This window comes from Quadrisphaera sp. DSM 44207, assembly GCF_900101335.1.
GTDB lineage: Bacteria > Actinomycetota > Actinomycetes > Actinomycetales > Quadrisphaeraceae > DSM-44207.
This window is the reverse complement of sequence record NZ_FNKA01000003.1, coordinates 625913-738602: the sequence shown is the minus strand read 5'-3', so window position 1 is coordinate 738602 and position 112690 is coordinate 625913. Positions and strand designations below refer to the sequence as shown.

Below are 112690 nucleotides of genomic sequence, written 5' to 3'. Positions count from 1 at the left end.
CGCCGAGCACGACGACGTCCGCGGAGGCGACACCGGCCATGGACGCTCCCTTCGCCGGCATGACCCGGATCAGGTTCGACGGTCGGCGAGTGCGCTCGCCCTCTCAGCCCGCGCCCGGGCTCCCGTGGACCTCAACCGTAGCCCTGCTGGCACACTGGCGCGCGTGCCGGGTCCCGACCGCCGCACCGCCCTCGCCGACGCGCGCCTGTACCTGTGCACGGACTCCCGCCGCCGCCAGGGCGACCTCGAACCGTTCCTGGACGCCGTGCTGGGCGCGGGCGTGGACGTCGTCCAGCTGCGGGAGAAGGGCCTGGAGGCCGCCGAGGAGCTGGAGCTGCTGCAGGTGGTGGCCGCGGCCGCTCGCCACCACGGCCGGCTCGTGGCCGTCAACGACCGCGCCGACGTCGCCGCCGTCGCCCGCCCGGACGTGCTCCACCTGGGCCAGCAGGACCTGCCGCCCGCCGCCGCGCGCCGCATCCTCGGCCCCGACGTCCTCCTCGGGCGCTCGACGCACTCGGCGCGGCAGTTCGACACGGCCCTCGCCGATCCGGACGTGGACTACGCGTGCGTGGGTCCGACCTGGGTGACGCCGACCAAGCCCGGTCGGCCCGCCGCGGGCCTGGACCTGGTGCGCCACGCCGCCGCCGTCGCCGGCGGGAGCGCGTGGTTCGCCATCGGGGGCGTCGAGGGCTCGACGCTGGACGCCGTCCTGGACGCCGGCGCGCGCCGCGTGGTCGTCGTCCGGGCGATCACCGAGGCGGACGACCCGGCGGCGGCAGCCGCCGAGCTGGCGCGGCGGCTGCGGGAGCACGGGTCCTAGCGGACTGTTGAGCCCCGTGGCGTAGAGTCGCCGCCGCAGTGCGGGAGCTCGGACGAACCGGGCTGAGAGGGTGGCTGGACGTGCCGCCGACCGCTGGAACCTGACCGGGTAATGCCGGCGTAGGGAGCGCGTGTGAACACGTCTGTCACCAGCCGTCCGTCCTCAGCACCTGACGCCCCGATCACCCTCGCCGAACCGGCGGCCAGGACGCTGGGGCTGCGGGACTGCCTGGGCCTGTGGGGCAACCTCGGCACCAGCCTGCTGCTGCCCGTGGCCGCGACCTACGTGGTGCTGGCCGGCCGGCCGCTGGGCGCGACGCTGCTGGCCATCGTCGTCGGCGCCGTCATCGGCGGCCTGCTGCTCGGCCTCGGCGCCGCCGCGGGCGCCCGCGAGGGCGTGCCGACCATGGTGCTGATGCGGGGCCTGTTCGGACGGCGCGCCTCGGTGGCGCCGACGGTGCTCAACCTCGTGCAGTGCGTCGGCTGGGCGACGTTCGAGATCGTCATCATCGCCGAGGCCGCCTCGCGGGCCCTGGACGCCCCCCGCTGGCCGTTCGTGCTCGGCGCCGGGGCGCTCGCCACCGCCATGGCGCTGCGGCCCCTGGGCGCGGCGCGCGTCCTCGCCCGCTACGCGGTCTGGGCGGCGCTGGCCGCGGTGCTCCACCTCTTCGCCCAGGTGCTCGCCGAGCCGCTGGTCCCCGTGAGCGATGGCGGGGCGGCGTCCTTCTGGACGGCGGCCGACGTCGTGATCGCCCTGCCGGTGTCCTGGTTCCCCCTGGTCGCCGACTACACCCGCCACGCGCGCTCGCCGAGGGCTGCGCTCACCGGGGCGGCGCTCGGATACGGCGGGGCGACCGTCGCGCTGTTCACCCTCGGTGCCCTGGCCCTGGCCGCCTACGGCGCGGCGGGCCTGGACATGATCGACGCCCTGCTCGCCGTCCCCCTGGGGCTCCTGGCGGTGCTCGTGCTCCTCGTCGTCGAGGTCGACGAGGCCTTCGCCAACGTCTACTCCACCGCGGTCTCGGCGCAGAACCTCGCCGGCCGGCTGGACCGCCGGGTGCTCGCGGTGGTCACCGGCGCGGTGGCGACGCTGCTCGCCCTCGCGTTCGACATCGCCGCGTACGAGCCGTTCCTCTTCCTCATCGGCGCGGTCTTCGTGCCCCTGGTGGGGGTCTTCGTGGTGGCCTACCACCTGCTCCCCCGCGGCGCCTGGGACGTCTCGGAGACCGCGCCGTCCCGTCCCCTGCTCCTGCTGCCGTGGGTGGCGGGGTTCGTGGCCTACCAGCTGACGCTGCCCACCTCCCTCGCCGGGCCCGGAGCGGGCTGGACGGCGTGGTGGCGCTCCGCCCAGACGGCCCTGGGCATCGACCCGGCCAACGGCTGGTCGGCCTCGCTGGTCAGCCTCGCGGTCTCCGCCGCGCTCACGGCGCTCGTCGGCCTGCCGGGCGCGCTCTCGCGGAGCCGGCGCACCTGAGGCTCACCCGAGGGCGAGGGCGTTCCAGAACGCGGCGCGCACGCCGCTCGCTCCCCACGCGTTGGGCTCGATGACGCCGCAGTACCACAGCTCGCGGTCAGCAGGGCGGGCCTCGCGCTGCGCGGCGTCCCCGCGCGCGAGCCCGTGGCCGAGGAAGCGACCGTGCACGTCCGCCACCCGCGCGCCGTGCTCGGCCGCCACGGCGCCCAGGGCGGCGTTGAGCTCGCCGAGGACGCCGACGACACCGGGCCACGGGGGCAGCCCCAGGCGCGTCGCGTCGCCGGTGCCGTCGCTGGGGTCGTAAACCGTGCCGACGACCACGCGCGCGTCCGGGGCGGTCAGGGCGCCCAGGCGCTCCAGCGCCCGGTGCAGGTGCTCGCGCACGGCCCGCACGGCGTCCAGCGCCGCCGGGGTGTTCCCGAAGCGGGAGAGCACGTCGTTGCCCCCAGCCGTCACCGTCACCACGGACGGGCGCAGCCCGGAGCGCTGCAGGGCGGGCAGCTGGTCCTCGACGACGCCGCGGGAGGTGGCGCCGTCGCTGGCCAGCACCCGCCACGCCAGGCCGGGCAGGCGCGTGGCGAGGTCCGCGCCGCGCCAGTGCGGGAAGTCCTCGTCGCGGTTGCGCGCCAGCAGGCTCGCGCCGCCGCGCCCCGGCCCTCCGGCGTAGTCGTCGATCGAGATCGAGTCGCCCAGCCCGACGTAGACGGGTGCGTCCGGCTGCGTCCTGTCCGCCATGCGCCGTCCGTGCCCGCTGAGGCGCCTCCCACGCACCGTGCCGCACCGTGCCGCGACGGCCCGCGGGCGCAGTAGGTTGCGCGCGTCCGCCGCCCACAGGGAGCCCCGTGCCGTTCCTCCTCCTCCGGCTGTCGCGGTACCTGCGGCACCTGACCGGCTGGCGCCTGCCGCTGGTCATCATCGGGGTGGTCTTCGCCACGAGCTGGCTGGCGATGTGGCTGGTCGAGCCCGGGGAGATCACCGAGCCGGGGAACTACTGGTGGTACTTCGTCGTCACGGCGGCCACGGTCGGGTACGGCGACTTCTTCCCGCAGACCGCGGCGGGCCACGTCGTCGGGGCGTACGTCATCGTCGGCGGCATCGTCACGCTGACGCTGCTCTTCACGCGCCTGGCGGACCGGGTCCAGTCGATCAGGGGGACGCGCATGAGGGGCCTGGCGCCGCTGGACCTGCAGGGCCACGTCGTCGTGCTGGGGTACGCGCCCGGCCACACCGAGCGCATCGTCGCGGAGCTGACCGCCGAGGACGGCCTGCGGGTGGCGCTGTGCGCCTGGGACGACGTCGTCGAGCACCCGCTGCCGGAGCGGCCGGCGGTCTCGTTCGTGCGAGGCGACCTCGGCAGCGCCGACGTGATGCGCCGCGCGGGCGTCGCCCGGGCCCGCACCGTCGTCGTCGACGGCCGCGACGACGACGAGAGCCTGACGATCACGGTGGCCGTGCACCACGCCGCCCCGGACGTGCACACCGTCGTCGCCCTGCGCGACCTCGACCGGCGCGAGCACATCGGCTACGTCGACCCGCGGATCCAGTGCGTGCAGTGGCACATGCCGTTCCTGATCACCGAGGAGGCCCTCGACCCCGGCATCACGCAGGTCTACCACGACCTGATGCGCAGCGGCGGGCACGGCAACACGTACTCCCTGCCGCTGCCGGCGCGCTGCGCCGGGTCGTCCTTCGGCGAGGTGCAGACCCGGTTCGGGCGCTCCTTCGGCGCCACGGTGCTGGCCGTGCGCACCGGGGACGGCCTGGTGGTCAGCCCGCCGTGGGACCGCGCGCTCGCCCGCGGCGACGTCCTCTACTACGTCGCGGCGCAGCGGCTGGACGCCGACACCGTCCTCCACGCGCTGCGCTGAGCCCCCGGCGGGTGCTCAGTCGCGCTCGATCACGGCGAGGAAGGACGGCGGCACGGCGGCCACGAGCCAGACGCCGTTGGCCGAGCGGCTGAAGGGCGCGCCGGCGGCGGCCAGCCCCGCGGCGTCCACGCGCAGCACCGCCGCGGGCCCGCGCCGGCGTCCCACCGCGCGGGCGGTGGCGGCGTCCTCGCTGAGGTGGACGGCGTGGCGCCGGCCCGGGCGCAGCCCCTCGGCGAGGACGGCGGGCAGGGCGCGCAGCGGCGTGCCGTGGAAGAGCACCCGCGGCGGGGGCTGCGGCGCGTGGCCGAGGTCGACCGGCACGCTGTGCCCCTGGCTGGCGCGGATGCGCGCGCCGGTGGCGTCGAGGGCGTACCGCTGCTTGGCGTCGGCGGCGACCAGGCGCTCGAGGCGCTCGCGGCTGACCGGGGCGCCGTGCGCGGCGAGCGCGGCCAGCAGGTCCGCCACGCCGACCCACCCGGCGTCGTCGAGCTGCAGGCCGACGCTGCCCGGGGCGTGGCGCAGCACGTACGAAAGCCGCTTGCTCAGCCGGACGTCGTCCACGGCCGCCCAGTCTCGCCGCACGCGCGGCGACCCCGGGCGAGTGTCAGGCCGGGTCGGACGACGCGAGCGCGCCGCGCCAGGAGCCCTTGCCGCGGGTGCGCAGCAGCGAGCGCTCGTACAGGCGCGCGCTGACGACCACCAGCGCGGTCGCCGTCAGCAGGAGGATCCCGAGGGAGAGGAGCGCCTGCCAGACCTGCGCGTCCCCGAGGGCGAGCAGGCGGGGCATCACCAGCGGCGACGTGAGCGGCAGGTAGGACAGGGCCGTCAGCAGCGGCCCCTCCTCGGTGACGAAGACCGCCACGAAGAACGGCAGGGTGATCGCGAGGTTGAGCGGGAACGTCGTCGACTGCAGGTCCTCGGTGCGCGGCGCCATGGCGCCGGCCGCCGCGAACAGGCACGCGAGCATCGTGAACCCGGCGACGAAGAAGACCACGAACCACCCGCTGGAGCGGGCGATCAGCTGCAGCAGCGCCCCCTGGCCCGACAGGGCCGCGCCGACCGCGGCGATCCCGACGATGAGGACGACCTGCCCGAGGGCGAGGACGCCGGTGGCGAGCACCTTGCCGACCAGCAGGGAGCGCACGGGGACGGCGGCCACGAGCAGCTCGACGACGCGGCTCTGCTTCTCCTCCGTCACCCGCTGGGCGATGAGCATGCCGTAGCCGAAGGTGGACGAGAGGAACAGCAGGGCGAAGGCCAGGCCGACGAGGTACGTCAGGCCCTCGTCGGCGTCGGCCTCCAGCGTGCGTTCCGGCAGGGGGCTCGGCTGCAGGGCGGCGGCCTGGTCGTCCGTGGCGCCGAGGTCCGCCGCCACCGTGGCCGCCCGCTGCGCGCTCACGACCTCGGAGAGCAGGACGGCGGCGTCGGCGGGCACGCCGTCGCTCCCGACCAGCTCGAACCCGTCCCCGGCCGGCACGAGCGCGACGTCGGCCTCCTCGGCGCGCACGGCCGCCTCGGCCGCCGCGGCGTCGGCCACGGGCAGCGCCTCCAGCGCCAGCTCGGGCTCCTCACCGGCCGGGGCCTGCTCCCGCGCGCGCTCGTCGGCGGCGTCCACGACGTCCTGCCCGGCGGCGCCGACGACGGCGACGCGGACGTCGTCCGTGCCGCCCCCGAGGACCGCGGGCAGGGTGACCGCCAGCGCGACGACGAGCAGGGTGAAGGCGGTGGAGAGCAGGAACGCGCGGTCCCGCAGGGTCACGGCGATCTCGCGGGCGGCGACGACCCGCACGGCCGAGCGGGTGTCCAGGGCCCGGCGCCGGGGCGGTGCGCCCGCCGCGGGCGGCGCCGTGCGGGGTCCCTGGGCGGGTGCTGCGGTGCTCATCGGACGACCTCCCGGAACAGCTCGGACAGGGTGGGCACGACGGGGCGGAACTCGCGGACGGCGCCCGCGGCGCTCGCGCGGGCCAGCAGGCGCTGCTCGGCGGCGGCGGGGTCCTCCACCCGGCCGGCCGCCGAAGCACCGTCTGGGCCGCCCGCCGCGCCGCCCGCCGCGCCGTCCAGCTGCACGAGCGCGGCGGCGCCGGAGACGTCGAGCACGTGCAGTCCCGGCTCCTCGCGCAGGAACCCGGCGTCGGGCTCGACGACGATCCGGTAGCGCAGCGGGGAGCGGGAGCGGCGCAGCTCCTCCGCCTCCCCCGAGGCCACGACCCGGCCGTGGTCGAGCACCACGACGTCGTCGCACAGCCGCTCGACGAGGTCGAGCTGGTGGCTGGAGAAGAGCACCGGCACCCCGGCCGAGGCCCGCGCGCGCAGCAGACCGGCCATGGCGTCGACGGCGATCGGGTCCAGGCCGCTGAACGGCTCGTCGAGCACGAGCAGCTCGGGGTCGTGCACGAGGGCGGCGGCCACCTGCACCCGCTGCTGGTTGCCCAGGGACAGTCCGTCGAGGACGTCCCCGGCCCGCTGGGCGATGCCGAGCTCCGCCAGCAGGGCCACGGCCCGCTCGCGCCCCTCGGCGGCGTCCAGCCCGTGCAGGCGCGCGAAGAAGACCAGCTGGTCCAGCACCCGCATCTTCGGGTACAGCCCGCGCTCCTCGGGCATGTACCCGAAGCCCGCACGCGCGTCGGCGTCGACGGGCCGCCCCCGCCAGCGCACCTCCCCCGCGTCCGGCGGCGTCACGCCGAGGACGACGCGCATCGCCGTCGTCTTCCCGGCGCCGTTGGCGCCCACGAACCCCGTCATGCGCCCCGGCCGGACGGCGAAGGAGACGTCGTCCAGCGCGGGAGCGGCGCCGAACCGCTTGGTCAGTCCGATGATCTCCAGCACGCGACCGACGCTAGGGGCGCGGGCGGGGCCGGCGCGTCCACCGCGCGGCGGGACCCGCGGGTCATCCTCCCGGCGGAGGCCCGCCCTCCCCGGGCGCGACGAGGCCCGTCTCGTAGGCGTGGACGACGGCCTGCACGCGGTCGCGCAGGCCCAGCTTGGCCAGCAGGTGCGAGACGTGGGTCTTCACGGTCGCCTCGCTCAGCACCAGGCACTGGGCGATCTCCGCGTTGGACCACCCCCGCGCCAGCAGGACCAGCACCTCCCGCTCGCGCTCGGTGAGGGCGGTGAGCAGGTCCGGGCGCGCGGCGCGGCCGGGGCGGGCCGCGAACCGCTCGATCACCCGGCGGGTGACGGCCGGGTCGAGCAGCGCCTCCCCCGCCGCGACGAGCCGCACCGCGGCGACGAGCTCCTCCGGGCCGGCGTTCTTCAGCAGGAACCCGCTCGCCCCCGCCTCCAGCGCCGCGAAGAGGTAGTCGTCGCGGTCGAAGGTGGTCAGGACGACGACGGCGGAGCACGTCGTGGCCACGACCTCGCGCGTCGCGGTCAGCCCGTCCACCCCCGGCATCTGCACGTCCATGAGGACGACGTCCGGGGCCGTGGCGCGCACGAGGGCGACCGCGGCGGCCCCGTCCGCGGCCTCGCCGACCACCTGCAGGTCCGGCTCGACCCCGAGGATCATCCGGAACCCGGTGCGCACGAGGTCCTGGTCGTCGACGAGGACGACGCGCACGACGCGGTCCCCGGCGGCGGGGGCGCCGCTCACGCGTCCTCCGGGAGGGGGAAGCGGGCGCGCACGCGCCACCCGCCGTCCGGGCGCGGGCCGACGTCCAGCAGGCCCCCGTGCAGGGCGAGGCGCTCGCGCATGCCGACCAGGCCCAGCCCGCCGCCCCCGCTCGGGGCGGCGCGGCCGTCGTCGACGACCTCGACCTCGACGGCGCCGGACAGCCAGCGCAGGCGCACCGAGGCCCGCCGGGCCCCGGCGTGGCGCACGACGTTGGTCAGCGCCTCCTGCACCACCCGGTAGGCGCTCACCGACGTCGACGGCGGCACCGGGCGGGGGGTGCCGACCTCGGCGTGGTCCACCTGCAGGCCGCCGCGGGGCTCGGCGACGAGCTGCGGCAGGCACCGCAGGTCCGGCGCCGGCCCGGGCCCGCCGTCGAGGGCGTCGGGGCCGTGCGGGGCGTCGCCGGCGCGCAGGACGCCGAGCAGGCGCCGCATCTCCTCCACGGCCGCGCGGCTGCTGGCCTCCACGGCCGCCATCGCCGCGCGCGCGTCGTCCGGGCTGGTGTCCAGCACGCGGCGGGCGGCCCCGGCCTGCACGCCCATGGTGCTCACGTGGTGGGCGACGACGTCGTGCAGCTCGCGGGCGATGCGCACGCGCTCGTCGAGGACGGCGCGGCGGGCGTTCTCCTCGCGCGAGCGCCGCAGCTGCTCGTTGCTCGCCGCCAGCGCCGCGCGGCTGCGGGCGTCGCGCCAGGCGGCGTCGCCGAACATCCACGCCCCGGCGAAGTAGACGACGTTCAGCGCCGTCGCGTAGACCACGGTGGCCGCCCGCGGCGGCAAGAACCCGGTCTGGTCGCTGTCGGTCCCCGGCAGCATGGCGCTCAGGGGCGTGGCGGAGAAGCCGATCACCAGCCACGCGAACATCGCCACCACGACCACGAGGCGGGCGGCGGTGGCGACGCGGCGGTCCCGGGCCCACGCCCCCGCGGTGTACAGGGCGACGAAGAGGCAGATCGACGTCATGGTGCCCTCGAGCACCAGGCGGGCCTGCAGCGCGATGAAGGTCGCGGAGACCACGAGCAGCACCGCCACGGGGTAGCGGCGCCGCACGCACAGGGGCAGGGAGATCGCGAGCGCCCACGCCAGCTGCTCCAGCGCCGGCGGCGACTGCGGCAGGGAGTACCCGAAGCTGCGCGCCAGCTCGGTGCTCGCCGCGGTCGCCGCCGCCAGCACCAGCCCGAGCCGGACGTCGGCGCGCCGCTGCGCGGTGGTGGGGCCGGGACGCACCCACTCGTCGTCCTGCGGCGGCTCGGGCGCGGGGGCCTGCCCGGCGGCTGGGGCGGCTCCTCGTGGCGTCTGCCCGTCGGGCACCGCGGCGCTGCGGTGAGATGTGCTCGCTGCTGTCGCGCTCACGCGGCCACCCTAGGCGCGGTGCTCGTGATGCTGACCCGTGCGCCGGGCCCGGTGTCCGTCCTCCGGGGACGCCCAGCCGTGCGCTGCGGCCGCCGTCGCGTGGCTGCGCGTCCCCGGTCGACCCGGCGGCGCGAGCAGCCGGCTCAGGTCCGGGACGGGTCTCCCGCGCCCGTGCCGCCGCGCAGGGCTGCCGCCACCTCGGCAGCGCTGCCGCGGTAGCTCATGAACGTGTAGTCCAGCGACGCCAGCGATCGCTCGGCGGCCTGCGGGCTGACAACCCCGCAGGCGTCGTCGACCACCACGGGCAGGAAGCCGAGGTCCGCGGCGTGGCGGGCGGTGGGCTCGATGCCGATCTCCAGCACCGCGCCCACGAGCACGAGCGTCGTGACGCCGCGGTCGCGCAGCACGGCCTCGACCGGCGTCCCCACCAGCGCGGACATGCCGAGCTTGTCGGAGACCGGCTCCCCCGGCGCGAGGATGATCTCGCTGAGAGATCCCAAGCCTCTCATCAGAAACCCGCCGCATCTCATCATCCCCCTGTAGAACATCCGCGCCGGGCCCTGAAGGCGATGTTCGGCACGATCGCCTCAGTTCGAACTGCGCCCCGGCGCCGTGACCACCTGACCGCCGCCGACGAGCTGGTGCTGCTGGCTATCACCCGTACTGCCCGCAGCCACCCCGACCAGTCCCGGCGCTGGCCGACAAGGGTCACATCTGCGCTGGTGTAGGCATCCTCCTCTTCATCCGCCGACCAGTCAGCCGACACGCGAGTCCGAGGCACCGGCTATCGCTTGCGTGCCAGCCTGATCAGCCCGGCCGCGCAGACCAACGCCTTCCTGCGACGCTAGTGCGCCTTCGTGCACATGCCCTTGACACCCGGTACGTCGAGACCCTCGCCACTGCGGTACTCGTGCTGAGGTCACTCGAAGCCGCACGAGCGCAAGGAACCTCACTGTCCGTGAGTAGATGCTTTTGCGTGTCACCTCGGGTCTACCGCAAGCGGCGCTCCGCACTCGGCGCGGCCACAGCCTTGACATCGGCACGACGCCTGGCCAGGCTGAGGCAACTCCACCAAGGAGGCACGCGACCCTACAGGCAAGGGGTCCTGGGCTCAGAGTCGAGCATCAGCGTTCAACCGATCGTGCCGTCATCTTCCTGCTGCGTGGGAGGTCCTACGTCGATTCAGCCTCGCCAGTTCAGCTCATTCCCGCTCGCGTCGACGAGCACGAGTCCGGGCCCGAGATCACGCGGTGGTGCGCGAGGCGCTCATTTTTGGGGGCCGATCACTGCGGCGAAGGATCAGCGCCGCCATCATCGCTGTGGGACTGCTGGGAGGCACGAGCGCTTGCGCGGCTCAAGTCGCATCGGCGGCATGCGAAGGAAGAGCCAACAACGTGCACCACTCAGCAGGTGCCCCAAGTGACATGACCGCGAAATCCACTGGCAAGTGCACCGGCCCGGTTACAGTCTCAAATTACGTAGAGATTCAACGGCTGAGCAGTGGACAGTGGGTCAATCACAAGCGTACTTTCATCAGCGCCTTCGTGGCTGTACCAGGCAAGCAGTACACGCGCCAAGCAGCCACCCAGTGTTCGCGGGGAACTTTCAAGAACAAGACATATGTTGTTGCTACGTACGAGGGACAGACAAGATCCACGACGGTCTACTCGGGCCAGACAACGAATCCGTGTGGGTAAGACATGCGCACCCTGGTCCTTCGCGCAAGACCAGCCTGACGCACTTGGAACTCGTCCTCCTGCACCTCGGAAGTTCGCCGCACCTGGACTAGTCGCAGCGGCAGGTCTGTCTCTAGCAACTTCAAGTCTTGGTCTCGTCGGCGCCTGCATTCTCGTGTCAGCCGTCAGTGGCTGGGCAGCTCTCAGTCGTTCCAGCGAAGATGACCTCGCTCCTGCGGTCTGGGTGTTGGCGTCGGTACCCCTGGGTGCGCTGTTGTTCCACACCACCTCCGCGCCGTGGCACGTGATTCCGTTGACGGCCGGGCTCGTCCAGGTGGGCTGGCGAAGAGGCTTCAGTGCCTTCAGGCCACGTACCCGCCTACAGAAACTCCAAGTGGGGCAGTGCTTGCCGAGGCCTGTCCGCAGCACTGCGGCAGATGTCTTTCTTGCCGCAGCGGTATCGATGCTCTCCATCGCTGTCGTCACGGCCTACTTGAAGCACGAGAATGTTGTATCTCTTGGGCCACCACAGCTTTATCTCCCGTACGTCATCGTGGGCTCAGCGCTGGTCAACTCCGTGACTGAAGAGATGGTGTGGAGGTCAGCTGCACTGACCATCTTGACTCGTGCCACCCCTCGGTGGGCAGCGGTCAGCGTCTCCGCCTCGTCCTTCGGCATTGCTCACTACGCGCTGGGCCTCCCGAGTGGTGGGGTCGGAGTCGCGTTGGCGAGCGCCTTCGGCGCTCCGCAAGGATTCCTGTTCCTCAGGACCGGCTCAGTAGTCCTTCCCGTCCTGGTCCATTTCGTCGTGGACGTAGCCATACTTCTCAGCATCGGATCGTGAAGAAGATCGTCGGGGGCTTCAGGTGAAGGATCGCGGTAGCCGCCAGATGCGGCCGCGTGATGTTCAACTACGTCTGCAGCAGGCGCCCAACGGCACGTGGGCATCCCTGGTAGGAGTCGAGTGGCCCTTCTACGGCCGAATACTTCATCCCGCTTACAGGCTCGTGGGGGGGACTCAGGTCCCTGTGCCGTGGAGAACAGTGGCGAAGGATCGTGGTGTCACGCTCGCCAAGAGCTCTTGGTATGACGTCTCAGGGGCACGTCTCCATCACGACACCTCCGGAGCAGGCTGGGATCTGGAGCCGTCGGTCGGCGCTTCGGATGCAGAGCTGCTGACGAGGGTCCTCGCCGCCCTCGTGCAGACGGCGAGTGAAAGCATGTGGCTCGGTCACTGGACCGGTCAGTATCACGACTTTCCGGCGAGGGAAGGAGAGCAGGTCCTTCTAGGGGCCTTCAAGCGTGAGTACCGCGTCTTCCCAGTCACCCGAAGCGGAGTACTGGAGCACGTCCGAGGTCGTGAGTCGTCATATGCGCAAGTCATGGGATCGACGCTCAGCGTGGCTTGGGACGAACTGGGCTCGTGGTTCATCAACTTTGACATCGACTTGCCCAGCACCGTGGTGGGATGCACGGAGGAGGCGGCGATGCTGCTGAAAGCCGATGCCCAGCTCGAGGTGGTCGAAGTTGATCCTCTCGACCATGTGATCGCTTAGCGCGTGTCTGTCACGGCAAATCGCTCGTAGCAGGCCAACGTTGTCATCGATGTGATGGCGGTTGCACCTGAAGAACTGCCCTCGGCTCAGCTGATCCACGATCCGGGAGGTCTGCGGTCCGTAGATTCCCTGCCATGCCCGAGCATGGCTGCTCCGCCGCAGCTGCGATCACTAGGTCACTTCCGCGACGTCTTCTGAGGTGCCTCCGGAAACCACGGCGTTCAGGCCCGCCGCCACCGCGGCGTCCAGGAAGGCCGCGCACGCGCCCGTCAGGGTGCCCAGGGCGACCAGGTCCTCCAGGCGGGTGGCGCGCACGACGAACTTGCGCACGTTCACCGCCCAGTGCCGGCGGGTGATGTCCGGGATCACCACGTGCAGGCGCGAGCCGTCCGGCAGCGTGGCGTCCACGAACGGGCTGGACAGGTCCACCCGGCGCCCGGAGGCCTTCAGCATCCGCTCGACCAGGTCCCGGACCTCTGCCTCTCAGGGCTGACCGGTCGCGCGCGGTGGTCGGGGTCCAGCAGCAGCTGGCTCCAGGACGCGCCCCGTCCACCGCTCGACCTCGGCACGGCTGCGCAGCCGCACGATGACCAGGTCGGGCCGCTGGCGGAGCAGGGCCTCGATGCGTGGCCCGATGAGGCCGTGCGTGCGCCACGCCCACCGGACGATGTGGTCGCGGTCGGTGACGAAGTGGTGCAGCGGTGGCTCGAGGTTGCCGTTCCACAGCACCTGCCGGCGCAGCCGCCGCACCAGAGTGCGCCGCACCACCTGGCGCAGCACCGTGGCGCGCGGCAGGTCGAGCCACACGAGCAGGTCCGCCCGTTCGGCCAGCAGCGGGCGCGCCGCGGAGTACTGCCACTCGGTGGTCCACGCGGGGCCGGCGGCGAAGGCCGCCACGTCGGCGGCGAAGGTCTCTCGCGGCGTCCAGCCCGGCCCGTGGAAGAGGGCGTCGATCTCCACGTGCGGCACGCCCAGCACAGGCGCGGCGCAGGCGGCCAGCGTCGTCTTGCCCGACCCCGACGTCCCGGCGACGAGCACGCGCCGCGGCCGGTGCGGCAGCGGCGCGTCGGCGTCCAGCAGCGGCACGTGGTCGCTCCTCACAGCCGGGCCACGTCCGGGCGCGGCGCCCGTGACCCGGCGGCCAGCACGAGCATGCCTCCCACGGTCAGCAGCAGCCCCACGACGACGACCGGGACGCACCCGGGGCGGATCCGGTCGCCGAGCAGCGCCAGGCCGACCAGGCCGGGCACGAGCACGGTGGTCACGGACAGCACCGCGCTCACCGCGCCGACCGCGCCTTCGCGCAGCGCCGCCGTGAGCAGCACCGTGCCGGCGACGCCGAAGACCAGCACGGCGTAGGCGACGGCTCCGGTCGCGAGTTCGAGCAGCGAGGCCTACAGGGTGGAGGCGATGTGCACGGCCCCGCAGCGATAGGGACACCCCGCCGTAGGCGAGGCCTGCGAGCATGGCCGTCGCCAGGGGGTGCACCCCGCGTCGCGCGACCGGCACCAGGGCGAGGACCACAGCGGCGGCGGTGACCAGCGCCGGGGTCGCCGCCGAGGGCAGGCCCTTGGCGCGTCCGGCGGGCGCGCTGGCGGCCACGAGCACCAGGCCGAGCACCACGGCCAGCACGCCGGCGAGGTCGCGCGGCGGCAGCCGGCGCGGCTCACCGCCGCCGCGGCTGGCGATGGTGGTGACGGCAACCGACCCGGCGAGCACCGACTGCACGGCGAAGACCGGCGGCACCCACAGCGCGACGACCGACAGCAGCCACCCGAGGCCGTCCAGCGCCAGAGCGGCGAGGTACCGGGGCTCGCGCCTCACCGGGCGCCCGTGCCGAGCCCGGCGGCTGCCCGAGGCCTCCAGCAGCGAGGCCGCGCTGTTGACCAGCATCGCGGCGACCGCGCAGAGGAGTGCCCGCGCCGTCATGCCGCTCCCCTCACCGCCGGACGATCGCGTGCCAGACAGTGCCAGAGCGGGTCACCGCCGTCACGGGCGGCGGTCACCGAGAGCGAGCACCCCCGGACGGATCCCCACCTGCGTCGACGAGGAGCCGTGAGCCCAGCGCGCGCGTGACCACCGCTCCGACCGATGACCCCGGTACGGCGCAGCAGTCGTTCCTGGTAGCGCTGCCGACGACGGCGCGCCCGATGCGCTGAGCAGGAGGTCACCCGTGCACACGATCACCGCGGTGGAGAACGTCTCGTTGGACGAGGTGATGCAGTCGCCCGGCCGGCCGGACGAGGACACCCGCGACGGCTTCGACCTCGGCGGCTGGGCCTCCGCGCGGCTCACCGCCGACCCGCAGGCCGCTCAGGCCTCGATGCGGGGGCAGGGCAGCACGGCGGCCCTGCTCCTCGGCCGGCGCCCTACTCCGACCTGCTCGGCCACTGGCTGTCCACGCCCGAGCCGAACCCCTTCGCCGACGTCCTGACGCGGACTCCGAAGTACGTGGTCTCCCGGACACCGGACCCGGAGCTGCCGCACCCGAACTCCACGTTGCTGGCCGGTGAGGCCGCCGACACCGTCCGGGCGCTGAAGGAGCGCGGCGACGGCAACCTCGTCGTCCTCGGCAGCGGCGCCCTCGTGCGAGCGCCGGCCGCTGCGGGCCTGGTGAACCGCTACGTCTTCACCACGATCCCGGTGGTCCTCGACCGCCGCGTCCGGCTGTTCGAGGCACGCACGCCGAGCTCGAGGTGGAGTGGAGCACGACGTCCCCGACCGGGATCGTCGTCGCCAGCCACCGCGTGCTGCGCTGAGCGCCGCCCCGCCGAGGACTCCTCCTGCGGAGCACACACCCCCACACGTGCGCGCAGGGGGGCACGAGAAGCGCACGTACCGCCACAAGTGCGGCATGGGGGCCGGGCGGGCGCGCGAACGGCGGTACGAACGCGCTGGTCCTAGGGTTCCGGGCAGACCGGCACGCTGACGCGACTCGGAGAGGGCCCATGACTGGAGCGGGACCCGGCGTCCTGACGGTGGCCAACCAGAAGGGCGGCGTCGGCAAGACCACGACGACCGTGAACCTGGCCGCCGCCCTGACCCACATGGAGAACCGGGTCCTCGTGGTGGACCTCGACTCCTCCTCGACGGCGACCGCGGTGCTCCTGGGGGTGGACGCCGACGTCAAGCACACGGTCGACGACGTCCTGGCCCCCAACGGGTCGCTGCGCCCGGAGGACGCGCGGGCGGCCGTCGTCCCCAGCCGGTGGCCCGGCGTGGACGTGCTGCCCAGCGACTTCTCCCTCGCCGAGCGCGACCAGGACGGCGACGTCCTGCAGGAGCGGCTGGGCACCGCGCTCGGCCACCTCGAAGAGTACGACTGGGCCCTCATCGACGCTCCGCCGCACCTGGGGCGCCTGCTGGGCAGCGCCGTGCTGGCCTCGGACTCGGTGCTGCTGGTCACCGAGCCGGCGGCGGTGTCGTTCTACGGCCTGGCGCACCTGCGCCGCACCATGCACGCCATCGGCGAGGGCTACGGGCACCGGGTGGACATCGCGGGCATCGCGGTCAACAAGGTGCAGACCGGTACCGTCGCGCACCGCGCGGCCCTGCGGCGGCTGTGGGAGGAGCACGGGGACCACATTCTGGGGCTGATCCCCCAGCGCGTGCCGATCGCCGAGGCCCTGAACTCCGGGGTGAGCCTGTACGCGCTGGCGAGCACCTCCCGCGGCCGGTCCGCGGCGATGCTGGCTCAGGAGTACGAGCACCTGGCCGCGCGCCTGATCGGCCTGCCGGCCCCACCGGTGGCCCTGCCGTTCGACACCTCCGAGGCAGCCCGAGCGGCCGAGAGCGACGCTTCCTGACGCAGCAGCCGTCTGCACAGCGGGCGGCTCAGCGCGCCTCGTGGCGCAGCAGCGCCGCCTTGACGTCCACGCCGTACAGGTAGCCGCCCAGGGAGCCGTCGCTGCGCAGCACCCGGTGGCACGGCACGAACGGTGCGACGAGGTTGCGGGCGCACGCCGAGCCGGCCGCACGCACGGCGGCCGGGCGCCCCGCCGCCGCGGCCAGGCCGGTGTAGCTGGTGGTCGTGCCCGCGCGCACCCCGCGCAGCGCCCGCCACGCCTCCTGCAGGAACGGCGCTCCCGGCTGCTCGACCGGCACGGCGTCCAGCGCGTCGACGTCCCCGTCCGCGTAGGCGGCGAGCGCGTCGGCGACCGGGCCGCGGGCCGGCGCCGGGCGAAGGCCCCGCACCGACAGCGCGGGCGCGAGCCGCGCGGCGAGCACGTCGGGGCCGCAGAAGCCCGCCGCCCGGACCACGCCGTCCTCGGGCGTGAGGATCACGGCCACCTCGCCGGCGGGGGTGGGCAGCCGCAGCACCTGGAGCGCAGCAGCCGCGGGCGCGTCGGACGGCGCGGCGGACGTCGGAACGGTGGTGATGGTGGTCGTGGTCATGCGAAGACCTCCTCGGTCCACAGGTGGAGCAGGGCGTAGCCGCGCCAGGGCCGCCAGGCGCGGGCGCGCTCGTCGGCCAGGCGCGCGGAGCGCACCCCGAGGACCCGCTGGAGCACGAGGTCCCCGGAGGGGAAGGCGTCGGGGTCGCCGAGGGCGCGCAGGGCGACGTACTCGGCCGTCCACGGGCCGATGCCGGGCAGGGCCAGCAGCGCCGCGCGGGTGGCGTCGCGGTCGGCGTCCGGACCGAGCGCGAGCCCGTCGGCGGCGGCGCCGGCGAGCGCGTGCAGGGTGCGCGCGCGGGCGCCGGTCACGCCGGTGGCGGCGCGCAGGGCGTCGGGGCCGGCCGCGGCGAGGGCCTCGGCGGTCGGGAAGGACGTCAGGCCCTGCGCGGCCGGGACGCCGAACGCGGCGACGAGGCGGCCGGCGAAGGTGCGCGCGGCGCCGAGGGAGACCTGCTGGCCGAGGACGGCGAGCAGCGCCGTCTCGACGCCGTCGACCGCGCCCGGCACGCGCAGGCCGGGGCGGGCGGCCACGAGGGGGCGCAGCAGCGGGTCGTCCGACAGCGCGTCGTCGACGAGCAGGGGGTCGGCGTCGAGGTCGAGCCACCGGCGCACCCGGGCGACCACCGGCGCGACGTCCGCGACGTCGGCCAGGTGCAGCCGCGCGCTGACGGAGTCGGCCGCCGCTCCCAGGGCGACGGTCACGACCGCCGGGCCGTGGGGGGCGGGCACGGTGCGCGTGTGCTCGCGGGCCTCGGCGTCGTGCCGCTCCAGGCCCGCGACGACGTGGCCGCCGAGGAAGCGGGCCAGCGGCGCCGCCGCCAGCGGGGCGCGGTGCTGCAGCCGCAGCACCAGGCGCACGCCGTCCACCGGCTCGCGCCCGCCCTCGGCCGCGTCCGGCCCCGAGCCCGGGACGCCGGGGCCCCCGCGGCGCCGGCAGCGCAGCTGCGAGGGGGTGGCCGCGAACTCCTGGCGGACGACGTCGTTGAACTGCCGCACGCTGGCGAACCCGGCGGCGAAGGCGACCTGCGCCAGGGGCAGGTCGGTCTGCTCGACGAGCATCCGCGCGGTCTGCGCCCGCCGGGTGCGGCCGAGCTGCTGCGGGGAGGCGCCGACCTCCTCCACGAGCACGCGCAGCAGGTGGCGCTCGGAGACGGCCAGGCGCGCGGCCAGGCCCGCGACGCCGACCTCGTCGAGGACGCCGTCGCGGATCATCCGCACGGCGCGCCCGGCCAGATCTCCGCGCGCGTCCCAGGAGCGCGAGCCCGGCTGCGCGTCGGGGCGGCAGCGCCGGCACGCGCGGAAGCCCGCGGCCACGGCGGCCGCCGCGGTGAGGAAGAAGCGGCAGTTGTGCCGGTGCGGGGTGCGGGCCGGGCATGAGGGGCGGCAGTACACCCCGGTGGTGGTCACCCCCAGGTAGAAGCGCCCGTCCCAGCGCGCGTCGCGGCCGGCCGAGGCCCGGTAGCACGCGTCCGCGTCCAGGCCCGCGCCCGTCGTCGCGGTCGTCGCGGTCGTCGCGGTCGTCGCGGTCGTCACGCCCGCCAGTCTGGCGCGCGGCGCCGACACCGTCTGGCGGGCATCGGACGCGGCAGCGCACGCCGGACCTCGGCGAGGAGTCAGCCGCTGCCCGCGTAGCCGTAGCGGATGAAGGGGTTGAGGATCTGCCGGCCCCACAGCTGCCGGCGCTCCAGCGCGGTCAGGCCCGCGGCGTCCGCAGCCTCGGTCCACTGCTCGTTGATCACCGCGAGCTGGTGCTCGATGACCTCGACCGCTTCCTGCCTCTCGAGGTGGTACTCACCGGCGGCGTCGAGGCAGGTCCTGAGCTGGCTGGCGCGCTGGCCCTCGCGGTCGATCGCCATCGCCTGCGCCGCCTCCTCACCGGAGCGCAGCTGCGGACACAGGTCGTAGGCGGGTGTGAGGCTCAGCTGCTCGCCGTCGTAGAAGGCAGCGTGGTTGCGGGCGTGGTCGTCGGTGTTGCCGATGCAGACGTTGAAGACGATGCGGCTGAACAGCTCCCGCAGCGTCGCTGCGGGAGCGACGAAGGACCCGCGGACGGCATCGGCCAGGTCCGGGTACGTCGCGTACCTCGCGGTCATCTCGTCCAGGCCGAGGATGGTCAGAGCGGACACCATGAGCCGGCGCTGCGCGGTCCCGGGTGTCCGGTCGAACCGCTCGACCAGCAGGACGTCCCGGCCGAGCGACGTGACGACGCGCGTGTCCGGCACCGCCAGGCCTACCCGCCGGGCCAGTTCCACGCCGACCGCCTCGGCCTTGACCACCAGGTACGGATCAGTGGTCGAGGACAGCTTGGCGATCCAGTGCCTGCCACCCTCGTGCACGAGCACCTTCGGTCGGGCGCCGCCCACCGACGTCCCGTGCAGCAGGGCGGTCCTGACCGGTTCCGGGAGCGGACGCCCCTCCTCCAGGGCCGTGGCGGCCTGCTGCAGGTCAGCCAGAGGCGCAGTCTCCACCCGGGGCACGTACTCGGTCGGGCTGGCCTGGAAGTCCAGGGCACCGATCCGGTCCGATCCGGACTCGAGGAGGTACGTGAGCGGGTCCAGCTCCGCGGTGTCCCTGCCAGCGGTCGTGCCTCCGACGTGGCGGGCCAGGACCACCCGCTGGCCCCAGGCGTCGGGACCGGCGTCGCGGATGCAGGAGGCGATGTGGAGGCCGGGCCCGGGCTCGATGCGCCCGGGACGCAGCGGCAGCTCCGGCTCGTAGAGGGGGATCGCCTCGTCCCGGGCGAGGTAGCTGCGGCCGTAGGTGAACGTCACGACGCCGCCGACGGGTTCGAGGACCCCTGCGACGACCGGTGTGCTCGCGCCCGGCAGCCACACCCAGACGTACGCCCGGCGGGGCCGGGCACGCCGCTGGTCAGAAGTCGTCATGGGCCGGTTCCCGGCTGCGGTGGACGCGGCGGGGCAGGAGCGCCAGCACCTGGCGCTCGCGGTGAGCCAGTGCCGCCAGCTCGGGCCCCTCGGCGCCGAACAGCGGGATCCTGAGCAGGGTGGCCGCCTCGAAGGCCGTTCCGAGCGCCACGGTGGGAGCACCGCGCTCGAGGCTGGTGATCGTGCGCGGTGACACGCCGACGCGCTCGGCCAGTTCCGCGGCTGTCCAGCCGCGTGCCCTGCGGGCCTGGGCGACCTGGGCCCCCAGCACGTGGACGGCGTCGAGCGTCGGCCGGGAAAACGTGTGCCGCTTCTTGGCCATGCCACCTCCTGCACGCAGTCGAACGGCACTAAGTCAGCGTTACTGTAGTTTTATTGCTTAAACGGTCAAACCCGTGCGCCCCGATCGGTGGACGCAGGTGGCGCCGGTTCGTCCGCATGTCGAAGCCGTCGACGGGTACGACGCCGTGGTCTTCGACACCCGTGCTCAGGAGGAACGACGTGAGCGACCCCAACGGCCCCGAGCAGACGAGCCCCGACGCCGACGAGCAGCAGGGCGGGCTGCCGAAGCCCGTGCTGACCACCGACGAGGAGGCGCAGCGGGACGACCTGCCGGTGCGGCCCGAGAACTCCTGACCGCGCGCCCCCTCCTGTCCCTCACACCTCCTGACCGACCGCGCCGTCGTGCCCGGAGGCTTCTTCGGCGGCTTCACCGAGTCGGTGGTGGACGTCGCGCCGAACGTGCGGCTGCGGGTGCGCCACGGCGGCGAGGGACTGCCGGTGGTGCTGCTGCACGGGCACCCGCGCACCCACACCACGTGGTACCGCGTCGCGCCGCTGCTGGCCGCCGCCGGGCGCACCGTGATCTGCCCGGACCTGCGCGGCTACGGCCGCTCCAGCGCGCCCGACCCGCTGCCCGACCACGCCCAGGCGTCCAAGCGGGCGATGGCCGGCGACGTCCTCGCGCTCCTGCGCGCCCTCGGGCACGAGCGCGCCGCCGTCGTCGGCCACGACCGCGGCAGCTACGCCGCGCTGCGGCTCGCGCTCGACGCGCCCGAGGCGGTCACCGCGCTCGCCGTGCTCGACAGCGTGCCGATCGGCGAGGCCCTCGCCCGCGCCGACGCGCGGTTCGCCGCCGCGTGGTGGCACTGGTTCTTCTTCGCCCAGCCCGACAGGCCCGAGCGCGCGATCCTCGCCGACCCCGACGCCTGGTACGGCGGGAACCCCGCGCGCATGGGCGAGGAGAACCACGCCGACCACCGCCGCGCCGTCCACGACCCGGCGGTGGTGCGGGCGATGCTCGAGGACTACCGGGCGGGCCTGGGCGTCGACCGCGCCGCGGACGACGCCGACCGCGCCGCCGGACGCCGCGTGACCTGCCCGACGCTCGTGCTGTGGTCCAGCCGCGACGACCTGGAGGACCTCTACGGCGACGTCCTGGGCGTGTGGCGGCCGTGGGCCACCGACCTGCGGGGAGGCCGCATCGACAGCGGCCACCACATGGCCGAGGAGGCGCCCGAGCAGCTGGCCGCCGCGCTGAGCGCCTTCCTCGGGGCCCTGGGGCGCTGACGCGCGGGAACCGGTGCGCCACCCGGAGCCGCCCGGGCGCGGGGCTCTGACGGATCTCGGGCGCGGTGGGGACGCCGGGCGCCGGGGCTGTGAGCATGGACCCATGGCTTCTCCCGACGCCCCCGGCACCGCACCCGTTGCCGCTCCCGCCACCGCACCCGCCACCGCACCCGCTGGCGCATCCCGGTCCGCGACGCCCGATCCGGGCCCCGTCGCCCGCGCCGTCGACCTCGTCAAGGTGCACGGGCGGGGGGAGGCGGAGGTGCGGGCCCTGGACGGCGTCAGCGTCGACTTCGAGCGGGGCCGCCTGACCGCGATCATGGGGCCGTCGGGGTCGGGCAAGTCCACGCTCATGCACTGCATGGCGGCCCTGGACACCCCGACGTCCGGCTCGGTGGTGGTCGACGGCGTCGAGCTCTCGCGCCTGGGCGACGGGAAGCTGACCAAGCTGCGGCGCGAGCGCATCGGCTTCGTCTTCCAGGCCTACAACCTCGTGCCGACCCTGACGGCGCGCGAGAACATCACGCTGCCCCTCGACATCGCCCGCCGCAAGGTCGACCAGGCCTGGTTCGAGCACGTGGTGGACGTCGTGGGCCTCGGCGACCGCCTCAGCCACCGGCCCAACCAGCTCTCCGGGGGCCAGCAGCAGCGGGTGGCGTGCGCGAGGGCCCTGGTCAGCCGGCCGGCGATCGTCTTCGCCGACGAGCCGACCGGCAACCTCGACTCCGTCGCCAGCGCCGAGGTGCTCGGCTTCCTGCGCCGCAGCGTCGACGACTTCGAGCAGACCGTCGTCATGGTCACCCACGAGCCGAGCGCCGCGGCCTACGCCGACCGCGTGCTGTTCCTCGCCGACGGGCGCCTGGTCGACGAGCTGTCCTCCCCCACCGCCGAGGCCGTCCTGGAGCGGATGGGCCGCGTCAGCGCGCCGGCCGCTGCCCGCGCCCGCGGGGAGCGGCCGTGATGCGGGTGGCGCTGGCGGGCGTCCGCCGGCACCTGGTGCGCTTCCTGCTGACCGCGACGTCCGTGCTGCTGGGCGTCTCCTTCGTCGCCGGCACGTTCGTGCTCACCGACACCCTCGACCGCTCCTTCACCGACCTCTTCGCCTCCTCCGCCGAGGGCACGGACGTCGTCGTGCGCGGCCTCGCCGGCGCCGAGGGCCCGCAGGGCGACGCCCTGCGCAGCCAGCTGCCGCTGGACCTCGCCGAGCGCCTGCGCGCGGTGGACGGCGTGGCGGTCGCCGAGCCCGCGCTGAGCGGCTCCGCGGTGCTCGTGGGCGCCGACGGCACCGCGGTGCGCCAGGGCGGGGCCCCCGCCCTCGGCACCGGGTACGTCGAGGACGACCCGGTGCTGGAGCTGGTGGACGGCCGCTCCCCGACGGCACCGGGCGAGATCGCCGTCGAGGAGGCCACGCTCGCCCGCTCGGGCCTGGACGTCGGGGACCGCACCCGGGTGCTCGCCGGCGCCGACGTCCGCGACGCGCAGGTGGTCGGCGTCGTGCGGGGCGCGGCGCTGGCCGGGAGCACGCTGGTGGTCTTCGACCCCGCCTCCGCGCGCGAGTACTACGCCCCCGAGGGCACCGTGGCGAGCTTCGCCGTGCGCGCCGAGGACGGCGTCGGCCAGGTCGAGCTGCGCGACCGGGTCGCGCAGGTGCTGCCCGCGGGCGCGGAGGCGATCACGGGCGAGGAGCAGGTGAGGGAGGACACCGAGAACATCCGCGAGGCCCTGGGCTTCATCTCCACGTTCCTGCTCGTCTTCGCCGGCATCAGCCTCGTCGTCGGCTGCTTCATCATCGTCAACACGTTCTCGATGCTCGTGGCGCAGCGCACCCGCGAGCTGGCGCTGCTGCGCGCCATCGGCGCCAGCGGCCGGCAGGTGGTCGGCTCGGTGCTCGCCGAGGCGCTGGCGGTGGGAGCGGTCGGCGGCGTCCTCGGCGTGGGCGCCGGCATCGGCCTCGCGGCGGTGCTGGCGGCGGTGCTCGGCGCCGTCGGCCTGGAGCTCACCGGCGGTCTCGTCGTCGCCCCGCGCACCCTGCTCGTCGGGGTGCTCACCGGCGTCGTCGTCACGGTGCTGGCGGCCGTGGCGCCGGCGCTGCGGGCCGCGCGCATCGCCCCGGTGGCGGCCATGCGCGACGACGTCGCGCTGCCGGAGCGGTCCCTGCGCACGCGCGCCCTGCTGGGCGCGCTGCTCGTGGTGGCCGCCGGGGTCGGCCTGTGGCTCTCCCTGGGCGCCCTCGGCACGACCAGCGGCGTCGGCGTCGCCCTCAGCGCCCTCGCCCTCTTCCTCGGCGTCGCGGTGGCCGCGCCGCTGCTGGCGCGCCCGGTGCTGCGCGTGCTGGCCGCGCCGTTCACCGCGCTGCGCCCGGTGGGACGCCTGGCCCGCGAGAACGCGCTGCGCAACCCGCGCCGGACGGCCACCACCGCCGGGGCCCTCATGGTCGGCCTCGCCCTCGTCACCGGCGTGACGGTGCTGACGGCCTCGACCCGCTCCTCCACCGCGGCGATCGTGGAGGAGTCCGTGCGCGCCGACCTCGTCCTGAACGCGGGCTTCACCGGCTTCCCGCCGGCCGCCAGCGACGCGGTGCGGGGAGTCGACGGGGTCGCCTCGGTCGCCGAGCTGGCGTTCGTGCCCTCGGACCTCGGCAGCGGATTCACCGTGGCGGCCGATGCCTCGGACCTGGCGCAGAACGTCGTCGTCGACGTGGAGGAGGGGAGCCTGGACGCCCTGGACGACGGGGACGTGCTCGTCTCCTCCTCCTACGCCGAGGAGGAGGGCCTGGCCGTCGGGGACGAGCTGACCGCGACCGTCGGCACGCTGACCGGCCAGCAGCTGCGCGTCGGCGGGGTCTTCGCCGACAACCAGGCGGTGGGCTCGTCGGTGGTGCTGCCGGCGTCGCTGGTGGAGCAGGCCGTTCCCGAGCCGCAGCGCCTGGACCTGTTCGGCTACGTGACGCTGGAGGACGGCGCGGACGCCGCCGCGGTGCGGGAGGCGGTCACGGACGCCGTCGCGCCCTACGTGGTGCTCTCGGTGCAGGACCGCGAGGAGTACGTCTCGGCGCAGGCGGACCAGACCCAGCAGCTGCTCATCACCATCTACGTGCTGCTGGCCCTGTCGGTGGTGATCGCCGTGCTGGGGATCATCAACACCCTCGCGCTGTCGGTGGTCGAGCGCACCCGCGAGATCGGCCTGCTGCGGGCGGTGGGCATGCGCCGCCGGCAGCTGGCGGCGACCATCACCGTCGAGTCCGTGCTCACCGCCCTGTTCGGCGCCGTGCTGGGCACGGTGCTCGGCCTCGTGCTCGGCGTCGCGCTGCAGCGGGCGCTGGTGGAGCAGGGCCTGACGGAGCTGTCGGTGCCGGGAGCCTCCCTGGCCGGCGTCTTCGTCGTCGCGGCCGTCATCGGCGTGGTGGCCGCGGTGCTGCCCGCGGTGCGCGCCGTGCGCCTCGACGTCCTGCGGGCGATCGCCACCGAGTAGCGCCGACCGCCCGCGCGGACGCCGTCCGGTCGCCAGGCGGGGCGTCAGGTCGTCAGGGCGTCAGGTCGCCGGGACGCCGTCCGCGGCGCGGCGCAGGGCGGCGAGGTCGAGCTTGCGCATCTGCAGCATCGCCTGCACCGCGCGCTGCGCGCGGGCGGGGTCGGGGTCCTCGAACAGCTCCTCCATCCCCTCCGGCACGACCTGCCAGGACAGCCCGTAGCGGTCCTTCAGCCAGCCGCACCGGCTCTCCTCGCCTCCGCCCGCCAGCAGCGCGGACCAGAACCGGTCGACCTCCTCCTGGTCGCGGCAGGTGACCTGGAAGGAGACCGCCTCGGTGAAGGGGAAGTGCGGGCCGCCGTTGATGCCGACGAACCGCTGCCCCTCCAGCTCGAACTCCACCGTCATGACGGAGCCGGCGGGCCCGGGCGCGCCCTCGGGGTAGCGCGCCACGCGGACGATGCGCGAGCCGTCGAAGACGGAGGTGTAGAACTGCGCGGCCTCCTCGGCCCGGGTGTCGAACCAGAGGTTGGGGACGATCCTCTGCAGCGCCACGGCGCGCTCCTCTCCTGCGGTGCTCCGGCGGTCCTCCGGCGGTCCTCCGGCGCCCGGCGCGGGTGCCGCACGAGGAGACCGCCGTCCGGCCTCGAACTCATCGCCCGTGCTGGGCCCTCGACGGGTCTTCCCTGACAGCGACGATGCAGTTACTTTCTGTGTCCTCATCCGGTCGTACGGGAGGACCCTCCGATGACGCTGCGCTCCCTGGCCACGCTCGGGTCGGCGACCCTCCTCGCCTCCGCGCTCGTCGTCGCCCCCGCCTCGGCGCAGACGAACGACCGCGACTGCTCCGACTTCGCCTCGACGGAGGAGGCCACGGCGGCGCTGGTCCCCGGGGACCCGGAGCGGCTCGACGAGGACGGCGACGGCATCGCCTGCGAGTCGCTGCCCTCCAGCGGGACGGCTGCCGGCAGCGGCGGGTCCGCCTCGCAGGAGCCGACGCAGCAGCAGCCGACCCAGCCGCCGACGCAGCAGCCGTCGACCCAGCAGCCGTCGACCCAGCAGCAGCCGTCGACGCAGCAGCCGTCGACCCAGCAGGTCGCGGTGACGCCGTCCGGCGGCGCGGACGCCGGGGGCGGCGGCGCTGCCGGCGTGGAGCACTCGGGCCTGCTCGCCCTCGGCGCGGCGAGCCTGGTCGGCGCCGGCCTGCTGGCGCGCCGCCGCGGCTCCCGCAGGACGGGATGAGCGGGCGGCACGTCGCTCGGGGCGGCCGCTCCGGCGGGCGGCACGTCCGCCGCAGGCCCGCCGCCGGTCGCGAGCGCGCCGCCCGCACCGCGAGCAGAGCGCTCGCCGTGCTCGGAGGATCGCTGGTGGTCGCGGCGCTCGCGGGGCAGACCCCGGCGCCGCCCGCGCCCCCGGCACCGGGTGCCGCGCCGGTCGCGGCACCCGTCGTCGCGCCGGCCGTCGCGCAGCACCAGGTCGCGGTGTCGTCGGCGGCAGCGGGCGCGACCGTCCTGGCGAGGGCGGCACCGGTGTCGGTGTCCGTGCCCTCGGTCGGCGTGCGCTCCCCGCGGCTGGAGACCCTGGGCCTGCAGGACGACGGCTCCCTGCAGGTGCCCGTCGACGACGCCCTGGCGGGCTGGTACGAGCACGCCCCGACGCCGGGGGAGCTGGGGCCGGCGGTCATCGCCGGTCACGTCGACTCGAGGGAGGGCCCGGCGGTCTTCTACCGCCTGGCCGAGGTGCGACCCGGCGCCGAGGTCGTGGTCGCGCGCGAGGACGGGTCGCGGGCCGTGTTCGTCGTCGAGCGGGTGGAGCAGCACCCCAAGGACGACTTCCCCACGGCGGAGGTCTACGGGACCACGGACCACCCGGCCCTGCGGCTGATCACGTGCGGCGGGGACTTCGACGCGTCCAGCGGCCACTACGAGAGCAACGTCGTGGTCTTCGCCCGGCTGGTCGCCGTGCGGTGACGCACCGAGCGCAGGAGGTTCCCGTGCCAGACCCCGACCCCTCGAGCCCGAGCACGTCGAGCGCCACCGCGACGGCCACCCGCCGCCGGTGCCCGGGGTCGTGAGCCGACCCGGCGGGCCCCACGGCGCGCCCTTGCGCCGGGGAGCGGCGGCACCTAGCGTCCGCCGGGCCGCCGACCGCGCGCAGGAGGCCCCGTGACCGTCGAGTTCTGGCTCACCACGCTGGTCGTGGTCGCCACCCCGGGCACCGGCGTGCTCTACACGGTGGCCGCCGGCCTCTCGCGCGGCGCGCGGGCCAGCGCCGTCGCGGCGGCGGGGTGCACCCTCGGGATCGTCCCGCACGTCCTGGCCGCCGTCACGGGCCTGGCCGCGCTGATGCACACCAGCGCGCTGGCGTTCCAGGTGCTCGAGCGCGCCGGCGTCGCCCACCTGCTGTGGATGGCGTGGACCGGGTGAGCGGGGTGCCCGGGCGCGGGCCCGTGCCGGCGAGCGACCTGCGGGCGGACTGCTCGCGCTGCGCCGCGCTGTGCTGCGTCGCGCTGCCGCTGACCGCGTCGGCGGACTTCGCGATCACCAAGGACGCCGGGACGCCGTGCCCGCACCTGCAGCGGGACGACCGCTGCGGGATCCACGCGCGCCTGCGCGGCAGCGGCTTCCCCGGCTGCGACGCCTTCGACTGCTTCGGAGCGGGCCAGAAGACCACCCAGGTCGTCTTCGGCGGCGTGCACTGGCGCGAGGACCCGCGCGCGGCGCCGCAGGTGTTCGCCGTCTTCGGCCTCGTGCGCCAGCTGCACGAGCTGATGCGCTCCCTGGACGAGGCGCTGGCGCTGGCGGCGGCGCGCCCGGTGCACGAGGAGCTGCGCGCGGCGCTGGAGGAGGTCGACGCGCTCACCCGCTCCGGCCCGGACGCGCTGCTCGCGGTGGACGTACCGGCCCGCCGGGCGCAGGTCGGCGCGCTGCTGCGCCGCGCCAGCGAGCTCGTGCGCGCCGAGGTCGCGCCCGCGGGCCGGCGTCGCCCGCGCGGCGACCTCGTCGGGGCGCGGCTGCGCGCGGCGGACCTGCGGGGCGCGGACCTGCGCGGGGCGCTGCTGGTGGGCGCGGACCTGCGCGGGGCGGACCTGCGCCGCGCCGACCTGCTCGGCGCCGACCTGCGGGGCGCGGACCTGCGCGCCGCCGACCTGACCGGCGCCCTCTTCCTCACCGCGCCGCAGGTGCGCTCCGCGCGCGGGGACGGCGCCACGCGCCTGCCCGCCTCGCTGGAGCACCCGGCGCACTGGACGGCGCCGCCGCCGCGCGAGGCTCCTGCGCGCCAGGCTCCCCCGCGCGAGGCTCCCCCGCGCGAGGCTCCTGCGCGCCAGGCCCTCCCGGCCGCCCGCGCTCCCCGACGTCCCCGGCGTCCCGGCAGGAAGGCCCCCCGCCCGTGACCGACCCCTTCGACCTGCAGCGCTTCGTCGACGCGCAGGAGCTCGACGGCACCTACGAGCGGGCGCTGCGCGAGCTGCGGGCCGGCCGCAAGGAGAGCCACTGGATGTGGTTCGTCCTCCCCCAGGTCGCCGGCCTGGGCCGCAGCCCCACGGCTCAGCGGTACGCGATCTCCGGCCTGGAGGAGGCCCGCGCCTACGCCGCGCACCCGGTGCTGGGCCCGCGCCTGGTCCGGGCCGCCCGCGCCCTGGCCGACCTGCCCGGCGCCGACGCCGCCGCGGTGCTCGGCCCGGTCGACGCGTCGAAGCTGCGCTCGTCCACGACCCTGTTCGCCCGCGCCGTCCCGCACGAGCCGGTCTTCGCCGAGGTGCTGGTCAAGTACTTCGCCGGCCAGGAGGACGAGGCCACGACGAGCCGGCTGTGAGCGCGCCCCGCCCGCCGGTGTCAGCACCACGGCGACCCCGGACGCGGCGTCGTCCTGACACACCGGCCACCCACCACTCGCCCGCGCGCCGCGGGGAGGGGCGACAATGGCGGCACCACCGACGTCGGTGACCCCGACCGTCGCGCCAGCCCACGACCGGGGAGCACGCCCTGACCAGTTCCCGCGCCACGTCCCCCGACGTCGTCCTCGTCGGCGGCGGCATCATGAGCGCGACCCTCGGGGCGCTGCTCGGCCTGCTCGAGCCGGACTGGACCGTGGAGGTCTTCGAGGCCGCGCCCGCCGTGGGCGAGGAGAGCTCGAACGCCTGGAACAACGCCGGCACCGGGCACGCGGCCCTGTGCGAGCTGAACTACACGCCGGCGCGGCCCGACGGCACGGTCGACCCCGCGCGCGCGGTCGGCATCAACGAGCAGTTCCAGGTCTCGCGCCAGTTCTGGTCCTCCCTCGTGCGCGCGGGCCTGACGCCCTCCCCGCGCGACTTCATCACCTCGGTGCCGCACATCAGCTTCGTCACCGGCACCGACGGGCAGCGCTACATGCGCGCCCGCTACCAGGCGCTGGCGCCGCAGCCGCTGTTCGCCGGCCTGCAGCACACCGAGGACCCGGACGTCCTCGCGCAGTGGCTGCCGCTGATGATGGACGGGCGCGACCGCGGGCAGCCGGTGGCCGCCACCCGCTCGGACGCCGGCACGGACGTCAACTTCGGCGCCCTGACCCGCCTGCTGCTCGACACCGCCCAGCGGCGCGGGGTGCAGCTCGGCCTGGGCACGAAGGTGCGCCGGCTGCGGCGCCAGCCCGACGGGCGCTGGCGCGTCGACGTCCAGGACGTCACCACCGGCGAGCGCCGCAGCGCCACGGCGAGGTTCGTCTTCGTCGGCGCCGGCGGCGGGGCCCTGGCCCTGCTGCAGGCCGCGGGCATCCCCGAGATCCGCGGGTACGGCGGCTTCCCGGTCAGCGGGCAGTTCCTGCGCACCCGCGACCCGGAGCTGGTCGCGCGCCACCAGGCGAAGGCCTACGGCCAGGCGAAGGTCGGCGCGCCGCCGATGTCGGTGCCCCACCTGGACCTGCGCCTCATCGACGGCGAGCAGTCGCTGATGTTCGGCCCGTACGCCGGGTTCAGCCCCAAGTTCCTCAAGAACGGCTCGGTCCTGGACCTGGCGCGCTCGGTGAAGGCGCACAACCTCTCCTCCCTGCTGGGCGTCGGGCGCAGCGAGCTGGTCCTGACGCGCTACCTGATCGGGCAGGTGCTGCAGTCCCGCAGCGCCCGCCTGCGCGCCCTGGAGGAGTTCGTCCCGACCGTGGACGGCGGCGACTGGGAGCTGATCACCGCCGGGCAGCGGGTGCAGGTGATCAAGCGGGACGCCCGGGGGCGCGGCAAGCTGGAGTTCGGCACCGAGCTCGTCGTCGGCGCCGAGGGCACCATCGGCGGCCTGCTCGGCGCCTCCCCCGGCGCCTCGACTGCCGTCTCGGCGATGCTCACGCTGCTCGAGCGGTGCTTCCCCGCCGACGTCGACCGCTGGCGCCCGCGGGTGCAGGAGTTCGTGCCCTCCTACGGGCGCAGGCTGTCCGACGACCCGGCGCTGGCCGAGGAGGTCCGCTCGGAGACGGCGAGGACGCTGGGCCTGACCGCCTGAGCCGGCGGCTCGCGACCGCGCCGGCGGTGCTCACGGTTGTGCCGGCGGCGGGCCCAGCTGCCGGTGCACCGCGCGCAGCAGCTGCGCCAGCCCGGCCAGGGCCAGCACCGCCGCGGCCACCGCCCCTCCCGTCGCCCACGGCGCCGCCACGGGCGGGTGCAGTCCGCACCCGAGGGGGAACAGGGCCGCCACGGCCACGCGCGTGGGGCGCTCGGAGACGGTGATCGCCCCCGCCCCGGCCATGCCCTCGGCCTGCGCGCGGGCGCGGGCGTACTCGTGCAGCGCGCCCGCGCCCGCCGCGACCAGCACCGGGGTCGCCGGGGCCCCCAGCAGCCACAGCACGGCCAGGCCCGCCGCGTCGGCGACCCGGTCGGCGACGGCGTCGAGGACGGCGCCGCGCCGGCTGGCCCGCCCGGACAGGACGGCGACGGCGCCGTCGAGCCCGTCCGCGAGCGCGGAGGCCGCGAGGAGCACCGGCACGAGCAGCGCCGCGCGCCCGCCCTGCGCCGCCGGCCACAGCGCCGCCAGGGCCAGGACCAGGCCTGCCGCCGTCAGGGCGTCGGGGCTGGTGCGCGCGCGCACCAGGGGCTCGGCGACCCGGCGCACCCCCTCCAGCCACCAGCGCACGGGCCCCGGGGACGGCTCCAGCCCGCCGTGCGCCTGCGACCAGCGGCGCAGGTGCTCCTCGCGCCGCGCCGCGTCCCGACGACCGCCTCCTCCCCGTGCTCCCACCCGCGCGAGCGTAGGTGGGCCGCCCGGGGCGCGGGTGCTTAGGCTTCCCCCGTGATCGCCGCGACGGCCACGGACGCCGACGAGCTGCGGGCCCGGGTGCAGGGCGTCCTCGAGGACGTCCTGGCCCACCAGGCCGACGTCCTGGCGGAGGTCTCCCCGGACTGCGCGGCGCTGGTGGACGCGGTCGCGCGCCTGGTCGCCGGCGGCAAGCGGCTGCGCCCGGCGTTCTGCTACTGGGGCTGGCGCGGCGCCCGCGGCCCCGGCGGCGCCGACGGCGATCGGGACGGCGACGGGGGCGCAGCCGAGGAGGCGGTGGTGCGGGCCGCCGCCGCGCTGGAGCTCTTCCAGGCCGCCGCCCTCATCCACGACGACGTCATGGACGCCTCGGACACCCGCCGCGGCATGCCGGCCGTGCACCGGCAGTTCGCCGCCCTGCACCGCGGCAGCGCCTGGAGCGGGAACGCGGAGAGCTTCGGTTCCGCGGGCGCGATCCTCGCGGGCGACCTGTGCCTGAGCTGGAGCGACGAGGTGCTCGACGGCGCGGGCCTGCCCGCCGGGGCGCTGGCGCGGGCCCGGCCGGTCTTCGACCGGATGCGCACGCAGCTGATGGGCGGGCAGTACCTCGACATGCTCGCGCAGGTGCTGCCCTCCTCCACCGGCTCGGGCGCCGCCGCCGAGGACGCCGCGGCGCAGGAGGCCGTGGACCGCGCGCGCCGGGTGATCCGCTTCAAGAGCGCCAAGTACACCGTCGAGCACCCCCTGCTGCTCGGAGCCGCGCTCGCCGGCGCCGAGCCGGAGCTCGTGGCCGCGTACTCCGCGTACGGGCTGGCGCTGGGCGAGGCGTTCCAGCTGCGCGACGACGTCCTCGGCGTCTTCGGCGACCCGGAGCAGACGGGCAAGCCGGCCGGGGACGACCTGCGCGAGGGCAAGCGCACGGTGCTCATCGCCCTCGCCCTGCAGCGGGCCACGCCCTCCCAGGCCGCCGCGGTGCGCCGCCTGCTCGGCGACCCCGCCCTGGACGACGGGGGCGTGGCGCGGCTGCGGGAGGTCGTCGTCGACACCGGCGCCCTCCTGCGCGTGGAGGCGATGATCGTCGACGGGGTCGAGCGCAGCCGGGAGGCCCTGTCGCGGGCTCCGGTGGACGAGGCGGCGCGCGCGGTCCTCGACGGCCTGGTCGACGCCGCCACGACGAGGGCCGCGTGAGCGCGCGCACGGCCGCCCCCGCGGCCCCCTCGGCGCTGGCGCTGCGGCGCGCCGTGGACGCCGTCCTGCCCGGGCGCTCGCGGGCGGTCACCGGGCCCACCGACCACGTCGTCGTCGTCGGCGCCGGCCTGGCGGGCCTGTCGGCGGCGATGCGCCTGGCCGGCGCCGGCCGCCGCGTGACGGTGCTCGAGCGCGAGGAGCTCCCGGGCGGGCGCGCCGGGCGGATCACCACCCCCGTGGACGGCGGCGCGTACCGGTTCGACACCGGGCCGACCGTGCTGACGATGCCGGACCTCGTGGCCGACTGCTTCGACGCGCTCGGCGAGGACATGACCGACTGGCTGGAGCTGGAGCCGGTCTCGCCGCTGTACCGCGCGCGCTACGCCGACGGCTCCCACCTGGACGTCCACGCCGACCCGGAGGCGATGGCCGCGGAGATCTCCGCCGTGTGCGGGCCCGCCGAGGCCGACGGCTACCGCCGCTTCGTCGAGTACGTCTCGCGCCTGTACCGCTACGAGATGCGGCACTTCATCGACCGCAACATCGACACCCCGGCGGACCTGCTGAGCCCGGACCTCGCCCGCCTGGTCGCCGCCGGCGGCTTCCGGCGCCTGGCGCCGGTCGTGCAGCAGTTCCTCAAGGACGAGCGCACCCAGCGGGTGTTCTCCTTCCAGTCCCTGTACGCCGGGCTCTCCCCCTACGACGCCCTGGCGATCTACGCGGTGATCGCCTACATGGACTCCGTGGCGGGGGTGTTCTTCCCGCGCGGCGGCATCCACGCGCTGCCCTCGGCGATGGCGGCGGCGGCCGCCGCGCACGGGGTGGAGTTCCGCTACGGCGCCGAGGTGGTGCGCGTGGAGCACTCCGGCGGCCGCGCGAGCGCCGTCGTCACCGCGGACGGCGAGCGCGTGGCGTGCGACGCCGTCGTGCTCAACCCCGACCTGCCGGTCGCCTACACCGAGCTGCTGGGGGTGCAGCCGCGCCGCCTGCGCCGCCTGACGTACTCGCCGTCGTGCTACCTGATGCTCGCGGGCTCGCGGGCGAGCTGGCCGGACAACGCCCACCACACGATCCTGTTCGGGCGGGCCTGGCGGGAGGTCTTCGAGGAGCTGACCGGGGGCCGGCTGATGAGCGACCCCAGCGTGCTCGTCTCCACCCCCACCCTCTCCGACCCGGAGCTCGCGCCGCCCGGCCGGCACGTGTACTACGTCCTCTTCCCCACCCCGAGCCTGTCCGCCGGGGCCCGCTCCGGCGTCGACTGGGAGCGCATCGCCGGCGGGTACCGCGAGCACGTGGTCACCACGCTCGAGCGGCGCGGGTACCCCGGCTTCGGGGACGGGATCGAGGTCGAGCACGTGACGACGCCGCTGGACTGGCGGGCGCGGGGCATGGCGGACGGCGCGCCGTTCGCCTCCTCGCACACCTTCGGCCAGACCGGCCCCTTCCGCCCGGGCAACCTGTGGGGGGAGAACGTCGTCTTCACCGGCTCCGGCACGCAGCCGGGCGTGGGGGTGCCGATGGTGCTGGTCTCCGGGCGCCTGGCGGCCGAGCGCATCACGGGCCGCGACCGCGCCTACCGCTCGCGCGCGTGGCGGTGACGCGCCCGTGGCGGTGACGTGGCGGTGACGTGGCGGTGACGGCGGCGCCCGGGCTGCGGCGGCGGCGCCCGGCCGGCGCGGGCAGCCTGGACGCCGCGGGGATCACCGACGCCCGGCTGCGCGAGGACCTGCTGGTCTGCCGGGCCCTGCACGCCGAGCACGGGCGCACGTACTTCCTCGCCACGGCGCTGCTGCCCCCGGCCAAGCGGCCGTGGGTGTGGGCGCTGTACGGCTTCGCCCGCTACGCCGACGAGTTCGTCGACTCCCTCACCTCCCCCGACCCCCGGGCGCTGGTGGACTGGGGCGCGGGCTTCCTCGCGGCGCTGCGCTCCGGGGAGCCGGCCGACCCGGTCGGGCGGGCGATGCTCGCCACCGTGCGGCGGTGGGAGATCCCGCCCGGGCACGTCGAGGCGTTCCTGGCCTCGATGCGCATGGACATCACGCGGACCGGCTACGCCACCTACGCCGACCTCGAGGGGTACATGTACGGGTCGGCGTCGGTGATCGGGCTGCAGATGCTGCCCGTGCTCGAGCCGCTGCCCGGCCTGGAGGCGGAGGCCGCGGTGCGCGCGCAGCGCCTGGGCGAGGCGTTCCAGATGTCGAACTTCATCCGCGACGTCGGGGAGGACCTCGAGCGCGGGCGCGTGTACCTGCCGGCCGAGGACCTCGCCGCCGCGGGCGTCACGCGCGAGGACCTGCTCGCCGCCCGCCGCAGCGGGCACGCACCGCCCGCGGTGGTCGAGCTGCTGCGCGCCGAGGTCGCGCGCACCCGGGAGCTGTACCGACAGGCCGAGCCCGGCATCGCGATGCTGCACCCGACCAGCCGCGACGCCATCCGGTGCGCCTACGAGCTGTACGGCGGGATCCTGGGCGCGGTGGAGCGGGCCGAGCACCAGGTGCTGCACCGGCGGGTCGCGGTCTCCCTGCCGCGCCGCCTCGCCGTGGCCGGCCCGGCGCTGGTGCGCGCCCGCGCGGCCCGCCGTCAGCGGCACCGGTAGCACGCGACCGACTCCGGCGCGTGGAGCCGGCGCGCCCGGGTAGTGCGGGCCGACCCCGGGCGGCGGTTCCCGGGGCGCCGACGCGGTAGGAGCCCAGGTGCAGGTCGTCCCGATCGAGGAGCACGCGCTGCTCGTCTTCTTCGTGCAGTTCGTGGTCCTCCTCGCCCTCGCCCGGGCCCTGGGCGCGCTGATGGTGCGCGTCGGCCAGCCCAGCGTCGTGGGGGAGATCGCGGCGGGCGTCCTGCTCGGGCCGACCCTGCTGGGCAGCGTGTGGCCCGAGGGCGCGCAGTGGCTCTTCCCCGCGGACCCGGCGCAGTCGGCGATGCTCCAGGTGGTCGGCTGGGTCGGCGTCCTGCTCCTGCTGCTGCTGACCGGGTTCGAGACCGACCTCGGCCTGGTCCGCCAGCTCGGGCGGGCGGCCGCGGCGGTCACCGCGGGCAGCATCCTCGTGCCCTTCGCGTTCGGCCTCGGCACCGGCTACCTGGTGCCGGACGGCTTCGTCGGCGAGGACGCGCAGCGCACCGTCTTCGCGCTGTTCCTCGCGACCGCGCTGAGCATCTCCTCGCTGCCGGTCATCGCCCGGATCCTCTCCGAGCTGGGCCTGACCCGGCGCAACTTCGGCCAGCTGACCATCGCCGCGGGCATGGCCAACGACCTCATCGGCTGGCTGCTGCTGGGCGCCATCGCCAGCCTGGCGCGCACCGGGTCGGTGGAGGTCGACCGCCTCCTGCTCACCGTCGGGGGCATGGCGGCCTTCATCGGCATCGCCTTCACCCTCGGGCAGCGCGCGGTGGACGCGGCGCTGCGCGCGGTGCGCCGGCGCGAGGGCGGGGTCTCCGCGGCCGTGACCGTCGTCGTGGTGGCCACCCTGACCGCCGGCGCGGTCACGCAGGCCCTCGGCGTGGAGGCCGTGCTGGGCGCGTTCGTCGCGGGCGTCGTCATCAGCCGCTCCCGCTACCAGGACACCCGGGTGGCCGGCGTCCTGGAGCACGTGACGGGCGCGGTGTTCGCCCCGCTGTTCTTCGCCGTCGCCGGCCTGCGGGTCGACCTCGGCCTGCTGACCGACCCCGTGGTCGTGCTGTGGGCGCTCGTCGTCGTCCTCGTGGCCAGCGCCGGCAAGTTCCTCGGCGCGTACGCGGGCGGGCGGATCGCCGGCCTCGGCCGCGCGGAGTGCTTCGCCCTGGGCGCGGGCCTGAACGCGCGCGGGGCCCTGGAGATCGTCATCGCCACCGTCGGGCTCTCTCTGGGCATCCTCACCGCCAGCAGCTACACCGCGGTGGTGATCATGGCCATCGCGACGTCGATGGCGGCGCCGCCGCTGCTGCGGGCGGTCGCCCGCCGCTGGCAGGGCACCGAGGAGGAGCAGCGCCGCCTCGAGGAGGAGGAGACCCTGCGCGGCAACCTCCTCGTGCGCCCCGAGCCGGTGCTCGTGCCCGTCGAGCGGCCCGCCGAGTCGCTGCTGGCCGCGAAGGTCCTCGACCTGGCGTGGCCGGCCGGCACCCCCGCCACGGTGCTGGGCGTGGGCACCGCCGGCGAGCCGGCCACCCGCCCGATCGCGGAGGTCTTCACCCGGCGCCGCGTGGAGGTCGTGAGCGCGGTCGGCGGGCTGACCCCCGCGGACGCCGTCCACCGCCAGGTGCGCCTGGGCTACGGCGCCGTCGGCATCGGCGCTCACGAGGGCGTCGACGAGGGCGCCTTCATGTCGGCCCTGACCGACGAGCTCCTCGACCGCAGCGACCTGCCCGTCCTGGTCGTGCGCAGCGGGCAGTTCGCCCGCCTCGGCGCGATGACGGGCTTCTCGCGAGTCCTCGTGCCCGTGGTCGGCACCGTGCCGAACCGGCTCGCCCAGGAGGTCGGGTTCAGCGCGGCCGCGCACGGCGGTGCTGAGCTGGTCATCGCGCACGTGGCCCCGCCCGCCGCGGACGGTGCCCCCCTCGGCTCCGCCGCGCCGGTCGGCGCCGCTGCCGCCGGGAGCGGCGGCGGCGCCGACCGGAGCGGGGCGGAGGGCCCCGCCCGGCTGGCCCGCTCCTACGACGGCCTCGGGCACCAGGTGCTCGCCCGCGCCCGCGACCTCGCCGTCCGGCTCGGCGCCGACCCCCAGGTGGTCCTGCTGCACGGGTCGAACCCCGCCGCCGAGATCATCCGGCTGGTCGAGGAGGAGCAGCCGGACCTCGTCGTGCTCGGCACGGACCTGCGCGCCGGCGGGTCGGGGGAGCCGTTCCTGGGCTACGCCGTCGAGCAGGTCCTGCAGGCCGTCGACGTCAACGTCGCCGTCGTCGCCGCTCCCCACGCGTGGCTGTCCCGGCACGGGGCCGCCTGACCCGCTCAGCCCGTACCGTCCCGGCCGAGCCAGGCCACCGCCTCCTGCGCGACCTCCGGCGGCACCACGTGGCCGCCGTCGAACTCGCGGTGGGTGACGTCGTAGCCGTCCTCGCGCAGGTCGGGGACGATGCGCCGGCTGGTCGAGCCGATCGGCAGCACCTCGTCGTGCACGCCGTGCGCGACGAAGACCCGCGGCCGCCCTCCCGCTGCGGCGCGCGGCACGAACCCCGGCGAGAGCGCGACGACCGAGGAGAACAGGTCGCTGTTGGCCAGGCCCAGGCCCAGCGCGTACGAGGCGCCGTCGGAGAAGCCGGCGACGCCGACGCGCTGGGCGTCGACGGGGACCGCGGCGAACACCTCCGACAGGGCCCGCTCGACGACCTCGACGTCCGGCCCGTAGGCGCCGAGGACGGCGTCCCACGTCGAGCCGCGGGAGGCGGGGGCGAGGAGGACAAGGCCGTGCTCGTCCGCGGGGGCGCGCAGCACGGCCAGGCCCGCCTCGGCGTCGCCGCCGGCGCCGTGCAGCACCACCACCAGGGGCACCGGCGCGCCGGCCGGCAGGCCCTCCGGCACGTGCAGGAGGGCGTCGCGGTCGGCGGCGACCCCGAGGGGGCGCGTGCCGGGCTCCGGCAGCGGCGCCGCCGAGCCCGTCTTCGAGCCCGCCTGCGGTCGCGCGCTCAGCGCCGCCGGCCCCGCGCCGCCGCCCGCGGCGCCCGACCCCGAGCCGCCGGCGCGCGTGCAGCCGCCCAGCGCCCCCGCCACGGCGCAGGCACCCAGCGCGAGGAACCGCCGACGCAGCACCGGCTCAGAAGCCGAGGACCTGCGCGCGGCGGCGCACCGGCGCGATGCGGCCGGCGCGCAGCGCGCCCACCGGGGTGTCACCCAGCGCGTCGTCCGGGGTGAACAGCCAGCGCAGCGCCTCCTCGTCGGAGTAGCGGGCGTCCGCCAGCACGGTCAGCGTGCCGGGCAGGCTGACCAGCGGCTCGGGCTCGACGAGCACGCGCGGCACCCGCAGCACCCGCGGCCGGCCGGTCCGGACGCCGAGCAGCTGGCGCTCGTCGAGCATGCGCCGCACGCGGCTGACGTCGGTGCCCAGGGCCGCCGCGACGTCCGGGACGGTCAGCCACGCGTCGTCCGGCCCGACCAGGGCCTCGAGCTGGTCCAGGTCCTCGCTCACCCGCAAGAGCCTGCCACTGCCGGCACCCGATCGGCTCAAGGGGCCGGCCCGTGCGGCCGAAGGAGGGGATGAACCGGACGTCCCGGCGTCCGCACCACCGATCACGCACGACAGCCGACCCGCACGACAGCCGCCCCGCACGACAGCCGACCCGCAGGAGAGCTCCCCGATGCCCGCTCAGGTCCCTCCTCCCCCGACCGCGCGGCGCGCCCGCGCCCGGCACGTGCGGCGGCCCGCGGTCTCCCTCGGCGTGGCCGCCACCCTCGGCGCCGTGCTGCCCGCCGTCGGCGCCGCTCCCGCCGCCGCGCACACCGACCACACCGTGCGCTCCGGCGACACCCTCGGCCACATCGCGGAGCGCACCGGCACCACCACCGCCGCCCTCGCCCGCGCGAACGGCCTCGTCGACCCCGGGCGCATCCGCGCCGGGCAGCGCCTGACCGTGCCCTCCGCCGCGGCCCGGCCCGCGAGCGCGCCGGCCGCGCCCGCTGCCGCCGCGTACACCGTGCAGCCGGGCGACACCCTCAGCCACATCGCCGCGCGCACCGGCACCACCACCGCCGCCCTCGCCCGCGCCAACGGCCTCGCCGACCCCGGGCGCATCCGCGCCGGGCAGCGCCTGGCCGTCCCGGCGGGCTCCCCCGCGCCGCGGCCCGGCGCCGCCGGCGCACCGGTGACGAGCGCTCCCGTCGCCCCCGGCGACACCGTCAGCTCCATCGCCGCCCGCGCCGGGGTGCCGGTCGCCGCGGTGCTCGCCGCCAACGGGCTGACCGCGTCCTCGGTCATCCGCCCGGGCCAGGTGCTCACCGTCCCGGCCCGCGGCACGGCCACCGCGGCGCCGTCCGCGCCGTCCGCGCCGTCCGCGCCCTCGACCCCCATGCCGACCTCCTTCGCCGGGCGCAGCTACGCCCCCGGGGTCACGACCGCGGCGGCGATCAACCGCGACGCCCTGGCGGCGCGGGCGGTGCCCGGCCGCGCGGAGATGCAGCGCATCGTCGCGCGCACCGCCCGCACCATGGGCGTGGACCCCGCGCTCGCGCTCGCCGTCGCGCATCAGGAGTCCGGGTTCGACATGCGGGCGGTCTCCCCGGCCAACGCCGTCGGCGTCATGCAGGTCATCCCCTCCTCCGGGGCGTGGGCGTCGTCCCTGGTCGGGCGGGACCTGGACCTGCTGGACCCGGAGGACAACGCCACGGCCGGCGTCGCCATCCTGCGCTCGCTGCAGCGCAGCGCCTCCGACCGGGCGACCGCCATCGCCGGCTACTACCAGGGCCTCGCGGGGGTGCGCCGCAACGGGATGTACCCCGACACGCGCCGCTACGTCGCCAACGTCCAGACCCTCATGGCCCGCTTCGGCTGAGGCCCGCGGCCGGGCGCCGGCTCCGGGAGCGCGGTCGTCAGGGTCCTGGTGGCGCGCTCCCGGGCCGGAGCGCAGGAGTCTGCCGGGTGCGCAGGTCGACCTTGCCGGGTCCGTCGTCCTGCACCACGGTGAGTCACGGCTCCCGCCGGAACGGGCGGTGCGACGCACCGGTCGCCCGACGTCCGCCGCCCGCGGGCGCGAGAGCACCGGACCGCACACCGCCGACCCGCAGGAGCGCCCGCCATGCCGTTCCCGGACCGTCCTCGCCCGCACCCCCGCCCCCGCATTCGCCTCCGGCGCGACCGCGGCCTGGCCGCCGCGGCCGCCGCGGTGGGCGCCTGCGCGCTGCTGACCGCGACCGTGACGGCGTCCGCCTCCGCCGCGGAGGGAGCGCCCGCCACGCACACCGTGCGCCCCGGCGACACCCTCTACGACATCGCCGCCCGCACCGGGACCTCGGTGGCCGACATCGCCGCCGCCAACGCCCTGCCCGACCCCCGCCGCATCCGACCCGGGCAGGTGCTCGTGCTGCCGGCGCCCCCGGCCGAGGCGGCCGAGGACGCCGCGGAGCCGGCCCCCGTCCCGACGGAGGCCGTCCACGTGGTGCGACCCGGCGACACCCTCTACGACATCGCGGCGCGCACCGGGACCTCGGTCGCCGACATCGCCGCCGCCAACGCCCTGCCCGACCCCCGCCGCATCCGACCCGGGCAGGAGCTGGTCCTGCCCGCAGCGGCCGCCGAGCAGCCGGCCGAGCAGCCGAGCGAACAGCCCGCCGAGCAGACGGCCGAGCACCCGACCGAGCAGCCCGCCGCGCCGAGCGAGCCGGTGGCGAGCAGCTTCGCGGGGCGCACCTACCCGCCCGAGGTCACCGCGGCCGCCACCGCCAGCCGCGACGCGCTCCGAGCGCGGGAGGTGCCCAGCCGCGACGCGATGCGCCAGGTCGTCGCGGACGCCGCGACCGCGGTGGGCGTCGACCCCTCCCTGGCGCTGGCGATCGCCCACCAGGAGTCCGGCTTCGACATGCGGGCGGTCTCCCCCGCCGGCGCGGTCGGCGCCATGCAGGTCATCCCCTCGGCCGGGGACTGGGCGTCGTCCCTGGTCGGGCGCGAGCTGGACCTGCTGGACCCGGAGGACAACGCCACGGCCGGAGCGGCGATCCTGCGCCAGCTGCTGCGCGAGGCGCCGGACGAGACGACGGCCGTCGCGGCGTACTACCAGGGGCTCGCCGGGGTCCGGGCGAACGGGATCTATCCGGACACGCTGCGCTACGTGGCGAACATCCAGGCCCTGCGGGACCGCTTCCGCTGAGTCCGCGAACGCCCCCGGCGGGCGGGACCGCGACCCTATGCTCGGCCCGTGGTCACCGCCGTGCAGGACCCCCTCGTCGGCCGCCTGGTCGACGGGCGGTACCAGGTCTCCTCCCGCATCGCCCGCGGCGGCATGGCGACCGTCTACCTCGCCACGGACCTGCGGCTGGACCGGCCCGTCGCCCTGAAGGTCATGCACCCGCACCTGGCCGAGGACCAGGCCTTCGTCGACCGCTTCGGCCGCGAGGCCCGCTCCGCGGCGCGGCTCTCGCACCCGGGCGTCGTGGCCGTGTACGACCAGGGCGTCGGCGACGGCGCCGTCTACCTGGCGATGGAGCTCGTGCCCGGTCGCACGCTGCGCGAGGTCCTCACCGAGAAGGGCCGTCTCAGCGTGCGCGAGGCGCTGGAGGCCACCGAGGCCGTCCTCGACGGCCTCGCCGCGGCGCACGCGGCCGGCATCGTGCACCGCGACGTGAAGCCGGAGAACGTCCTCATCGGCGACGACGGGCGCGTGCGCGTGGCGGACTTCGGCCTGGCCCGCGCCGCCAGCAGCACGGGCGGGACGGCGGCCAGCACCCTGATCGGCACGGTGGGCTACCTCGCGCCGGAGCTCGTGCTGCACGGCACCGCCGACGCCCGCGCCGACGTCTACGCCGCCGGCATCGTGCTCTTCGAGCTGCTCACCGGCCGCGCGCCCTTCGCCGGCGGGCTGCCGGCCCAGGTCGCCTTCCGGCACGTGCAGGAGGACGTCCCGCCGCCGTCCGCGGCGGGCGCGGCGGTGCCGGGGGACGTCGACGACCTGGTGCTGTGGTCCACCGCCCGCGACCCCTCCCGCCGGCCCGCCGACGCCGGGCAGCTGCTGGCCGAGGTGCGCGAGGTGCGCGCCGGCCTGGACGGCGCCGCGCTGGACGCGCGCGCCGCGGTCGCCGCGCCCGTCCCGGTCGCCGCGACCCCGCTGCGCGCCACCACCCCCCTGACCACCCCGTTGACCGGCACCCCGGCGGCGACCGCCACCACCCCGCTGCGCGAGGCGCCTGCCGCCTCGCAGGCCCTGACCCGCACCGCTCCCCTGCCGGTCGTGGCGAGCGACGGCACGACCCGCCGCGTGCGGCGCGAGCACGTGCGCGCCCTGCCCGTCGGGGAGGCCGTCGGGGAGGCCGTCGGGGAGGCCGTCGGGGAGGCCGTCGGGGAGGCCTTGGAGCGGGAGGCCGCGGGGCGGGCCCCCGGTGACGTCGCCGGGCAGGCCCTGGGACGGGTGCCCCGCCCCGCCGAGCCGCGGCACGAGCGCGTGCCCGCCGCCGCTGCGGCTCCGCGCGAGGCCCGGGCCGGCGCGGGCCCGCTCGGGCGCCGTCGCGCGCGGCGGGGCCCCCTGCTCGCCGTGCTCGCGGCGCTGGCCGCGGCCGCGGTGCTGAGCGGCGCCTGGGCGCTGCTCGCCGGCCCGCTCGCGCGCGTCGACGTCCCGGACGTCGTCGGGGCGAGCGAGGCCGAGGCCCGCGCGGCGCTGGCGAGCGGGGCGCTGAGCGCGGACGTCACCCAGACCTACAGCGACCGGGTGGAGGCCGGCCGGGTCGTCTCGACGCGCCCGGGTGCCGGGGCCTCGGTGCCGCAGGACAGCGCCGTGGTGGTGGCCGTCTCCCTCGGGCCGCAGACGTCCGCCGTCCCCGACGTCGGCGCGATGACGCGCGCCGAGGCCGAGACGGCGATCACGGGCGCCGGCCTGGTGCTCGGGACGGTCACCGAGGAGTTCTCCGAGACCGTCGAGGCCGGCCGCGTGATCGCGCAGCGCACGCCCCCGGGCGAGCAGGCGCGCGCCGGCTCCCCCGTGGACCTGACCGTCTCCCGCGGCCGCCAGCCGCTCGGCGTCCCGCAGGTGACCGGGCAGCCGCGGGCGGAGGCGCAGGAGGCCGTCGAGGCGGCCGGGCTGCGCGTCGGGCAGGTCGCCCAGGAGCCCTCCGAGACCGTGCCGGCCGGCTCGGTCGTGCGGCAGTCCCCCGACGGCGGCACGCTCTTCCGCGGCGACCCGGTGGCCCTCGTGGTCTCCTCCGGGCCGCCGCTGGTGGGGGTGCCCGGCGTCGTCGGGCAGCAGCTCGAGCCCGCGCAGGCGGCGCTCGAGGCCGCGGGCCTGCGCGTGGAGGTCGAGCGCGTGCTCGGCGGGTTCTTCGGCACGGTGCGCTCCCAGGAGCCCTCGGGCGGCCAGGTCCCGCGCGGCTCCGCGGTGAAGCTCACGGTCGTCTGACGCCGCTCCCCCGGCGCGCCACCCTCCCAGCGCGCCCTTGCCCATCCTCGTCGTGATCTTGCAGCTCCGGTCCGCAACCGCACCGGAACTGCAAGATCACGCGTGAGGGAGGGTGCCGCAGGGGCGTGCGGGGGCGTCAGGACGCCGGGTGGGCCTGCTCGCGCAGCAGCGGCGCCAGGACGTCGACCGCGGAGGCGACCGCGTCGTCGTCGACGTCGAGGTGGGTCACCAGGCGCGCGGTGCGCGGCCCGAGCACGGAGACGGCCACCCCGCCGTCCTGCGCCCGCGCGGCCAGCGCCGGCGCGTCGGGCACGGCCAGGACGACGATGTTCGTCTCCACCAGCGCCGGGTCCACGCAGCCGGGCAGGGCCTCGGCGCACGCGAGGGCCAGGCGACGGGCGCGGGCGTGGTCGTCGGCGAGGCGCTCGAGGTGGTGCTCGAGCGCGTGCAGGCCGGCCGCGGCGAGGATCCCGACCTGGCGCATGCCGCCGCCGAGCCGCTTGCGCTCCACGCGCGCTCGCGCCACGCGCTCGGCGCCGGCGACCAGCAGCGAGCCGACCGGAGCGCCCAGGCCCTTCGACAGCGAGACCGACACCGTGTCGGCGCACCGGCCGAGGTCGGCGAGGTCCGCGCCGGTGGCCGCGGCGGCGTTCCACAGGCGGGCGCCGTCCAGGTGCACCGCGACGCCGGCGGCCGCCGTCACCGCGCGCAGCCGCCGCAGCGACTCCAGCGGCTGCACCGTGCCGCCGCCGAAGTTGTGGGTGTCCTCGACGGCGACCGCGGCGGTGGAGACCTGGTACGGGCCGGCGTCCGGCGCGAGCAGGGCGCCGACCCGCTCCAGCGCAGCGGCGTCGAGCAGGCCGCGCGGGCTGGACCACGTGCGGGTGGTCACCCCGGACAGCGCGGCGTGGGCGCCCAGCTCGGCGCGCACGACGTGGGCGAGGGCGTCGCACAGCAGCTCCGCGCCGGGCGGCACGAGCAGGCGGACGCCGAGGACGTTGGCCATCGACCCCGTGGGGGTGAACAGCGCGGCCTCGTGCCCGAGCAGCGCGGCGACCCGCTCCTCCAGGGCGCGCACCGTCGGGTCCTCCCCGTAGACGTCGTCGCCGACCTCGGCGCCCGCCATGGCGCGGCGCATGGCCTCGGTGGGCCGGGTGAGGGTGTCCGAGCGCAGGTCGGCGCGCACGCGCGCCGCAGCGGGAGCAGCGGGCACGGGCGGGCTCAGCCGCGCAGCATCTCGGCGACGAGGAACGCCAGCTCCAGGGACTGCTGGTGGTTCAGCCGCGGGTCGCACAGGGACTCGTAGCGGGTGGCGAGGTCGACGTCCTCGATCCGGCCGGCGCCGCCGAGGATCTCGGTGACGTCGCCGCCGGTCAGCTCCACGTGCAGGCCGCCGGGCACGGTGCCCAGGGCGCGGTGGACCTCGAAGAACCCGCGCACCTCGTCGATGACGTCGTCGAAGCGGCGCGTCTTGTACCCGCTCGGGGAGGTGATGGTGTTGCCGTGCATCGGGTCGCACGTCCACACCACCTGCGCGCCGGAGGCGGTGACCTTCTCCACCAGCGCGGGCAGCGCGTCGCGGATCCTGCCCGCGCCCATGCGCGTGATGAACGTCAGCCGGCCGGGGGTGCGGGCGGGGTCGAGCCTGTCGATGAGGGCGAGGGCGTCGTCCGGGGTCGTGGTGGGCCCGAGCTTGACGCCGATGGGGTTCTGCACGCGCGAGAGCAGGTCGACGTGGGCGCCGTCGAGCTGGCGGGTGCGCTCCCCGATCCACACGAAGTGCGCCGAGACGTCGTAGGGCAGCCCGGTGCGCGAGTCGATGCGGGTCAGCGCCCGCTCGTAGGGCAGCAGCAGCGCCTCGTGGCTGGAGAAGAACTCCACCGAGCGCAGCGCGTCGAAGTCGGCGCCGCACGCGGCCATAAACGAGATCGCGCGGTCGATCTCCAGCGCCAGCGCCTCGTAGCGGGCGTTGGCGGGGTTGGCGGCGAAGCCGCGGTTCCAGGTGTGCACCTGGCGCAGGTCGGCCTCGCCGCCGGTGGTGAAGGCGCGGATGAGGTTCAGGGTCGCCGCGGAGGTGTGGTACGCCTTCAGCAGCCGGCGCGGGTCGTGCGCGCGGGCCTCGGGCGTGAACGCGAAGTCGTTGACGGCGTCCCCGCGGTAGGCCGGCAGGGTCACGCCGTCCCGGGTCTCGGAGTCGCTGCTGCGGGGCTTGGCGAACTGCCCCGCCATCCGGCCCATCTTCACGACCGGGGTGCTGGCCGCGTAGGTCAGGACGACGGCCATCTGCAGGATCGTGCGCACGCGGGCCCGGATGCCGTCGGCTGTCGCGCCGCCGAAGGTCTCGGCGCAGTCACCGCCCTGCAGCACGAACGCGCGGCCGGCGGCGGCCTCGGCCATGCGGGTGCGCAGGATGTCGCACTCGCCGGCGAAGACCAGCGGGGGCAGGGTGCGCAGCTCCGCGTCGACCTCGGCCAGCGCGGCCTCGTCGTAGGCGGGCTGCTGCACGGCGGGCAGGGAGCGGTAGGCGTCCAGCTGCGGCAGTGCGGGGACGCCGGGGGCCTGGGTGCTGGTCGCGCTCACGACCGCCAAGGGTACGGGGTGCGGCCGCGCGCCCCGCACGGTCGCCGTCGCTGCGTCCCGCCGGTGCACGGCACCCCTCGCAGGCCCGGCGGCGGGCTGGTGCGGCGTCCGCCCGGTCCCGTGGGGCGACACGGGATCGGCGTCCGGCGTCCGCCCACCGCACGCAGCCCCCGTGGGCGGCGCCACACCCATCGGGAACGGGCACGGGGTGGCCCTGTGCTCGTCTGATGAGCACAGGGCCACCCCGTGCCCGACAGCAGCGCGCCCGGCCCGACGGCAGCACGCCCGGCCCGACGGCAGCACGCCCGGCTGACCGGACGGCGCCGCGCGACGAGCTCGGCCCCGTCAGCCGGAGACGAAGGCGATCTCCGCCAGGCGGTGCGGCTGCACCGTCTTCAGCTCGCCGGTGGCCTCCGCGAGCGGCACCTGGACGACCTCGGTGCCGCGCAGGGCCGCCATCGTCCCGAAGTCCCCCTCGGCGATCGCCGTGACCGCCGACAGCCCCGAGCGGGTGCCGAGGATGCGGTCGTACGCGGTGGGGGTGCCGCCGCGCAGCAGGTGGCCGAGCACGGTGACCCGCGTCGGCAGGTCGGGCAGGCGCTCGAGCAGCGCGCGCTCCAGCTGCTCCCCCGCGCCCTTCAGCTGCACGTGGCCGAAGGCGTCGAGCTCGGCACCGGTGTGCGTGACGCCGCCGCCGGCCGGGATGGCGCCCTCGGAGACCACGAGCAGCGGCGCCTCGCCGCGCTCGAGCACCTCGGCCACGGTGGCGGCCACGGCGTCGGCGTCGTACTCCTGCTCGGGCACGAGCGTGACGTGGGCGGAGGCGGCCATGCCGGTGTGCAGCGCGATCCAGCCCGCGTGCCGGCCCATCACCTCCACGATCATCGCGCGGTGGTGCGAGGCGCCCGTGGTCGCCAGGCGGTCGCACGCGTCGACGGCGATCTGCACCGCGGTGTCGAAGCCGAAGGTGTAGTCGGTGGCGGACAGGTCGTTGTCGATGGTCTTCGGCGCCCCGACGACCTTGATGCCCTCCTGGTGCAGGCGCGTGGCCACGCCGAGGGTGTCCTCGCCGCCGATCGCCAGCAGGGCGTCCACGCCGAGGTCCGCCATGGTCGAGCGGATCCGCTCCACGCCCCCGTCGACCTTGACCGGGTTGGTGCGCGAGGAGCCGAGGATCGTGCCGCCCAGCGGCAGGATGTGCCGCACGACGTCGGCGTCCAGCGGCGTCGTCAGGCCCTCGAGCGGGCCCTTCCAGCCGTCGCGGAAGCCGACGAACTCGAAGCCGTGCTCGCTGGTGCCCTTGAGCACCGCGGCTCGGATGACCGCGTTGAGGCCGGGGCAGTCCCCGCCTCCGGTGAGCACGCCGATCCGCATCGCAGGAGCCTCCTGTGTGGTCACGGCCGGGGCGGCCGGGAGTGCCGTGTCGTGGGTCGCGGCGACCCTATTGCCTCCGGCCCGGCACGCGCCGGGGGGCCGGACGCGCGCGCGTGCGGCCCCCCGGCGGCGGCCTCACCGCCGCTGTCCGGGCGCCCGCCTCAGACGGGTGGGTCGGCGAGCTCGATCAGCTCCCGGGCCTGCTCGGGGAACCACTGACCGGCGGCGGGGTCCACCGCGCCGCGCGCGGGGTCCTGCGGGCCGGAGGTGCCCCGGTAGCACTGGCCGTCGGACTCACCGGGGACCTTGACCCACAGGTGGGCGTCGAGGAGGGGGTGGCCGGTGTCCGTCGTGGGACGCAGGCCCAGGCCGCGGTCCGGCGGGTTGCACCACACCTGCGGGTCCGGGTACGTCTGCGTCGGCGTCCACGGGCCTCGGCCGTTGCGGCTGGTGTCGATCACGAAGTGCGCGGCGTCGTCCGGGTCGAAGCCCAGGCCCGCCTCGGCGAAGGCCCGCTCGTACCAGGCGTCGGCCTCCGCGGCGGTCGAGGGCGGGTCCTGGCTGGCGCAGGTGGTGGGGTCGAACCCCTCCACCCGGGTGCCCAGGGAGGTGCAGCGGGAGATCCACTCCCCGTGGTCGACCAGGTCCTCGGTCTCCTGGTAGTTGGAGACGCTGAGGAAGAAGCCGTCGGTGCGCTCCACGCCGGCCTGCAGCAGCCGGTCGCTGACCTCGCCGACGCTCAGCCAGTCGCTGTGGGTGCCGTCGAGGTAGACCGCCGTGCTGCTCAGGCGGGTGAGGGCGTCGACGGCGTGGTCCAGCTGCTCGAAGCGCTCGGCGGCGGCCGTGGCGGGGTCGGCCTCGGCCGGCTGGCACCACTCCAGCTCGCCGGCGGCGTTCGTGTACCAGGGGATGATGCCGAGGCCGTCGGGCTCGAGGATCACCACGGCCTCGCGGGAGCCGATGCCGCGGGCCACGGCGTCGACCCACGCCTCGTACTCGGCGGTGCTCCTCGCCCCGCCGGCGGAGTACTGGGCGCAGTCGCGGAAGGGCAGGTTGTAGGCGACCAGGACCGGCACCTGGTCGGCCTGGTCAGCGGCCAGGACGACGTCCCGGGCCTCCTGGCGCACCTCCTGGGCGTGCCGCCGGTCAGCCAGTGCGCCGTGGGGAAGCTGCCGAGGAGCAGGGCGTCCTCGCGCGCTCGGCCCTGCAGGGTCTGGGCGGCCGCCAGGGTGGTGCTGCCGGGGTCGACGTACACCTCCACCCCCTCGTCCAGCACCCGGTCGGACGAGCCGGACGAGGCAGCGGCGGTGGCGACGGCAGTGGCGGGGGCGGCGGCGGCCAGGGCCAGGCCGGCGCCGGAGACGGCGGCGGCGACCAGCCGCCCGGAACGCGGAACGCGCGACGACAGCGACGACAGGTACGACAGGTACGACAGGGGCACCAGGAGCTCCAGCAGGTCGGTCGGACCGCACCCTCGCGGCCCGAGCAGCTGACAACCGTCACCCGGCGTGACGGCAGTCGTCAACCCCGGGCGTAGCTCAGGTCGCGGTAGCGCAGGCCCGTGCGGGAGGTGCGCCAGCCGTCGACCGGGTCGCGCCGCGCCAGGCGCCACCCGGCCCCGAGCGCCGGCGCGCGCACGTCCCCGGCGAAGGCGTCCTCCAGCTCGGTGACCTCCAGCCGGTCCGCGTGCGCCATCGCGGCCTCGTACGCGCGGGCACCGCCGATGACCCACGCGTCGCCGCCGGCGAGCGCCAGGGCCTCCTCCACCGAGCCCGCCGCGAGCGCGCCCTCGGCCGCCCACCCGGCACGGCGGGTGAGGACGACGTTGCGCCGCCCCGGCAGCGGGCGGTTGCGCTCGGGCAGGGACTCCCAGGTCGCCCGCCCCATCACGACCGTGCTGCCGGTGGTCAGCGCCTTGAACCGGGCGAGGTCCTCGGGCAGGTGCCACGGCAGGCGCCCGCGGTCGCCGATCACGCCGTTGGCGGCCTGGGCCCAGATCAGCCCGACCGTGCTCACACCGCGACCGGGGCCTTGATCGCCGGGTGGTGCCGGTAGCCGACGACCTCGAAGTCCTCGTAGGCGTACTCGAACAGCGACGGCGCCCGGCGCAGCCGCAGCTGGGGGAAGTCGTGCGCGTCGCGCCCCAGCTGCTCGCGCACCTGCTCGACGTGGTTGTCGTAGACGTGGCAGTCCCCGCCCGTCCACACGAGCTCGCCGACGCCGAGGTCGACCTGCTGGGCGACCATGTGCGTGAGCAGGGCGTAGCTGGCGATGTTGAACGGGACGCCGAGGAAGAGGTCGGCGCTGCGCTGGTACAGGTGGCACGACAGGCGCCCGTCGGCGACGTAGAACTGCATCAGCGCGTGGCAGGGCGGGAGGGCCATCTGCGGGATCTCCCCGACGTTCCAGGCGGAGACGACCATGCGCCGCGAGTCCGGGTCGGTGCGCAGCGTCTGCAGCAGCTGGGCGATCTGATCCACGTGCCCGCCGTCCGGGGTGGGCCACGCCCGCCACTGGACGCCGTAGACGGGGCCGAGGTCGCCGTCGGGGGCGGCCCACTCGTCCCAGATCGTCACCCCGCGCTCCTGCAGCCACGCCACGTTGCGCTCGCCGCGCAGGAACCACAGCAGCTCGTGGGCGAGGGAGCGGAAGTGCACCCGCTTCGTCGTCACCAGCGGGAACCCGGCCTCGAGGGGGTAGCGCAGCTGCTGCGCGAAGAGGCTGCGGGTGCCGGTGCCCGTGCGGTCGGACTTGCGCGTGCCCGTGGCCATCACGCGCGCCAGCAGGTCCTCGTACTGGGTGTCCGCCACGCCCGGGATCGTAGGCGCTCAGCGGGGCGGGGCGTCGCGCCCGCCCCGCCGCGCCGGCGGGGAGGTCGCCTCCACGGCGGTGAAGGCCTCGAGGATCTCGTAGGTGTGCTCGCTCCCGCTCGGCACCACCCAGGAGTCGCCGGGCCCGAGCTCCAGCGCCTGGTCCCCGGCGCGCAGCCGGGCCCGCCCGGAGATCACGTACCCGACCGTCTCGTAGTCCCGCGCCACCTGCGGCTCGCCTCCGCTGGCCGGCTGCTCGTCCCACAGGCGCATCGCGACCTGCGAGCCCGCGGCCAGGTAGCGCTGGCCCATGCCCCCGGTGCCCGCAGCGGCCGCCTCGACCCTGGTGACCCCGCCGTTCGTCGTCTCGCTCACGGCGGCGGACTACCCGGGCGGCCGCGGCCCATGCGCGCACCGGCACCCTCTCCGGCCCTGCGCCGCGGTCGGGCGGGTCGGGCAGGATCAGGAACGGGTGCAGCCGGCGAGGAGGGCGCGTGCGAGCGGTGCGGTTCGAGGCCTTCGGAGGGCCGCTGGCGGTGCAGGACGTGCCGCCGCCCGTGGCGGGGGCGCGGGGCGCCGTCCTCGCGGTGGAGGCGAGCGGCCTGTGCCGCAGCGACGTGCACGCCTGGGCGGGCCACGACGCGAGCGTCCGCCTCCCCCACGTCCCCGGCCACGAGCTCGTCGGGCGCGTCGTGTCGGTCGGCTCGCAGGTGGCGGCCTTCGGCGTCGGGCAGCGGGTGACCGCGCCGTTCGTGTGCGCCTGCGGGCGGTGCCCGGAGTGCGCGAGCGGGAACGGGCAGGTGTGCCGGAACCAGACCCAGCCCGGCTTCACCCACGACGGGTCCTTCGCGGAGCTGGTGCGCGTGGAGGAGGCGGACGAGAACCTGGTCGCCGTTCCCGAGGACGTGGACGCCGGGGCCGCGGCGCTGCTCGGGTGCCGCTTCGCCACCGCCTACCGCGGCCTGGTGCTGCTGGCGCGCGTGCGCGCGGGCGAGGCCGTGCTCGTCGTCGGCTGCGGCGGGGTGGGTCTGAGCGCGGTGATGGTCGCCGTGGCCCTCGGCGCACGGGTCGTCGCGGTGGACGTCGACGCGGCCGCGCTGCAGCGGGCGGCGTCCCTGGGCGCTGCGGCGACGATCGACTCCTCGTCGACGGCGCCGGAGGAGCTCGACGCCGCACTGCGCCAGGTGCACCCGGACGGTGTCCAGGTCAGCGTCGAGGCGCTCGGGCGCGCCGAGACGATCGACCTCGCGCTGCGCTCCCTCGCCGCCCGGGGGCGGCACGTGCAGATCGGCCTGGTGCCGGCCGAGCCGGTGGTGCGCGTCTCGCGGGTGGTCAGCCACGAGCTGGTGCTCCTGGGCGTCCACGGGATGTCCGCGCGCGACTACCCGGGCCTGGTGGCGCTGGTCGCCTCCGGCCGGCTGCGCCCGCAGGACCTCGTCGGCACCTGGATCGGCCTGGACGACGTGCCCGCCGCGATGGCGGCGACGGCGCAGGGCCGCTCTCCGGCCGGGGTGACGATGATCAGGCCCTGACGGCCGAGGACGCCGCCGCGGGACGCACCCGCACCCCCTCGTCCCCGACGTCCAGGACGACGCCGGAGAGGTCGCGCACGACGGCGTCCGCTCCTGCGGCGAGCAGCTCGGGGACCACGTGGCTGGTGGCCACGGCCAGCGTCGCGCACGCGGCGGCGCGCGCGGACGTCAGCCCGCTGGGCGCGTCCTCGACGACCAGGCACGCCGCCGGGTCGACCCCGAGCCGGGAGGCGGCCAGCAGGTAGGGCTGCGGGTCGGGCTTGCCGCGCTCGACGTCGTCGGCCGTGACGACCACGGCGGGAGCGGCCAGGCCGGTGGCCGCCATCCGGAGGCGGGCCAGGGACCGGCCGCACGACGTCGCGATCGCGGCCCGCCCGGGCGGCAGCGCCGCCAGCGCCTGCGCCGCGCCGGGCAGGATCACGACGCCGTCGACGTCCTGCAGCTCGATGGCGTCGATGCGGGCGACGGCGGCCGCGCGCCGCGGCGCCGGCAGCAGGCGCTCGACGATGCCCGCCGCGGGGACCCCGTGCATGCCGGTCAGCCGCGCCGGGTCCACGCCCTCCTCCGCCGCCCAGCGCAGCCAGGAGCGGACGACGACCGGCGTGGAGTCGACGAGCGTGCCGTCCATGTCGAACAGCACGGCGGCGAAGGCGCGGCCGGTCAGGGCGTCGAGGCCGAGGGGCAGGCCCGTCGGCGGCGGCAGAGGGCGCAGGTCCACGGGCGGAAGCCTACGAACCGGGGCGCGGGGTCTTCTCACCGTGAGGGCGCGACCGGACGACCGCGCCGCCCGGGGACCTCGCTGGACGCCCGACGGTCAGAGGACGTGGTGCTCACGGGCCCGGACGTCGCCCTCACGGTGGGCAGCGCCCTGGCCCTGACCCAGCGCCGACGCAGGCCGCTGCTCGCCCTCGCCGGGACGGGCGCCGCGACCGGGGTGGCGATCGCGGGCGGCTGGCAGGTGAACCTGGCTCAGCTCGCCGTCGCGGTGGCGGTCTTCGACTACGGGCTGCGCCGGCCCCGGGCGCAGACGATCGCGGCCGCCGCGATCGTGTCGGTCTCGCTCGGCGTGCTGTCGGTCCTGGTGGTGCTGCTCGGCGAGGCCGCGTGGGGGCGCCAGGACGTGGTGCTGTGGCTGTGCACCGCAGCAGCCGTCGCTGTCGCGGTGCAGAGCCGCCGCGCCACGATGGCGGCCCTGGAGGACCGGGCCCGTCGCGCGGAGGAGTCCCGTGCACCCCGTCCACGGGGTCACCGATCACGGCGACGGACTCGACGAGCACCTGCAGACCGGGTCGGCCAGGACGGACGAAGACGTGGTCGATGCGAGGGTCGATCAGCTCGGTGGCCTCCAGCGGCGCCTGCGGGTGGTCCGAGCGCAGGGTCGCCGCGGCGGGGTCGCTCCCTCCGGCCGCCCAGGCGTCGACCACGGCCTCGTGCACCGGCCGCAGCACCGGGCTGTGCGAGGCGGCGTTCAGGTCGTCGCACAGGAGCACGGGCAGGGGCCCGGCGAGGCGCGCCACCTCGACGGCCGCCGCGACCGGGGCCGGGGTGCGGTGGCGAGCCGGCAGGGCCACCGCGCGGACGTCGGTCAGCGGCCAGTGGCTGAGGACGCCGATGCCGACCTCCACGCCGGCCTGGTCGGGCGTCTCGGGCGGGTCCGGCGCCGGAGGCAGGCCCGGCGCCACGAAGCCGGCGTGCAGGAGCAGCCAGCGGCGAGCTCGTGCGCCTGCGTGGTCTCCTCGGTGCCTCAGCACTCCTGAAGCGCCACCACGTCCGGGTCCACCCGCCGCAGGTGGTGCGGCAGCGCCGGCTGGCGGCTGCGCCAGGCCGGCCCGAACCGCCACCACATGTTCCACGTCAGCACCCGCACCCGCGCGGTCGACCGGCTCGCCACCACGACGTCGATCGTGCCGCCGTCCTGGTCGCCGCGGGCCGCACACGCGGGTCGCGCTCGACCTCGGCTACGGCACGCTGCCGTGCCGGCTCGCGCTGCCGGGCTCCCCCGCCGCCGACGGGATCGACGCGGTGGTGACCACGCGCGCGCACCCGGACCACGTGGTCGACCTGCACGCGCTGCTGCGGGTCCGCTGGTTCACCCGGCGCGCCGCCGCGGCGATCCCGCTGTACGCACCCGCTGGCGTCCTCGAGACGCTGGTCGCGCTCGAGGACGGTGACCCGACTGCGGTGGCGTCCGTGTTCGACCCGCGCCGGCGCCCGACGGCTCCTGCTCACCCACTTGTGGCCCGGCAACGACCGGGAGGTCTCTGGTGCGGCCGCCCGGCAGGCGTACGCCGGCGAGGTGCTGCTCGCCGAGGAGGCCTCGTCATCCCTCCTGCCCTGACCCGTCGGGCCGCCGGCGGCAGCCGGACCGGCGTGCACCCTCCTGTGTTGTCATCACGACGTTGTCATCAGAACGTTGCCACGATGAGTGCGTGACGAGGATCCGCTCGGCCCGACCCGGTGACCTGCACCGCGTGCAGCGCATCGAGGAGGCGGCGGGGGCAGCGTTCCGAGCGCTGGGCATGGACGCCGTCGCCGAGGAAGAGCCGCCACCGATCGAGCACCTGGCCGAGTACCAGCGAGCAGGTCGCGCCTGGGTCGCGGAGGAGCGCGGCCACGTCGTCGGGTACCTGCTGGTGGACGTCGTGGCCGGGGGCGCCCACGTCGAGCAGGTCTCCGTCGACCCCGCGCACGCCCGCCGGGGCATCGGCCGGGAGCTGATCCAGATCGCGGAGGGGTGGGCTCGCGGGCAGGGCCTGTCGAACATGACCTTGACCACTTTCAAGCTCGTGCCCTGGAACGCCCCGTACTACGCCAAGCTCGGGTTCGTCGTCCTGCCTGATGGCGAGCAGCCTCCGCAACTGGCGGCGCTGCGGCGAGCCGAGGCCGACCGCGGCCTGGACGCCTGGCCCCGCGTCACCATGCGCAGGCCGCTGGAGCAGACGCCGTGGACACCAGGATCGGCGCAACGGTTCCTCGGGGGGACGTCGACTGGGAACCGGTGACCTTCGCCGGCGCGAGCGACCAGCACGTCGACGACGTGTGTCAACGGCCTCGCCCGCAGACGATGCAGACGTCGAGGACGACTTCGAGGGTGGCACGGTAGGTGATCACCGCAGGACTCAGCGGGAGGGGCTGCTCTCAGAGCGGGTCGAGGGCGTAGACCTCGATCTCCACGCGCATCCGCGGGTCCAGCAGCGCCCGGACGGCCACCAGGGTCGCTGCCGGGCGCACGTGGCCGACGACCTCGCGGTGGGCGCGGGCGACCAGATCGGCGTCGGCGATGTCGGTCACGTAGGTGACGGTGCGCACCACCGCGTCTAGGCCGCTGCCCGCCTGCTGCAGCGCCTCCTCGATGATCCGCCAGGCGGCGCGAGCCTGCCCGTAGGCGTCGGCGTCGAGGTCCGGCTCGCGAGCCGTCGTCCCGGACACGTGCACCTGCCCACCGACGCGGACCGCGCGGCTGTAGCCGTACACGTCCTCGTAGGGCCCGCCGGAGGAGATGCTGCACCGCTGCACACCGCCGACCCTAGGCGCGGGCCAGCCTAGGACCCGTCTTCAAGCCCGTCCTCAGCGAGCGGCTGGTCCGCTCCTTCCTCCAGCGCATCACTGGGTGCGATGGTGACCTAGGCATCCTCGAGGTAGTCCAAGCACAGCTGGCCGAAGGGTGTGATCACCCAGCCGGCCGTTGCGGGCGACCCAGGCCGCCGCAGCTCGTGCGGTCTCTTGCTGCTCGGGATCTTGCCGTTCTCGGGCGGGTTGAGCAGGAGGTTGGCGATCTTGTTGACCTCCTGCTGCACCTCGATGATCAGTTTGTCGATCCGGGTGGTCTCCGATCCCTGGTCGGGGACAGCCATCCCGGCTCGCTCCAGCACTGACAGCACGGCCCGCACCGACGCCCGGCTGAGCCGGCACTCCTCGGCGAGGGAGGCCGGGTGCCGTCCACGGCTCGTCGTAGTCCGGCTGCGAAGACCGGTCGCCTGAGTGCGGAAGCGTGCCCGCTCAGGGCCCAGGTGTGTGAGGACCTTGATGTGGGGAGCCTCGACCTCACCGAGGGCTGCCACCACGAGCTGCTCCTCGTCCGGGCGCGCCTCGTCATCACGTAGCCCATTGGCCAGCGCCCGTGCCAGAGCGCGGACCTTCTGCTCGTTGACCGTGCGCGCCGCAGCGAACAGCGTCTCGGCCAACAACTGCGCCGACTGAGGCGACCGGGTGGCCAGCTCCACGACGTCGTCAGGACTGCGGTCTAACCGGCGCGAGGCATCCTCGAGGACCCTCGCCGCGGAGCGACGTCGCCAGATGCCGATCTCAGCTCCCGCGCGCTCCAGCGCCCGGGTGAGCAGCGGCTGCATCGCCGCGCCGGCCATGGCGCCGGGCGAACCCCCAACGAGAGCACCGACCCCGGTAGCGGCAGCGGCGGCAACGGCGTCAACGGCCATCGACGAGGAATCCTGAGACTGCCTCTCACCGCCGCCGCTCACAGCGCCCCCCGCCACGGCGCCATCATCACCGACTGCTCCGACGGTCGACTCGTGGGTCTTGCTCAGCTGCTGCCTGGGCAGGCAGCGCAGGACGAGCTCGACCGTGCCGACGACCTCGACCGTGCCGACGATGCTGCGAGTCGATGGGTCTGGTGGGTAGCCGGTGCCCCGCACGGCTCGCCCGATGCCGGTGCCTGCTGCGGGACACCCTCAGCCGGGAGCTCAGGGGCTGAGCGGGTCAGGAACCACGCTGGTGCGGAGGACCTCGACCGCGTCACCGGCGGACCTCGAGGCTGCAGCACGCTTGTCCTGCTGGCCGAGATCACAGCCCGAGGATGGTGGCGGCGTTGCCTCGTGCTCGTCGCCTCGGCGGCGTGCTTCGCCGTCAAGCTGGCCGGGCACCTCGCGCCGCCGCGGTGGCTGGACCGGCCGGGCACCGCGCGCGCCGCGGCGCTGGGCACCGTGGCGCTGCTCGCCGCGCTGACGGCCGTGCAGGCGCTCGCCGACGGGCGCTCGCTCGTGCCGGACGCGCGGGTGCCGGCCCTGCTCGTGGCGGCCGCGGCGCTGGCGCTGCGGGCCCCGTTCCTCCTCGCCGTGGTGCTCGCCGCGGCGACGGCCGCCATGCTGCGGAGCACCGGGTGGGGCTGAGGCCCCCGGACGCGCGGGGGTGGCGATGAGCGGTTCGACGACGCGGGCGGGAACGGCGGCGCCCACGGGGCGCCGGGACCGGCTGAGCGGGGTGGACGCCGCCCGCGGTCTCGCGCTGCTCGGGATGATGGCGGTGCACGTGCTGCCGGAGACCGACGCCGCGGGGCGGGTGACCGCGGCGCACCTGCTGTTCAGCGGACGCGCCTCGGCGCTGTTCGCCGTCCTCGCCGGCGTCGGGCTCGCCCTCGCCAGCGGCGGCCCGCACCCGCGCACCGGCGCGGCGCTGGCCGCGGCGCGCCGCGGGGTGCTCGCCCGCGCCGGCGTGGTCACGGCCGTCGGGCTGACCCTCGCGCTGTGGCCGAGCCCGATCGCGATCATCCTCGTCGTCTACGGGGTGCTGTTCGCGGTCGCGGTGCCCTTCCTCGGGCTGCGCGCCCGCACCCTGGGGATGCTCGCGGTGGCCTGGCCGCTCCTCTCCCCCGTCCTCGGGCACCTGCTGCGCCGCCTCGCGCCGCCGGGGCCGGGCGACGTCCCGTCGTGGCTGTCGCTGCTCGATCCGGTGCAGCTGCTCACCGAGCTGGTGCTCACCGGCTACTACCCGGCGCTGCAGTGGACGGGGTACGTGCTCGTCGGCCTGGCCGTCGGCCGCCTCGACCTGCACCGGGCGGGCGCAGCGGCCCGGGCGGCCGTCGGCGGCGCCGTCCTCGCCGTCGCGGCCGTGCTCGCCTCCCGGGTGCTGCTGGACGCTGCGGGCGGGGTGCGGGCCCTCGCGGCGAGCCTGCCGCCGGACTCCCCCCTCGCCGGCGAGCCGCTGCAGGTCGCGCTGCGCTCGTCGCTGTACGGGACGACGCCGACGACCTCGTGGGCCTGGCTCACCGTCGCGGCGCCCCACTCGGGAACGCCGTTCGACCTGCTGTCCACCAGCGGGACGGCCCTGGCCGTGCTGGGGCTGTGCCTGCTCGTCTCCCGCTCGGCGGCGGGGGCGCGGGCCCTGCTGCCGGTGTCCGCGCCCGGGTCGATGACGCTGACCCTCTACACCACCCACGTGCTGCTGATCGCGCCGATGCAGCTGCTGCTGCCGGACACCGCGCTCTACCTCGTGCACGCCCTCGGCGCCGTGGCGATCGGCCTGCTGTGGCGCCTGACCGGGGAGCGCGGGCCGCTGGAGCAGGTCGCCGCCGCGGCCGCGCGCGCGGCCGCGGGCCCGGCAGCGCGACCGCGGTAGGCGCGCCCAGCCCTCACCGCCGGGCCCGGCGCCTGCCGCCGCGCAGGGCAGCGCGCTCCTCGCGCGCCCGCCGCTCAGCCGGAGCGGGCGCGACGCAGGGCGGAGGCGTGCCGCAGCGCCCGTCGGGCGCGCCGGCGGTCCCCTGCGGCGTCGTAGGCGCACCCGAGGCGGAACCAGCCGCCCCAGTCCTGCGGGTCGGCCTCGGTCTCCGCCCGGTAGCGGGCGAAGGCCGCGTCGGCCGCCGCGCGCTGCACCCGCCCGCTCGGGGTGCGGGGCAGGTCGTCGACGGGCAGGCGCCCGGCGGCGTCCAGCTCGCGGGCCATGGCCTCGGTGCGCACCCCGAAGACCAGCTCGCGCAGCACCGCCCAGGCCACGAGCAGCGGCAGCAGCAGCACGCCGAGGCCGAACAGCACCGGCACCGGGCCCTGCCCGGAGGCGATCAGCAGCCAGCCGCGCTGGCCGAGCAGCAGCAGGTAGAGCAGCAGCGCGGCCAGCAGCACCGCCACGACGACCTTCGCGCGCACGCCGAGGGCCTCCGGCTCAGCCGAGGTCGAGGTAGTGCTCGAGCCCGACGGTCAGGCCGGGGTGGCCGGCCACGCGGCGCACCCCGAGCAGCAGCCCCGGCATGAACGCCGAGCGCTCGGTGGCGTCGTGGCGCAGCGCGAGGACCTCCCCCGCCGAGCCGAGCAGCACCTCCTGGGAGGCGGTCAGCCCGCGCAGGCGCACGCTGTGCACCGGCACGCCGGCCACGGGCGCGCCGCGCGCGCCGTCGAGCGCGGAGCTCGTCGCGTCCGGCGCCGGCCCGGCGCCCGCCTCGCGCCGGGCGGCCGCGATGAGCTCGGCGGTGCGCACCGCCGTCCCGCTGGGCGCGTCGACCTTGGCGGGGTGGTGCAGCTCCACCACCTCCACGGACTCGAAGTACGGCGCCGCCTGCGCGGCGAAGCGCATGAGCAGCACGGCTCCGAGGGCGAAGTTCGGGGCGATGAGCACCCCGACGCCCTCCGGGACGCTGGGGTGGGCCAGCTCCCCGCGCAGCCGCGTCAGCGCCGCGTCGTCCCAGCCGGTGGTGCCGACGACGACGTGGACGCCGGCGTCGATCAGCTCGCTGACGTGGTGCGGGGCCGCCGAGGGCACCGACAGCTCCACCGCGACGTCCGCGCCGGCGCGGGCGGCCTCCCGCACGTCGTCCCCGCGCCCGATGCGCGCGACGAGCTGCAGGTCGTCCGCGGCCTCGACCGCCGCGCAGGCCGCGGTGCCCATGCGCCCGCCCGCGCCGACCACGGCGACCCGCAGCGGCGCCATCAGGCGCCCACCGCGCGCAGGGCCAGCGCGGTCGCCAGGGCGGCCTCGACGGCCTCGCGGCCCTTGTCCTCGCGCGAGCCCGGCAGGCCGGCGCGGTCCAGGGCCTGCTCCTCGGTGTCGCAGGTCAGGACGCCGAAGCCGACGGGCACGCCCGTCGCGGTGCTCACGTCCGTCAGGCCGCTCGTGGCCGCGGAGCAGACGTACTCGAAGTGGGGGGTGCCGCCGCGGACGACGACCCCGAGCGCGACGACGGCGTCGTGGCCGGCGCGCGCCAGCCGCAGCGCGGCCACCGGCAGCTCGAAGGAGCCCGGCACGCGCACGAGGAGGGGGTCCGCCACGCCGGCCTCCGCCAGGGCGCGCCGGGCCCCGCCGACGAGCCCGTCCATGACCCGCTCGTGCCAGGAGGCGGCGACGACGGCCACCCTCAGGCCGCCGGCCCCCTCCAGCCGCACCCGCGGCGCTCCGGCTCCGCTCACCCTCGACCCGCTCCCCTCGTCGTCGCCGTCCCGGCCGCGGCGGCACCCGCCGTGGCCGGCTCGGCCTCGCCCTGCTCGTCCAGCCCGCTCAGCTGGTGGCCCATCCGGTCGCGCTTGGCCTGCAGGTAGCCCAGGTTCTCCGGGCCCGCCCCGACCTCCAGCGGCACCCGCGCCACCACCTGCACGCCGTGCTCGGCGAGGGCGTGCACCTTCGCCGGGTTGTTGGTCAGCAGGCGCACGCGGTGGACCCCGAGGTCGCGCAGCACCTGCGCCGCGGCCGCGTAGTCGCGGGCGTCGGCGGGCAGCCCCAGCTCCAGGTTCGCCTGCACGGTGTCGCGCCCGTCGTCCTGCAGCGCGTAGGCGGCGAGCTTGGGCAGCAGGCCGATGCCGCGCCCCTCGTGTCCGCGCAGGTAGACCACCACGCCGCGCCCCTCCGCGGCCACGGCCTCCAGCGCCGCCTGCAGCTGCGGGCCGCAGTCGCAGCGCGTGGAGCCGAAGACGTCGCCGGTCAGGCACTCGGAGTGCAGCCGCACGAGCAGGTCCCCGCCCGGGCCCCGCGCGCGCTCACCGCCCAGGTCCTCGACGTCGCCCGCCACGAGCGCGACGACCTCGCTGCCCGGCGCCGGGCCGGTGTAGCCGACCGCGGTGAAGGCGCCGTACCGGGTGGGCAGGCGCGCGCTGGCGCGGCGCTGGACCAGGGCCTCCTCGACTGGGACCCGTGCGGGCGGGCCGCCGTCGCTCACGGCCGCCCCGCCGGCGCGGCGCGCGAGCCGAGCAGGCGCTCGACGTACTTGGCGACGACGTCGACCTCGACGTTGACGGGCGTGCCGGGCGCGGCGCGGCCCACCGTCGTCGCCGCCAGCGTGGTGGGGATGAGGCCGACGGTGACGACCGAGGTCTCCTCGTCGGCGTCCTCGACCGCGACCACCGTCAGGGACACGCCGTCGAGGGCGATGGAGCCCTTCTCGGCCACGTAGCGGCCGAGCGCGCGGGGCAGCGCGAAGCGCACCGTCTCCCACGCGTCCCCGGGCGTGCGGTCGAGCACCCGCCCGACGCCGTCGACGTGGCCCTGCACCACGTGCCCGCCCAGGCGCCCGCCGGCCGGCACGGCCCGCTCGAGGTTGACGCGGTCCCCGGGCCGCAGGCCGCCGAGGGTGGTGCGCTGCAGCGTCTCCGCCATGACGTCGGCCGTGAACTCCCCCTCGCCCCAGGAGGTGACGGTCAGGCAGGCGCCGTTGACGCAGATGGAGTCCCCGTGGCCGGCGTCGGAGGTCACCAGCGGGCCCCGCAGCACCACGCGGGCGCTGTCGCGGCCGGCCTCCACGGCGACGACCTGGCCGAGCTCCTCGACGATGCCGGTGAACACGGCGCCTCCTCCGGTCCGTGCCGCCGGCGTCCCGGCGGCTGGTCAGCTGTCCACGCGAGCAACAGCGGGCGGCCGCTGCTGCTTCCGCGCCCGCCCCCCGCGCCCCGCTCAGGGGGCGGTGGGCACCGGGTCGGCGTCGAAGGGCCCCACGACGGTCAGGTGGTGCGGCTGCTCCCACAGGGCGGCGGCGAGGGCCTGGACGTCGTCGGCGGTCACCGCCGCGGTGCGCGCCAGCGCCGCCTCCACGCTCAGCCACTCCCCGTGCACGAGCTCGGCCTTGCCCAGGCGGGACATGCGGGCGCTGGAGTCCTCCAGGGCCAGCACCGTGCCGCCGCGCACCTGCCCGACCGCGCGCTCCAGCTCCTCGCGGCCGACGCCGTCGGTGGCCAGCAGCTGCCACTGCTCGGCCAGCAGCTGTACGACCTGCGCCGTCTTCGCCGGGGCGCACCCGGCGTACAGGCCGAAGTAGCCGGCGTCGGCGTAGCCGGCGCCGAAGGAGTACACGGAGTACGCCAGGCCGCGCTTCTCGCGCACCTCCTGGAACAGGCGGCTGCTCATGCCGCCGCCGAGGACGGCGTTGAGCACCGCCAGCGCGTGGCGGCGCGGGTCCGCGGCGGGGACGCCGAGCCCGCCGAGCAGCACGTTCGCCTGCTCGGTGGGCCGCTCCACCGTCAGCACCCCGCCCGCGGCGGGCGGGGGCACCTGCAGGGCGCTGGAGCGGCGCGGCAGCGGCCGGGCGCCCTCAGCGAGGTCCCACCCGGCGCGCCCGAGGGCCTCGCGCACGAGCGCGCACACGGCCTCGTGCTCGAGGCCGCCGGCGGCGGTGACGACGATCCCGGGCGCGGTGTAGTGCTGGCGGTAGTGGGCGAGGACGGCGTCGCGGGGGACGTCGAGGATCGACTGCGCCGTGCCGCCGATGGGCCGCCCGAGCGGGGTGCCCTCGCCGAAGACCTGCTCGGCGAAGCGCTCGTGCGCGACGTCGGTGGGGTCGTCGTCGTTCATGGCGAGCTCCTCGAGGATGACGCCGCGCTCGCTGGCGACGTCCTCCTCGGTGATCGTCGCCGAGGTGACCATGTCGCCGATGACGTCGATCGCCATCGGCAGGTCGGCGTCGAGCACGCGCGCGTAGTACGTCGTGTGCTCCTTGCCGGTCGCGGCGTTGGACTCCCCGCCCACGGCGTCGAAGGCCGCGGCGATGTCCATCGCGGTGCGCCGGGCGGTGCCCTTGAAGAGCAGGTGCTCGAGGAAGTGCGTGGAGCCGTGGTGACCGGAGGCCTCGTCGCGCGAGCCGACGCCCACCCAGGCGCCCACGGTCACCGACCGCATGCCCGGGACGGCCTCGGTCAGCACCCGGACGCCTCCGGGGAGGACGCTGCGGCGCACGAGCGCGCCGGCGTCCTCCCCGGAGAGGGTGCGGGTGCCGTCCGTGCCGGTCAGCGGCAGGGGGACGGCGGCCACGTCAGGCGCTGGCCCCGGCCGGGGCGGCCTGCTCGGCGGCGCCGTCGCCCGAGGCGCCGGCGGAGCCGCCGTCCGCGGAGCCGCCGTCCTCGGAGCCCTCGACGACCGGGGACAGGCTCAGCTTGCCGCGCGGGTCGATCTCGGTGATCTCGACCTGCACCTTCTGGCCCACGGACAGGACGTCCTCGACGTTCTCCACCCGCTTGCCGCCGGTCAGGGCCCGCATCTTGGAGATGTGCAGCAGGCCGTCCTTGCCCGGGGTGAGGGAGATGAACGCGCCGAACGTCGTGGTCTTGACCACGGTGCCGACGTAGCGCTCGCCCACCTCCGGCATCTGCGGGTTGGCGATCGCGTTGACCGCCGAGCGGGCGGCCTCCGCGGAGGGCCCGTCGACCGCGCCGATGTAGACGGTGCCGTCGTCCTCGATGGAGATGTCGGCGCCCGTGTCGTCCTGGATCTGGTTGATCATCTTGCCCTTGGGGCCGATGACCTCGCCGATCTTGTCGACCGGCACCTTCACCGTGATCACGCGCGGCGCGGTGGGGGCCATCTCGTCGGGGCGGTCGATGGCCTCGGCCATGACGTCGAGGATGTGCAGGCGCGCGTCGCGGGCCTGGGTCAGCGCGCCGGCGAGGACCTGGGCGGGGATGCCGTCCAGCTTGGTGTCCAGCTGGATCGCGGTGACGAACTCCCGCGTGCCGGCGACCTTGAAGTCCATGTCGCCGAAGGCGTCCTCGGCGCCGAGGATGTCGGTCAGCGCCGCGTAGCGCGTCTCGCCGTCCACGGTGTCGGAGACCAGGCCCATCGCGATGCCCGCCACCGGCGCGCGCAGCGGCACGCCGGCGTTGAGCAGCGACAGGGTCGAGGCGCACACCGAGCCCATCGAGGTGGACCCGTTGGAGCCGAGGGCCTCGGAGACCTGGCGGATCGCGTAGGGGAACTCCTCGCGGGTGGGCAGCACCGGCACCAGCGCGCGCTCGGCGAGGGCGCCGTGGCCGATCTCGCGCCGCTTCGGGGAGCCGACGCGGCCGGTCTCGCCCGTGGAGAACGGCGGGAAGTTGTAGTTGTGCATGTACCGCTTGCGGGTCTCCGGGGAGAGCGTGTCGAGCTGCTGCTCCATGCGGAGCATGTTCAGCGTCGTCACCCCGAGGATCTGGGTCTCCCCGCGCTCGAACAGGGCCGAGCCGTGCACGCGCGGGAGGACGTCGACCTCGGCCGACAGCTGGCGGATGTCGCGCAGGCCGCGGCCGTCGATGCGCACGCCGTCGCGCAGGATGCGCTGGCGCACGAGCCGCTTGGTCAGCGACCGGAAGGCGGCGCTGACCTCCTTCTCGCGGCCCTCGAAGCGGTCGGCCAGCTGCGCCTTGACGGCGGCCTTGACCTCCTCGGTGCGGGCCTCGCGCTCCTGCTTGCCGGCGATGGTCAGCGCCGCGGCCAGCTCCTCGGAGGCGGTGGCGGCGACGGCCTCGAGCACGTCGTCGGCGTAGTCGAGGAAGCGGGGGAACTCCACCGTCTCCTTCGCCGCCTCGGCGGCCAGCTGCGACTGCGCCCGGCACAGCTCGGCGATGAAGGGCTTGGCGGCCTCCAGGCCGGCGGCGACGACGTCCTCGGTCGGGGCGCCCGCACCGCCCTGGACGAGGTCCCAGGCGGCCTCGGTGGCCTCCGCCTCGACCATCATGATCGCGACGTCGTCGCCCACGACGCGGCCGGCGACGACCATGTCGAAGACCGCGCGCTCGTGGTCGGAGTGGCGCGGGAAGGCCACCCACTGACCGTCGATCAACGCGACGCGCACGCCGCCGACCGGGCCGGAGAACGGCAGGCCGGACAGCTGGGTGGACGCCGACGCGGCGTTGATCGCCAGGACGTCGTACGGGTCGTCCGGGTGCAGCGAGAGCACCGTGATGACCACCTGGACCTCGTTGCGCAGCCCGGAGACGAACGACGGGCGCAGCGGCCGGTCGATCAGGCGGCAGGTGAGGATGGCGTCGGTGCTCGGGCGGCCCTCGCGGCGGAAGAACGAGCCGGGGATGCGCCCGGCGGCGTACATGCGCTCCTCGACGTCCACGGTGAGCGGGAAGAAGTCGAAGTGGTCCTTCGGCTGCTTGCTCGCCGTCGTGGTCGACAGCAGCATCGTCTCGCCGTCGAGGTAGGCGGCGACGGAGCCGGCGGCCTGGCGGGCCAGGCGGCCCGTCTCGAAGCGCACGGTGCGGGTGCCGAAGCGGCCGTTGTCGATGGTCGCCTCGGCGGACGTGATCTCGGGACCCTCCACGGGTGCCCTCCTGTTCGTTCGGGCCGGTCGCGGACGGACGCGGGCCCGGTTCCCGATCGAGGCCCACGGGCGCTGGTCCCGGAGGCCACTACCGAGGACCGGCGCGGCGCGCCGTCCCGCTCGCGGCGGTGGTGGTGGCGGTGTGGTGCGAGGTGGGGAGTGCGGCGCGACCCCCGGCCGGGCGGCCGGGGGTCGCGGGGGTCAGCGGCGGATGCCGAGCCGCTCGATCAGCGACCGGTACCGGTTGATGTCGGTCTTGGCGAGGTACTGCAGCAGGCGGCGGCGCTGGCCGACGAGCAGGAGCAGCCCACGACGGCTGTGGTGGTCGTGCTTGTGCTCCTTGAAGTGCTCCGTCAGGTCCTTGATCCGCTGCGTGAGCAGCGCGACCTGCACCTCCGGGGAGCCGGTGTCGCCGTCGGCGGTGGCGTACTCGGTCATGATGCGCTGCTTCGTGGCGGCGTCGAGCGGCATGCTCTTCGAGCTCCTCGGGGTCGTTGCGCGGCGCTCCGGGGCAGGTCCACCCGGGCTCTCTCGCTCCGCGGCCGGTGCGTACGGCGTCCTCGATCCTACCAGCGGCGCTCAGACGCTCACGCCGAGCACCTGGCGGCAGCGCTCGACGTCGGAGTCCATCTGGGTGACCAGCTCGTCGACGGAGCCGAAGCGCAGCGTGGGCCGCAGCCGCTCCACGAGGTCCACGGCCACGCGCTCGCCGTACAGGTCGAGGTCGGTGCGGTCCAGCGCGTAGGCCTCCACCCGCTGCTCGAGCCCGTCGAAGGTCGGGTTGGTGCCGAGGGAGACCGCCGCCGGCAGCACCCGGTCGGGGTGGTCGGCCGGCAGGTCGAGCCGCACCATCCACCCGGCGTAGACCCCGTCGGCCGGCACGAGCGTCTCGACGCCGGCGAGGTTCGCGGTCGGGTAGCCCAGCTCCCGCCCGCGGTGGTCGCCGTGCACGACGACGCCCCGCAGGCGGTAGGGGCGCCCGAGCACCTCGGCGGCGGTCGCGACGTCCCCGGCGGCCAGCGCCTCGCGGGCCCACGTGGAGGACCAGCGCCGGCCCTCCCCCACCTCGTCCTCCAGCGCGAGGACCTCGAAGCCGTGCTCGCGGCCGAGCCGGCGCATCGTCTCCAGGTCCCCGGAGTTGCGCCGCCCGAAGCGCACGTCGCGCCCCACCACCACGGCGGCGGCGCCCAGGGCCTTCACGAACGTGTCGACGACGAAGCGCTCCGGGGTCCAGGAGGCCAGCTCGCGGGTGAAGGGCATCTCCAGGACGGCGTCGAGGCCGGCCTCCTCGAGCAGGTCCAGGCGGTCGACCGGGTGCGCGAGCAGCTGCGGGGCGCGCTCGGGGTGGAGCACCTGCAGCGGGTGGGGCACGAAGGTGACGGCCACGGCGCGGGCGCCGCGGCGGCGGGCCTGCTCGACGAGCACGGCCAGGACGCTGCGGTGGCCGCGGTGCACCCCGTCGAAGTTGCCGATCGCCACGACGGAGGGCCCGTAGCCCTCGGGCACCTCGGGAAGGTCGTGCCAGCGCTCCACGGGGCCAAGTCTGCCGGGGCCGGGTTCACGGCGCGGTGGCGGGCGGGGCAGGCTGGGGTCGAGGGCGCGCCGGGCGCGCCGGACGCACCGCGAGGAGGACGCACGTGGCAGGCATCGTCGGCAGGCTGGTCGCCTTCGCGCGCACGCCCCAGGGGCAGCGCGTGATCACCACCGCCGCCCGCAAGGCGCAGCAGATGGCGCGGGACCCGAAGACGCAGGCGAGGATCGCGGACCTGCGCAACCGCGCCACCCGCCGGGGCTCCGGTGGTTCCGGGGGCTACGGGGGCCCGTCGCCGCGCTGACCCCGCGCGCTGACCCCGCGCGCTGACCCCGCGCGCCGGCGCCGCAGCCGCGCGGGAGCCGCCACGCGCCCTCCGGGGTCCTCAGCGCCTCCGCAGCGTCGCCGGGCGCACGAGGCGTCAGGGCAGGTCGGCGGGCTCCGCGAGCACCAGCACCGGACGCACCGCGCCGCCCGTGCGCTCCACGAGGGCGACCAGCCGGCCGTCGGGGGAGATCGCCGCCACGGGCCCGGACGGCTCCTGCCCGCCTCCTGGGGCACCGTCGGGCAGCGCCTCGGCGGGCAGGCGCTGGCCGTGCGCGAGGCGGCGGGCCTGCCCGGCGTCGACGTCCCAGACGGGGAAGGCCGCCCGCGCCGCGTCGGGCAGGGCGAGCAGGGAGGCCGCGACGCCGTCCGCCTCGAGGCGCCGCAGGTCGGCGGCGGCGTCGAGCCCGAAGCTCCCGACGCGGGTGCGGCGCAGGGCGGTCAGGTGCCCGCCCACGCCCAGGGCGGCCCCGAGGTCGCGCGCGAGGGCGCGCACGTAGGTGCCGGAGGTGACCTCGACCCGCACGTCGACGTCCAGCACCGGGGTGCCGTCCAGGTCGGCGCGGCGCTGGGCGAGCACGTCGAAGGCGCGCACGGTGACCGGCCGCGCGGCCAGGACGACGTCCTCCCCCGCGCGCGCGCGGGCGTAGGAGCGGCGCCCGTCGACCTGGACGGCGCTGACGGAGCTGGGCACCTGCAGCAGGTCCCCCGTCAGCGCCGCGACCGCGGCGCGCACGGCGTCCTCGGGCACCCCCGAGGCGTCGGCGCGGGAGACCACCTCGGCCTCGGCGTCGTCCGTGACGGTGGCCGCCCCCAGGCGCACGGTGGCCAGGTACTCCTTGTCGGCGCCCACCACGTGCGCGAGCAGGCGGGTCGCGCGGCCGAGGCCGAGCACGAGGACCCCGGTCGCCATCGGGTCCAGCGTGCCGGCGTGGCCGACCCTGCGGGTGCCCGCCAGGCGGCGGGTGCGGGCGACGACGTCGTGGCTGGTCCACCCCGAGGGCTTGTCGACGACGAGCAGGCCCGGGGGCACCTCCGTGGGGGCACCGCCCGCCTGCGGGGGGTCGCGGGGGACCGGGGCGCTCACGGGCGCCCGTCGGCGGCGCCCGGCTCCTCGTCCGCGGCGGCGTCTTCGGCGTCCTCGCCGTCCTCGTCCTCGGGACGGCGGTACGGGTCGGCGTCGCCGGCGTAGGAGGCGCCGCGGGCCAGGGCGGCGACCGCGGCGTCCTGGGCGGCCGCGCGCGCGAGAACGTCCTCCAGGTGCGCGGTGGTCTCGGGCAGGGCGTCGGCGACGAACTCCAGCGTCGGGGTCAGCCGGACGCCGGTGCGGCGGCCGACCTCCGAGCGCAGCACCCCGCGGGCGCTGTCGAGCGCGGCGGCGGTGCTGGCGCGCTCCTCGTCGCTGCCGAGGACGGTGTAGAAGACGGTCGCGTGCTGCAGGTCACCGGTCACCCGGGCGTCGGTGACGGTGACGAAGCCCAGGCGCGGGTCCTTCACCCGCCGCTCCAGGGTCTCGGCGACGACGACCTTGATGCGGTCGGCCAGCTTGCGGGCGCGGGCGGGGTCGGCCACGGCGTCCTCCTCGGTCGGGACCCGAGGGCCGAGCGGCCCGCGGGTCGTGCACGGGTGGGGTCAGTCCTCGTCGTCGTCCGCGCGCACGCGCACGCGGGCGGAGAGCAGGTCCAGCTCGGGTCGGGCGGCGACGAGGCGCTCGGCGGTCTCGAGGACGCGCCGGCAGTGCGCGGCGTCCGCCGCGACGACGGCGACGCCGACCTCGGCGCGCCGGTGCAGGTCGAGGTGGCCGGTCTCGGCCACCGCGACGTCCAGGCGGCGCAGCTCGGCGATCACCGGGCGCACCGCGGAGCGCTTCTGCTTCAGCGACCGCACGTCGCCGAGCAGCAGGTCCAGCACGAGCGTGCCGACGTACACCGCACTCCTCCTCGCTGGGCGTCCTCGTGCTCACCGCCCACGAGCACGGGGTGGCCCTGCGCCCGTAGGACGGGCGCAGGGCCACCCCGTGCTCAGCGGGCGCCGGACATCAGGCGCGCGGCTTCTCCCGCATCTCGAAGGTCTCCACCACGTCGCCCTCCTTGATGTCGTTGAAGGAGCCCAGGCCGATGCCGCACTCGAAGCCCTCGCGGACCTCGGTCGCGTCGTCCTTGAACCGCCGCAGCGACTCGATGGCCAGGTCGTTGCCGACCACGACGCCGTCGCGCAGCAGCCGCGCCCGGGCGTTGCGGCGGATCACGCCGCTGCGCACGAGCGAGCCCGCGATGTTGCCGAACTTCGAGGAGCGGAAGACCTCGCGGACCTCCGCGGTGCCCAGCTGGACCTCCTCGAACTCCGGCTTGAGCATGCCGCGCAGGGCCTGCTCGACGTCGTCGATCGCCGCGTAGATGACCGAGTAGTAGCGGATGTCGATGCCCTCGCGCTCGGCCATCTCCCCGACCCGCTCGGCGGGCCGGACGTTGAAGCCGAGGATGACGGCGTTGTCGACCGTCGCCAGGTTGACGTCGTTCTGGGTGATCGCACCCACGCCGCGGTGGATGATCCGCAGCTCCACGTCGTCGCTGACCTCGATCTTCAGCAGCGCGTCCTCCAGCGCCTCGACCGAGCCGGACCCGTCACCCTTGATGATGAGGTTGAGGGTCTCGACCTTGCCGGCGGCGAGGGCCTCGTTGAGGTCCTCGAGGCTGATGCGCTTGCGGCGGCGCGCCAGGGACGCGGCCCGCTGGGCCGACTCGCGGCGCTCGGCGATCTGCCGGGCGGTCCGGTCGTCGGGCGCCACCAGGAAGGTGTCGCCGGCGCCGGGCACGGCGGTCAGGCCGAGGACCAGGACCGGACGCGACGGCTCCGCGGCGTCCACGGGCGCGCCGTGCTCGTCGAGCATGGCCCGCACGCGGCCGAAGCCGTTGCCCGCCACGATCGCGTCGCCGACGCGCAGGGTGCCGGACTGCACGAGCACCGTGGCGACGGGGCCGCGGCCCTTGTCCAGGTGCGCCTCGATCGCGACGCCGCGGGCGTCCTTGTCGGGGTTGGCCCGCAGGTCCAGCGCCGCGTCGGCGGTGAGCAGGACGGCCTCGAGGAGGTCGTCGATGCCCTGGCGCCGCAGCGCGCTGATCGGCACGAACATGGTCTCGCCGCCGTACTGCTCGGCCACCAGGTTGTACTCGGTCAGCTGCTGCATGACCTTGTCGGGGTTCGCCCCCTCCTTGTCGATCTTGTTGATCGCCACGACGATCGGCACGCCGGCCGCCTGCATGTGGTTGAGCGCCTCGATGGTCTGCGGCATGACGCCGTCGTCCGCGGCCACGACGAGGATCGCGATGTCGGCCACCTGGGCACCGCGGGCGCGCATGGCGGTGAACGCCTCGTGGCCCGGGGTGTCGATGAAGGTGATCGCGCGGTCCTCGCCCTCCAGGGTGGTGTGCACCTGGTAGGCGCCGATCGCCTGGGTGATGCCGCCGGCCTCGCCCGCCACCACGTCGGTGGAGCGGATCGCGTCCAGCAGCTTCGTCTTGCCGTGGTCGACGTGGCCGACGACGGTGACCACCGGCGGCCGCGCCACCAGGGCCTCCTCGTCGTCGTCCTCGGCGTCCAGGTCGATGTCGAACCCGGCGAGCAGCTCGCGCTCCTCGTCCTCCGGGGAGACGACCTGGATGTCGTAGCCGAGCTCGGCCCCGAGCAGGCGGAAGGTGTCCTCGTCGAGCGACTGCGTCGCGGTGGCCATCTCCCCGAGGTGGAAGAGGACCGTGACCAGGCTCGCCGGGTTGGCGTCGATGCGCTCCGCGAAGTCCGTCAGGCTCGCGCCGCGGCGCAGGCGCACCACGGTCGTGCCGTCACCGCGGCGGACCTGGACGCCGCCGACCGACGGCGCCTGCATGGCCTCGAACTCCTGGCGCTTCGCCCGCTTGGACTTCCGGCCCCGGACGGGACGGCCGCCGCTGCGGCCGAACGCGCCCTGCGTGCCGCCGCGACCGCGGCTGCCCTTGCCGAACCCGCCGGTCGGCGGGCCCCCCGGACGGCCGGCACCGGCACCGGCACCCGCGCCGGGTGCGCCCGGACGGCCCGGCGCACCGGGACGCCCGCCGGCGCCGCCGCGGGCGGGAGCACCGGGACGGCCGACGGCCGAGCGGCCGGGCATCATGCCCGGGTTCGGGCGCGGGCCGCCCGGACGGGGACCACCCGGGCGCGGACCGCCCGGACGGTCGCCGGCACCCGCGGGAGCGCCCGCCGCTGGCGCCTGCGGGCGCGGCCCGCCGGGGCGCGGCATGCCCTGGGACGTGGCGAAGGGGTTGTTGCCCGGACGCGGGGCACCGGGGCGCGGCCCGCCGGAGCGGGGCATGCCCTGGGACGTGGCGAAGGGGTTGTTGCCCGGACGCGGGGAACCACCACCGGGAGCGGCCGGCGCACCGCCACCGGGGCGCGGAGCCGCCGGACGGGCGTCGGGACGGGCGTCGGGACGCGCGGGGGCGTCCGAGCGCGCGGTGACGCGCGGGTCGGCGGGAGCACCCGGACGGCCGCTCGGAGCGGCCGGAGCGGCCGGACCGGGGCGCGGCGCGGCGGGACGCTGCCCGCCCGGCACCGGGGCCGCCGGGCGCTGCGGGCCGGGGGTCGGGCCCTGGCGAGCCGGCCCGGCCGGTGCCGGCGCCGCGGGGGCCGGCGCAGGAGCCGGGGCGGCGGCGGGGGCCGCCGGAGGGGCCGCGGCGGCGGGCCGCGCGGGTGCGGGAGGCTGCGGAGCGGCCGGGGAGGGGGCGGCGACGACCGCCGGGGACGGCGCCGCGGGAGCGGGGCGCTGCGGAGCGCCGGCGGGGACGCTCGTGCGCGGCGCGGCGGGAGCGGCCGGAGCCGCTGCGGCTGCGGGCCGCGGAGCCGGGGTCGGCGCCGCGGGCGCAGCGGGACGGACGGCGGAGCCGTTGCCGTCAGCGGGGTACTCGGACTTCAGCCTGCGGACGACCGGCGGCTCGATGGTCGAGCTGGCCGACCGGACGAACTCGCCCATCTCGGTGAGCTTGGCCATGAGGACCTTGCTCTCGACACCGAGGTCCTTCGCGAGCTCGTAGACCCGGACCTTTGCCACATCTCTCCTGTCTCGGCCCGGCCGGACAGGCAGGACCGTCTTAGTTCTGGGGGGTGCTCATCGCTGGGAGCTCATCGGGTGCCCATCAGATGCTGACCCGCTTCCGGTGCTCGTCGACGGTGTGGACGGTGCTGGCGGTGGTGCTGCTGGTCGTGCCGGTGGCGCCGGTGGTGCGGGACGTGCCGGTGGTGCTGGCGCCTGCTGCAGGTGCGCCCGGACGGCGGAGGCGTCCACCGGGCCCTGCTGGCGCAGGGCGCGGGAGAAGGCCCGCCGGCGCTCGGCGAGGTCGAGGCACGCCGGGTCGGCGTGCACCCAGGCACCCCGCCCCGGCTGCCGTGCCTGCGGGTCCGGAACGGCCGACACGACGCCGTCCACCCCGGCCGCGACCACGCGCAGCAACCGCGACCGGTCACCGCGCTGCCGGCAGCCCACGCACGTGCGCTGGGGCTCCACCGGCCCGGAAGCGGCCGTGCGGCTCCCCGGCGCGGGTGCCGGAGGGATCTGCCGAGCGCGACGCCCGGTCACGGCCAGTCTAGCGCTCCCGGGTGGGGCCGGTGTTCCCGGCGGCGGCGGGCTGCTGCTCCTCGGTGTCGGGCCGGATGTCGATGCGCCAGCCGGTCAGCCGCGCCGCCAGCCGGGCGTTCTGGCCCTCCTTGCCGATGGCCAGGGACAGCTGGTAGTCGGGGACGACGACGCGGGCCGAGCGCGCCGCGGCGTCCACGACCGTCACCGACGTCACCCGGGCGGGCGAGAGCGCGTTGGCCACGAAGGTCGCCGGGTCGTCGTTGTGGTCGATGATGTCGATCTTCTCGCCGTGCAGCTCGTTCATCACCGCGCGCACGCGGGCGCCCACCGGCCCGATGCAGGCGCCCTTGGCGCTGACGCCCGCAGCGGTCGCGCGCACCGCCATCTTCGTGCGGTGCCCGGCCTCGCGGGCGATCGCCGTGATCTGCACGACGCCGCTGGCGACCTCAGGGGCCTCGAGCGCGAACAGCGCCCGCACGAGGTCCGGGTGCGTGCGCGAGACCGTGATCACGGGGCCCTTGGGGCCGCGGCGCACCGAGAGCACGTACGCGCGCAGCCGCGCGCCGTGCGGGTAGCGCTCCCCCGGCACCTGCTCGGCCGGCGGGAGCACGGCCTCGACCGCGCCGAGGTCCAGCTGCACCACGCGGGGGTCGCGGCCCTGCTGGACGACGCCGCTGACGATGTCGCCCTCCTTGCCGGCGAAGGCGCCGAGCACCTGCTCGTCCTCGAGGTCGCGCAGCCGCTGCAGGATCACCTGGCGCGCCGTGCTGGCCGCCACGCGCCCGAAGCCGCTGGGGGTGTCGTCCCACTCCCTCACCCGCCCCTGCTCGTCCACCTCCGAGGCGAGCACGACGACGTGGCCGGTCTTGCGGTCCAGCTGGACGCGGGCCCGCGGGTGGGCGCCCTCGGTGCGGTGGTAGGCCACGAGGAGGGCCTGCTCGATGGCGGTGACCAGGACCTCGAACGGGACCTCCCGCTCCCGCTCGACCGCCCGCAGCGCCGCCAGGTCGATGTCCACCTCAGCCCTCCCCGTCCTCGGCGCCGTCCTCGTCGGTGTCGTCGTCGGTGTCGTCGGTGTCGTCGGCGGCGTCGTCGCCGGGTCGGGAGAACTCCACCTGCACCCGCCCGGTACCCAGGTCGGCCCAGGGCACCGCCCGCTGCTCGCCGCCGACCTCGAGCACCACGCCGAGCTCGTCCACGGACACCACGCGGCCGGTCACCTCGGCGCCCGCCGCGGTGGTCGTGACGACGCGGGTGCGGGCGCGCGACCAGTGCCGCCGCGCCGTCAGCGGCCGGTCGACCCCGGGCGTGGTCACCTCCAGCACGTAGGGGGCGCCGCCGAGCGCGGCGTCGTCGGCGTCCAGCGCCGCCGCGACCGCGCGGGAGACGGCGGCGACGTGGTCGAGGTCGAGGCTGCCGACGGCGTCGTCGGGCAGGTCCACCACCACGCGCACGACGCGGCGCCGACCGGCGGGGGTGACCGTGACGCCCTCGAGCACGAGACCGGCCGCGACCACCGCGGGCTCGACGACCTCGCGCACGCGCTCGGTGGGGGACACGGGGGCTCCTGCTGGAGGACGGCGGACGGGACTGCGAAACCCTAACGACCCAGTGCGGTCGCAGCGCGGTCGCGGTGCGGGCGGCGGTGCGGGCGGCGGTGCGCGTGGGAGGATCCGCACCCATGCCCGGCCCCTACCCCCGACCGCTGCCGCGCCGGGCCCTGCTGCGGGCCGCTGCGGGGGTCGCCGCCGCGGCGGCGCTCGGGGCGCTGCCCGGGTGCGCGGCCGTCGACGACCTGCGCGTGCGGCCGCCCGGCGGGGACCCCGCACCACCGGCGCCCGTGCCGGACGCCGACGAGCTGGCACGCCGCCGGGCGGTGGCGCAGGTGCAGCGGCTGCGGGCCGGCGCCGCGGCGGCAGCGCGCGCCGCGGCCGCGTCCGGGGCGCCGGGCGACGCGGCGCTCGTGGCCCTGCTGACCAGCGCGGTCTCGGCCCACGACGAGCAGCTGGCCGCCCTCGGGGAGGCGGTGCCGCCCGCGTCGCCGAGCACCTCGCCCCCGCCCGCGTCCGCGGGCTCCGCCGCGACCGCGTCGCCGAGCGACTCCCCTCCCGCCGAGGGCGCCGAGGGCGTCGACGGCGCCGACCCCGTGCCGCTGTCCGAGGTGCCCGCGGCCGCGGCCGCGGCGGCGGTGGCCGCGCGCGAGGACCTCGGCGGCGTCGGCGGGGGCGCGGCACGGCTGCTGGCGTGCACCGCCGCGGGCCACGACCTGGTCGCCGCGGCCCTGGCCGCGGCGCAGGACCAGCCGGCGCCGGCGCGGCCCGCCGCGCCCGACCTGGCGCCGCAGGGCGGGTCCGAGGGCGGCTCCGACGCCGCCGTCGCCGCGCTGTCCGCGGCCCTCGGCGTGGAGGAGGAGGCCGTCTACGGCCTCGCGCTGCTCGCCGTGCGCCTCGACGCGGCGGGGCGGGCCCGCGCGCTCGCCGACCGCGCCGCGCACGAAGCGAGCGCGGAGGACCTGCGCGCCCGCATCGCCGCCGCGGACGCGCAGGTGCCGCCCGGCCCTCCCGGGCACGCGCTGCCCTCCCCCGTCACGGGCCCGGAGCAGGCGCGCGCCCTGGCGGCCGCGCTGGAGGAGGCCTCGTGCGCCGGTGCCGCCGACCTCGTGGCGGCCCTGCCCGCGGCCGAGCGCGCCGCCGCGGCGGCCCTGGTGACCGACCGGGCCGCGCGCGCCGCGGCCTGGCGCGCGGACGCCGGCGGCACCGCGCTCGTGGGCCTGCCCGGCCTCAGCGGCCGCTGACGCCGGGGCCGGTCCTCAGCGGCTCAAGGGCTCAGCGGCCCAGGGGCCCAGGTCGGTCCTCAGGCCGCCAGGTCGGTCCACACCTGCCAGCCGAGGCGGGCGACGAGCGCCGTGACGACGACGAGGAAGACCGCGCGCACGAAGCCGCTGCCGCGCGCGACCGCGGTGCGGGTGCCCAGGTAGGCGCCGGCGACGTTGGCCACCGCCATCGCCGCGCCCAGGCCCCACAGCGGTGCGCCGAGGAGGGTGAAGACCACGATCGCGCCGGCGTTGGTGGCGGCGTTGACGACCTTGGCGAAGGCGCTGGCGGCGAGGAAGCCGTAGCCGAGCCCGACCAGGGAGGCCACGAGGAAGCTGCCGGTGCCCGGCCCGAGCACGCCGTCGTAGGCCCCGACGACCGTGCCCACCAGCGCGGCGGCACCCAGGTGGCGGCGTCCGGTGTGGCGCAGGGAGGTGTGCGCGCCGGCGGCCGGGCGCACGAGGGTCCAGACCGCCACGGCCACGAGCGCCACGAGCACGAGCGGGCGCAGCGCCGCGGCGGGCACCTGCGCGGCGACGGTGGCGCCGAGGCCGGCGGCCGTCCCGGCCAGCAGCGCGGTCGGGACGGCGGTGCGCCAGTCCAGCGGGACCCGCCGGGCGTACGTGACGGCGGACACGGTCGTGCCCGCGACGCTGGCGACCTTGTTGGTGGCCAGCGCCTGCACCGGGGCGATGCCCGGCACGAGCAGCAGGGCCGGCAGCTGCACCAGCCCTCCCCCGCCGACCACGGCGTCCACCCAGCCCGCGGCCAGCGCCGCGAGCAGGAGCAGCGCCAGCGCGGTCCCGGACAGCTCCAGGTCCGGGGCGAGGGCGGCCAGCCCGGCGGCGGTGAGCGGGTCGGGCCCTGCGCTCACGCCCCGGCGCGCACGAGCGCGACCAGGCGCTCGGCCGCCTCGACCACGGCGACGTCGGTGCGCTCGCCGCTGGCCCGGTCGCGCACCTCCAGCACGCCGTCCGCCAGGCTCTTGCCGACCGTGACGATCGTCGGCATCCCCAGCAGCTCGGCGTCCTTGAACTTCACCCCGGGGCTGACGCGCGCCCGGTCGTCGAGCAGCACGGTCAGGCCCGCGGCGACGAGCTGCGCCGAGAGGTCCTCGGCGGCGGCGCGCACGGCGTCGTCCTTGCCGGCGGCGACGACGTGGACGTCGGCGGGGGCGACCTCGCGCGGCCAGGCCAGGCCCAGCTCGTCGTGCGTGGACTCCGCGACGGCCGCCACGGCGCGCGAGACCCCGATGCCGTAGGAGCCCATGGTGACCGTCACGAGCTTGCCGCTCTCGTCGAGCACCCGCAGGCCGAGGGCGTCGGCGTACTTGCGCCCGAGCTGGAAGATGTGGCCGAGCTCCATGCCGCGCGCGGTCTCCAGCGGGCCCGAGCCGTCCGGCGCCTCGTCGCCCGCGCGCACCTCCGCGGCCTCGACGGTGCCGTCGGCGCCGAAGTCGCGGCCCTTGACGAGGTCGAAGACGTGCCGGCCCGGCTCGTTCGCGCCGGTGACCCAGCGGGTGCCGTCGACGACGCGCGGGTCGAGCAGGTACCGGATCCCCGAGGCGGAGTCCTTCCCCAGCACCTGCGGGCCGATGTAGCCGCGCACCAGCTCCGGGTGGTCGGCGAAGTCGGCCTCGGTGAAGGGCTCGACCTCCGCGGGCGCGACGGCCGCCTCCAGGCGCTTGGGGTCGACCTCGCGGTCGCCGGGCACGCCGACGACGAGCGGCTCGCGCGCCCCGCCGGGGGAGCGCAGGAGGACGACGACGTTCTTGAGGGTGTCGGCGGCGGTCCAGGGGCGGTCGGCGCGCGGGAAGCGCTCGTTCGCGACCGCGACGAGCGCGTCGATGGTGGGGGTGTCGGGGGTGTCCTCGACGTGGGCGGCGGGCGCGTCGTCCCAGGGCAGCGGCGGCGGGACGGCGGTGGTGACGGCCTCGACGTTGGCGGCGTAGCCGCCCGGGGAGCGCACGAAGACGTCCTCGCCGACCGGGCTGGGGTGGAGGAACTCCTCGCTGGCGGAGCCGCCCATGGCCCCCGAGACCGCGGCGACGACGACGTACTCCAGCCCGAGGCGCTCGAAGATCCGCACGTACGCCTCGCGGTGGCGCTCGTAGGAGGCCCGCAGCCCGGCGTCGTCCACGTCGAAGGAGTAGGAGTCCTTCATGACGAACTCGCGCCCGCGCAGCAGGCCCGCGCGCGGGCGCGCCTCGTCGCGGAACTTCGTCTGGATCTGGTACAGGACGACCGGCAGGTCCTTGTAGGAGGAGTACAGGTCCTTCACCAGGAGGGTGAACAGCTCCTCGTGCGTGGGCGCGAGCATGAAGTCGGCGCCCCGGCGGTCCCGGACCCGGAAGACGTTGTCGCCGTACTCGCTCCAGCGCCCGGTGGCCTCGTAGGGCTCGCGCGGCAGCAGCGCCGGGAAGTTGACCTCCTGCGCGCCGACGGCGTCCATCTCCTCGCGCACGACCCGCTCGACGTTGCGGAAGACCCGGTAGCCCAGCGGCAGCCACGTGTACCCGCCCGGCGCGGCGCGGCGGATGTACCCGGCGCGCACGAGCAGCCGGTGGCTGGGCACCTCGGCGTCGGCGGGGTCCTCGCGCAGGGTCCGCAGGAACAGGGTGGACATCCGCAGCAGCACGAGGCACGAGGCTACCGGGGCGGCTCGTCGGGCAGGTCCGCTGCACGTGCCGGCACGACGACGCGCTCGGGGTCGTCCTCGTGCTGACGCGCGAGCGGGGACGGCGCGCCGGCGCCGGTGCCGGTGCCGGTGCCGGTGCCGCGCCAGCGGGCCAGCGCCCGCATCACGTGGAAGACGCCGACGGCGGCGGCCGTGCCGAGCGCGATGCCGCCGAACTCCCAGTCGCCGACGACCCACCGGTAGTCCGCCGCGCCGATGACCAGCGCCACACCGGCGGTGGTCAGGGCGACGGGGCTGGAGAAGTCGACGCGCGCCTGCACCCAGATCCGGGCGCCGAGGACGGCGATCAGCCCGTACAGCACGGTCGCGGCACCGCCGAGCACGCCCTGCGGGACGGTCGCCACGAGCGCGCCGAACTTCGGGGACAGGCTCAGCAGCAGCGCCGCGAGCGCCGCGACCGCGTAGGCGGCGGTGGAGTAGACGCGGGTGGCGGCCATGACGCCGATGTTCTCCGCGTAGGTCGTGGTGCCCGAGCCGCCGCCGGCGCCGGCGAGCGTGGTCGCCAGGCCGTCGGCGAGCAGCGCGCGACCGGTCAGCGGGTCCAGGTCGCGGCCGGTCATCGCCGCCACCGACTTCACGTGCCCGACGTTCTCGGCGACGAGCACGAGGACCACCGGCACGAACAGCCCGAGCACGGCCGGTTCGAAGGACGGCGCGGCGAACTGCGGCAGGCCCACCCAGGCGGCGTCGCGCACCGGCTGCCAGGCGACCTCGCTCCGCGCGGCCGCCACCGCGCACCCGACGAGCACCCCGAGCAGGATCGCCAGGCGCCCCAGCAGGCCGCGCAGCAGCACCGTCGCCAGGACGATCGCGACGGTGGTGACCACCGCGGTGACCGGTGCCGCCTCGACGTTGGCGCGGGCGGCGGGCGCCAGGTTCAGCCCGATCAGCGCCACGATGGTGCCGGTGACCACCGGGGGCATGAGCGCCTCGATCCACCCGGTGCCGGCCACGTGCACCACGGCGCCGACGAGCGCCAGCAGCAGCCCGGTGACGACGACGCCGCCGAGCGCGGCGGCCGTGCCCGCGCTGGCCGTGGCGGCCCCGATCGGGGCGATGAAGGCGAAGCTGGAGCCCAGGTAGCTGGGCAGCCGGCCGCCGGTGAGCAGGAGGAACAGCGCCGTGCCGACCGCCGAAAAGAACAGCGTGGTCGCCGGCGGGAAGCCCGTGATGAGCGGCACGAGGAACGTGGCCCCGAACATCGCCACGACGTGCTGCAGGCCGAGCCCGGTCGTGCGGGGCCAGCTCAGCCGCTCCTCCGGGAGCACGACCGCCCCGGGCGCGACGGCGCGCCCGTCGCCGTGCTGCCGCCAGATCCTGCCCACGCCGCCTCCCCTCGACCGGCCCGCGCCGGGGCGCGCCGGGCCGCGAGGAGGCTAGAGGACGAAGCGGAACAGCGGGTCGTCCGGCTCGATGCGCCGCGCTGTGATGGGCGAGTCCGCCATGCGGTCCAGCAGGGGCGCCAGGTCGTCGGGGCGGCCGAGCTCGACGCCCACGAGCGCGGGTCCGGTGTCGCGGTTGTTGCGCTTGACGTACTCGAAGAGCGTGATGTCGTCCTCCGGGCCGAGGACGTCGTCGAGGAAGCGGCGCAGGGCGCCGGGCTCCTGGGGGAACTCGACGAGGAAGTAGTGCTTGAGGCCCTCGTGCACGAGGGAGCGCTCGAGGACCTCCCCGTAGCGGCTGACGTCGTTGTTGCCGCCGGAGACCACGCACACCGTCGTGGTGCCCGGCTCCGGGTGCAGCGCGTCGCCGAGCGCGGCCGTGGCCAGCGCCCCGGCGGGCTCGGCGATGATCCCCTCCACCTGGTACAGCCGCAGCATCTCCGAGCACACGCGCCCCTCGGCGACCGCGACGACGCCGGCCGCGTGGTCGCGCACGAGCGGGAAGGTGACGCTGCCGGCCGTGCGCACCGCCGCGCCGTCCACGAAGGAGTCCACGCTCGCCAGGGGCACCGGGCTGCCGTGCTCCAGCGCCGCCGCCATGCACGCGGCGCCGGCGGGCTCGACCCCGACGCTGCGCGTGCCGGGGTGGCGCTGCGCCAGCCACGCGGCCGTCCCGGCGAGCAGGCCGCCGCCGCCGACCGGGACGACGAGCAGGTCCGGGGCCCGCCCCAGCTGCTCGACCACCTCGCACGCGACCGTGCCCTGCCCGGCGACCGTGCGGGGGTCGTCGAAGGCGGGCACGAGGACGGCGCCGGTGTCTCCGGCGTCGGCGAGCGCGCGCTCCTGCGCCTCCTCGTAGCTGTCCCCGACGACGACCGTCGTGACCCGGGCCCCGCCGAGGGCGGCGATCCGCTCCCGCTTCTGGCGCGGCGTGGTGCCCGGCAGGTAGATGCGCCCGGGCAGGTCGAGGGCCCGGCAGGCCCACGCCACGCCCTGCGCGTGGTTGCCGGCGCTGGCCGCGACGACGCCGGCGCTCGCGGCGCGCTCGCGCTCCTGGCCGATGAGGTGGTACGCGCCGCGCAGCTTGTACGAGCGCACCACCTGCAGGTCCTCGCGCTTGAGCCAGACCTCGCCGCCGACGAGCTCGGACAGGCGCTCGTCCAGCTCCAGCGGCGTGCGCCGGGTGGTGCCCGCCAGGCGCGCGGCGGCGTCCTCGACGTCGGCCGCGGTCACCGATGCGGTCACCGATGCGGTCACCGATGCGGTCGCTGGCGCGGTCACCGGCGCGCCCAGGTGCGTGCTCACCGCGCTGCCGGCTCCATGCCCGGCACCCTACGGCCCCCCGCCGGTCGACCCGCGCGGATCGTCGGGGGCGGTCGCGCAGGCCCGCCGGTCGCAGCGTCCGCTGCGGGCCGCTCAGAACAGCACGGTGGCGAACGTGCCGACGCGGGCGAAGCCCACGCGCTCGTAGGCGCGCACCGCGCGGGTGTTGTAGTCGTTGACGTACAGGCTCACCGTGCCCAGGCCCGCCGCGCGGGCGGCCTGCACGACCGCGGCCGTGCCGGGCCCGGCCAGCCCCTGCCCGCGCCGGTGCGGGTGCACCCACACGCCCTGCACCTGCACCACCCCGGGGGCCACCGCGCCCAGCTCGGCCTTGAACACCACCTGCGCGGCGCCGTCCACGCGCTCGATGCGCGCGAAGGAGCGGCCGGCGCGCACCAGCTCCTCCACGCGCCGCCGGTAGGTGGCGCCCCCGTCGGGGCCCACGGGCGAGTACCCGACCTCCTCGGTGAACATCGCGATGCACGCCGGCACGAGGACGTCGAGGTCCGCGGGCGTCGTCGCGCGCACGCCGAGGTCGGGCGCGAGGAGCGGGGCGGCGTCGATGGCCATGAGCGGCTGCTCGGGGCGCACCTCGCGGGCGCGCCCCCAGCCGGCCTGCAGGCGCTCCCACAGCCCGAGGACGGCGCCGGCGGGCCCCACGAGGGAGGAGCAGCGGCGCCCGGAGCGCCGGGCGCGGGCGGCGAAGGCGTCCAGGGCCTCCTCGCCCACCCCCTCCCCCAGGACGGGGACGAGGTTGGCGCCCTCCCAGCACAGCGCCCGCAGCGGCCCGTCGGGGCACCAGCCCCACAGCTGCCCGCCCAGGCGGGCCGGGTCGGCGCCGACGGCGCTGACCCGGCTGGAGACGAAGACGTTGGCCACCGGGTCCTGCGCGCACAGGGCCAGCACCGCCGGGGTGTCGGCGTCCCCGAGGACGACCACCCCGTCGTCCCCGCCCGGCCGGTCGCTCAGCCCGGCCCGGCCGCTCCTGTCGCGGAACACCGGCGCTCCCCGCGGCTCAGCCGACGGTGACGGTCGGCGCTCCCGCGGTGTCGACCCCACCCTCGAGCTCCATCGCCGCGGCGATCCGGTTCGCCTCCTCGATGAGGGTGGCGACGATCTGCGCCTCCGGCACGGTCTTGACGACCTCGCCCTTGACGAAGATCTGGCCCTTGCCGTTGCCGGAGGCGACGCCGAGGTCGGCCTCGCGGGCCTCGCCGGGGCCGTTGACGACGCAGCCCATGACGGCCACGCGCAGCGGCACGCTCATGCCCTCCAGGCCGGCGGTGACCTGGTCGGCGAGGGTGTAGACGTCGACCTGCGCGCGCCCGCAGGAGGGGCAGGAGACGATCTCCAGCTTGCGCGGGCGCAGGTTGAGGGACTGCAGGATCTGGATGCCGACCTTGACCTCCTCCACCGGGGGCGCGGACAGGGAGACCCGGATCGTGTCGCCGATGCCCCTGCTCAGCAGCGACCCGAACGCCACGGCCGACTTGATCGTGCCCTGGAACGCCGGCCCGGCCTCGGTGACGCCCAGGTGCAGCGGCCAGTCGCCGCGCTCGGCGAGCAGCTCGTAGGCGCGCACCATGACGACGGGGTCGTTGTGCTTGACGGAGATCTTGAAGTCGTGGAAGTCGTGCTCCTCGAACAGCGACGCCTCCCACACCGCGGACTCCACGAGGGCCTCCGCGGTGGGCCTGCCGTGCTTGTCGAGCAGGCGCTTGTCGAGGGACCCGGCGTTGACGCCGATGCGGATCGACGTGCCGTGGTCCTTCGCGGCGGCGGCGATCTCCTTGACCTGGTCGTCGAACCTGCGGATGTTGCCCGGGTTCACCCGCACCGCCGCGCAACCGGCCTCGATGGCCGCGAAGACGTACTTGGGCTGGAAGTGGATGTCGGCGATGACGGGGATCTGCGACTTCGTCGCGATGATCGGCAGCGCCTCGGCGTCGTCCTGGGACGGGCAGGCGACGCGGACGATGTCGCAGCCGGCCGCGGTCAGCTCCGCGATCTGCTGCAGGGTCGCGTTGATGTCCGTCGTCGGGGTCGTGCACATCGACTGCACGCTGACCGGCGCGTCGCCGCCGACCTCCACGGTGCCGACCCGGATCTTGCGGGAGGGGCGGCGGGGGCTCAGCACGGGAGCGGGAGCCGCGGGCATGCCGAGGCTGACGGGGATCGCCATGCCTCCAGTATCTCCCCCGCGGGCGGGGACCGGCTCGACCGGCGGTCCGACCGGGTGCTCGACCGGGTGCTCGACCGGGTGCTCAGCCGAGCGTGACCGGGCGCACGATGTCCGCGTACAGCAGCAGCACCGACATGCCCACGAGCAGCGCGGTGACGACGTAGGTGACCGGCAGCAGGCGCGCGAGGTCGAACGGGCCCGGGTCCGGGCGCCCGCGCAGGCGCGCCACCTGCCGCCGCCCGCCCTCCCACAGGGCGCCGGCGACGTGCCCGCCGTCCAGGGGCAGCAGCGGCACGAGGTTGAAGACGAACAGCGCCAGGTTCAGCGAGGAGAGCACGCCGAGCATGAGCGAGACCCGCTCGGTGGTGCTGTCGAGCAGGTCGGTGCTGGCGATCTCCCCCGAGAGGCGGCCGACGCCGACGAGCCCGATCGGCCCGTTCGGGTCGCGCTCCTCGCTGCCGAACGCCGCCTGCGCGACGTCGACCATGCGCTGGGGCAGCGCGAGGACGATCCGCGCCGTCGCCCACGTCGCCCGCGCCACCTCCCCCGGCAGCTCGGTCAGCGGCCGGCGCACCCGCTCGCGGGTGGCGGTGACGCCGAGGAAGCCGACCTGCTCGGTCACCGGCTGCCCGTCCGCGGTCGTGACGGGCGCGCCGTCCTCGTCGACGCGCACGCCCTCGGTGGCGAGGACGTCCACGTCCAGGGCCAGCTGCTGCCCGTCGCGCTCGACGACGACGGGCACGGTGCGCCCGGCCGAGGCGCGGATCGCCTCCTGCACGCGCGCCCAGTCGCCCTCGGCCGGCACGCCGTCGACCGCGACGATCACGTCGCCGGGCCGGACGCCGGCCTGCGCGGCGGGCGCGGCCGGGTCGCCGGGGGCGCACGCGCGACCGGCCTCGGCGGCCGGCAGCGCGCACCGGGAGACCGCCGCCACCCGCGGGGTCAGGGACTGCACGCCGATGCCGCTGAGGAGCACCCCGAGGAACAGGGTGGCGAGCGCGAGGTTCATCACCGGCCCGCCGAGCATGACCACCAGGCGCTGGCGCACCGGCAGGCGGTAGAACGCGCGGTGCTCCTCCCCCGGGCGCACCTCCTCGGCCGCCGCGCGCCGCGCGTCCTCGGCGAGGGACTGGAAGGCGCCGGTGGAGCCGCTGCGGGCCGTGCCGTCGGCGGCGGGCGCGAACATGCCGACCATGCGCACGTAGCCGCCGAGCGGCACCGCCTTGACGCCGTACTCGGTCTCCCCGCGCCGCCGCGACCACAGGGTCGGGCCGAAGCCGACCATGTACTGGGTCACCCGCACGCCGAAGCGCTTGGCCGGCAGCAGGTGCCCGACCTCGTGCAGGGCGATCGAGACGGCGAGGCCGACGACGAGCACCGCCACCCCGACGGCGTAGGCGGCCACCGCGGTCACGCCGCCCCCCGCTGCGCCAGGACCTCGCGGGCGCGGGCGCGCGCCCACGACTCCGCCGCCAGGACGTCGTCCACGCTCAGCGCGCCGGACGCCGGGACGTGCTCGGCGACCACCTGCTCCACGGTGTCGACGATCGCCAGGAAGGGCAGGCGGCCGGCGAGGAAGCCCTCGACGCACTCCTCGTTGGCGGCGTTGTAGACCGCGGGCGCGGTGCCGCCGGCCTGCGCGGCCCGGCGCGCGAGGCGGACGGCGGGGAACGCCTCCTCGTCCAGGGGCTCGAACTCCCAGCTCGCCGCCCGCGACCAGTCGATGCCGTAGCCCTGGTGCGGCACGCGCTCGGGCCAGGCCAGGCCGAGGGAGATCGGCAGGCGCATGTCGGGCGGGGAGCACTGCGCGAGGGTGGAGCCGTCGGTGAACTCCACCATGGAGTGCACCACCGACTGCGGGTGCACGACGACGTCGATGCGCTCCAGCGGCAGGTCGAAGAGCAGGTGCGCCTCGACCACCTCCAGCGCCTTGTTCACCATGGTCGCGGAGTTCGTCGTCACCACCGGCCCCATGGCCCACGTCGGGTGGGCCAGGGCCTGCGAGGGCGTGACGGCGGCCAGCTCCGAGCGCGCCCGGCCGCGGAACGGCCCGCCGGAGGCGGTGAGCACGAGGCGGCGCACCTCCTCCGCGCGCCCTCCGCGCAGGCACTGCGCCAGCGCGGAGTGCTCGGAGTCGACAGGCACGACCTGCCCGGGCGCCGCGGCCGCGGTCACGAGCGGGCCGCCCACGACGAGGGACTCCTTGTTGGCCAGCGCCAGTGTGCGCCCGGCCGCCAGGGCGGCGAGCGTGGGGCGCAGGCCGACGGAGCCGGTCATGCCGTTGAGGACGACGTCGCAGGGGGCGGCGGCGAGCTCGACGGCGGCGTCGGGGCCGGCGAGCACGCGCGGGCTCCAGCCGGCCCGGCCAGCCTCCCGGGCGGCGCTCGCCAGGGCCTCGCGCAGCGGCGCCTCGGCCTGCGGCCGCGCGACGCCGACGGCCTCGACCCTCAGGCGCACCGCCTGGGCGGCCAGCGCCGCGACGTCCGCCCCGCCGGCGGCCAGAGCCACGACGCGGAAGCGGTCGGGGGCCCGCGCGACGACGTCCTCGGCCTGTGCGCCGATCGACCCCGTCGACCCGAGCAGGACGACGTCCCTCATGCGCTGCCCGTCCTCGTGCGACCCACCGGGTGAGCGTAGACGGGCCCCCCTACGCTCCGGCCCATGACGTTCAACCGCGGGGTGCGGATCGACGCCGGCCGCGCCCGCACCGGCGGTGGCCGGGGCCGCGGCATCGCCGTCGGCGGCGGCGCGGGCGGCGTGCTGGTGCTGCTGCTCGCCCTCTTCCTCGGCGTGGACCCCGGTGCGCTGGGCGGGGGCACGAGCACGGTGGTCGCGCCCGGCGGTGCCGGCGGGGTGGGCGCGGCCGGTGGGGTCAGCGGCGACGAGGCGTTCGCGCACTGCGAGCAGGAGGGCGCCGCGAACGCCTCTCCCGACTGCCGGATCATCGCGACCGCGGAGTCCCTGGACGCGGTGTGGTCGGGCCTGCTGCCGCAGGCCACCGGGGTGGAGCACCAGCCCCCCGGGCTGGTGCTCTTCGAGGAGGCCACGGACACCGGGTGCGGCGGCGCGACGAGCGCGGTCGGGCCCTTCTACTGCCCGGCGGACGCCACGACCTACTTCGACGTCGCGTTCTTCGACGTGCTCACCGACCGCTTTGGCGCCAGCGGCGGGCCGCTGGCGCAGGAGTACGTCGTCGCGCACGAGTTCGGGCACGCCGTGCAGGACCAGCTGGGGCTGCTGGGCGCGGCGCAGCAGGACCCGGCGGGCCCGGAGTCCGGGGCGGTGCGCTCGGAGCTGCAGGCCGACTGCCTGGCGGGGGTGTGGGCGCACCACGCCTCCACGGTGCCCGACCCGGACACCGGCATCCCCTTCCTGCAGCCCCTGAGCGACGCCGACGTCGCCGACGCCCTCTCGGCCGCCGCCGCGGTCGGGGACGACCGCATCCAGGCGGCGGCGCAGGGGCGCGTGGACCCGGAGGGCTGGACGCACGGGTCCAGCGAGCAGCGGCAGCGCTGGTTCGCCACCGGCTACGCCAGCGGCGCGGTGCAGGACTGCGACACCTTCGCCGCCGCCGCGCTCTGAGCGCAGGCCCCGCTCCCGCGCGCAGGCTCCGCTCCTGGGCGCGGGCCTGCGCTCGGGGTGCGGCGGGAACGCCCGGCCCGTGCAGGATGTTGAGGGTTCAACACCGCCCGCTCCGCCTGCAGGAGGCCCCGTGAGGATCGCCGTGCTGTCCGGCTCCACGCGCTCCGCGTCCCTGAACACCCGCGTCGCGCGGCTCGTCGCCGCGGCCCGCCCGCAGGACGAGGTGGTCGTGGACGCCGCGCTGGACCGGCTGCCCTTCTACGACGGCGACCTGGAGGACGCCGGCTGGCCGCCGCCCGTCGCCGCGCTGCGCGACCTCGTCGCCGGCAGCGACGTGGTGGTCGTGGTCACGCCCGAGTACAACGGCACCATCCCCGGCCTGCTGGGCAACGCGCTGGACTGGCTCTCGCGCCCGCACCGGGACTCGCCGCTGCAGGGCAGGCCGGTGCTCGTCGTCACCGCCACCGCCGGGCGCGGGGGCGGGCGCAGCGCGGCGGCCCACCTGGTCGCGGTGCTCGAGCGCATCGGCGCCCGCGTCAGCCCGAGCCCGCTGTCGCTGCCGCTGGCCGGCGAGCGCCTGCAGGACCCGGCGCTGCGCGAGGCGCTCGACGCCGCGGTGGCGCAGGCGGCCTCCTGCGCGCTGCCCGCGGCCTGAGCGCCCCCGGCCTGCTCTCCGACGCCCGCGGGCCGCTGACGAGCGCCCGGCTCACAGGTCCTTGCCGAGGTGGCGGCTGGTCGGCGAGGTGGCGTAGTGCCCGAACGCCGCGACCGGCGCGTAGCCCTCGGCCGCGTACATCGCCAGGGCCTCCGGCTGCTCGGAGCCCGTCTCGAGCACCAGGCGGGTCGCGCCGAGGGCGCGGGCGCGCTCCTCGACGGCGCGCAGCAGCTGGCGGGCGTGCCCGCGGCGGCGCTGCGTCGCGCGCACGTACAGCCGCTTGAGCTCCGCCACGCCCGGCCCGCGCGCCCGCACACCGGCGCACCCGACCACCTGCTCGCCCACCCGGGCGACGACGAAGGCCCCGCCCTGCGCCGCGGTGAACTCCTCCGACCGCAGCGGCGTCGCGTCCTCCCCGCCGTAGCGGACCACGTACTCGGCCTGCACCTCGCGCACGAGCTCCTGGACGAGGTCGCTGTCGTAGGAGGCGTCCTCGAGGACGAGGCCGCCGGGGCTGGGGGCGGGAGCGCTGCGCACCGGCCCAGGGTGCCAGGCCGCCCTCGTCCGCCGGGGCGGCCAGGGCGCGCGAGGACGGCCCGGGCGCACGAGGGCGACGCCGGGGTGCGCGAGCGCCCCAGCAGTGGTGAGGTGTCCAGCGCACGAGCGGTGATCACCGTGATCGCCGAGAGCACCACCGCAGGCACCACGACACCAGGAGGACCCATGGGCAAGATCACGTTCGCCGCTGGAGCCGCCGTCGGGTACGTGCTCGGCGCCCGGGCCGGCCGGGAGCGCTACGAGCAGATCGTGCAGAAGGCCAGCGCCTGGTGGGGCAACCCGAAGGTGCAGGACACGGTCTCCACCGTCCAGCAGAGCGCGACCGAGACGGCGAAGAGCGCTGCCGACAGGGCCACCTCCGCCGTCAGCGAGAAGGTCAGGGGCGGCGGCGACAGCAGCTCCAGCACGGGCAGCAGCACGGGCAGCAGCACGGGCAGCAGCACCGGCACGGGCACGGGCACGGGCACCGGGACGAGCACGGGCACGGGCACCACGACGTCGCCGCGCGTCCCCCCGTCGACCACCGGCATCCCGAGCACCACCACGCCGAGCACCACCGGGACGACGGGCACCACGGGCACCACCGGGACGACGGGCACCACCGGGACCACGGGGACCTCTGGCCGCCCGGGCAGCACCGGCACCTCGGGCCGTCCCGGCACCACCGGCCCCTCGGTCTGAGCCGCGAGCCCGACCGGGGCAGGACGCCGGCGGGGGACCAGGTGGCGGACCGGTCCCCCGCCGTGCTCACCGCCGCGGCGCTGCGCTTCGTCACCGAGCGGCGCCTGGCGACCCTGACGACGCTGCGCCCGGACGGCACGCCCCACGTCGTCCCCGTCGGCTTCACCTGGGACGTCGAGGACGGGCTGGCCCGCGTCACGGCGCGGCGCACCTCCCGCAAGGTGCTCAACGCCCGGCGCGGCGGGCGCGCGGCCCTCTGCTCGGTCGAGGGCGCCCGGTGGCTGACCCTGGAGGGCGCCGTCGCCGTCCGGGACGACGAGGACGCCGTGGCCGACGCGGTGCGCCGCTACGCCGACCGCTACCAGCGCACCCCGGCGCCGGACCCGCTGCGCGTGGTCGTGGAGGTCGCCGTCGACCGCGTGCTCTCCAGCGCGCACCTGCGCCAGCACGCCTGATGCCGCCAGCCGCCCCGCCGGCGGGCGCCAGGAGGGCCGGCGCCAGGAGGGCCGGCGCCGGTCACTCGACGGCGCCGAGGACCTCCACCGCCCGGTCGAGGAAGGCGTCGACCTGCACCTCGACGTAGCCGCGGCGGCCGCGGCGGGTGCGGAAGACCGCGCCGCGGACCTCCTCGACCGGCATCGTCGCGCCGTCCTCGAAGAACGCCAGCAGGCGGGCGCACACGTCGTCCACGTCCTCGGGGTCGTACGACAGGTCCCACCCGTCGGCGCGGTCGAAGCGGTCGCCGTCCGGGCGGGCGAGGCGCCCGCGCAGCGTCGCCGCGCGGGCGGCCAGCTGGCCGAGGGCGCGGTCGGCGCCCAGGCGGCCGCGGACCACCTCCTGCTCGCGGCGGGCGAAGGCGTCCTCCATCCGGTCCAGGGCCGCGTCGACCTGGGCGACGTCGTAGCCGCGCAGCACCAGGTCGAAGCCCACGCCGCGCACGTCGCTGCTGCTCAGGGTGGCGCGCAGGGCGTTCTGCTCGTACGCCGTCCGGGCCTGGGCGAAGAAGTCCTCCACCTGCTCGACCGAGTACCCGCGCGAGAGGCGCGAGCTGCGCCGGAAGGTCGTGGCCACGGCGCGCATCCTGCCAGCGGGCACCCCCGGGCGAGGGGCTTTCGCGGCCGTGCGGCGGGCGTGTCGCCGGGCGCCTCAGCCGGCGACGTCGAGGGCGGCGAGCTGGCCGCAGGCGCCGTCGATGTCGCGCCCGCGGGTGTCGCGCACCGTCGTCGGCACCCCGGCCTCGCGCAGGCGGCGCACGAACTCGGCCTCCACGGCCGGCTCGGACGCCGTCCACCGCGAGCCCGGGGTCGGGTTCAGCGGGATGGGGTTGACGTGCACCCACCCCGAGCCGCGGGCCAGCAGCTGCTCGGCGAGCAGGTCGGCGCGCCACGCGTGGTCGTTGACGTCGCGGATCAGCGCGTACTCGATGCTCACGCGCCGCCCGGTGGCCTCGAAGTAGCGGCGCGAGGCGTCGAGCACCTCCGCGACCCGGTAGCGGGAGTTCAGCGGCACGAGCTCGTCGCGCAGCGCGTCGTCGGGGGCGTGCAGCGACAGGGCGAGGGTGACGGGCAGGCCCTCGGCGGCCAGCTCGTCCACCCGGGGCACGAGCCCGACGGTGGAGACCGTCACCCCGCGCGCGGAGATGCCCAGGCCGTCGGGGGCGGGCTCGACCAGGCGCCGCACGGCCGCCACGGAGGCGCGGTAGTTCGCCAGCGCCTCGCCCATGCCCATGAAGACGACGTTGGAGACCCGGCCCGGCCCGGTGCCCGTGGCGCTGTGCTCGGCGGCCAGCGAGCGCGCGGCGGAGGCCACCTGCTCGACGATCTCCGCCGCGGACAGGTTGCGCTTCAGGCCGCCCTGCCCGGTGGCGCAGAACGGGCACGCCATGCCGCAGCCGGCCTGGCTGGAGACGCACAGGGTGACCCGGCCCGGGTAGCGCATGAGCACGCTCTCGATGCGGGCCCCGTCGAACAGGCGCCACAGCGTCTTGACGGTCTCGCCGCCGTCGCCCTCGAGCACCGTCACCGGGGTCAGCAGGGGCGGCAGCAGCGCGCCGGCGATGCGCTCGCGGTCCGCGGCCGGCAGGTCCGTCATCGCCGCCGGGTCGGCCTGCAGCCGCCCGAAGTAGTGCTGCGCGACCTGCTTGACGCGGAAGCCGGGCACCCCCAGCTCAGCGGCGAGGCCGGCCCGCTCGGCGGGCGCGACGTCGGCGAGGTGGCGCGGCGGCTTGGCGCGGCGGGGGGAGGCGAGCGTCAGCGCCGGACGGGGCGTCGTGGTGGGTGCGGGCACGAGACCTCCAACGCCCGGCGTCGGGGAGCCCTTCCCGGGCGGGGAGCCGGCGGTCGCACCGGCCGGCGCGTCGCTCACGCGGGGACCAGCGCGGTGAGCAGCAGCCACACCACGGGGGCGGTGGGCAGCAGGGAGTCGAGCCGGTCGAGCACCCCGCCGTGGCCGGGCAGCAGCGAGCCCATGTCCTTGATGCCCAGGTCGCGCTTGAGCACCGACTCCGACAGGTCGCCCAGCGTCGCCGTCGCCACGGCCGCGAGGCCCACGACCGCCCCGGCCCACCACGCGCCGTCCAGCAGCAGCCCCACCGCCAGCGGGCCGGCGACCAGGCACGCCACCGCGGAGCCGGCCAGGCCCTCCCAGGACTTCTTCGGGCTCACGGTCGGGGCCATCGGGTGCCGGCCCCACAGCACCCCGGCCGCGTAGCCGCCGATGTCGCTGCAGACGGCCAGCAGCACGAAGACGAGGATGCGCCGGGCGCCGTCCGGCTCGGCCAGCATGAGCATCGCGAAGCCGGCCAGCAGCGGCAGCCACGCCGCGCACAGCACGCCGGCGGTCACGTCGCGCAGGGCGCTGGCACCGGCCCCGAGGAGGGGCTCGGGGTGCTGGCGCTCCGCCGGGGGGTGGACGTCGGGCGCCTCGAGCAGGCGCCACGCCAGCACCCCGAGGCAGGTCAGCGCCACGGCGACGAGCAGCGCCTCCGGCCCCGCGGCGTAGGCGGCCACGAGGGTGGCGACGCCGCCGGCCAGCAGGGGCACCACGGGCACGTGCACGTGGCGGGTGGCCAGCGCCCCGGCCAGCTCCCACACCGCCAGGGCGACCGCCGCCGCCGCGAGGACGACGAAGGCCTCCTTGCGCACGAACAGCGCCAGGAGCAGGACGGCGCCGAGGCCGAGGCCGACGCCGACGGCGACCGGCAGGTCCCGCCCGGCGCGGGGGGTGCGGGTGGCGGGGACGGTGCCCACGGCGCAGCGCCTACCGGGATCAGACCGTGAGGAGCTCGGTCTCCTTGTGCTTGAGCAGGTCGTCGATGGCGTCCACGCGCCGCCGCGTCAGCTGCTCGAGCTCCTTCTCGGCCCGCCCGACCTCGTCCTCGCCGGCCTCGCCGTCCTTGGCGATGCGGTCCAGCTCCTCCTTGGCGCGCCGGCGCACGTTGCGCACCGACACCCGGGCGTCCTCGGCCTTGCCGCGCGCGAGCTTGACGTAGTCGCGCCGGCGCTCGTCGGTCAGCTGCGGGAGCACGATGCGGATGACGTTGCCGTCGTTGGAGGGGTTGACGTCCAGGTCGGAGGCGCGCAGCGCCTTCTCGACCGCCCCGAGGGAGGACCTGTCGTAGGGGGTGATGAGGATCGTGCGGGCCTCGGGGGTCTGGAAGGAGGCCAGCTGCTGCAGCGGCGTGGGCGCGCCGTAGTAGTCCACGACCACCTTGGCGAACAGCGCGGGGTTGGCCCGGCCGGTGCGGATGGCGGCGAAGTCGTCCTTGGCCACCTCGACCGCCTTGTCCATCTTCTCCTCGGCCTCGAGGAGTGCCTCGTCGATCACCGCTGCTCCATCCCGTCCCGCGCGCTGCCGCGCCGCCTGGCTGACCCCTCGACCGCCTCGCGAGCGGCCCGGCTCACCCGCCGTCGACCAGCGTGCCGATCCTCTCACCCCGCAGGGCGGCCGTGATGCCGCCGGGGGCGTCCATGCCGAAGACCACCATCGGCAGGTGGTTGTCCATGCAGAGGCTGAACGCCGTGGCGTCGACGACGCGCAGCCCCCGGCGCAGCGCCTCGGCGTAGCTGACGGCCTCCAGCTTGGTGGCCGTCGGGTCCGTGCGCGGGTCGGCCGTGTACACGCCGTCCACGCCGTTCTTGGCCATGAGGACGGCGTCCGCGCGCACCTCCAGCGCCCGCTGCGCCGCGACGGTGTCCGTGGAGAAGTACGGCAGGCCCGCGCCGGCGCCGAAGATGACCACGCGGCCCTTCTCCATGTGCCGGATGGCGCGGCGGGGCACGTACGGCTCCGCGACCTGGCCCATGGTGATCGCCGTCTGCACGCGGGTGTCGACGCCGGTCTGCTCGAGGAAGTCCTGCAGGGCCAGGCAGTTCATCACCGTGCCGAGCATGCCCATGTAGTCGGCGCGGGAGCGGTCCATGCCGCGCTGGGACAGCTCCGCCCCGCGGAAGAAGTTGCCGCCCCCGACGACGATGGCCACCTGCACGCCCTCGCCGACCGGGCCGGCGATCTCGCGGGCGACGCGGGCGACCACGTCGGGGTCCACCCCGACGCGGCCGCCGCCGAAGGTCTCGCCGGACAGCTTGAGCAGCACCCGGCCCCAGCCGCCCGCGCTCGCGCGCGCGCCCGGGGAGGGCTGCACCTGCGTCCCGACCACGCGGCGCTCAGGCGCCGACGCGGAAGCGGACGAAGGAGGTCACCTGCACGCCGGAGTCGGCGAGCAGCTGCTTGACCGTGCGCTTGGGGTCCTTCGCGAACGCCTGCTCGAGCAGGACGTTGTCCTTGAAGTAGCCGTTGACGCGCCCCTCGACGATGCGCGGCAGCGCCTGCTCCGGCTTGCCCTCCTCGCGGGCCGTCTCCTCCGCGATGCGCCGCTCGTTCGCCACGACGTCCTCGGAGACCTCGTCGCGGTGCAGGTGCAGCGGGGAGAGCGCCGCGATGTGCATCGCGACGTCGCGCGCGGTGTCGACGGCCTCGGAGTCCAGCGCCACGAGGACGCCGATCTGCGGCGGCAGGTCCGGGCTGGTGCGGTGCAGGTACGAGGCGACGTGCGCGCCCTCGACGCGGGCGACGCGGCGCACCTCGATCTTCTCGCCGATGGTCGCGTTCGCCTCGTCGAGCACCGCCTGCAGCGTGCGGCCGTCGACGTCGGCGGCCAGCAGGGACGCCGCGTCGGAGGCGCCGGTGCGCACCGCCGTCTCCAGCACGGTATCGGCGACCTGCTGGAACGGGGCGGCCTTGGCCACGAAGTCGGTCTCGCAGTTGACCTCGACGAGCGTGCCGACGCCGTCCTGGACGCGCGCGGCCACGAGGCCGTTGCTGGCGCTGCGGCCCTCGCGCTTGGTCACGCCCTTGAGGCCCTTGACGCGCAGGATCTCGACGGCCTTGGTGCGGTCGCCCTCGGCCTCGGCCAGGGCGTTGCGGACGTCGAGCATGCCGGCGCCGGTCTGCTCGCGCAGCGCCTTGATGTCAGCGGCGGTGAAGTTCGCCATGGGAGTGCTGTCCCTCCGGGGGTGGTGTGGGGGCCGCCGCCGGGTCGCGGCGGCGGGTGGCGCGCCGCGCCGTCCCGCCCGGTCGGGGCCGAGCGGGACGGCGCGGGGAGCGCGGGCGTCAGCCCTGCGGGGCCTCGTCGGCGAGGACGCCGTCGCCCTGCACGGCCTCGACGGTGTCGATGGCGGTCGGCTCGCTGGACGCCTGGTACTGGCCGCTGGGCAGCGGGGCGTCGTCGGCCTGCGCCGGGCGCTCGGAGCCCGGCGGCACCTCGGTGCCCTGCTCGGCGAGCTCGACCGCCGCGGCGGCGTCGGTGTTGGCGGGCACCCGCTCGGCCGCCTCGGCCTCGTGCGAGGCCTCCTGGCGCTGCAGGTTCTCGGTCTCCCCCACCTGCAGCTCGCCGCCGAGCAGCTCCGCCTCCCACGCGGCCAGCGGCTCGTCGGTGCCGGTGGCGCCCTCCTGCCCGCCGCCGTGGCGGCTGCGCAGGCCCTCCGCGACGGCGTCCGCGACCACGCGGGTCAGCAGCGTCACCGAGCGGATCGCGTCGTCGTTGCCGGGGATGCGGTAGTCGACGACGTCCGGGTCGCAGTTGGTGTCGAGGATCGCCACCACGGGGATGCCGAGCTTGCGGGCCTCGTCGACGGCCAGGTGCTCCTTGTTGGTGTCCACGACCCAGATCGCGCTCGGGGTGCGGGTCATGTCGCGGATGCCGCCGAGGGTGCGCTCGAGCTTCTCCTTCTCGCGGCGCATCATGAGCAGCTCCTTCTTCGTGCGGCCGCTGGCGGCCACGTCGTCGAAGTCGATCTGCTCGAGCTCCTTCATGCGCTGCAGGCGCTTGCTCACCGTGGAGAAGTTCGTGAGCATCCCGCCCAGCCAGCGCTGGTTGACGTAGGGCATGCCCACGCGCGCGGCCTGCTGGGCCAGGGGCTCCTGCGCCTGCTTCTTCGTGCCGACGAAGAGCACCGAGCCGCCGTGGCTGACCGTCTGCTTGATGAACTCGTAGGCGCGGTCGATGTGGGCCAGCGACTGCTGCAGGTCGATGATGTAGATGCCGTTGCGCTCGGTGAAGATGAAGCGCTTCATCTTCGGGTTCCAGCGACGGGTCTGGTGCCCGAAGTGGACGCCGCTCTCGAGCAGCTGGCGCGTGGTGACGACGGCCATGCCGACGCACTCCTCCCGGCGCCCCCGGCCGGGGGCGCTCCTCGGTTGCCCGCGGCGGCCCCGACGGCCGCCGCCCTGGCGCCCGCGACGCGCATCCGACCCGCGCGGGGAGCGGCGGGACCGAGGCGGCGCGCCCCGCCTGCGAGAGGCGGTGTGCGGGCGCGCGAAGTACCGGCCACGCGGCCGGCCCGCAACCATCCTAGCCCGGGCGCTCCTCGGGGCGGACCGCGCGGCCGCGCCGACGGGCCGCCCACAGGGCTCCGGCGGCGTCCCGCCGTCCACAGCCGAGCCCGCGCGGCGGCGGCGCGCCGGCGGCGCGCGCCACGGTGGCGGGGTGACCGCGACGACCTCCCCGCTCCCGCGCGCGGCCGGCCGCGCCGGCCGCCGGACCCGCACCACCGGGTCCTTCCGGGCGCTGGTGGTGCTGGCGTCGCTGGTGGCGGTGGCGGCGTCCTGCGCCGGCCCGACGACGGCCCGGGCCGTCCCGACGGCGACGGACGGCGCGCCCGCGCCGGCCGTCGCCGCGCCCATGGTGCGCGCTCCCGCCTCCTCCGGGGCGCCGCCCGACGCCGTCGGGCCCGCCGCCGGGGCGTGGGGGTGGCCGCTGCCCGGATCGCCGCAGGTGCTGCGCGGCTTCGAGCCGCCGCCGCGGCGGTGGTCGCCGGGCCACCGCGGCGCGGACCTGGCGGCCGAGCCGGGCTCGGCGGTGCTGGCCCCGGTCGACGGCGTCGTGGTCTTCGCCGGCACGGTCGTCGACCGCGGCGTGGTCAGCGTGCGGACGGCCGGCGGGCTGCGCGCCACGCTCGAGCCGGTGGTGGCGCAGGTGGCGCCGGGCGCGCGGGTGCGCCGCGGCGACGTGGTGGGGCACCTGGCCGCGGCGCCGCAGCACTGCCCGCAGCGCGCGTGCCTGCACTGGGGCGTGCGCGCCGGCCGCGACGCCTACCGCGACCCGCTCGCGCTGCTCGCCCCGGCCGGGCCCCCGGTGCTGCTGCCGCTGGGGCCCGGGGTCAGCCGGCGTCCTTGAGCTTGGCGCGCATCGCCACGACGGCCTTGGTGTGCATCTGGCAGATGCGCGACTCGGTGACCCCGAGCACCTTGCCGATCTCGGCGAGGGTGAGGTTCTCGTAGTAGTAGAGCGTGACGACGATCTTCTCGCGCTCGGGCAGCTGGTCGATGGCGCGCGCGAGGAGGAACTTCGTCTCCTCCCCCTCGAACGCGAGCACCGGGTCCTCGGCGCGGGGGTCCTGCAGCGTGTCGCCCAGGCTGAGGGAGTCGCCCTTCTCCCCGCCCACGGACAGCAGCTCGTCGAGCGCGACGACGTTGACGTAGGAGACCTGGCTGAAGATCGTGTGCAGGTCCGAGAGCTTGATGCCCATGCGCTCGGCCACCTCGGGCTCGGTGGGGGTGCGGTGCAGCTCGCCCTCCAGCGCCGCGTACGCCTTCTCGACCTCGCGGGCCTTGGAGCGCACCGAGCGGGGGATCCAGTCCATCGCGCGCAGCTCGTCGATGATCGCCCCGCGGATGCGGGAGATGGCGTAGGTCTCGAACTTGATCGCCCGCTCGAGGTCGAACTTCTCGATGGCGTCGATGAGGCCGAACACCCCGTAGGAGACCAGGTCGGCCTGCTCGACGTTGGAGGGCAGGCCGACGCCCACGCGGCCCGCCACGTACTTGACCAGCGGCGAGTAGTGCAGGATCAGGCGCTCGCGCACGGCGGGGTCGCCGGTGGTCTTGAACTCCTCCCACAGCCCCCGCAGCAGGGCGGCGTTCTCGGCGACCGGGTCATGACCCTCCACCGCCACCGTCCCCGTGCCCTCGGTCACCGTCTCCCCCGCTCCCGCTGGTCGTCCGTCCGCAACGCTCACGCCCGAGGATGCGCCTGCTGGAAGCTGCGGCGCAGGCGTTCGACGGAAACGTGCGTGTAGACCTGCGTGGTCGCCAGGCTGGCGTGGCCGAGCATCTCCTGCACGGACCTGAGGTCAGCGCCGCCGTCGAGCAGGTGCGTGGCGGCGCTGTGGCGCAGCGCGTGCGGGGCGGCGTCCACGCCGTCCTGCATCGCCGCGAGCAGGCGGTGGACGACGTCGCGCACCTGGCGCTGGTCCCACCGGCGCCCGCGCGCCCCGAGCAGCAGCGCGGGCCCCGAGCCCGGCGCGGCCAGGCGCGGACGCCCGGAGTCCAGCCACGCGGTCACCGCCCGCGCCGCGGGCAGCCCGAACGGCACCACGCGCTCCTTGCTGCCCTTGCCCATCACCCGGGCGGTGCGCCGCTCCAGGTCGACGTCGTCCACGTCGAGGCCGACGAGCTCGCCGACGCGGATGCCGGTGGCGTACAGCAGCTCCACGGCCGCGCGGTCGCGCAGGCGCACCGGGTCGTCGTCGGTGGCGCGCTCGGCGGCGACGTCGAGCATGCGGGCCGCCTGGTCCGCGCGCAGCACCGTCGGCAGGGTGCGGTTCGCCGCGGGCGCGCGCAGGCGCAGCGAGGGGTCGACCGGCAGGCGCCCGGTGCGCGCGGCCCACGCGGTGAAGCTGCGCACCGTGGAGGTGCGCCGCGCCAGCGTCGAGCGCGCGGTGCCCGCGCCCGCCTGCTCCCCCAGCCAGGCGCGCAGGGCCGACAGGTCGAGGTCGGGCAGGTCCAGGCCCTGGCCGGCCAGCCAGGCGCGCAGGTGCTGCAGGTCGGCGCGGTAGGCGCGGGCGGTGTTCGCCGCGCGGCCGCGCTCCAGGGACAGGTGGGCGAGGAACTCCTCGACCCACCGGGCGCCGGCGACCGCCGCGCCCGCGCGGGCGGCGTCCTCCTGCGCGCGCGCCGCGTCCTGCGGGGGGCTCACCTCGTGCACCACCGCCCCACCGTGCCACGCCGCACCGCCCGCGCGGGCCTCTCAGCGCGAGGAGGCGCGGCGGGGCGCGCGGCGCCACGCCTCCCCCGGCCGCCGCTCGGCCAGGCCGCGCAGCGACAGCCGGCCGAGCGAGGCCAGGACCGCCGTCTCCGGCAGCCCCGCCGCCTGCGCCAGGGCCGCCAGCGGCCGGGCCGAGCGCACGGGCAGGGCGTCCAGGACGCGCAGGTCCTGCGGCGGCAGGCCGTCGTGGTCGGCCGCGGGCACGCCGGCGGGCGGCTGCGGCAGCGCGGTGCCGATCGGCTCGACGAGCTCGAGCAGCTCGCCGACGTCGCTCACGCACACCGCGCCCTCCTCGCGCAGCAGCCGGTGGCAGCCGGCCGAGGCCGGCGAGGTCACGGGCCCCGGCACCGCGCCGAGCGGGCGCAGCAGCCCGCCGGCGTACCGCGCGGTGCTCAGGGCGCCCGAGCGCCAGGCGGCCTCCACGACGACCGTGGCGCCGGCGAGGGCGGCGATGAGGCGGTTGCGCTCCAGGAAGCGCCACCGCGTGGGAGCGGAGCCCGGCGGCACCTCCGAGACGAGCGCGCCCTCGGCGGCGATCCGGGCCAGCAGCTGGTCGTTGCCCTGCGGATAGGCGCGGTCCACCCCGCACGCGAGGACGGCGACGGTCGGGCCGTCGACCACGAGCGCTCCGCGGTGCGCGGCCGCGTCGATGCCGTAGGCGCCGCCGGAGACCACGGTGACGCCCCGCTCCGCGGCGCCGCACGCGAGGTCCGTGGCCACGCGCTGGCCGTAGGCGGTGCACGCCCGAGCACCGACCAGGGCCACCGAGCGGGCGGCCAGCGCGGCCAGGCCCACCCCGTCGGCGGCCGCGGCGTCTGCGGCGCCAGCAGAGCTGGTGAGCCCGGTGGGGCCCATGGGGCCGCGGACCCACAGGCACGCCGGCGCGCGCACCCCGAGGTCGTCGAGCCCGGCCGGCCACTCGACGTCGCCGGGGACGACGAGCCGCCCGCCGAGGCGCTCGAGGACCGCGACGTCGCGCTCCGGCGCGACGCCGGGCAGGCGCACGCGCCAGCGCTCGACGGCCTCGTGCAGCACCCCCGGCTGCACCCGCAGCACCTCGCAGACCTCCGGGGGCGCGCTGCCGGCCAGGACGACGTCCACGGCGGCCAGGGGGCCGAGCGCGGCGAGGGCGGCGGCGCCCACGGCGTCGCCGGACTCCACCAGCCGCGACCACGCCGCGCGGGCCAGCCGCTCGTCGTCCGCCCAGCGCGGGCGCGCGGGCGCGGGGGGCGTGGTCGAGGCGCTCACGCGGCCACCGCCCCGTCGAGGCGCCAGTGCAGGGCCTGGCCGACGTGCTCGTCGTCCGGTCGGGCCAGGCCGGCGAGGTCGGCCAGGGTCCACGCGCTGCGCAGCACCCGGTCGTAGCCGCGCACCGTCAGCAGGCCCCGGTCGAGGGAGGAGTCGACCTCCCGGGTCGCGCTCGCGGGCAGCCGCAGGGGCCCGCGCAGCAGCTGCCCGGGCAGCTCGCCGTTGCACCGCCACGGCGTGCCCGCCAGCCGCTCGCGCTGGGCGGCGCGCGCCCGGGCCACGCGCGCGGCCACCGCGGCGCTGGCCTCGGCGCCGCCGGCCGCGGCCACGTCGGCGCGCGAGACCGGGTCGACCTGCACCTGCAGGTCGACCCGGTCGAGCAGGGGCCCGGACAGCCGCGAGAGGTAGCGCCGGCGCGCCAGCGGGGTGCAGCTGCACTCCAGCGCCTTGCCCACCGCCCGCCCGCACGGGCACGGGTTGGCGGCGAGCACGAGCTGGAAGCGGGCGGGGAAGCGCGCGACGCCCTGGGAGCGGGCGAGGACGAGCTCCCCGCTCTCCAGCGGCTGGCGCAGCCCCTCCAGCACGCGCGAGGCGAACTCGGGCGCCTCGTCGAGGAAGAGCACGCCGCGGTGGGCGCGCGAGGCGGCTCCCGGCGCGGGCAGGCGGCTGCCGCCGCCGATGACGGCGGCGGCGCTCGCGGTGTGGTGGGGGTCCTCGAAGGGCGGGCGGCGCACCAGCCCCGCCCTGGCGTCGAAGCGGCCCGCCACCGAGTGCACCGCCGTCACCTCCACGGCCTCCTCGTCGTCGAGGTCGGGCAGCAGCCCGGGCAGGCGGGCGGCCAGCATGGTCTTGCCCGCGCCGGGGGGCCCGAGCAGCAGCAGGTGGTGCCCTCCGGCGGCCGCGACCTCCAGGGCGTGGCGCGCGGAGGCCTGCCCGGCGACGTCGGCCAGGTCGAGCACGGGGGCGGGCGCCCGGCCGCCGCCGGGCGGGGGCGCCGCCGCCTCGGCGGGCGCGGCGCCCCCGCCGTCGGGCGCCTGCGGCGGCTCCCCGCCGTGCAGGCGCACGACGTCGGCGAGGCAGGAGCCGGAGACGACCTCCAGGCCCGGCACGAGCGCCGCCTCGGCGGCGTCGCCCTCGGCGACCAGCACGCGGGTGCACCCGGCGCGCGCCGCCGCCAGCAGCGCCGGCAGGACGCCGCGCACCCGGCGCAGCCCGCCGTCCAGGCCGAGCTCGCCGAGGTGGACGGTGCGGGCGGCCGAGGCGGGGTCGATCCAGCCCGCGGCGGCGAGCAGGGCGACCGCGACGGCGACGTCGAAGCCCGTGCCGTGCTTGGGCAGGGACGCCGGGGAGAGGTTGACCGTCACGCGGCGCTCGGGCACGTCGAGGCGGGCGTTGCGCAGGGCGGCGCGCACGCGGTCGCGCGACTCCGCCAGCGAGGCATCGGGCAGGCCGACGAGGACGAAGGCGGGCAGCCCGGGCGCGACGTCGGCCTCGACGTCGACGACGCGGCCCTCCAGGCCGACGAGGGCCACGGAGCGGGAGCGGCCGAGCGCCATCAGCCGATGCCCCGCACGTGCTCGACGAGCGCGGGGCCCGAGGGCGGGCGCAGCACCGCCACGGCGTCCAGGCGCAGCGCCGCGGGGCGCACCGGGTGCTCGGCGAGCCAGGCGCCCAGCAGCCGCCGCAGCCGGGCGACCTTCGCGGGCGTGATCGCCTCCAGCGGGGAGCCGCACGCGGTGGAGCGGCGGGTCTTGACCTCCACCCCGACCAGGCAGTCGCCGTCGCGGGCGACGAGGTCGAGCTCGCCCCAGCGGCACCGCCAGTTGCGGTCCAGGACCACCAGCCCCGCGCCGCGCAGGTGCTCCGCGGCCACCCGCTCCCCGTACCGCCCCACCGCCGCGCGCGGCGCGCTGCTCGACACTGCGACCACCTCCGCGGCCACCGTGCCGGGCGGGCGGCGCCCGCGGGGCGGGGCAGCGGCCGCCTGTGGACGGCGGGGCGGTGCGCGCCCCTGTGGGCGGGAGGTGGGGGCGCGGGAGGCCGCGCGGGCGCGTCAGGCGGGGAAGCCGCCGGGCTTGGGCACCTCGAGGTCGCTCTTGGACAGCTCCTCGACGTTGACGTCCTTGAACGTGACCACGCGCACGGTCTTGACGAAGCGCGCCGAGCGGTAGACGTCCCACACCCACGCGTCGGTCAGGGTCAGCTCGAACCAGACCTCGCCGTCCGTGGTGCGCGGGCGCAGGTCCACCCCGTTGGCCAGGTAGAAGCGGCGCTCGGTCTCCACCACGTAGGAGAACAGGCCGACGACGTCGCGGTACTCGCGGTAGAGCGCGAGCTCCATCTCCGTCTCGTAGTCCTCGAGGTCCTCAGCGCTCATCGGGGCCCATCATGCACCCGTCCTGGTCGAGGTCGAAGAGCACGGGCTCGACGCCGGGCAGGCGCCAGCTGCGCCGGTGCTGGGCGCACGGGCCCAGGCGCCGCAGGGCGTCGGAGTGCTCGGCGCAGCTGTAGCCCTTGTTGGCCTCCCAGCCGTAGCCGGGGTGGTCGCGGGCGCGCTCGACCATGATCGCGTCGCGGGCGACCTTGGCGAGCACGCTGGCGGCCGCGACGGCGGCGCAGCGCAGGTCGGCCTTGACCCGGGTGCGCACCGCGGGCAGCCGCGGGGGCGGGGCCGCGCCCGGCGGCGGCGGCGGCCGGGTCAGCCAGTCGTAGCTGCCGTCGAGCAGCACCGCCTCGGGCGCCTCGGGCAGCTGGGCGAGCGCGCGGGTGCCGGCCAGGCGCAGCGCGCGCAGGACGCCGAGCGCGTCGACCTCTCCCGGCTCGGCGTGGCCGACCGCCCACGCCGGCGCCCACCGGCGCAGCCGCGGCACGAGCGCCTCGCGGGCGGCGGGGGTCAGCAGCTTGGAGTCGCGCAGCCCCGGCGGCGCGCTGGGCGTGGCCGCCGTGACGACGACGACGCCCACCGTGACCGGCCCCGCGAGCGCGCCGCGGCCGACCTCGTCGACGCCCGCGACGAGGGGGTGGCCGGCGCGCAGCAGCGCGCGCTCGGCCCGCAGGCTGGGGGCGCTGCCGCGCGCGGGCCGGGGGCGCGGGGGCGCGGTGCGGGTCGCGGGGCCGGTCTCGGGGCCGGTCGCGGGGTCGGTCACGAGGCGGGCGACGCCTGGAGCGCCGGGGCGGCGGGCACGCCCTCGAAGACCTCGGCGTGCTCGGAGAGCCCGCCGAGGCGGGAGAGGGGCCACACGAGCAGCGCCGCGCGCCCGACGACGTTCTCGACCGGCACGGTGCCGCTGCCGGCGAGGTCGAGGTGGTAGCGGGAGTCCTCCGAGGCGGCGCGGTGGTCGCCCATCACCCACAGGCGGTCCTGCGGCACCTGCACGGAGAAGTCCAGCTCGCTGGGGGCGTCCCCTTCGCTGATGTAGACCTCCTCCAGCGGCTCGCCGTTGACCGTGACGCGCCCCTGCTCGTCGCAGCAGGCGACCTCGTCGCCGGGCAGGCCGATCACGCGCTTGACCAGGTGCTCCCCGGAGTCCTGCGGCAGGATCCCCACGAACGTGAGCACCGCGGCCACGGCGGCGCCGACGGGCCCGCGCTGGGGCTCGGCGACCGGGTCCAGCCAGCCGCCCGGGTCCTTGAAGACGACGATGTCGCCGCGCTCGAGGTCGAAGGGCCCCGGGGTGAGCTTGCTGACGAGCACCCGGTCCCCGACGAGCAGCGTCTGCTCCATCGAGATCGACGGGATGAAGAACGCCTGGCCGATGAACGTCTTGACGAGCAGGGAGAGCACGAGCGCCGCGACGAGGACGACGACGGTCTCCCGCAGGGCGGGCAGCAGGCCGCCGGAGCGCCTCCTGCTGTGCGCAGGTGCGTGCTCGGTCATGGGGCGTTCCTCCCGGGGGCGCTGTCCTGGGCGTCCAGGAGAGTGGCGCGGTGCAGCGGCCAGGCTACGGCGACGACCCGGCCGACGAGGCGCTCCACGGGCACCGTGCCGCCGCCGGGGTCGCCGAGGTGGGCGCGGGAGTCCGCCGACGCGTCCCGCGCGTCACCGAGCACCCACAGCCTGCCGGGCGGCACGACGACGTCGAACGCGGTGCGCGAGGCCGGCCCGCCGCCCGCGAGGTAGGGCTCCTGCAGCGGCTCGCCGTCCACGACCAGGCGCCCCTGCCCGTCGCAGCAGGCGACGCGCTCCCCCGGCAGGCCGACGACGCGCTTGACGTAGCCCGGGGGGCCGCCGGGCAGCCCCAGGGAGCCGGCGAGGCCCGCCCAGGCGGAGCCGAGGGGCCCGCGGTCGACCCACGGGTCGAAGCTGCCCGTGCCGTCGAAGACGACGAGGTCGCCGCGGGCGATCGAGGCGAGGTCGTCGGCGGGGCGCCACACGAGCACGCGGTCCCCCGGCCGCAGGGTCGGCTCCATCGAGCCGCTGGGCACCGCGAAGACGCCCAGCAGGGTGGCGCGCACCACGGCGGTGAGCGCGAGCGCGACGAGCAGGGCCCACCCGGCCGTCCGCAGGGACGACCGGGTGGGCCCGGGAGGAGTGCTCAGCGCGCGGGGCGCGGGGGTGCGCAGGAGCGTGCGGCGGGCGCCGTCAGCGGCTGGCGCGGCCGGTGCGGGCGTCCTGCTTCTCCTTGATCTTCGCCTTCTTGCCGCGCAGGGAGCGCAGGTAGTACAGCTTCGCGCGGCGCACGTCACCACGGGTGACGACCTCGATGCTGTCGATGGCCGGGGAGTGCAGCGGGAAGGTGCGCTCCACGCCCACGCCGTAGCTGACCCGCCGGGCGGTGAAGGTCTCGCGGACCCCGCCGCCGGAGCGGCGGATGACCGCGCCCTGGAAGGCCTGGATGCGGGAGCGGTTGCCCTCCACGACCCGGACGTTGACCTTGACGGTGTCCCCGGGGCGGAAGTCGGGCAGGTCCGTCCGGATCGAGGCGGCGTCCAGGCCGTCGAACGTGTGCATGATCGTGTCCGTTCCCGCGGTGCCACAGGTCACGCGCGTGCGAGGGGCGGCAGCGCTGCTGCCGCGGCGGTCTGCCGGTCGGTGGTGCCTGCGCCGGGAAGGCCGAGGGCACCGCTCTCCCCCCGTGGCAGGGGCGGCGCCGGCCGGGCGCGAGCCTTCAGTGTCGCACAGGAGCCGGGGACGCCGGCACCAGCGCCCCGTCGCGCACGCTCCAGCCCTCCTGCGCGAGGACGGCGAGGTCGGCGGCGTCGAGGTCCTGCGGGCGCAGCCGCGCCAGCAGGTCCGGACGGCGCGCGGCGGTGCGGCGCAGCTGCTCGTCGCGGCGCCATCGGGCGACGCGGGCGTGGTGGCCCGACAGCAGCACCGGCGGCGCCTCCCGGCCGCGCCAGCTGGCCGGCCGGGTGTAGACGGGGGGCTCGAGCAGGCCGCCGGAGGCCGGGGCGTGCGACTCCTCGACGAGGCTGTGCGGGTTGCCCACGACGCCGGGCAGCAGCCGCGCGACGGCCTCCACGACGACCAGGACGGCGACCTCGCCGCCGCCCAGGACGTAGTCGCCCAGGCTGAGCGGGGTCACCGGCATGCGCGTGGCGGCCTCCTCCAGCACCCGCTCGTCGATGCCCTCGTAGCGCCCGCACGCGAAGGCCAGCCACGGCTCGCGGGCCAGCGCCTCGGCGCCGGCCTGGGTCAGGGGGGTGCCCGCGGGGCTGGGCACGAGCAGGTGCGGAACGGCGTCCGGGTCGCCGAGGCGCTCGCGGCCGGCGGCCAGCACCGCGTCCAGGGCGGCTCCCCACGGCTCCGGGCGCATCACCATCCCGGCGCCGCCGCCCAGCGGGGCGTCGTCGACGGTGCGGTGGCGGTCGGTGGTCCAGGTGCGCAGGTCGTGCACGGCGACGTCGAGGATCCCCGCGGCCCGCGCCCTGCCGATGAGCGAGAGGTCGAGCGGTGCGAGGTACTCGGGGAAGATCGTCACGACGTCGATGCGCACGCGCGTCAGCCCTCCTCGAGCAGGCCGCCCGGCGGGTCGAGGACGACGCGGCCGCCGGGCAGGTCCACCTCGGGCACGAGGGCGGTCACGAAGGGGACGCGGGCGAGGGCGCCGGAGGGCTGGCGCAGCACCAGCAGGTCCTGCGCGGGGCCGTGCTCGACGCCGACGACGGTGCCGGCGTCCCGGCCGTCGGTGCGCTCGGCGCGCAGGCCCACCAGGGCGCCGACGGCCCAGGCGTCGGGCTCCTCCTGCTCGGGCACGTCGGCGAGCAGCAGCACCCCGCGCAGCCCCTCGGCGGCCGTGCGGTCCGCGACGCCGTCGAAGGCGAGCAGCAGGACGCCGTTGTGGTCGCGGGCGCCGACCAGGTGCAGCGGGCCCGCGCCCGCCGGGTCGGTGGCGAAGACGGCACCGGGGAGGAACCGGCGATCCGGGGCGTCGGTGCGCACCTCGGTGCTCACCTCGCCCCGGACCCCGTGCGGGCGCCCGAGCCGGGCGACGACGACCTCCACGACCGGAGCGCCTCGAGGGCGGGCCGGGTCAGGCGCGGCCGCGCGGGCGGTCGACGTCCACGACGTCGACGCGCACGTCGCGGTCGCCCGCCAGCGCGCCGAGCACGGTGCGCAGCGCCTTGGCGGTGCGCCCGGAGCGCCCGATCACCCGGCCCAGGTCGTCCGGGTGCACCCGGACCTCCAGCAGCTCGCCGCGGCGCAGCTCGCGGCTGGACACCCGCACGTCGTCGGGGTTGTCGACGATGCCGCGGACCAGGTGGTCGAGCGCGTCGGCGAGCACGCTCAGCCCTGGGTGCCGACCGAGCCGCCCTCGGCCGGCTCGTCCGCGGTCTCCGGCGGGGTGCCCGGGTCGGCGACCTCGGCGGGCACCACGGGCTGCTCCGCCGGCGCGGACGCGGCCGGCGCGGCCGGCGCGGCCGGGGTCTGCGGGATCACGGGGGCGGCCTTCGGGGCGGCGGTGCGCAGCGTGCCCTCGCCGCCGGCCTCGCCCCGGAAGGTCTGCCAGTCGCCGGTGACCTTGAGGATGGCCTTGACCTGCTCGGTCGGCTGCGCGCCGACGCCGAGCCAGTACTGGGCGCGCTCGCGGTCGACCTCGATGAGCGACGGCTCCTCGGTCGGGTGGTACTTGCCGATCTCCTCGATCGCGCGGCCGTCGCGCTTGGTGCGCGAGTCGGCGACGACGATGCGGTAGTACGGCGCCCGGATCTTGCCGAGTCGCTTCAGACGGATCTTCACTGCCACGGGGCGGAGCTCCTGCTCGGTCTGGGGGAGGCCGGGGCGGGCGCGTGGGGCGCGACGCCCTCCCGGGCCCGGGGACCGGCGGCGCGCGGAGAGAGGGGCCGCACCCGCCGAGTACAGCCGGTCATCGTACCGGACCCGCCACCCGCCCCCCGACCACCCGGCCGCGCAGGACGACGGCCCGCGGGTGCGCGAGCGCCGCCACGTCCTCGCGGGGGTCGGCATCGAGCACCACCAGGTCGGCGGGGGCGCCCTCCTCCAGCACCGGGTGGCCCAGGTACCGGCGCGCGCCCCAGGCCGCGGCGTCCAGGGCCCGCAGCGGGCCCACCCCGGCGCCGGCGAGGGCGGCCACCTCGGCCGCGACCATCCCGTGCGGCAGGCGCGTGCCCGCGTCGGTGCCGACGAGCAGGCGCACGCCCGCCTCCGCGGCCATCGCGGCGGTCGCGCGCCGGCGCGCGTGCAGCGCCCGCATGTGCGCCGCGTAGCGGGGGAACTTCGCCTCCCCCTGCGCGGCGATGGCGGGGAAGGTCTCGACGTTGACCAGCGTGGGGGTCACGGCGGTGCCGCGCGCGGCCGCCGTCGCCACCGTCGCCTCGTCCAGGCCCGTGCCGTGCTCGAGGCAGTCCACCCCGGCGGCGAGCAGGTCCGGCAGGGCCTCCTCGGAGAAGGTGTGCACGGCCACCCGGGCGCCCTCCTCGTGGGCGGCGGCGACGGCGGCGCGCAGCTGCGCCAGCGGCCAGCACGGGGCGAGGTCGCCGCGCTCGCGGTCGATCCAGTCGCCGACGAGCTTGACCCACCCGTCCCCGGCGCGCGCCTGGGCGCGCACGGCGTCGGGCAGCTGGTCGGGCTCGACCTCGTGCGCGACGCCGCGCAGGTAGCGACGGGTGCGCGCGACGTGCCGCCCGGCCCGCACCACGCGGGGCAGGTCCTCCTCGGCGTCGACCCAGCGGGTGTCGACCGGGGAGCCGGCGTCGCGCAGCAGCAGCGCGCCGGCGTCGCGGTCGGCCTGCGCCTGGGCGCGCGCGGTGTCGCGGTCCACGGCGCCGTCCGGGCCGAGGCCGACGTGGCAGTGGGCGTCGACGAGGCCGGGCAGCACCCAGCCGCTCACCTCGACGGCGTCCGCGCGCAGGCGCGCCGGGCGCGTCCACGTGACGCGCCCGTCGACGACCCACAGCTCGTCGCGGACCTCCACGTGCCCGGCGGCGGCGTCGGGGGCGTCCGCGAGGACGCGCCCGCGCACGTGCAGCACCGGAGGGCCGGAGCGGGCCGGGGCCGGAGGGCCGTCGGCGGGGGGGCCCACCGGCTCAGCGCCCGAGGAACTTCTCGAAGCCCGGGGGCAGCTGCAGGTCCTCCGCGCCGGGGAGCGCGCCGGGCGCGCCGTCCGCGCCGGCGCCGAAGGCGCTGCCCGGCAGCGCGCGGCTGGTCGCGGCCCTCTCCAGCGAGGCGCGCTCCTGCTCCGCGCGCTTGGCGGGGTTGCCCGACTTCGCCTTGCGCGCCTTCACCGGCGGCGCGGTGCGCCCGCGCGACTTCTTGCCCCCGCCGGACAGCCCGCCGGCGCCGGGCCGCCCGCCCATGCCCGGCAGGCCCCCGCCGGCGCGCATGGAGCGCATCACCTTCTGCGCCTCGCCGAAGCGCTCCAGCAGCTGGTTGACGTCGGTGACGGTGGTGCCGGAGCCGCGGGCGATGCGCAGGCGGCGCGAGCCGTTGAGCACCTTGGGGCTGCGGCGCTCCAGGGGGGTCATCGAGCGCACGATCGCCTCGATGCGCCCCAGCTGCGCCTCGTCGAAGCCCTCCAGCTGCTCGCGCACCTCGCCCATGCCGGGCAGCATCCCCAGCACCTTCTTCAGCGAGCCCATCTTCTTCAGGGCCTGCATCTGGGTGAGGAAGTCCTCGAGCGTGAAGTCCTCGCCCTCGGCGAAGCGGGTGGCGAGGTCGTTCGCCTGCTCGGCGTCGAAGGCGCGCTCGGCCTGCTCGATGAGGCTGAGCACGTCGCCCATGTCGAGGATGCGCGAGGCCATCCGGTCGGGGTGGAAGACCTCGAAGTCCGCCAGCCCCTCCCCGGTGGAGGCGAACAGCACCGGGCGCCCCGTCACGGTGGCGACCGAGAGGGCGGCGCCGCCGCGCGCGTCGCCGTCGAGCTTGGTCAGGACGACGCCGGTGAGGTCGACGCCCTCCTGGAAGGCCTGCGCGGTGGCCAGGGCGTCCTGGCCGATCATCGCGTCGACGACGAAGAGCACCTCGTCGGGGGCGGTGGCGGCGCGGATGTCGGCGGCCTGCTGCATCATCTCGGCGTCCACGCCGAGGCGGCCGGCGGTGTCGACGACGACGACGTCGTGCTGGCGCGCCCGGGCCTGCTCCACGCCGCGGCGGGCGACGTCGACCGGGTCGCCGACGCCGTTGCCGGGCTCGGGGGCGAAGACGGCGACCCCGGCGCGCTCGCCGACCACCTGCAGCTGCGTGACGGCGTTGGGCCGCTGCAGGTCGGCCGCCACGAGCAGCGGGACGTGCCCGTGCTCGCGCAGGTAGCGGCCGAGCTTGCCGGCCAGGGTGGTCTTGCCGGCGCCCTGCAGGCCCGCGAGCATGATCACGGTCGGCGGCGTCTTGGCGAAGCGCAGCCGCCGGGTCTGCCCGCCCAGGACGGCGACGAGCTCCTCGTTGACGATCTTGACGACCTGCTGCGCGGGGTTCAGGGCCCCGGAGACCTCTGCCGACAGCGCCCGCTCGCGCACGCTGGCCGTGAACGCGCGCACCACCGGCAGGGCGACGTCGGCGTCGAGCAGCGCCCGGCGGATCTCGCGGACGGTGGCGTCGACGTCCGCCTCGGACAGGCGGCCCTTGCCGCGCAGGTTGCGGAAGGTGGCCGTGAGGCGGTCGGAGAGGGAGGTGAACACGGCGGGGGGACCTCAGATCTCGGTGTCCGGCGGTGTCGAGCAGCCCGTCCAGGCTACCGCCCGCCCCCGACCGCGGCCTGGACACCGGCCGCGACGGGCCCTCCGGGAGCGGCCGGGTCAGGAGCGCTCGTCGACCTCGGCCGCCCGGGCGAGCACCGAGACCGCCTCGCCCACCCGCGCCGGCGCCAGGGGCGCGCCGCCGGGGTCGCTGAGGTACAGGACGTCGACGGCCTGGCCGCCGTAGGTCGCCACGTGCGCGCTGTGGATCTCCACGCCGATGCCGGCCAGCTCCCGGCCGAGGGCGTGCAGCAGGCCCGGGCGGTCCAGGGCGCGCACCTCGACGACGCTCGCCTCCTCCCCCGAGGCGCCGGGCACGAGCAGCACCCGCGGCGGCGCGGTGGCGCGCTGGGCGACGGCGGCGCGGTCCGGGCGCCAGCCGGCGTCGCGCCGCCGCATGGGTTCCAGCACGGCCGCGTCGCCGTCGGCGAGGCGGCGCAGGCCCGTGAGCAGCACCGCCGGGTCCGGAGGGCCGCCGGGGGCCTCGACCCACCAGGTGTCGACGGCGGTGGCGGGCTCGTCCGGCTCGGGCGAGTGCGGCCCGCCGACGGTGCGCACGAGCGCCGAGCGCACGCTGAGCCGGTGGCTGGCCAGCAGCCCGGCCAGGTCGGCGAACAGGCCGGGCCGGTCGGGGGCCACCACCCCGACGGCGTGCAGGCCCGCGACGGCGGCCACGCCCACGCGCGGCTGGCCGTCGGCGCGCACGGCGGCCACGGCGGCCGCCTCGCTCCGGCTCAGGGGCGCGGGGCCGGGTGGCGCCTCGCCGCACAGCACGCGGCGCGCCCGCGCGGTCAGGTCGTCGACCAGGCGCTCGCGCCACGCCGTCCACGCCGCCGGGCCGGCCGCGCGGGCGTCGGCCTCGGTCAGCGCCCGCAGCAGGTCGAGCACGTCCTCGCGCCCGTCGACGGCGGCCACGAGCGCCTCGACGGTGCCGGGGTCGTCGGGGTCGCGCCGGGTCGCGAGGTCGACGAGGGTCAGGTGCTCGCGCACCAGGCGCTGCACGACGGCGGCGTCCGCGGCGCCCAGGCCGACGCGCTCGGCGGCGCGCCTGGCCAGCGGCGCGCCCGTGGCGGCGTGGTCGGAGGTTCCGGCGACCTTGCCGAGGTCGTGCAGCAGCGCGGCGAGCAGCAGCAGGTCCGGGCGCGCCACCGAGGAGAGCAGGGGCGCGGCCTCGACGGCGGTCTGCACCAGGTGCCGGTCGACGGTGTGCCGGTGCACCACGGTGCGCTGGGGGCGGTTGCGCACGGCCGACCACTCGGGCAGCCACGCGGTCACCAGGCCGGCCTGGTCGAGGGTCTCCCACACCGGCACCTGCGCCTCCCCCGAGCCCAGGAGGTCGAGCAGGGCGTCGCGGGCGGCGACCGGCCACGGGGACGCCAGCGCGGCGCCGCCGGTGGCCAGGTGCTCCGCGGTGACCGGGGAGAGGGGCAGGCCGGCGCGCGCGGCGGTGGCCGCGGCCCGCACCGCGAGCGCGGGGTCGGCCGACGGGCGCGCCGAGGCGCCGAGCCACAGCTCCCCCTCGTGCTCGACGAGGTCGGGGCCCAGGGGCCGCAGCCTCGGCCGGGCGCGGCGCAGGCCGCGGGGGGAGGTCAGGGCCCCCCGGGCGCGGCGGGCGGTGCGGTCGAGCGCGTGGGCGATCGCGCGGGCCGCGCCGGCCACCTGCGCCAGCAGCGCGTCGGCGTCGTGCAGCCCGAGGGCGGCGGCCACGGCGTCCTGCTCGTCGAGCAGCAGCCGGTCCAGGTGCCGGCCGGTGACCGCCTGCAGGCCGTCGCGCACGTCGAGCAGGCGCACCGACGCGGTGGTCAGCGCCGCGTGCGGGACGTCGGCGGCCCAGCTGGCCACGAGCGCGCGCAGCACGACGACGTCGCGCAGCCCGCCGCGGGCCTCCTTCAGGTCGCCCTCGAGCAGGTAGGCCAGCTCCCCCTGCACCCGGTGGCGGTCGGCGACCTCCTCGAGCAGCTCGGGCACGCGCCGGCGCGCCGCGCGCCGCCAGTCCTCGCGCAGCACCTCGCGGGTGCGCAGCACCAGGGCGGCGTCGCCGGCGACGGGGCGCAGGTCGAGCAGGCCGACGGCGGCGGAGACGTCCTCGGCGGCCACGGCGCGGCACTGGGCCACCGAGCGCACCGCGTGGTCCAGGCGCAGCCTCGCGTCCCACACCGGGTACCAGACGCGGTCGGCGAGGGCCGCGACCTGCTCGTCGGCGAGGCTGCGCCCGTCGTGCAGGAGCACGAGGTCGAGGTCGCTGGCGGGCCCGGCGTCGCGCCGCGCGTGGCCGCCGACGGCCGCGAGGGCGACGCCGGTCAGCTCCGGCACGGGGCCGTCGGGGTCGGACAGCAGCGCGTCCGTCCACACGTCGTCCAGCCAGGCGTCGACGAGCCCGGCCAGGCGCTCGCGCCGCACCGCGCCGGCGCCGGCGTCGTCCAGGCCGGCGCGCACGGCGAGGGCGAGCCGCTCGCGCCGCAGGTCCCGCCGCGGGACCGCGTCCGCGCGAGCGGCCCGCCCTGCGCTCACGCGGCCCTCCCCCGTGGTGCGCCGCTGGTGCTCACAGGGCGTCGGTGCCGCGCTCCCCGGTGCGCACCCGGACGACGTCCTCGACGGGCGTCGTCCACACCTTCCCGTCCCCGATCCGGCCCGTGGCGGCGCTCTTGACGACGACCTCGATCACGCCGGGGGCGTCCAGGTCGTCGACGAGCACCTCCAGGCGCACCTTCGGGACCATGTCGACGGTGTACTCCGCGCCCCGGTAGACCTCGGTGTGGCCGCGCTGGCGGCCGTAGCCGCTGGCCTCCGAGACGGTCATGCCCTGCACGCCGTACGCCTCCAGGGCGGACTTCACGTCGTCGAGCTTGTGCGGCTTGATGACGGCGGTGACGAGCTTCATGCCCTCAGCTCCTCGTGGTGGCGGGCGTCGTGCGGGGTGCTGCCCGCGGTGCCGGCCGAGGGCCGGAAGGCCCCGCCGCCGCCGAGGGTGACGAAGTCGTACCCGGACTCGGCGTGGGCGACCTGGTCGATGCCGGCCACCTCCTCCTCGTCGGAGATCCGGAAGCCGATCGTCCGCTGCAGCGCGAGCCCGATGACCAGGGTCAGGACGAAGGAGTAGGCGAGGACGGACACCGCGCCGACGACCTGCGCGACCAGGGGGCCGACCCCGCCGCCGTAGAGCAGCCCGTCGACGCCGGCGGTGGCGGCGGAGGTGCCGAGGAGGCCGACGGCGACGGTGCCGACGAGGCCGCCGACCAGGTGGACGCCGACGACGTCGAGGGAGTCGTCGTAGCCCAGGCGGTACTTCAGGCCCACCGCGAGGGCGCACAGCGCACCCGCGACGAGGCCCAGGACGATCGAGCCGACCGGGGAGAGCGCGGAGCAGGCCGGCGTGATGGCGACCAGGCCGGCGACCGCGCCGGAGGCGCCGCCGAGGGAGGTGGCGTGCCCGTCGCGCAGGCGCTCCAGGAGCAGCCAGCCGAGGACGGCGGCGGAGGTGGCGGCGACGGTGTTGACGAAGACCTCCGCGGCCTGGCCGTTGGCGCTCAGGGCCGAGCCGGCGTTGAAGCCGAACCAGCCGAACCACAGCAGGCCCGCGCCGAGCATGACCAGCGGCAGGTTGTGCGGGCGCATCGGCTCGCGGCCGAACCCGCGGCGCCTGCCGAGCACGATCGCGAGGGCCAGGCCGGCGGCGCCGGCGTTGACGTGCACGGCCGTGCCGCCGGCGAAGTCGACCGCGGCCAGGCGGTTGGCGATCCAGCCGCCGACCTCGGACTCGGCGCCGTCGAAGGCGAAGACCCAGTGGGCGACCGGGAAGTAGACCAGGGTCGCCCAGATCCCGGCGAAGACC

The 112690-nt window shown here is 76.7% G+C and carries 113 protein-coding genes, 4 pseudogenes and 2 riboswitches (2 of these 119 cut by a window edge); of the genes and pseudogenes, 35 read left to right on the top strand and 82 right to left on the bottom strand.

The features are described 5' to 3' along the window. Window positions 1-40, bottom strand: the start of a protein-coding gene (gene thiO, locus BLS82_RS13870; protein ID WP_092866854.1) for a glycine oxidase ThiO. Its footprint begins 1115 nt before the window's first position; only the first 40 of its 1155 coding nucleotides appear in the window; its start codon is at window positions 38-40; the stop codon falls past the left edge of the window. Continuing rightward, window positions 30-136: riboswitch (TPP riboswitch) on the bottom strand. (Overlaps the previous gene by 11 nt.) A gap of 27 nt (window positions 137-163) precedes the next feature. On the opposite strand from thiO, the gene thiE reads away from it, so the two are divergent. Both thiE and BLS82_RS13860 read left to right on the top strand, forming a co-directional pair. Continuing rightward, window positions 164-820, top strand: a complete 657-nt coding sequence (gene thiE, locus BLS82_RS13865; RefSeq protein WP_092866852.1) for a thiamine phosphate synthase — start codon at window positions 164-166, stop codon at window positions 818-820. Between the two features lie 30 nt (window positions 821-850). Next, a riboswitch (TPP riboswitch) is annotated at window positions 851-962 on the top strand. Continuing rightward, on the top strand, window positions 953-2293 hold the full coding sequence (locus BLS82_RS13860) for a purine-cytosine permease family protein (protein WP_092866850.1): 1341 nt from the start codon (window positions 953-955) through the stop codon (window positions 2291-2293). Its footprint overlaps the riboswitch before it by 10 nt. A gap of 3 nt (window positions 2294-2296) precedes the next feature. Here the strand turns inward: BLS82_RS13860 and BLS82_RS13855 are convergent, their stop codons facing one another. Next, window positions 2297-3028 carry an SGNH/GDSL hydrolase family protein gene (locus tag BLS82_RS13855; RefSeq protein ID WP_092866848.1) on the bottom strand — a complete coding sequence of 244 codons (732 nt, stop codon included), beginning with the start codon at window positions 3026-3028 and terminating at the stop codon, window positions 2297-2299. Window positions 3029-3135: 107 nt separating this feature from the next. Here BLS82_RS13855 and BLS82_RS13850 point away from each other — a divergent pair, with 107 nt between their 5' ends. Then, window positions 3136-4161: an ion channel gene (locus BLS82_RS13850; RefSeq protein WP_092866846.1), complete on the top strand. Its 1026-nt coding sequence runs from the start codon at window positions 3136-3138 to the stop codon at window positions 4159-4161. A 15-nt stretch (window positions 4162-4176) separates the two neighbouring features. Here BLS82_RS13850 and BLS82_RS13845 read toward each other — a convergent pair whose 3' ends face one another. The 6 genes from BLS82_RS13845 to BLS82_RS13820 form a co-directional block, all read right to left on the bottom strand. Then, window positions 4177-4722: an RNA 2'-phosphotransferase gene (locus BLS82_RS13845; protein WP_092866844.1), complete on the bottom strand. Its 546-nt coding sequence runs from the start codon at window positions 4720-4722 to the stop codon at window positions 4177-4179. Between the two features lie 43 nt (window positions 4723-4765). After that, window positions 4766-6043, bottom strand: coding sequence for an ABC transporter permease (locus BLS82_RS13840; RefSeq protein WP_092866842.1), 1278 nt, complete (start codon window positions 6041-6043; stop codon window positions 4766-4768). Continuing rightward, the gene (locus tag BLS82_RS13835; protein ID WP_092866840.1) at window positions 6040-6987 is read right to left on the bottom strand and encodes an ABC transporter ATP-binding protein; all 948 of its coding nucleotides are present in this window, start codon (window positions 6985-6987) and stop codon (window positions 6040-6042) included. Before BLS82_RS13835 ends, BLS82_RS13840 begins: the two co-directional genes overlap by 4 nt. A gap of 61 nt (window positions 6988-7048) precedes the next feature. After that, entirely contained in the window at window positions 7049-7750 is a 702-nt protein-coding gene (locus BLS82_RS13830) for a response regulator (RefSeq protein WP_255378340.1), read from the bottom strand. Beyond that, a complete protein-coding gene (locus tag BLS82_RS13825; RefSeq protein WP_369811099.1) occupies window positions 7747-8997 on the bottom strand; it encodes a sensor histidine kinase in 1251 nt (416 codons plus the stop codon). The genes BLS82_RS13830 and BLS82_RS13825 overlap by 4 nt, the downstream gene beginning before the upstream one ends. A 269-nt stretch (window positions 8998-9266) precedes the next feature. Continuing rightward, a complete protein-coding gene (locus BLS82_RS13820; protein ID WP_218123917.1) occupies window positions 9267-9623 on the bottom strand; it encodes a cysteine hydrolase family protein in 357 nt (118 codons plus the stop codon). Between the two features lie 1120 nt (window positions 9624-10743). Between BLS82_RS13820 and BLS82_RS16835 the strand changes: the two genes are divergently transcribed. Next, window positions 10744-11643, top strand: a complete 900-nt coding sequence (locus BLS82_RS16835) for a CPBP family intramembrane glutamic endopeptidase (protein ID WP_092866834.1) — start codon at window positions 10744-10746, stop codon at window positions 11641-11643. A gap of 199 nt (window positions 11644-11842) precedes the next feature. Continuing rightward, window positions 11843-12355 carry a hypothetical protein gene (locus BLS82_RS13810; protein WP_092866832.1) on the top strand — a complete coding sequence of 171 codons (513 nt, stop codon included), beginning with the start codon at window positions 11843-11845 and terminating at the stop codon, window positions 12353-12355. A 198-nt stretch (window positions 12356-12553) separates the two neighbouring features. Here BLS82_RS13810 and BLS82_RS13805 read toward each other — a convergent pair. From BLS82_RS13805 to BLS82_RS13795, 3 genes and pseudogenes are all read right to left on the bottom strand, one after another. Further along, a pseudogene (locus BLS82_RS13805) lies at window positions 12554-12838 on the bottom strand (CpaF family protein); the annotation flags it as partial. Then, on the bottom strand, window positions 12839-13441 hold the full coding sequence (locus tag BLS82_RS13800; RefSeq protein ID WP_218123915.1) for a P-loop NTPase family protein: 603 nt from the start codon (window positions 13439-13441) through the stop codon (window positions 12839-12841). Window positions 13442-13452: 11 nt separating this feature from the next. Beyond that, window positions 13453-13707, bottom strand: coding sequence for a hypothetical protein (locus BLS82_RS13795; protein ID WP_092866830.1), 255 nt, complete (start codon window positions 13705-13707; stop codon window positions 13453-13455). Window positions 13708-14528: 821 nt separating this feature from the next. On the opposite strand from BLS82_RS13795, the gene BLS82_RS16535 reads away from it, so the two are divergent. The 3 genes from BLS82_RS16535 to BLS82_RS13780 are packed head-to-tail and all read left to right on the top strand — an operon-like array spanning window position 14529 to window position 16161. Beyond that, window positions 14529-14789 (top strand): hypothetical protein, encoded by a 261-nt coding sequence (locus tag BLS82_RS16535; RefSeq protein ID WP_255378339.1) that lies wholly within the window; start codon window positions 14529-14531, stop codon window positions 14787-14789. A 17-nt stretch (window positions 14790-14806) separates the two neighbouring features. After that, on the top strand, window positions 14807-15259 hold the full coding sequence (locus BLS82_RS16830) for a dihydrofolate reductase family protein (protein ID WP_369811084.1): 453 nt from the start codon (window positions 14807-14809) through the stop codon (window positions 15257-15259). A gap of 44 nt (window positions 15260-15303) precedes the next feature. After that, on the top strand, window positions 15304-16161 hold the full coding sequence (locus tag BLS82_RS13780) for a ParA family protein (RefSeq protein WP_092866824.1): 858 nt from the start codon (window positions 15304-15306) through the stop codon (window positions 16159-16161). Between the two features lie 28 nt (window positions 16162-16189). Here BLS82_RS13780 and BLS82_RS13775 read toward each other — a convergent pair whose 3' ends face one another. The 4 genes from BLS82_RS13775 to BLS82_RS13760 all read right to left on the bottom strand — a co-directional run bounded on the left by BLS82_RS13775 (window position 16190) and on the right by BLS82_RS13760 (window position 19959). Continuing rightward, on the bottom strand, window positions 16190-16750 hold the full coding sequence (locus BLS82_RS13775) for a methylated-DNA--[protein]-cysteine S-methyltransferase (RefSeq protein ID WP_092866822.1): 561 nt from the start codon (window positions 16748-16750) through the stop codon (window positions 16190-16192). After that, window positions 16747-18285 carry an AlkA N-terminal domain-containing protein gene (locus BLS82_RS13770; RefSeq protein ID WP_255378338.1) on the bottom strand — a complete coding sequence of 513 codons (1539 nt, stop codon included), beginning with the start codon at window positions 18283-18285 and terminating at the stop codon, window positions 16747-16749. Before BLS82_RS13770 ends, BLS82_RS13775 begins: the two co-directional genes overlap by 4 nt. An 80-nt stretch (window positions 18286-18365) precedes the next feature. Next, window positions 18366-19637: a type II toxin-antitoxin system HipA family toxin gene (locus BLS82_RS13765; protein ID WP_092866820.1), complete on the bottom strand. Its 1272-nt coding sequence runs from the start codon at window positions 19635-19637 to the stop codon at window positions 18366-18368. Then, the gene (locus BLS82_RS13760) at window positions 19624-19959 is read right to left on the bottom strand and encodes a helix-turn-helix transcriptional regulator (RefSeq protein ID WP_092866818.1); all 336 of its coding nucleotides are present in this window, start codon (window positions 19957-19959) and stop codon (window positions 19624-19626) included. Before BLS82_RS13760 ends, BLS82_RS13765 begins: the two co-directional genes overlap by 14 nt. A gap of 179 nt (window positions 19960-20138) precedes the next feature. On the opposite strand from BLS82_RS13760, the gene BLS82_RS16530 reads away from it, so the two are divergent. The 4 genes from BLS82_RS16530 to BLS82_RS13745 all read left to right on the top strand — a co-directional run bounded on the left by BLS82_RS16530 (window position 20139) and on the right by BLS82_RS13745 (window position 24677). Next, the gene (locus BLS82_RS16530; RefSeq protein ID WP_255378337.1) at window positions 20139-20273 is read left to right on the top strand and encodes a hypothetical protein; all 135 of its coding nucleotides are present in this window, start codon (window positions 20139-20141) and stop codon (window positions 20271-20273) included. A gap of 48 nt (window positions 20274-20321) precedes the next feature. Continuing rightward, window positions 20322-21206, top strand: coding sequence for an alpha/beta fold hydrolase (locus BLS82_RS13755; RefSeq protein ID WP_092866816.1), 885 nt, complete (start codon window positions 20322-20324; stop codon window positions 21204-21206). A gap of 103 nt (window positions 21207-21309) precedes the next feature. Next, window positions 21310-22167 carry an ABC transporter ATP-binding protein gene (locus BLS82_RS13750; RefSeq protein ID WP_092866814.1) on the top strand — a complete coding sequence of 286 codons (858 nt, stop codon included), beginning with the start codon at window positions 21310-21312 and terminating at the stop codon, window positions 22165-22167. After that, window positions 22167-24677, top strand: a complete 2511-nt coding sequence (locus BLS82_RS13745) for an ABC transporter permease (RefSeq protein WP_255378354.1) — start codon at window positions 22167-22169, stop codon at window positions 24675-24677. Before BLS82_RS13750 ends, BLS82_RS13745 begins: the two co-directional genes overlap by 1 nt. A 60-nt stretch (window positions 24678-24737) precedes the next feature. Here BLS82_RS13745 and BLS82_RS13740 read toward each other — a convergent pair whose 3' ends face one another. Further along, complete coding sequence (locus tag BLS82_RS13740) at window positions 24738-25223, bottom strand: VOC family protein (RefSeq protein ID WP_369811098.1); 486 nt, start codon at window positions 25221-25223, stop codon at window positions 24738-24740. 198 nt (window positions 25224-25421) lie between these two features. On the opposite strand from BLS82_RS13740, the gene BLS82_RS15425 reads away from it, so the two are divergent. From BLS82_RS15425 to mqo, 6 genes and pseudogenes are all read left to right on the top strand, one after another. Beyond that, a complete protein-coding gene (locus tag BLS82_RS15425; protein ID WP_143028865.1) occupies window positions 25422-25916 on the top strand; it encodes an excalibur calcium-binding domain-containing protein in 495 nt (164 codons plus the stop codon). Window positions 25917-26041: 125 nt separating this feature from the next. Then, a complete protein-coding gene (locus tag BLS82_RS13730; RefSeq protein ID WP_218123913.1) occupies window positions 26042-26644 on the top strand; it encodes a class F sortase in 603 nt (200 codons plus the stop codon). 195 nt (window positions 26645-26839) lie between these two features. Further along, window positions 26840-27091 (top strand): annotated as a pseudogene (locus BLS82_RS13725) (LysE family transporter); the annotation flags it as partial. Next, window positions 27088-27921 (top strand): annotated as a pseudogene (locus BLS82_RS13720) (pentapeptide repeat-containing protein); the annotation flags it as partial. The pseudogenes BLS82_RS13725 and BLS82_RS13720, both read left to right, overlap by 4 nt. Before the next feature lie 143 nt (window positions 27922-28064). Then, window positions 28065-28490 (top strand): DUF1810 domain-containing protein, encoded by a 426-nt coding sequence (locus tag BLS82_RS13715; protein WP_092866807.1) that lies wholly within the window; start codon window positions 28065-28067, stop codon window positions 28488-28490. A gap of 170 nt (window positions 28491-28660) precedes the next feature. Continuing rightward, window positions 28661-30145 carry a malate dehydrogenase (quinone) gene (gene mqo, locus BLS82_RS13710; protein ID WP_218123956.1) on the top strand — a complete coding sequence of 495 codons (1485 nt, stop codon included), beginning with the start codon at window positions 28661-28663 and terminating at the stop codon, window positions 30143-30145. 30 nt (window positions 30146-30175) lie between these two features. Here mqo and BLS82_RS13705 read toward each other — a convergent pair whose 3' ends face one another. Then, entirely contained in the window at window positions 30176-30877 is a 702-nt protein-coding gene (locus tag BLS82_RS13705; RefSeq protein ID WP_092866803.1) for a CDP-alcohol phosphatidyltransferase family protein, read from the bottom strand. A 51-nt stretch (window positions 30878-30928) separates the two neighbouring features. Here BLS82_RS13705 and BLS82_RS13700 point away from each other — a divergent pair, with 51 nt between their 5' ends. From BLS82_RS13700 to BLS82_RS13685, 4 genes are all read left to right on the top strand, one after another. Further along, entirely contained in the window at window positions 30929-32080 is a 1152-nt protein-coding gene (locus BLS82_RS13700) for a polyprenyl synthetase family protein (protein WP_092866801.1), read from the top strand. Window positions 32081-32133: 53 nt separating this feature from the next. Further along, the gene (gene crtI / locus BLS82_RS13695) at window positions 32134-33678 is read left to right on the top strand and encodes a phytoene desaturase family protein (RefSeq protein ID WP_369811097.1); all 1545 of its coding nucleotides are present in this window, start codon (window positions 32134-32136) and stop codon (window positions 33676-33678) included. A 29-nt stretch (window positions 33679-33707) separates the two neighbouring features. Continuing rightward, window positions 33708-34676, top strand: coding sequence for a phytoene/squalene synthase family protein (locus tag BLS82_RS13690; RefSeq protein WP_218123910.1), 969 nt, complete (start codon window positions 33708-33710; stop codon window positions 34674-34676). Window positions 34677-34773: 97 nt separating this feature from the next. Further along, window positions 34774-36996 (top strand): cation:proton antiporter domain-containing protein, encoded by a 2223-nt coding sequence (locus BLS82_RS13685; RefSeq protein WP_092866799.1) that lies wholly within the window; start codon window positions 34774-34776, stop codon window positions 36994-36996. Window positions 36997-37001: 5 nt separating this feature from the next. Here BLS82_RS13685 and BLS82_RS13680 read toward each other — a convergent pair whose 3' ends face one another. Together BLS82_RS13680 and BLS82_RS13675 are read right to left on the bottom strand one after the other, a co-directional pair. After that, a complete protein-coding gene (locus tag BLS82_RS13680) occupies window positions 37002-37799 on the bottom strand; it encodes an alpha/beta hydrolase (protein WP_143028864.1) in 798 nt (265 codons plus the stop codon). 4 nt (window positions 37800-37803) lie between these two features. Further along, a complete protein-coding gene (locus tag BLS82_RS13675; RefSeq protein ID WP_092866797.1) occupies window positions 37804-38175 on the bottom strand; it encodes an Rv2175c family DNA-binding protein in 372 nt (123 codons plus the stop codon). A gap of 169 nt (window positions 38176-38344) precedes the next feature. Between BLS82_RS13675 and BLS82_RS16645 the strand changes: the two genes are divergently transcribed. From BLS82_RS16645 to BLS82_RS13660, 3 genes are all read left to right on the top strand, one after another. After that, the gene (locus BLS82_RS16645) at window positions 38345-39535 is read left to right on the top strand and encodes a LysM peptidoglycan-binding domain-containing protein (RefSeq protein ID WP_092866795.1); all 1191 of its coding nucleotides are present in this window, start codon (window positions 38345-38347) and stop codon (window positions 39533-39535) included. A 243-nt stretch (window positions 39536-39778) separates the two neighbouring features. Further along, window positions 39779-40846: a lytic transglycosylase gene (locus BLS82_RS13665; protein WP_092866793.1), complete on the top strand. Its 1068-nt coding sequence runs from the start codon at window positions 39779-39781 to the stop codon at window positions 40844-40846. A gap of 48 nt (window positions 40847-40894) precedes the next feature. Next, window positions 40895-43081, top strand: coding sequence for a Stk1 family PASTA domain-containing Ser/Thr kinase (locus BLS82_RS13660; RefSeq protein WP_092866791.1), 2187 nt, complete (start codon window positions 40895-40897; stop codon window positions 43079-43081). A 136-nt stretch (window positions 43082-43217) separates the two neighbouring features. On the opposite strand, the gene BLS82_RS13655 is transcribed toward BLS82_RS13660, so the two are convergent. The 7 genes from BLS82_RS13655 to BLS82_RS13625 all read right to left on the bottom strand — a co-directional run bounded on the left by BLS82_RS13655 (window position 43218) and on the right by BLS82_RS13625 (window position 50220). Further along, on the bottom strand, window positions 43218-44219 hold the full coding sequence (locus tag BLS82_RS13655; RefSeq protein WP_369811096.1) for a threonine aldolase family protein: 1002 nt from the start codon (window positions 44217-44219) through the stop codon (window positions 43218-43220). Window positions 44220-44302: 83 nt separating this feature from the next. Further along, complete coding sequence (locus BLS82_RS13650) at window positions 44303-45661, bottom strand: class II 3-deoxy-7-phosphoheptulonate synthase (RefSeq protein ID WP_255378335.1); 1359 nt, start codon at window positions 45659-45661, stop codon at window positions 44303-44305. A gap of 345 nt (window positions 45662-46006) precedes the next feature. Continuing rightward, complete coding sequence (locus BLS82_RS13645; RefSeq protein ID WP_092866785.1) at window positions 46007-47035, bottom strand: ATP-dependent 6-phosphofructokinase; 1029 nt, start codon at window positions 47033-47035, stop codon at window positions 46007-46009. A 161-nt stretch (window positions 47036-47196) separates the two neighbouring features. Beyond that, window positions 47197-48162: a glycoside hydrolase family 6 protein gene (locus BLS82_RS13640; protein WP_218123908.1), complete on the bottom strand. Its 966-nt coding sequence runs from the start codon at window positions 48160-48162 to the stop codon at window positions 47197-47199. A gap of 394 nt (window positions 48163-48556) precedes the next feature. Next, the gene (locus BLS82_RS13635) at window positions 48557-49051 is read right to left on the bottom strand and encodes a dihydrofolate reductase (RefSeq protein WP_092866783.1); all 495 of its coding nucleotides are present in this window, start codon (window positions 49049-49051) and stop codon (window positions 48557-48559) included. Then, window positions 49048-49845, bottom strand: a complete 798-nt coding sequence (locus tag BLS82_RS13630) for a thymidylate synthase (protein ID WP_092866781.1) — start codon at window positions 49843-49845, stop codon at window positions 49048-49050. Before BLS82_RS13630 ends, BLS82_RS13635 begins: the two co-directional genes overlap by 4 nt. 18 nt (window positions 49846-49863) lie before the next feature. Beyond that, window positions 49864-50220: a cupin domain-containing protein gene (locus BLS82_RS13625; protein ID WP_092866779.1), complete on the bottom strand. Its 357-nt coding sequence runs from the start codon at window positions 50218-50220 to the stop codon at window positions 49864-49866. Window positions 50221-50339: 119 nt separating this feature from the next. Between BLS82_RS13625 and BLS82_RS13620 the strand changes: the two genes are divergently transcribed. Beyond that, window positions 50340-51377 carry an alcohol dehydrogenase catalytic domain-containing protein gene (locus BLS82_RS13620; RefSeq protein WP_092866777.1) on the top strand — a complete coding sequence of 346 codons (1038 nt, stop codon included), beginning with the start codon at window positions 50340-50342 and terminating at the stop codon, window positions 51375-51377. Here the strand turns inward: BLS82_RS13620 and BLS82_RS13615 are convergent. After that, window positions 51367-52095: an HAD-IA family hydrolase gene (locus BLS82_RS13615; protein WP_255378333.1), complete on the bottom strand. Its 729-nt coding sequence runs from the start codon at window positions 52093-52095 to the stop codon at window positions 51367-51369. The two genes, BLS82_RS13620 and BLS82_RS13615, sit on opposite strands and share 11 nt — an antisense overlap. A 1026-nt stretch (window positions 52096-53121) precedes the next feature. Continuing rightward, a complete protein-coding gene (locus BLS82_RS16515) occupies window positions 53122-53271 on the bottom strand; it encodes an endonuclease/exonuclease/phosphatase family protein (protein WP_176819045.1) in 150 nt (49 codons plus the stop codon). Between the two features lie 535 nt (window positions 53272-53806). Between BLS82_RS16515 and BLS82_RS13605 the strand changes: the two genes are divergently transcribed. Beyond that, a complete protein-coding gene (locus BLS82_RS13605; RefSeq protein ID WP_255378332.1) occupies window positions 53807-54379 on the top strand; it encodes a GNAT family N-acetyltransferase in 573 nt (190 codons plus the stop codon). 136 nt (window positions 54380-54515) lie between these two features. Here the strand turns inward: BLS82_RS13605 and BLS82_RS13600 are convergent, their stop codons facing one another. Both BLS82_RS13600 and BLS82_RS13595 read right to left on the bottom strand, forming a co-directional pair. Then, entirely contained in the window at window positions 54516-54893 is a 378-nt protein-coding gene (locus BLS82_RS13600) for a RidA family protein (protein WP_092866775.1), read from the bottom strand. Window positions 54894-55000: 107 nt separating this feature from the next. Further along, window positions 55001-56029, bottom strand: coding sequence for a hypothetical protein (locus tag BLS82_RS13595; RefSeq protein WP_092866773.1), 1029 nt, complete (start codon window positions 56027-56029; stop codon window positions 55001-55003). A gap of 180 nt (window positions 56030-56209) precedes the next feature. Here BLS82_RS13595 and BLS82_RS13590 point away from each other — a divergent pair, with 180 nt between their 5' ends. Together BLS82_RS13590 and BLS82_RS13585 are read left to right on the top strand one after the other, a co-directional pair. Next, entirely contained in the window at window positions 56210-56503 is a 294-nt protein-coding gene (locus BLS82_RS13590) for a branched-chain amino acid transporter AzlD (protein ID WP_092866771.1), read from the top strand. A gap of 25 nt (window positions 56504-56528) precedes the next feature. After that, a complete protein-coding gene (locus tag BLS82_RS13585; protein ID WP_092867086.1) occupies window positions 56529-57728 on the top strand; it encodes a heparan-alpha-glucosaminide N-acetyltransferase domain-containing protein in 1200 nt (399 codons plus the stop codon). Between the two features lie 74 nt (window positions 57729-57802). On the opposite strand, the gene BLS82_RS13580 is transcribed toward BLS82_RS13585, so the two are convergent. The 9 genes and pseudogenes from BLS82_RS13580 to BLS82_RS13545 form a co-directional block, all read right to left on the bottom strand. Next, window positions 57803-58252 (bottom strand): hypothetical protein, encoded by a 450-nt coding sequence (locus tag BLS82_RS13580; RefSeq protein ID WP_092866769.1) that lies wholly within the window; start codon window positions 58250-58252, stop codon window positions 57803-57805. A gap of 16 nt (window positions 58253-58268) precedes the next feature. Beyond that, window positions 58269-59030, bottom strand: a complete 762-nt coding sequence (gene dapB / locus BLS82_RS13575; protein WP_092866767.1) for a 4-hydroxy-tetrahydrodipicolinate reductase — start codon at window positions 59028-59030, stop codon at window positions 58269-58271. Next, the gene (gene ribH, locus BLS82_RS13570) at window positions 59030-59506 is read right to left on the bottom strand and encodes a 6,7-dimethyl-8-ribityllumazine synthase (RefSeq protein WP_092866765.1); all 477 of its coding nucleotides are present in this window, start codon (window positions 59504-59506) and stop codon (window positions 59030-59032) included. Before ribH ends, dapB begins: the two co-directional genes overlap by 1 nt. Beyond that, a pseudogene (gene ribA / locus BLS82_RS16130) lies at window positions 59503-60210 on the bottom strand (GTP cyclohydrolase II); the annotation flags it as partial. The gene ribH and the pseudogene ribA, both read right to left, overlap by 4 nt. A 35-nt stretch (window positions 60211-60245) precedes the next feature. Continuing rightward, complete coding sequence (locus BLS82_RS16125; protein WP_092866763.1) at window positions 60246-60872, bottom strand: riboflavin synthase; 627 nt, start codon at window positions 60870-60872, stop codon at window positions 60246-60248. Window positions 60873-60980: 108 nt separating this feature from the next. Next, complete coding sequence (locus BLS82_RS13560; protein WP_092866761.1) at window positions 60981-62330, bottom strand: M16 family metallopeptidase; 1350 nt, start codon at window positions 62328-62330, stop codon at window positions 60981-60983. 1 nt (window position 62331) lies between these two features. Next, entirely contained in the window at window positions 62332-64602 is a 2271-nt protein-coding gene (locus BLS82_RS13555; RefSeq protein WP_092866759.1) for a polyribonucleotide nucleotidyltransferase, read from the bottom strand. Window positions 64603-64803: 201 nt separating this feature from the next. After that, window positions 64804-65073: a 30S ribosomal protein S15 gene (gene rpsO, locus BLS82_RS13550; RefSeq protein WP_092866757.1), complete on the bottom strand. Its 270-nt coding sequence runs from the start codon at window positions 65071-65073 to the stop codon at window positions 64804-64806. A 108-nt stretch (window positions 65074-65181) separates the two neighbouring features. Continuing rightward, window positions 65182-66135: a bifunctional riboflavin kinase/FAD synthetase gene (locus BLS82_RS13545; protein WP_092866755.1), complete on the bottom strand. Its 954-nt coding sequence runs from the start codon at window positions 66133-66135 to the stop codon at window positions 65182-65184. 104 nt (window positions 66136-66239) lie between these two features. Here BLS82_RS13545 and BLS82_RS13540 point away from each other — a divergent pair, with 104 nt between their 5' ends. After that, a complete protein-coding gene (locus BLS82_RS13540) occupies window positions 66240-66437 on the top strand; it encodes a hypothetical protein (RefSeq protein WP_092866753.1) in 198 nt (65 codons plus the stop codon). 117 nt (window positions 66438-66554) lie between these two features. Here BLS82_RS13540 and truB read toward each other — a convergent pair whose 3' ends face one another. The 7 genes from truB to rimP all read right to left on the bottom strand — a co-directional run bounded on the left by truB (window position 66555) and on the right by rimP (window position 73735). Then, a complete protein-coding gene (gene truB / locus BLS82_RS13535; RefSeq protein WP_255378331.1) occupies window positions 66555-67544 on the bottom strand; it encodes a tRNA pseudouridine(55) synthase TruB in 990 nt (329 codons plus the stop codon). Continuing rightward, window positions 67541-68029, bottom strand: coding sequence for a 30S ribosome-binding factor RbfA (gene rbfA, locus BLS82_RS13530; RefSeq protein ID WP_092866751.1), 489 nt, complete (start codon window positions 68027-68029; stop codon window positions 67541-67543). Before rbfA ends, truB begins: the two co-directional genes overlap by 4 nt. 60 nt (window positions 68030-68089) lie before the next feature. Further along, window positions 68090-68386 (bottom strand): DUF503 family protein, encoded by a 297-nt coding sequence (locus BLS82_RS13525; RefSeq protein WP_092866749.1) that lies wholly within the window; start codon window positions 68384-68386, stop codon window positions 68090-68092. A gap of 109 nt (window positions 68387-68495) precedes the next feature. Further along, window positions 68496-71537 (bottom strand): translation initiation factor IF-2, encoded by a 3042-nt coding sequence (infB, locus tag BLS82_RS16640; RefSeq protein WP_092866747.1) that lies wholly within the window; start codon window positions 71535-71537, stop codon window positions 68496-68498. 57 nt (window positions 71538-71594) lie between these two features. Further along, window positions 71595-71969, bottom strand: a complete 375-nt coding sequence (locus BLS82_RS16825) for a YlxR family protein (protein ID WP_218123905.1) — start codon at window positions 71967-71969, stop codon at window positions 71595-71597. 100 nt (window positions 71970-72069) lie between these two features. After that, a complete protein-coding gene (nusA, locus tag BLS82_RS13510; RefSeq protein ID WP_092866745.1) occupies window positions 72070-73080 on the bottom strand; it encodes a transcription termination factor NusA in 1011 nt (336 codons plus the stop codon). Window position 73081: 1 nt separating this feature from the next. Beyond that, window positions 73082-73735, bottom strand: a complete 654-nt coding sequence (gene rimP / locus BLS82_RS13505; protein ID WP_092867080.1) for a ribosome maturation factor RimP — start codon at window positions 73733-73735, stop codon at window positions 73082-73084. A gap of 8 nt (window positions 73736-73743) precedes the next feature. Between rimP and BLS82_RS13500 the strand changes: the two genes are divergently transcribed. After that, window positions 73744-74856 carry a DUF4439 domain-containing protein gene (locus BLS82_RS13500; protein ID WP_092866743.1) on the top strand — a complete coding sequence of 371 codons (1113 nt, stop codon included), beginning with the start codon at window positions 73744-73746 and terminating at the stop codon, window positions 74854-74856. A 59-nt stretch (window positions 74857-74915) separates the two neighbouring features. On the opposite strand, the gene BLS82_RS13495 is transcribed toward BLS82_RS13500, so the two are convergent. From BLS82_RS13495 to dxr, 8 genes are all read right to left on the bottom strand, one after another. Continuing rightward, window positions 74916-75692: a TSUP family transporter gene (locus BLS82_RS13495; RefSeq protein WP_092867078.1), complete on the bottom strand. Its 777-nt coding sequence runs from the start codon at window positions 75690-75692 to the stop codon at window positions 74916-74918. 53 nt (window positions 75693-75745) lie between these two features. Continuing rightward, window positions 75746-77512: a proline--tRNA ligase gene (locus BLS82_RS13490; protein WP_092866741.1), complete on the bottom strand. Its 1767-nt coding sequence runs from the start codon at window positions 77510-77512 to the stop codon at window positions 75746-75748. Between the two features lie 11 nt (window positions 77513-77523). After that, window positions 77524-78897, bottom strand: a complete 1374-nt coding sequence (locus tag BLS82_RS13485) for a uracil-xanthine permease family protein (protein WP_092866739.1) — start codon at window positions 78895-78897, stop codon at window positions 77524-77526. A 51-nt stretch (window positions 78898-78948) separates the two neighbouring features. Further along, window positions 78949-80187, bottom strand: a complete 1239-nt coding sequence (gene ilvA / locus BLS82_RS13480; RefSeq protein WP_092866737.1) for a threonine ammonia-lyase IlvA — start codon at window positions 80185-80187, stop codon at window positions 78949-78951. Window positions 80188-80370: 183 nt separating this feature from the next. After that, on the bottom strand, window positions 80371-81246 hold the full coding sequence (locus BLS82_RS13475; protein WP_218123952.1) for a GNAT family N-acetyltransferase: 876 nt from the start codon (window positions 81244-81246) through the stop codon (window positions 80371-80373). Window positions 81247-81292: 46 nt separating this feature from the next. Further along, on the bottom strand, window positions 81293-82459 hold the full coding sequence (gene ispG / locus BLS82_RS13470; RefSeq protein ID WP_092866735.1) for a flavodoxin-dependent (E)-4-hydroxy-3-methylbut-2-enyl-diphosphate synthase: 1167 nt from the start codon (window positions 82457-82459) through the stop codon (window positions 81293-81295). Between the two features lie 82 nt (window positions 82460-82541). Continuing rightward, the gene (locus BLS82_RS13465) at window positions 82542-83873 is read right to left on the bottom strand and encodes a M50 family metallopeptidase (protein ID WP_218123901.1); all 1332 of its coding nucleotides are present in this window, start codon (window positions 83871-83873) and stop codon (window positions 82542-82544) included. After that, window positions 83870-85057, bottom strand: coding sequence for a 1-deoxy-D-xylulose-5-phosphate reductoisomerase (dxr, locus tag BLS82_RS13460; protein ID WP_092866734.1), 1188 nt, complete (start codon window positions 85055-85057; stop codon window positions 83870-83872). The genes BLS82_RS13465 and dxr overlap by 4 nt, the downstream gene beginning before the upstream one ends. Before the next feature lie 63 nt (window positions 85058-85120). Between dxr and BLS82_RS13455 the strand changes: the two genes are divergently transcribed. Next, a complete protein-coding gene (locus BLS82_RS13455; protein WP_092866732.1) occupies window positions 85121-86041 on the top strand; it encodes a KPN_02809 family neutral zinc metallopeptidase in 921 nt (306 codons plus the stop codon). Between the two features lie 130 nt (window positions 86042-86171). Next, the gene (locus BLS82_RS13450) at window positions 86172-86696 is read left to right on the top strand and encodes an NADPH-dependent FMN reductase (RefSeq protein WP_176819098.1); all 525 of its coding nucleotides are present in this window, start codon (window positions 86172-86174) and stop codon (window positions 86694-86696) included. A gap of 51 nt (window positions 86697-86747) precedes the next feature. Here BLS82_RS13450 and BLS82_RS13445 read toward each other — a convergent pair whose 3' ends face one another. Together BLS82_RS13445 and BLS82_RS15825 are read right to left on the bottom strand one after the other, a co-directional pair. Continuing rightward, window positions 86748-87233: a GNAT family N-acetyltransferase gene (locus BLS82_RS13445; protein WP_092866730.1), complete on the bottom strand. Its 486-nt coding sequence runs from the start codon at window positions 87231-87233 to the stop codon at window positions 86748-86750. Window positions 87234-87490: 257 nt separating this feature from the next. Then, window positions 87491-87916 carry a hypothetical protein gene (locus BLS82_RS15825; protein ID WP_176819097.1) on the bottom strand — a complete coding sequence of 142 codons (426 nt, stop codon included), beginning with the start codon at window positions 87914-87916 and terminating at the stop codon, window positions 87491-87493. Between the two features lie 60 nt (window positions 87917-87976). Between BLS82_RS15825 and BLS82_RS13435 the strand changes: the two genes are divergently transcribed. Further along, window positions 87977-88390, top strand: coding sequence for a pyridoxamine 5'-phosphate oxidase family protein (locus BLS82_RS13435; RefSeq protein ID WP_092866729.1), 414 nt, complete (start codon window positions 87977-87979; stop codon window positions 88388-88390). Window positions 88391-88451: 61 nt separating this feature from the next. Here BLS82_RS13435 and BLS82_RS13430 read toward each other — a convergent pair whose 3' ends face one another. The 7 genes from BLS82_RS13430 to rpsB all read right to left on the bottom strand — a co-directional run bounded on the left by BLS82_RS13430 (window position 88452) and on the right by rpsB (window position 94586). Continuing rightward, on the bottom strand, window positions 88452-89006 hold the full coding sequence (locus BLS82_RS13430) for a DivIVA domain-containing protein (RefSeq protein WP_218123900.1): 555 nt from the start codon (window positions 89004-89006) through the stop codon (window positions 88452-88454). Window positions 89007-89081: 75 nt separating this feature from the next. Beyond that, on the bottom strand, window positions 89082-90221 hold the full coding sequence (rlmN, locus tag BLS82_RS13425; RefSeq protein WP_218123899.1) for a 23S rRNA (adenine(2503)-C(2))-methyltransferase RlmN: 1140 nt from the start codon (window positions 90219-90221) through the stop codon (window positions 89082-89084). A gap of 74 nt (window positions 90222-90295) precedes the next feature. Then, window positions 90296-91183 (bottom strand): phosphatidate cytidylyltransferase, encoded by an 888-nt coding sequence (locus BLS82_RS13420; RefSeq protein WP_092866723.1) that lies wholly within the window; start codon window positions 91181-91183, stop codon window positions 90296-90298. Between the two features lie 19 nt (window positions 91184-91202). Next, entirely contained in the window at window positions 91203-91760 is a 558-nt protein-coding gene (gene frr / locus BLS82_RS13415; RefSeq protein ID WP_092866721.1) for a ribosome recycling factor, read from the bottom strand. A 73-nt stretch (window positions 91761-91833) separates the two neighbouring features. After that, window positions 91834-92592, bottom strand: a complete 759-nt coding sequence (gene pyrH, locus BLS82_RS13410) for a UMP kinase (RefSeq protein WP_255378328.1) — start codon at window positions 92590-92592, stop codon at window positions 91834-91836. A gap of 7 nt (window positions 92593-92599) precedes the next feature. Further along, entirely contained in the window at window positions 92600-93427 is an 828-nt protein-coding gene (gene tsf, locus BLS82_RS13405) for a translation elongation factor Ts (RefSeq protein WP_092866719.1), read from the bottom strand. A 118-nt stretch (window positions 93428-93545) separates the two neighbouring features. Then, on the bottom strand, window positions 93546-94586 hold the full coding sequence (gene rpsB, locus BLS82_RS13400; RefSeq protein ID WP_092866717.1) for a 30S ribosomal protein S2: 1041 nt from the start codon (window positions 94584-94586) through the stop codon (window positions 93546-93548). Between the two features lie 334 nt (window positions 94587-94920). Here rpsB and BLS82_RS13395 point away from each other — a divergent pair, with 334 nt between their 5' ends. Then, complete coding sequence (locus BLS82_RS13395; RefSeq protein ID WP_218123898.1) at window positions 94921-95610, top strand: murein hydrolase activator EnvC family protein; 690 nt, start codon at window positions 94921-94923, stop codon at window positions 95608-95610. On the opposite strand, the gene whiG is transcribed toward BLS82_RS13395, so the two are convergent. The 19 genes from whiG to BLS82_RS13300 form a co-directional block, all read right to left on the bottom strand. After that, the gene (gene whiG / locus BLS82_RS13390) at window positions 95594-96388 is read right to left on the bottom strand and encodes an RNA polymerase sigma factor WhiG (RefSeq protein WP_369811095.1); all 795 of its coding nucleotides are present in this window, start codon (window positions 96386-96388) and stop codon (window positions 95594-95596) included. The two genes, BLS82_RS13395 and whiG, sit on opposite strands and share 17 nt — an antisense overlap. A gap of 59 nt (window positions 96389-96447) precedes the next feature. Next, complete coding sequence (locus BLS82_RS13385; protein WP_092867068.1) at window positions 96448-97410, bottom strand: tyrosine recombinase XerC; 963 nt, start codon at window positions 97408-97410, stop codon at window positions 96448-96450. Window positions 97411-97461: 51 nt separating this feature from the next. After that, window positions 97462-98727 (bottom strand): DNA-processing protein DprA, encoded by a 1266-nt coding sequence (dprA, locus tag BLS82_RS13380; RefSeq protein ID WP_092866713.1) that lies wholly within the window; start codon window positions 98725-98727, stop codon window positions 97462-97464. Continuing rightward, window positions 98724-100283 carry a YifB family Mg chelatase-like AAA ATPase gene (locus BLS82_RS13375; RefSeq protein WP_092866711.1) on the bottom strand — a complete coding sequence of 520 codons (1560 nt, stop codon included), beginning with the start codon at window positions 100281-100283 and terminating at the stop codon, window positions 98724-98726. The genes dprA and BLS82_RS13375 overlap by 4 nt, the downstream gene beginning before the upstream one ends. Beyond that, window positions 100283-100648, bottom strand: a complete 366-nt coding sequence (locus BLS82_RS13370) for a YraN family protein (protein ID WP_092866709.1) — start codon at window positions 100646-100648, stop codon at window positions 100283-100285. The genes BLS82_RS13375 and BLS82_RS13370 overlap by 1 nt, the downstream gene beginning before the upstream one ends. A 132-nt stretch (window positions 100649-100780) precedes the next feature. Beyond that, on the bottom strand, window positions 100781-101104 hold the full coding sequence (locus BLS82_RS13365) for a DUF2469 domain-containing protein (protein ID WP_092866707.1): 324 nt from the start codon (window positions 101102-101104) through the stop codon (window positions 100781-100783). Continuing rightward, window positions 101094-101873, bottom strand: a complete 780-nt coding sequence (locus BLS82_RS13360) for a ribonuclease HII (RefSeq protein ID WP_092866705.1) — start codon at window positions 101871-101873, stop codon at window positions 101094-101096. The genes BLS82_RS13365 and BLS82_RS13360 overlap by 11 nt, the downstream gene beginning before the upstream one ends. After that, window positions 101870-102604, bottom strand: coding sequence for a signal peptidase I (gene lepB / locus BLS82_RS13355; RefSeq protein WP_092866703.1), 735 nt, complete (start codon window positions 102602-102604; stop codon window positions 101870-101872). The genes BLS82_RS13360 and lepB (BLS82_RS13355) overlap by 4 nt, the downstream gene beginning before the upstream one ends. Further along, entirely contained in the window at window positions 102601-103185 is a 585-nt protein-coding gene (gene lepB, locus BLS82_RS13350; RefSeq protein ID WP_218123897.1) for a signal peptidase I, read from the bottom strand. The genes lepB (BLS82_RS13355) and lepB (BLS82_RS13350) overlap by 4 nt, the downstream gene beginning before the upstream one ends. 124 nt (window positions 103186-103309) lie before the next feature. Beyond that, window positions 103310-103678, bottom strand: coding sequence for a 50S ribosomal protein L19 (gene rplS / locus BLS82_RS13345; RefSeq protein ID WP_092866701.1), 369 nt, complete (start codon window positions 103676-103678; stop codon window positions 103310-103312). 157 nt (window positions 103679-103835) lie between these two features. Beyond that, window positions 103836-104663, bottom strand: coding sequence for a tRNA (guanosine(37)-N1)-methyltransferase TrmD (trmD, locus tag BLS82_RS13340; RefSeq protein WP_092866699.1), 828 nt, complete (start codon window positions 104661-104663; stop codon window positions 103836-103838). 5 nt (window positions 104664-104668) lie between these two features. Next, window positions 104669-105172, bottom strand: a complete 504-nt coding sequence (gene rimM, locus BLS82_RS13335) for a ribosome maturation factor RimM (RefSeq protein WP_092866697.1) — start codon at window positions 105170-105172, stop codon at window positions 104669-104671. Between the two features lie 28 nt (window positions 105173-105200). Continuing rightward, window positions 105201-105452: an RNA-binding protein gene (locus tag BLS82_RS13330; protein WP_092866695.1), complete on the bottom strand. Its 252-nt coding sequence runs from the start codon at window positions 105450-105452 to the stop codon at window positions 105201-105203. A 2-nt stretch (window positions 105453-105454) separates the two neighbouring features. Beyond that, the gene (gene rpsP / locus BLS82_RS13325; protein ID WP_092866693.1) at window positions 105455-105913 is read right to left on the bottom strand and encodes a 30S ribosomal protein S16; all 459 of its coding nucleotides are present in this window, start codon (window positions 105911-105913) and stop codon (window positions 105455-105457) included. A gap of 121 nt (window positions 105914-106034) precedes the next feature. After that, entirely contained in the window at window positions 106035-107210 is a 1176-nt protein-coding gene (locus BLS82_RS13320) for an amidohydrolase family protein (protein WP_255378327.1), read from the bottom strand. Window positions 107211-107214: 4 nt separating this feature from the next. Further along, the gene (gene ffh / locus BLS82_RS13315) at window positions 107215-108801 is read right to left on the bottom strand and encodes a signal recognition particle protein (protein ID WP_092866691.1); all 1587 of its coding nucleotides are present in this window, start codon (window positions 108799-108801) and stop codon (window positions 107215-107217) included. 117 nt (window positions 108802-108918) lie between these two features. Further along, window positions 108919-111369, bottom strand: coding sequence for a [protein-PII] uridylyltransferase (locus BLS82_RS13310; protein WP_255378326.1), 2451 nt, complete (start codon window positions 111367-111369; stop codon window positions 108919-108921). 31 nt (window positions 111370-111400) lie between these two features. Next, window positions 111401-111739 (bottom strand): P-II family nitrogen regulator, encoded by a 339-nt coding sequence (locus BLS82_RS13305; RefSeq protein WP_092866689.1) that lies wholly within the window; start codon window positions 111737-111739, stop codon window positions 111401-111403. Next, window positions 111736-112690, bottom strand: partial view of an ammonium transporter gene (locus tag BLS82_RS13300; RefSeq protein WP_092866687.1) — the 3' portion only. The gene runs 410 nt beyond the window's last position; the window shows 955 of its 1365 coding nt (coding positions 411-1365); its start codon lies beyond the right edge, outside the window; the stop codon is at window positions 111736-111738. The genes BLS82_RS13305 and BLS82_RS13300 overlap by 4 nt, the downstream gene beginning before the upstream one ends.

What these genes read in the sequence shown, in the direction of transcription:
- BLS82_RS13305 (WP_092866689.1), bottom strand. Translation starts at nt 111,739, where the DNA reads ATGAAGCTCGTCACCGCCGTCATCAAGCCGCACAAGCTCGACGACGTG.
- rpsO (WP_092866757.1), bottom strand. Translation starts at nt 65,073, where the DNA reads ATGCCGCTCGACGCCGCCACGAAGCAGCGCATCATGACCGAGTACGCC.
- lepB (WP_092866703.1), bottom strand. Translation starts at nt 102,604, where the DNA reads ATGACCGAGCACGCACCTGCGCACAGCAGGAGGCGCTCCGGCGGCCTG.
- dapB (WP_092866767.1), bottom strand. Translation starts at nt 59,030, where the DNA reads ATGGCGCCGCTGCGGGTCGCCGTGGTCGGCGCGGGCGGGCGCATGGGC.
- BLS82_RS13775 (WP_092866822.1), bottom strand. Translation starts at nt 16,750, where the DNA reads ATGACCACGACCACCATCACCACCGTTCCGACGTCCGCCGCGCCGTCC.
- dxr (WP_092866734.1), bottom strand. Translation starts at nt 85,057, where the DNA reads ATGAGGGACGTCGTCCTGCTCGGGTCGACGGGGTCGATCGGCGCACAG.
- BLS82_RS13840 (WP_092866842.1), bottom strand. Translation starts at nt 6,043, where the DNA reads ATGAGCACCGCAGCACCCGCCCAGGGACCCCGCACGGCGCCGCCCGCG.
- tsf (WP_092866719.1), bottom strand. Translation starts at nt 93,427, where the DNA reads ATGGCGAACTTCACCGCCGCTGACATCAAGGCGCTGCGCGAGCAGACC.
- BLS82_RS13665 (WP_092866793.1), top strand. Translation starts at nt 39,779, where the DNA reads ATGCCGTTCCCGGACCGTCCTCGCCCGCACCCCCGCCCCCGCATTCGC.
- rplS (WP_092866701.1), bottom strand. Translation starts at nt 103,678, where the DNA reads ATGCACACGTTCGACGGCCTGGACGCCGCCTCGATCCGGACGGACCTG.
- BLS82_RS13455 (WP_092866732.1), top strand. Translation starts at nt 85,121, where the DNA reads ATGACGTTCAACCGCGGGGTGCGGATCGACGCCGGCCGCGCCCGCACC.
- BLS82_RS13500 (WP_092866743.1), top strand. Translation starts at nt 73,744, where the DNA reads ATGCCCGGCCCCTACCCCCGACCGCTGCCGCGCCGGGCCCTGCTGCGG.
- BLS82_RS13855 (WP_092866848.1), bottom strand. Translation starts at nt 3,028, where the DNA reads ATGGCGGACAGGACGCAGCCGGACGCACCCGTCTACGTCGGGCTGGGC.
- ispG (WP_092866735.1), bottom strand. Translation starts at nt 82,459, where the DNA reads ATGGCGATCCCCGTCAGCCTCGGCATGCCCGCGGCTCCCGCTCCCGTG.
- BLS82_RS13365 (WP_092866707.1), bottom strand. Translation starts at nt 101,104, where the DNA reads ATGAGCGCTGAGGACCTCGAGGACTACGAGACGGAGATGGAGCTCGCG.
- BLS82_RS13375 (WP_092866711.1), bottom strand. Translation starts at nt 100,283, where the DNA reads ATGGCGCTCGGCCGCTCCCGCTCCGTGGCCCTCGTCGGCCTGGAGGGC.
- BLS82_RS13645 (WP_092866785.1), bottom strand. Translation starts at nt 47,035, where the DNA reads ATGCGGATCGGCGTGCTCACCGGAGGCGGGGACTGCCCCGGCCTCAAC.
- rpsB (WP_092866717.1), bottom strand. Translation starts at nt 94,586, where the DNA reads ATGGCCGTCGTCACCACGCGCCAGCTGCTCGAGAGCGGCGTCCACTTC.
- BLS82_RS13585 (WP_092867086.1), top strand. Translation starts at nt 56,529, where the DNA reads ATGAGCGGTTCGACGACGCGGGCGGGAACGGCGGCGCCCACGGGGCGC.
- BLS82_RS16835 (WP_092866834.1), top strand. Translation starts at nt 10,744, where the DNA reads ATGTTGTTGCTACGTACGAGGGACAGACAAGATCCACGACGGTCTACT.
- BLS82_RS13760 (WP_092866818.1), bottom strand. Translation starts at nt 19,959, where the DNA reads ATGGCCAAGAAGCGGCACACGTTTTCCCGGCCGACGCTCGACGCCGTC.
- BLS82_RS15425 (WP_143028865.1), top strand. Translation starts at nt 25,422, where the DNA reads ATGACGCTGCGCTCCCTGGCCACGCTCGGGTCGGCGACCCTCCTCGCC.
- BLS82_RS16645 (WP_092866795.1), top strand. Translation starts at nt 38,345, where the DNA reads ATGCCCGCTCAGGTCCCTCCTCCCCCGACCGCGCGGCGCGCCCGCGCC.
- BLS82_RS13745 (WP_255378354.1), top strand. Translation starts at nt 22,167, where the DNA reads ATGCGGGTGGCGCTGGCGGGCGTCCGCCGGCACCTGGTGCGCTTCCTG.
- BLS82_RS13765 (WP_092866820.1), bottom strand. Translation starts at nt 19,637, where the DNA reads ATGACGACTTCTGACCAGCGGCGTGCCCGGCCCCGCCGGGCGTACGTC.
- BLS82_RS13750 (WP_092866814.1), top strand. Translation starts at nt 21,310, where the DNA reads ATGGCTTCTCCCGACGCCCCCGGCACCGCACCCGTTGCCGCTCCCGCC.
- BLS82_RS13780 (WP_092866824.1), top strand. Translation starts at nt 15,304, where the DNA reads ATGACTGGAGCGGGACCCGGCGTCCTGACGGTGGCCAACCAGAAGGGC.
- BLS82_RS13655 (WP_369811096.1), bottom strand. Translation starts at nt 44,219, where the DNA reads ATGCGCCGCGCCATGGCGGGCGCCGAGGTCGGCGACGACGTCTACGGG.